This is a genomic window from Nocardioides epinepheli, from assembly GCF_037936805.1.
Lineage (GTDB): Bacteria > Actinomycetota > Actinomycetes > Propionibacteriales > Nocardioidaceae > Nocardioides.
In genome coordinates this window covers 56,910-171,697 of record NZ_JBBMMC010000002.1, presented here as the reverse complement: position 1 = coordinate 171,697, position 114,788 = coordinate 56,910, and the positions used below count along the sequence as shown (strand labels likewise).

The 114,788-nt window shown below is 71.3% G+C and carries 106 protein-coding genes (2 of these 106 cut by a window edge); 48 read left to right on the top strand and 58 right to left on the bottom strand.

The genetic code is table 11. The features are described from left to right. From WMR31_RS04210 to WMR31_RS04185, 6 genes are all read right to left on the bottom strand, one after another. On the bottom strand, positions 1-499 hold the 5' portion of the coding sequence (locus WMR31_RS04210; RefSeq protein WP_340537521.1) for a DUF808 domain-containing protein. Its footprint begins 461 nt before the window's first position; 499 of the gene's 960 nt are visible here — the first part of the coding sequence; its start codon is at positions 497-499; its stop codon lies off the left edge, out of view. Positions 500-517: 18 nt separating this feature from the next. Continuing rightward, positions 518-1,603: an acyltransferase family protein gene (locus WMR31_RS04205; RefSeq protein ID WP_340537520.1), complete on the bottom strand. Its 1,086-nt coding sequence runs from the start codon at positions 1,601-1,603 to the stop codon at positions 518-520. A 68-nt stretch (positions 1,604-1,671) separates the two neighbouring features. After that, positions 1,672-2,700, bottom strand: coding sequence for an SIS domain-containing protein (locus tag WMR31_RS04200; protein WP_340537519.1), 1,029 nt, complete (start codon positions 2,698-2,700; stop codon positions 1,672-1,674). Positions 2,701-2,729: 29 nt separating this feature from the next. Beyond that, complete coding sequence (locus WMR31_RS04195) at positions 2,730-2,915, bottom strand: Trm112 family protein (RefSeq protein WP_340537518.1); 186 nt, start codon at positions 2,913-2,915, stop codon at positions 2,730-2,732. Then, positions 2,912-4,303 carry a phosphomannomutase/phosphoglucomutase gene (locus tag WMR31_RS04190; protein ID WP_340537517.1) on the bottom strand — a complete coding sequence of 464 codons (1,392 nt, stop codon included), beginning with the start codon at positions 4,301-4,303 and terminating at the stop codon, positions 2,912-2,914. Before WMR31_RS04190 ends, WMR31_RS04195 begins: the two co-directional genes overlap by 4 nt. Positions 4,304-4,326: 23 nt before the next feature. Beyond that, positions 4,327-4,686, bottom strand: a complete 360-nt coding sequence (locus tag WMR31_RS04185; RefSeq protein ID WP_340537516.1) for a DUF3499 domain-containing protein — start codon at positions 4,684-4,686, stop codon at positions 4,327-4,329. A gap of 49 nt (positions 4,687-4,735) precedes the next feature. Between WMR31_RS04185 and WMR31_RS04180 the strand changes: the two genes are divergently transcribed. From WMR31_RS04180 to WMR31_RS04170, 3 genes are all read left to right on the top strand, one after another. Then, positions 4,736-5,200, top strand: coding sequence for a metallopeptidase family protein (locus tag WMR31_RS04180; protein WP_340537515.1), 465 nt, complete (start codon positions 4,736-4,738; stop codon positions 5,198-5,200). A gap of 39 nt (positions 5,201-5,239) precedes the next feature. Next, complete coding sequence (locus WMR31_RS04175; RefSeq protein WP_340537514.1) at positions 5,240-5,998, top strand: class I SAM-dependent methyltransferase; 759 nt, start codon at positions 5,240-5,242, stop codon at positions 5,996-5,998. Positions 5,999-6,105: 107 nt separating this feature from the next. Then, a complete protein-coding gene (locus WMR31_RS04170) occupies positions 6,106-7,533 on the top strand; it encodes a hypothetical protein (RefSeq protein ID WP_340537513.1) in 1,428 nt (475 codons plus the stop codon). 52 nt (positions 7,534-7,585) lie between these two features. Here WMR31_RS04170 and WMR31_RS04165 read toward each other — a convergent pair whose 3' ends face one another. From WMR31_RS04165 to WMR31_RS04155, 3 genes are all read right to left on the bottom strand, one after another. After that, a complete protein-coding gene (locus WMR31_RS04165) occupies positions 7,586-9,007 on the bottom strand; it encodes a DUF5719 family protein (RefSeq protein WP_340537512.1) in 1,422 nt (473 codons plus the stop codon). Continuing rightward, entirely contained in the window at positions 9,004-11,943 is a 2,940-nt protein-coding gene (locus WMR31_RS04160) for a glycosyltransferase (RefSeq protein WP_340537511.1), read from the bottom strand. The genes WMR31_RS04165 and WMR31_RS04160 overlap by 4 nt, the downstream gene beginning before the upstream one ends. Before the next feature lie 118 nt (positions 11,944-12,061). Continuing rightward, on the bottom strand, positions 12,062-12,316 hold the full coding sequence (locus WMR31_RS04155) for a WhiB family transcriptional regulator (protein ID WP_340537510.1): 255 nt from the start codon (positions 12,314-12,316) through the stop codon (positions 12,062-12,064). Between the two features lie 234 nt (positions 12,317-12,550). Between WMR31_RS04155 and cofD the strand changes: the two genes are divergently transcribed. The 3 genes from cofD to WMR31_RS04140 all read left to right on the top strand — a co-directional run bounded on the left by cofD (position 12,551) and on the right by WMR31_RS04140 (position 15,331). Then, complete coding sequence (cofD, locus tag WMR31_RS04150; RefSeq protein WP_340537509.1) at positions 12,551-13,552, top strand: 2-phospho-L-lactate transferase; 1,002 nt, start codon at positions 12,551-12,553, stop codon at positions 13,550-13,552. Beyond that, a complete protein-coding gene (locus WMR31_RS04145; protein ID WP_340537508.1) occupies positions 13,549-14,511 on the top strand; it encodes a coenzyme F420-0:L-glutamate ligase in 963 nt (320 codons plus the stop codon). Before cofD ends, WMR31_RS04145 begins: the two co-directional genes overlap by 4 nt. Positions 14,512-14,578: 67 nt before the next feature. Next, entirely contained in the window at positions 14,579-15,331 is a 753-nt protein-coding gene (locus WMR31_RS04140; RefSeq protein WP_340537507.1) for a DUF3105 domain-containing protein, read from the top strand. 329 nt (positions 15,332-15,660) lie between these two features. Here the strand turns inward: WMR31_RS04140 and WMR31_RS04135 are convergent, their stop codons facing one another. Beyond that, complete coding sequence (locus WMR31_RS04135; protein ID WP_340537506.1) at positions 15,661-16,299, bottom strand: hypothetical protein; 639 nt, start codon at positions 16,297-16,299, stop codon at positions 15,661-15,663. A gap of 119 nt (positions 16,300-16,418) precedes the next feature. Continuing rightward, positions 16,419-17,516 carry a mannose-1-phosphate guanylyltransferase gene (locus WMR31_RS04130; RefSeq protein WP_340537505.1) on the bottom strand — a complete coding sequence of 366 codons (1,098 nt, stop codon included), beginning with the start codon at positions 17,514-17,516 and terminating at the stop codon, positions 16,419-16,421. A gap of 17 nt (positions 17,517-17,533) precedes the next feature. Here WMR31_RS04130 and WMR31_RS04125 point away from each other — a divergent pair, with 17 nt between their 5' ends. After that, on the top strand, positions 17,534-18,280 hold the full coding sequence (locus WMR31_RS04125; RefSeq protein WP_340537504.1) for a TIGR03089 family protein: 747 nt from the start codon (positions 17,534-17,536) through the stop codon (positions 18,278-18,280). A 27-nt stretch (positions 18,281-18,307) separates the two neighbouring features. Here the strand turns inward: WMR31_RS04125 and WMR31_RS04120 are convergent, their stop codons facing one another. The 5 genes from WMR31_RS04120 to glf all read right to left on the bottom strand — a co-directional run bounded on the left by WMR31_RS04120 (position 18,308) and on the right by glf (position 26,042). Beyond that, the gene (locus WMR31_RS04120) at positions 18,308-20,500 is read right to left on the bottom strand and encodes an N-acetylmuramoyl-L-alanine amidase (protein WP_340537503.1); all 2,193 of its coding nucleotides are present in this window, start codon (positions 20,498-20,500) and stop codon (positions 18,308-18,310) included. Positions 20,501-21,018: 518 nt separating this feature from the next. Continuing rightward, the gene (locus WMR31_RS04115) at positions 21,019-21,801 is read right to left on the bottom strand and encodes an ABC transporter ATP-binding protein (protein ID WP_340537502.1); all 783 of its coding nucleotides are present in this window, start codon (positions 21,799-21,801) and stop codon (positions 21,019-21,021) included. Positions 21,802-21,803: 2 nt separating this feature from the next. Further along, complete coding sequence (locus tag WMR31_RS04110) at positions 21,804-22,694, bottom strand: ABC transporter permease (protein ID WP_340537501.1); 891 nt, start codon at positions 22,692-22,694, stop codon at positions 21,804-21,806. A 34-nt stretch (positions 22,695-22,728) separates the two neighbouring features. After that, positions 22,729-24,825 carry a glycosyltransferase gene (locus tag WMR31_RS04105; RefSeq protein ID WP_340537500.1) on the bottom strand — a complete coding sequence of 699 codons (2,097 nt, stop codon included), beginning with the start codon at positions 24,823-24,825 and terminating at the stop codon, positions 22,729-22,731. Further along, the gene (gene glf, locus WMR31_RS04100; protein ID WP_340537499.1) at positions 24,822-26,042 is read right to left on the bottom strand and encodes a UDP-galactopyranose mutase; all 1,221 of its coding nucleotides are present in this window, start codon (positions 26,040-26,042) and stop codon (positions 24,822-24,824) included. The genes WMR31_RS04105 and glf overlap by 4 nt, the downstream gene beginning before the upstream one ends. Positions 26,043-26,210: 168 nt before the next feature. Between glf and WMR31_RS04095 the strand changes: the two genes are divergently transcribed. After that, positions 26,211-27,302, top strand: coding sequence for a phosphatase PAP2 family protein (locus tag WMR31_RS04095; protein WP_340537498.1), 1,092 nt, complete (start codon positions 26,211-26,213; stop codon positions 27,300-27,302). Between the two features lie 41 nt (positions 27,303-27,343). Here WMR31_RS04095 and WMR31_RS04090 read toward each other — a convergent pair whose 3' ends face one another. Together WMR31_RS04090 and WMR31_RS04085 are read right to left on the bottom strand one after the other, a co-directional pair. After that, positions 27,344-28,252 carry a glycosyltransferase family 2 protein gene (locus WMR31_RS04090; RefSeq protein ID WP_340537497.1) on the bottom strand — a complete coding sequence of 303 codons (909 nt, stop codon included), beginning with the start codon at positions 28,250-28,252 and terminating at the stop codon, positions 27,344-27,346. Further along, positions 28,249-29,151 (bottom strand): glycosyltransferase, encoded by a 903-nt coding sequence (locus WMR31_RS04085; RefSeq protein WP_340537681.1) that lies wholly within the window; start codon positions 29,149-29,151, stop codon positions 28,249-28,251. Before WMR31_RS04085 ends, WMR31_RS04090 begins: the two co-directional genes overlap by 4 nt. A 32-nt stretch (positions 29,152-29,183) precedes the next feature. Here WMR31_RS04085 and WMR31_RS04080 point away from each other — a divergent pair, with 32 nt between their 5' ends. Then, entirely contained in the window at positions 29,184-29,966 is a 783-nt protein-coding gene (locus WMR31_RS04080) for an inositol monophosphatase family protein (protein WP_340537496.1), read from the top strand. A 50-nt stretch (positions 29,967-30,016) separates the two neighbouring features. Here WMR31_RS04080 and WMR31_RS04075 read toward each other — a convergent pair whose 3' ends face one another. Next, positions 30,017-31,450, bottom strand: coding sequence for an LCP family protein (locus WMR31_RS04075; RefSeq protein WP_340537495.1), 1,434 nt, complete (start codon positions 31,448-31,450; stop codon positions 30,017-30,019). Between the two features lie 128 nt (positions 31,451-31,578). Between WMR31_RS04075 and WMR31_RS04070 the strand changes: the two genes are divergently transcribed. The 9 genes from WMR31_RS04070 to WMR31_RS04030 all read left to right on the top strand — a co-directional run bounded on the left by WMR31_RS04070 (position 31,579) and on the right by WMR31_RS04030 (position 39,710). Further along, positions 31,579-32,922 (top strand): LCP family protein, encoded by a 1,344-nt coding sequence (locus tag WMR31_RS04070; protein ID WP_340537494.1) that lies wholly within the window; start codon positions 31,579-31,581, stop codon positions 32,920-32,922. A 97-nt stretch (positions 32,923-33,019) separates the two neighbouring features. Further along, on the top strand, positions 33,020-33,904 hold the full coding sequence (locus WMR31_RS04065; RefSeq protein ID WP_340537493.1) for a crotonase/enoyl-CoA hydratase family protein: 885 nt from the start codon (positions 33,020-33,022) through the stop codon (positions 33,902-33,904). A gap of 7 nt (positions 33,905-33,911) precedes the next feature. Next, entirely contained in the window at positions 33,912-34,322 is a 411-nt protein-coding gene (locus WMR31_RS04060) for a CoA-binding protein (RefSeq protein WP_340537492.1), read from the top strand. After that, positions 34,319-34,732, top strand: coding sequence for an alternative ribosome rescue aminoacyl-tRNA hydrolase ArfB (arfB, locus tag WMR31_RS04055; protein ID WP_340537491.1), 414 nt, complete (start codon positions 34,319-34,321; stop codon positions 34,730-34,732). The genes WMR31_RS04060 and arfB overlap by 4 nt, the downstream gene beginning before the upstream one ends. 79 nt (positions 34,733-34,811) lie before the next feature. Beyond that, on the top strand, positions 34,812-35,435 hold the full coding sequence (locus WMR31_RS04050) for a M15 family metallopeptidase (RefSeq protein ID WP_340537490.1): 624 nt from the start codon (positions 34,812-34,814) through the stop codon (positions 35,433-35,435). Then, positions 35,432-36,604: an alanine racemase gene (gene alr, locus WMR31_RS04045; protein ID WP_340537489.1), complete on the top strand. Its 1,173-nt coding sequence runs from the start codon at positions 35,432-35,434 to the stop codon at positions 36,602-36,604. Before WMR31_RS04050 ends, alr begins: the two co-directional genes overlap by 4 nt. 206 nt (positions 36,605-36,810) lie before the next feature. Then, entirely contained in the window at positions 36,811-37,761 is a 951-nt protein-coding gene (locus WMR31_RS04040; protein WP_340537488.1) for a D-alanine--D-alanine ligase family protein, read from the top strand. A gap of 6 nt (positions 37,762-37,767) precedes the next feature. Further along, positions 37,768-39,036, top strand: coding sequence for a sensor histidine kinase (locus WMR31_RS04035; protein ID WP_340537487.1), 1,269 nt, complete (start codon positions 37,768-37,770; stop codon positions 39,034-39,036). Then, positions 39,033-39,710, top strand: a complete 678-nt coding sequence (locus tag WMR31_RS04030; protein ID WP_340537486.1) for a response regulator — start codon at positions 39,033-39,035, stop codon at positions 39,708-39,710. Before WMR31_RS04035 ends, WMR31_RS04030 begins: the two co-directional genes overlap by 4 nt. A gap of 130 nt (positions 39,711-39,840) precedes the next feature. Here WMR31_RS04030 and purE read toward each other — a convergent pair whose 3' ends face one another. The 6 genes from purE to WMR31_RS04000 form a co-directional block, all read right to left on the bottom strand. Continuing rightward, positions 39,841-40,371, bottom strand: a complete 531-nt coding sequence (purE, locus tag WMR31_RS04025) for a 5-(carboxyamino)imidazole ribonucleotide mutase (RefSeq protein ID WP_340537485.1) — start codon at positions 40,369-40,371, stop codon at positions 39,841-39,843. 6 nt (positions 40,372-40,377) lie between these two features. Next, positions 40,378-41,544 carry a 5-(carboxyamino)imidazole ribonucleotide synthase gene (locus tag WMR31_RS04020; protein ID WP_340537484.1) on the bottom strand — a complete coding sequence of 389 codons (1,167 nt, stop codon included), beginning with the start codon at positions 41,542-41,544 and terminating at the stop codon, positions 40,378-40,380. 43 nt (positions 41,545-41,587) lie between these two features. Next, positions 41,588-41,899, bottom strand: coding sequence for a winged helix-turn-helix domain-containing protein (locus WMR31_RS04015; protein ID WP_445321593.1), 312 nt, complete (start codon positions 41,897-41,899; stop codon positions 41,588-41,590). Between the two features lie 141 nt (positions 41,900-42,040). Then, positions 42,041-43,003: an adenylate/guanylate cyclase domain-containing protein gene (locus WMR31_RS04010; RefSeq protein WP_340537483.1), complete on the bottom strand. Its 963-nt coding sequence runs from the start codon at positions 43,001-43,003 to the stop codon at positions 42,041-42,043. 85 nt (positions 43,004-43,088) lie between these two features. Then, entirely contained in the window at positions 43,089-43,595 is a 507-nt protein-coding gene (locus WMR31_RS04005; RefSeq protein WP_340537482.1) for a PH domain-containing protein, read from the bottom strand. A gap of 115 nt (positions 43,596-43,710) precedes the next feature. Then, a complete protein-coding gene (locus WMR31_RS04000) occupies positions 43,711-44,523 on the bottom strand; it encodes a biotin--[acetyl-CoA-carboxylase] ligase (RefSeq protein ID WP_340537481.1) in 813 nt (270 codons plus the stop codon). Between the two features lie 132 nt (positions 44,524-44,655). Here WMR31_RS04000 and WMR31_RS03995 point away from each other — a divergent pair, with 132 nt between their 5' ends. From WMR31_RS03995 to WMR31_RS03985, 3 genes are read left to right on the top strand one after another with little or no spacing between them, the layout of a single operon-like run. Continuing rightward, positions 44,656-46,233 (top strand): acyl-CoA carboxylase subunit beta, encoded by a 1,578-nt coding sequence (locus WMR31_RS03995; RefSeq protein ID WP_340537679.1) that lies wholly within the window; start codon positions 44,656-44,658, stop codon positions 46,231-46,233. Next, complete coding sequence (locus WMR31_RS03990) at positions 46,230-46,496, top strand: acyl-CoA carboxylase epsilon subunit (RefSeq protein ID WP_340537480.1); 267 nt, start codon at positions 46,230-46,232, stop codon at positions 46,494-46,496. Before WMR31_RS03995 ends, WMR31_RS03990 begins: the two co-directional genes overlap by 4 nt. A 14-nt stretch (positions 46,497-46,510) precedes the next feature. Beyond that, positions 46,511-47,122, top strand: coding sequence for a Maf family protein (locus WMR31_RS03985; protein WP_340537678.1), 612 nt, complete (start codon positions 46,511-46,513; stop codon positions 47,120-47,122). 124 nt (positions 47,123-47,246) lie between these two features. On the opposite strand, the gene WMR31_RS03980 is transcribed toward WMR31_RS03985, so the two are convergent. Genes WMR31_RS03980 through WMR31_RS03965 form a run of 4 tightly spaced genes read right to left on the bottom strand, consistent with a single transcriptional unit; the run spans position 47,247 to position 50,752 of the window. Then, positions 47,247-47,717 (bottom strand): GtrA family protein, encoded by a 471-nt coding sequence (locus WMR31_RS03980; protein WP_340537479.1) that lies wholly within the window; start codon positions 47,715-47,717, stop codon positions 47,247-47,249. A gap of 45 nt (positions 47,718-47,762) precedes the next feature. Beyond that, on the bottom strand, positions 47,763-48,935 hold the full coding sequence (locus WMR31_RS03975; RefSeq protein ID WP_340537478.1) for an acyl-CoA dehydrogenase family protein: 1,173 nt from the start codon (positions 48,933-48,935) through the stop codon (positions 47,763-47,765). A gap of 58 nt (positions 48,936-48,993) precedes the next feature. Further along, a complete protein-coding gene (locus WMR31_RS03970; protein WP_340537477.1) occupies positions 48,994-50,037 on the bottom strand; it encodes a DUF695 domain-containing protein in 1,044 nt (347 codons plus the stop codon). A gap of 49 nt (positions 50,038-50,086) precedes the next feature. Continuing rightward, the gene (locus tag WMR31_RS03965; protein WP_340537476.1) at positions 50,087-50,752 is read right to left on the bottom strand and encodes a hypothetical protein; all 666 of its coding nucleotides are present in this window, start codon (positions 50,750-50,752) and stop codon (positions 50,087-50,089) included. Between the two features lie 163 nt (positions 50,753-50,915). Between WMR31_RS03965 and WMR31_RS03960 the strand changes: the two genes are divergently transcribed. From WMR31_RS03960 to WMR31_RS03950, 3 genes are all read left to right on the top strand, one after another. Further along, positions 50,916-52,703: an acetyl/propionyl/methylcrotonyl-CoA carboxylase subunit alpha gene (locus WMR31_RS03960; protein ID WP_340537475.1), complete on the top strand. Its 1,788-nt coding sequence runs from the start codon at positions 50,916-50,918 to the stop codon at positions 52,701-52,703. 10 nt (positions 52,704-52,713) lie between these two features. After that, on the top strand, positions 52,714-53,904 hold the full coding sequence (locus tag WMR31_RS03955; protein ID WP_340537474.1) for a benzoate/H(+) symporter BenE family transporter: 1,191 nt from the start codon (positions 52,714-52,716) through the stop codon (positions 53,902-53,904). A 316-nt stretch (positions 53,905-54,220) separates the two neighbouring features. Further along, positions 54,221-55,885: an FAD-binding dehydrogenase gene (locus WMR31_RS03950; RefSeq protein WP_340537473.1), complete on the top strand. Its 1,665-nt coding sequence runs from the start codon at positions 54,221-54,223 to the stop codon at positions 55,883-55,885. A gap of 178 nt (positions 55,886-56,063) precedes the next feature. Here WMR31_RS03950 and ilvA read toward each other — a convergent pair whose 3' ends face one another. Together ilvA and WMR31_RS03940 are read right to left on the bottom strand one after the other, a co-directional pair. Next, complete coding sequence (ilvA, locus tag WMR31_RS03945) at positions 56,064-57,326, bottom strand: threonine ammonia-lyase IlvA (RefSeq protein WP_340537472.1); 1,263 nt, start codon at positions 57,324-57,326, stop codon at positions 56,064-56,066. A 30-nt stretch (positions 57,327-57,356) separates the two neighbouring features. Beyond that, on the bottom strand, positions 57,357-57,647 hold the full coding sequence (locus WMR31_RS03940) for a DUF1905 domain-containing protein (RefSeq protein ID WP_340537471.1): 291 nt from the start codon (positions 57,645-57,647) through the stop codon (positions 57,357-57,359). A 22-nt stretch (positions 57,648-57,669) separates the two neighbouring features. On the opposite strand from WMR31_RS03940, the gene WMR31_RS03935 reads away from it, so the two are divergent. The 4 genes from WMR31_RS03935 to WMR31_RS03920 all read left to right on the top strand — a co-directional run bounded on the left by WMR31_RS03935 (position 57,670) and on the right by WMR31_RS03920 (position 64,906). Then, on the top strand, positions 57,670-58,161 hold the full coding sequence (locus WMR31_RS03935) for a PH domain-containing protein (protein WP_340537470.1): 492 nt from the start codon (positions 57,670-57,672) through the stop codon (positions 58,159-58,161). Continuing rightward, positions 58,158-59,726, top strand: coding sequence for a PH domain-containing protein (locus WMR31_RS03930; RefSeq protein ID WP_340537469.1), 1,569 nt, complete (start codon positions 58,158-58,160; stop codon positions 59,724-59,726). The genes WMR31_RS03935 and WMR31_RS03930 overlap by 4 nt, the downstream gene beginning before the upstream one ends. Positions 59,727-59,780: 54 nt before the next feature. Next, positions 59,781-63,167, top strand: coding sequence for a pyruvate carboxylase (locus WMR31_RS03925; RefSeq protein ID WP_340537468.1), 3,387 nt, complete (start codon positions 59,781-59,783; stop codon positions 63,165-63,167). A gap of 341 nt (positions 63,168-63,508) precedes the next feature. Next, complete coding sequence (locus tag WMR31_RS03920) at positions 63,509-64,906, top strand: COG1361 family protein (RefSeq protein ID WP_340537467.1); 1,398 nt, start codon at positions 63,509-63,511, stop codon at positions 64,904-64,906. Between the two features lie 16 nt (positions 64,907-64,922). On the opposite strand, the gene WMR31_RS03915 is transcribed toward WMR31_RS03920, so the two are convergent. The 3 genes from WMR31_RS03915 to lpdA form a co-directional block, all read right to left on the bottom strand. After that, positions 64,923-66,137, bottom strand: coding sequence for a SpoIID/LytB domain-containing protein (locus WMR31_RS03915; RefSeq protein WP_340537466.1), 1,215 nt, complete (start codon positions 66,135-66,137; stop codon positions 64,923-64,925). A 224-nt stretch (positions 66,138-66,361) separates the two neighbouring features. Further along, the gene (locus tag WMR31_RS03910) at positions 66,362-67,753 is read right to left on the bottom strand and encodes an NAD(P)H-quinone dehydrogenase (RefSeq protein WP_340537465.1); all 1,392 of its coding nucleotides are present in this window, start codon (positions 67,751-67,753) and stop codon (positions 66,362-66,364) included. A gap of 591 nt (positions 67,754-68,344) precedes the next feature. Further along, a complete protein-coding gene (gene lpdA / locus WMR31_RS03905) occupies positions 68,345-69,742 on the bottom strand; it encodes a dihydrolipoyl dehydrogenase (protein ID WP_340537464.1) in 1,398 nt (465 codons plus the stop codon). A 42-nt stretch (positions 69,743-69,784) separates the two neighbouring features. On the opposite strand from lpdA, the gene WMR31_RS03900 reads away from it, so the two are divergent. Genes WMR31_RS03900 through WMR31_RS03890 form a run of 3 tightly spaced genes read left to right on the top strand, consistent with a single transcriptional unit; the run spans position 69,785 to position 71,456 of the window. Continuing rightward, positions 69,785-70,444 carry an aspartate/glutamate racemase family protein gene (locus WMR31_RS03900; RefSeq protein WP_340537463.1) on the top strand — a complete coding sequence of 220 codons (660 nt, stop codon included), beginning with the start codon at positions 69,785-69,787 and terminating at the stop codon, positions 70,442-70,444. A gap of 37 nt (positions 70,445-70,481) precedes the next feature. Further along, positions 70,482-70,928, top strand: a complete 447-nt coding sequence (locus WMR31_RS03895; RefSeq protein ID WP_445321600.1) for a gamma-glutamylcyclotransferase family protein — start codon at positions 70,482-70,484, stop codon at positions 70,926-70,928. 30 nt (positions 70,929-70,958) lie between these two features. Then, entirely contained in the window at positions 70,959-71,456 is a 498-nt protein-coding gene (locus tag WMR31_RS03890; RefSeq protein WP_340537461.1) for a thioesterase family protein, read from the top strand. A gap of 11 nt (positions 71,457-71,467) precedes the next feature. Here WMR31_RS03890 and WMR31_RS03885 read toward each other — a convergent pair whose 3' ends face one another. Next, positions 71,468-73,102: an NHL repeat-containing protein gene (locus WMR31_RS03885; protein WP_340537460.1), complete on the bottom strand. Its 1,635-nt coding sequence runs from the start codon at positions 73,100-73,102 to the stop codon at positions 71,468-71,470. A 104-nt stretch (positions 73,103-73,206) separates the two neighbouring features. Here WMR31_RS03885 and WMR31_RS03880 point away from each other — a divergent pair, with 104 nt between their 5' ends. The 9 genes from WMR31_RS03880 (at position 73,207) to WMR31_RS03840 (ending at position 83,244) form a co-directional block, all read left to right on the top strand. After that, positions 73,207-73,779 (top strand): GNAT family N-acetyltransferase, encoded by a 573-nt coding sequence (locus WMR31_RS03880; protein ID WP_340537459.1) that lies wholly within the window; start codon positions 73,207-73,209, stop codon positions 73,777-73,779. A 10-nt stretch (positions 73,780-73,789) separates the two neighbouring features. After that, the gene (locus WMR31_RS03875) at positions 73,790-74,602 is read left to right on the top strand and encodes a purine-nucleoside phosphorylase (protein WP_340537458.1); all 813 of its coding nucleotides are present in this window, start codon (positions 73,790-73,792) and stop codon (positions 74,600-74,602) included. A 332-nt stretch (positions 74,603-74,934) separates the two neighbouring features. Then, positions 74,935-76,038, top strand: coding sequence for a heme/hemin ABC transporter substrate-binding protein (locus WMR31_RS03870; protein ID WP_340537457.1), 1,104 nt, complete (start codon positions 74,935-74,937; stop codon positions 76,036-76,038). 9 nt (positions 76,039-76,047) lie between these two features. Continuing rightward, entirely contained in the window at positions 76,048-77,169 is a 1,122-nt protein-coding gene (locus WMR31_RS03865; RefSeq protein ID WP_340537456.1) for a FecCD family ABC transporter permease, read from the top strand. Then, the gene (locus WMR31_RS03860) at positions 77,166-77,972 is read left to right on the top strand and encodes a heme ABC transporter ATP-binding protein (RefSeq protein WP_340537455.1); all 807 of its coding nucleotides are present in this window, start codon (positions 77,166-77,168) and stop codon (positions 77,970-77,972) included. Before WMR31_RS03865 ends, WMR31_RS03860 begins: the two co-directional genes overlap by 4 nt. Further along, positions 77,972-79,159 carry a hypothetical protein gene (locus WMR31_RS03855; protein WP_340537454.1) on the top strand — a complete coding sequence of 396 codons (1,188 nt, stop codon included), beginning with the start codon at positions 77,972-77,974 and terminating at the stop codon, positions 79,157-79,159. The genes WMR31_RS03860 and WMR31_RS03855 overlap by 1 nt, the downstream gene beginning before the upstream one ends. After that, entirely contained in the window at positions 79,156-80,628 is a 1,473-nt protein-coding gene (locus WMR31_RS03850) for a hypothetical protein (RefSeq protein WP_340537453.1), read from the top strand. The genes WMR31_RS03855 and WMR31_RS03850 overlap by 4 nt, the downstream gene beginning before the upstream one ends. Beyond that, a complete protein-coding gene (locus WMR31_RS03845) occupies positions 80,625-82,493 on the top strand; it encodes an Ig-like domain-containing protein (protein WP_340537452.1) in 1,869 nt (622 codons plus the stop codon). The genes WMR31_RS03850 and WMR31_RS03845 overlap by 4 nt, the downstream gene beginning before the upstream one ends. A gap of 40 nt (positions 82,494-82,533) precedes the next feature. Beyond that, positions 82,534-83,244 carry a biliverdin-producing heme oxygenase gene (locus WMR31_RS03840; RefSeq protein ID WP_340537451.1) on the top strand — a complete coding sequence of 237 codons (711 nt, stop codon included), beginning with the start codon at positions 82,534-82,536 and terminating at the stop codon, positions 83,242-83,244. Positions 83,245-83,566: 322 nt separating this feature from the next. Here WMR31_RS03840 and WMR31_RS03835 read toward each other — a convergent pair whose 3' ends face one another. Both WMR31_RS03835 and WMR31_RS03830 read right to left on the bottom strand, forming a co-directional pair. Beyond that, positions 83,567-84,004, bottom strand: a complete 438-nt coding sequence (locus tag WMR31_RS03835; RefSeq protein WP_340537450.1) for an SRPBCC family protein — start codon at positions 84,002-84,004, stop codon at positions 83,567-83,569. Further along, positions 83,997-84,536, bottom strand: coding sequence for a HEAT repeat domain-containing protein (locus WMR31_RS03830; protein WP_340537449.1), 540 nt, complete (start codon positions 84,534-84,536; stop codon positions 83,997-83,999). Before WMR31_RS03830 ends, WMR31_RS03835 begins: the two co-directional genes overlap by 8 nt. A gap of 18 nt (positions 84,537-84,554) precedes the next feature. On the opposite strand from WMR31_RS03830, the gene WMR31_RS03825 reads away from it, so the two are divergent. Continuing rightward, positions 84,555-86,231: a phospho-sugar mutase gene (locus WMR31_RS03825; RefSeq protein ID WP_340537448.1), complete on the top strand. Its 1,677-nt coding sequence runs from the start codon at positions 84,555-84,557 to the stop codon at positions 86,229-86,231. Between the two features lie 6 nt (positions 86,232-86,237). Here the strand turns inward: WMR31_RS03825 and WMR31_RS03820 are convergent, their stop codons facing one another. Next, entirely contained in the window at positions 86,238-86,861 is a 624-nt protein-coding gene (locus WMR31_RS03820; protein WP_340537447.1) for a hypothetical protein, read from the bottom strand. A gap of 23 nt (positions 86,862-86,884) precedes the next feature. Between WMR31_RS03820 and deoC the strand changes: the two genes are divergently transcribed. From deoC to WMR31_RS03795, 5 genes are read left to right on the top strand one after another with little or no spacing between them, the layout of a single operon-like run. Further along, positions 86,885-87,847: a deoxyribose-phosphate aldolase gene (deoC, locus tag WMR31_RS03815; RefSeq protein WP_340537446.1), complete on the top strand. Its 963-nt coding sequence runs from the start codon at positions 86,885-86,887 to the stop codon at positions 87,845-87,847. A 32-nt stretch (positions 87,848-87,879) separates the two neighbouring features. Next, complete coding sequence (locus WMR31_RS03810; protein ID WP_340537445.1) at positions 87,880-89,376, top strand: aldehyde dehydrogenase family protein; 1,497 nt, start codon at positions 87,880-87,882, stop codon at positions 89,374-89,376. Between the two features lie 2 nt (positions 89,377-89,378). Further along, positions 89,379-90,248 (top strand): aldehyde dehydrogenase family protein, encoded by an 870-nt coding sequence (locus WMR31_RS03805; protein ID WP_340537444.1) that lies wholly within the window; start codon positions 89,379-89,381, stop codon positions 90,246-90,248. Positions 90,249-90,255: 7 nt separating this feature from the next. Then, positions 90,256-90,879, top strand: a complete 624-nt coding sequence (locus WMR31_RS03800; protein WP_340537443.1) for an ATP-binding protein — start codon at positions 90,256-90,258, stop codon at positions 90,877-90,879. Positions 90,880-90,884: 5 nt separating this feature from the next. Next, positions 90,885-91,418: a hypothetical protein gene (locus WMR31_RS03795; protein WP_340537442.1), complete on the top strand. Its 534-nt coding sequence runs from the start codon at positions 90,885-90,887 to the stop codon at positions 91,416-91,418. Here WMR31_RS03795 and WMR31_RS03790 read toward each other — a convergent pair. Beyond that, entirely contained in the window at positions 91,375-92,460 is a 1,086-nt protein-coding gene (locus WMR31_RS03790) for an adenosine deaminase (RefSeq protein WP_340537441.1), read from the bottom strand. The genes WMR31_RS03795 and WMR31_RS03790 overlap by 44 nt on opposite strands. Before the next feature lie 77 nt (positions 92,461-92,537). Here WMR31_RS03790 and WMR31_RS03785 point away from each other — a divergent pair, with 77 nt between their 5' ends. Then, on the top strand, positions 92,538-92,996 hold the full coding sequence (locus WMR31_RS03785; protein ID WP_340537440.1) for a MaoC family dehydratase: 459 nt from the start codon (positions 92,538-92,540) through the stop codon (positions 92,994-92,996). Between the two features lie 78 nt (positions 92,997-93,074). Here WMR31_RS03785 and WMR31_RS03780 read toward each other — a convergent pair whose 3' ends face one another. From WMR31_RS03780 to WMR31_RS03735, 10 genes are all read right to left on the bottom strand, one after another. After that, positions 93,075-96,311 carry a LysM peptidoglycan-binding domain-containing protein gene (locus WMR31_RS03780; protein WP_340537439.1) on the bottom strand — a complete coding sequence of 1,079 codons (3,237 nt, stop codon included), beginning with the start codon at positions 96,309-96,311 and terminating at the stop codon, positions 93,075-93,077. Between the two features lie 55 nt (positions 96,312-96,366). Then, complete coding sequence (locus tag WMR31_RS03775) at positions 96,367-96,819, bottom strand: TadE/TadG family type IV pilus assembly protein (protein ID WP_340537438.1); 453 nt, start codon at positions 96,817-96,819, stop codon at positions 96,367-96,369. Continuing rightward, positions 96,816-97,190: a TadE/TadG family type IV pilus assembly protein gene (locus tag WMR31_RS03770; protein ID WP_340537437.1), complete on the bottom strand. Its 375-nt coding sequence runs from the start codon at positions 97,188-97,190 to the stop codon at positions 96,816-96,818. The genes WMR31_RS03775 and WMR31_RS03770 overlap by 4 nt, the downstream gene beginning before the upstream one ends. Positions 97,191-97,234: 44 nt before the next feature. Further along, on the bottom strand, positions 97,235-97,621 hold the full coding sequence (locus tag WMR31_RS03765) for a TadE/TadG family type IV pilus assembly protein (protein WP_340537436.1): 387 nt from the start codon (positions 97,619-97,621) through the stop codon (positions 97,235-97,237). 14 nt (positions 97,622-97,635) lie between these two features. Then, positions 97,636-97,845 carry a Flp family type IVb pilin gene (locus tag WMR31_RS03760; RefSeq protein WP_340537435.1) on the bottom strand — a complete coding sequence of 70 codons (210 nt, stop codon included), beginning with the start codon at positions 97,843-97,845 and terminating at the stop codon, positions 97,636-97,638. A 113-nt stretch (positions 97,846-97,958) separates the two neighbouring features. Beyond that, entirely contained in the window at positions 97,959-98,876 is a 918-nt protein-coding gene (locus WMR31_RS03755) for a type II secretion system F family protein (RefSeq protein WP_340537434.1), read from the bottom strand. Next, a complete protein-coding gene (locus WMR31_RS03750) occupies positions 98,873-99,757 on the bottom strand; it encodes a type II secretion system F family protein (protein WP_340537433.1) in 885 nt (294 codons plus the stop codon). The genes WMR31_RS03755 and WMR31_RS03750 overlap by 4 nt, the downstream gene beginning before the upstream one ends. Continuing rightward, positions 99,754-101,079 carry a TadA family conjugal transfer-associated ATPase gene (locus WMR31_RS03745; protein ID WP_340537432.1) on the bottom strand — a complete coding sequence of 442 codons (1,326 nt, stop codon included), beginning with the start codon at positions 101,077-101,079 and terminating at the stop codon, positions 99,754-99,756. The genes WMR31_RS03750 and WMR31_RS03745 overlap by 4 nt, the downstream gene beginning before the upstream one ends. Positions 101,080-101,085: 6 nt before the next feature. Beyond that, positions 101,086-101,880 (bottom strand): MinD/ParA family ATP-binding protein, encoded by a 795-nt coding sequence (locus WMR31_RS03740; protein WP_340537431.1) that lies wholly within the window; start codon positions 101,878-101,880, stop codon positions 101,086-101,088. After that, positions 101,877-102,617, bottom strand: coding sequence for a CpaB family protein (locus WMR31_RS03735; protein ID WP_340537430.1), 741 nt, complete (start codon positions 102,615-102,617; stop codon positions 101,877-101,879). Before WMR31_RS03735 ends, WMR31_RS03740 begins: the two co-directional genes overlap by 4 nt. 147 nt (positions 102,618-102,764) lie before the next feature. Between WMR31_RS03735 and WMR31_RS03730 the strand changes: the two genes are divergently transcribed. Continuing rightward, on the top strand, positions 102,765-105,008 hold the full coding sequence (locus WMR31_RS03730; protein WP_340537429.1) for an FtsK/SpoIIIE domain-containing protein: 2,244 nt from the start codon (positions 102,765-102,767) through the stop codon (positions 105,006-105,008). Here the strand turns inward: WMR31_RS03730 and WMR31_RS03725 are convergent. From WMR31_RS03725 to WMR31_RS03685, 9 genes are all read right to left on the bottom strand, one after another. Beyond that, positions 104,986-106,269 carry a thymidine phosphorylase gene (locus WMR31_RS03725; protein WP_340537428.1) on the bottom strand — a complete coding sequence of 428 codons (1,284 nt, stop codon included), beginning with the start codon at positions 106,267-106,269 and terminating at the stop codon, positions 104,986-104,988. The two genes, WMR31_RS03730 and WMR31_RS03725, sit on opposite strands and share 23 nt — an antisense overlap. A 44-nt stretch (positions 106,270-106,313) precedes the next feature. Continuing rightward, a complete protein-coding gene (locus WMR31_RS03720; protein WP_340537427.1) occupies positions 106,314-107,492 on the bottom strand; it encodes a cytochrome P450 in 1,179 nt (392 codons plus the stop codon). Next, positions 107,464-107,865 (bottom strand): cytidine deaminase, encoded by a 402-nt coding sequence (locus WMR31_RS03715; protein ID WP_340537426.1) that lies wholly within the window; start codon positions 107,863-107,865, stop codon positions 107,464-107,466. The genes WMR31_RS03720 and WMR31_RS03715 overlap by 29 nt, the downstream gene beginning before the upstream one ends. Beyond that, positions 107,865-109,127 (bottom strand): ABC transporter permease, encoded by a 1,263-nt coding sequence (locus WMR31_RS03710; protein ID WP_340537425.1) that lies wholly within the window; start codon positions 109,125-109,127, stop codon positions 107,865-107,867. Before WMR31_RS03710 ends, WMR31_RS03715 begins: the two co-directional genes overlap by 1 nt. Continuing rightward, positions 109,124-110,326: an ABC transporter permease gene (locus WMR31_RS03705; RefSeq protein ID WP_340537424.1), complete on the bottom strand. Its 1,203-nt coding sequence runs from the start codon at positions 110,324-110,326 to the stop codon at positions 109,124-109,126. Before WMR31_RS03705 ends, WMR31_RS03710 begins: the two co-directional genes overlap by 4 nt. Continuing rightward, a complete protein-coding gene (locus WMR31_RS03700) occupies positions 110,323-111,933 on the bottom strand; it encodes an ABC transporter ATP-binding protein (RefSeq protein WP_340537677.1) in 1,611 nt (536 codons plus the stop codon). The genes WMR31_RS03705 and WMR31_RS03700 overlap by 4 nt, the downstream gene beginning before the upstream one ends. An 86-nt stretch (positions 111,934-112,019) precedes the next feature. After that, complete coding sequence (locus WMR31_RS03695; RefSeq protein ID WP_340537423.1) at positions 112,020-113,090, bottom strand: BMP family lipoprotein; 1,071 nt, start codon at positions 113,088-113,090, stop codon at positions 112,020-112,022. Between the two features lie 239 nt (positions 113,091-113,329). Continuing rightward, a complete protein-coding gene (locus WMR31_RS03690) occupies positions 113,330-114,343 on the bottom strand; it encodes a hypothetical protein (protein ID WP_340537422.1) in 1,014 nt (337 codons plus the stop codon). Next, on the bottom strand, positions 114,340-114,788 hold the 3' portion of the coding sequence (locus WMR31_RS03685; protein ID WP_340537421.1) for a hypothetical protein. It continues 268 nt past the right edge of the window; 449 of the gene's 717 nt are visible here — the last part of the coding sequence; its start codon lies beyond the right edge, outside the window; it ends in the stop codon at positions 114,340-114,342. Before WMR31_RS03685 ends, WMR31_RS03690 begins: the two co-directional genes overlap by 4 nt.

The following is a 114,788-nucleotide window of genomic DNA, read 5'->3' as shown; positions in this document are numbered from 1 at the left end:
AGGACTCGGCGGCCACCTCGTTGAGGGCGATCACCATGATCTCGGCGGAGAGGATGAAGTCGGTCCGGATCGCGCCGGCGACCATCGTCTTCTCCTGCTCCGGGGTGATCTCCCCGGTCTTCTTCTCCGCCTCCTCGTGGCCGGCGATCTTCTCCCAGATCTTCTCCGCACCCTCGTAGGCCAAGAACGTGCCGCCGCAGATGAGGATGACCGGCAGCACCCAGTCGGGTGCGAACTCGCTCAGCAGCAACGCGGCCGGCAGGATGAACAGCAGCTTGTTGCGCAAGGAGCCGATGGCGATCTTCTTGATGATCGGCAGCTCGCGCTGTGCGGCGACGCCCTGGACGTACTGCGGGGTGACCGCTGTGTCGTCGACGACGACGCCCGCCGCCTTGGCGCTGGCCCGTCCCGCAGCAGCGCCGATGTCATCCACGGAGGCGGCTGCGAGCTTGGCGAGCGCAGCGATGTCGTCGAGGAGTCCGAAGAGGCCAGCGCTCATGCGCGGAAGGCTAATGGATCAGTGGACCCGTTCGCGCTCGGGGACGACGTCGGAGCATCCGTCCCGGACCACCATCGACAGTTCGACCGCGCGACGTACCTCCTCTCGCGCCCAGCCGACCGGATCGACCAGCCAGCCGACGCGGCGCACGGTGGGCGGTGCGGCCAACGCCAGGGAGATCGCGATGCCGAGGAGGACCACGAAGACCCTGCCGAGGCCGTCGTGCCCCACGGTCCAGTGCATCACTCCCCCAGCGTCGAGCCCACGGATCACGACGCCGTGCAGCAGGAAGACCACCATCGTGGCGGTGCCCAGGCGGGCGAACCACCCGTCCGTGCCCGGCACGAGCGAGAGAGCGCCCAGCGCGCAGCCCAACGACAGCAGGAGCAGCGTCGCGCGGATCTCCACGCCCTCGCGGGTGGTGCTCTCGAGGATCTCGTAGGGCCGGAGGTAGAGCCAGTAGGTGCCCGCCCAGTCGTCGAGGCGGCGAGTGACGACGAGCGCGAGGATGAGGCAGCCGACGCTGAAGAAGCGCATGGCGTGGGTCCGGATCGCGGCGATCGCCTCGGGGGTAGCGACCAGGCCGAGGACGAAGAACGGCAGCATCCCCAGGATCCGCGGAATGCTGAACGCCTCGACGTCGAGGGTGCCCCCGTAGAGGCTGATCACCACTGCCAGGGACAGGGCGAGCCAGCCGGGGAGCCGGCGGAACACCGGCGTGACGAGCCGCCACGCCGCCAGGGCCAGGAGGTACCACAGCGGCCAGACCGGGTCGAGCAGCACGCGCTCGGGCCAACCCCACCCCAAGCACCACTGCATCGTCGACAGGCCGACCTGGAAGATCACGTAGGGCACCAGGAGCGTGGTGACCACGCTCGACAGGCGCTCCCGGGTCCAGGTGAACGACCGGGACAGGTAGCCGCTCAGCAGCACGAACGCCGGCATGTGCCACATGTAGAGCCAGTCGTAGAGCCAGGCGTTGGTGTTGGTCCCGGCCGCCGTTCCCGTCGTCGCCGCCGGGAGCAGCGACCAGAGGTGGCCGATGACGACCAGCACGATCAACGCCATCTTGGCGTTGTCGAACCATGGATCGCGGCGGGCCATCCTTCCCACCGTAGGGGGCGCTCGCGGCGCACCCACAACTCGTCAGATTGTCTGACGAGACCATCGGCTCAGCCCTCGACCAGCCCCAAGCGCAGGTACTCCGCGGCGTAGGTGCCGGTCAACAGCAGCGACGCGTACCGGGCGACCTCGGTGCTCGCCTCGCTGGTGAGGGTCTCGATCCGCACCCCGCGGCCGTCGGCGGCCGCACGAAGCCGTCCGCGCTGCTCGCGAGCGACCGGATCGTCGCTTCCGTCGTCGAGGACCACGAGCACCGGGCGCAGATCTCCTCCAGAGGGATCGGCGAACGGGTCGTCGAAGACGTCGCGGGCTCGCGTGGCCTCGAGGACCGGGAGGAGATGCTCGGCGTCGGCGGCCAGGGCGGTCCGCCCGCTCGCGCGCCGGATCGACTCCGCGATCCGGCGGGCGGCCCGGGCGGCCAGCACCGAGCCTCCCCACACCAGCGGGGTGGCGTCGGCCAGCGAGATCGCCAGCATCTTCGCCGGATTGATCGACAGGTCGCGGTGCGGGGAGCAGGCGATCGCGACGTCGTCGAGGGCCTGGGCGACGCTGTCGGCGTCGGCCTCGGGTCCGAGACCGACCCGGTGCAGGTAGGACAGCATCACCACGGCCGTCGCGAGCTGGTCGTCGGTGGTGGTGGGCAGCTGGGTGGTCCACCGTCCATCGGCGTGCTCGGCGACCAGGGAGTCCGGCGGGCAGGCGATGACGACCTGGCAGCCACGACGTACCGCCTCGGCCGCGCAGGACGCGGTGCCGGTGTCGGACCCGACCGGCGCGAGGATCACCACGAGGTCGAGCGCGCCGGCCCAGCCGGGAAGTCCGTTGCCCGGCCAGGCGACGAAGGGCACCGGGCACCATGGCTCGAGCACCGCCCGCAGCAGCCGGGAGTCGGGGCCGGCCGCGATGACGGCGCGCGGCCGGGAGTCCTGGGCTCGAGCGACCGCGACCGCGGTCGCCTCGGCGGCGTCGTCGGCGGCCCGGCGCACCCGCGCGCCGGACTCGGCCAGCGTGCGCAGCCGGAGGTCGGCGGCACCGAGCGCCATCTCGTCGTCGAGGCGGGACTCGTCGAACCAGGTCATCGTGGTCGCTCTCTCAGTTCAGGACGCGATCACGAGGGGCGTCGCGCCTCGTCGACGAGCAGCACCGGGATGTCGTCGCGGACCGGGTAGGCCAGACCGCAGGACTGACACACGAGCTCGGTCTGCGAGCCGTCGCCCGGGGCCGGGGTCACGACGAGCTCGCCGTGGCACTCGGGGCACACGATGATCTCGAGCAGGGCAGGGTCGATGCTCATGGGCTTCCTTCGTGGATCAGCGCGAGCGCCTCGTCGCGCACCGCGGTCATGGTGGGGTGGTCGGCGCCCTCCACGTTGAGCCGGAGTAACGGCTCGGTGTTGGAGCGGCGCAGGTTGAGCTGCCAGTCAGGATGACTGACCGTGAGCCCGTCGAGCTCGTCGATCCGGGCGCCCTCGCGGCTCCCGAAGCTGCTCCGCACCGCGGCCAGTGCGGCGTCAGGGTCGGTGGTCGTCGAGTTGATCTCGCCCGACAGCGGGTATCGGTCGTAGCCGGCGACCAGCTCCGAGAGGGGGCAACCGGACTCGGCGAGAGCGGCCAGCGCATGGAGGGCGGCGAGCATGCCGGAATCGGCGCGCCAGAAGTCTCGGAAGTAGAAGTGCCCGCTGTGCTCGCCGCCGAAGACCGCGCCGGTCTCCTCCATCGTCGCCTTGATGAAGGAGTGGCCGACCCGGGTGCGGACCGCGGTGCCGCCGAGCGACCCGACCAGCTCCGGCACCGCACGGCTGGTGATCAGGTTGTGGATGATCGTGGACCCCGGGTGACGGGCCAGCTCTCGCTCGGCGATCAGGGCCGTCAGCGCGGACGGCGAGACGATCGCCCCCCGCTCATCGACGAGGAAGCACCGGTCGGCGTCCCCGTCGAACGCCAGGCCGACGTCGGCGCCGGACGTGACGACGGCGTCCTGGAGATCGACCAGCGTGCCTGGGTCGATCGGATTGGCGTCGTGGTGCGGGAAGGTGCCGTCGAGCTCGAAGTACAGCGGGTGCAGCTCGACCGCGGCACCCAGCCGGCCGAACACGGCAGGCGCGGTGTGACCGGCCATCCCGTTGCCGGCGTCGACGACGACGGAGAGCGGCCGCCCGGCGACCGGCGCCAACGAGACCAGGTGCGCGGCGTAGGCCTCGAGCACGTCGTGCTCGGTGATCTGTCCGGTGATCTGGCTGTCGTGGACGGGTTCCTCGACGGTGCCGAGGACGGCGTCTCGGAGCTCGGCGAGTCCGGAGTCGCTGCCGACGGGACGCGCACCGGCCCGGCAGAGCTTGATCCCGTTGTACTGAGCGGGATTGTGACTCGCGGTGAACATCGCGCCGGGCGCGTGGAAGTGGCCGGAGGCGAAGTAGAGCTGGTCGGTGGAGGCCAGGCCGATCATCACGACGTCGGCCCCGGCTCGCGTGGCTCCGTCGGCGAAGGCGCCCGCGAGCGCCGGCGAGCTCGGCCGCATGTCGTAGCCGACGACGATCTCCTTCGCGCCCTCCCGACCCCCGAGCTGCCGCACGAACGCCGCGCCCACCGCGCGGGCGAGTTCCTCGTCGATCTCGGTGCCGACGAGCCCCCGCACGTCGTACGCCTTGAAGACCGCGCGCACCGTGGCGGGGTCGAGAGCCATGCGCTGACCCTATCGGGCCGCGCTCAGTCGGTCGTCAGGACTCGGAGGTGCCCGCGCCGCGCGGTCTCGCGGCCACCTTCGTCGACCGGGGCGAGCCGCTCGACCGGCACGGGCCGTCCGGCCTCGCGCACGGCGTCGGCGAGCGCCAGCAGGTCGTCGGTGCTCGGGCCGGTGTCCACGAGATCGGACGCCAGCCGAAGCACCTCCCAGCCACGGGGGGCGGAGAGCCGCTCGCTGTGCACGGCACACAGGTCGTAGGCGTGCGGCTCCGCATAGGTGGCGAGTGGGCCGAGCACGGCGGTCTGGTCGGCGTAGACATAGGTGAGCGTCTGCACCGCGGGGCGACCGCAGGGTGTGCGCGAACAGCGCCGGGCGAGACTCACGCGGCAGACGGTACCTCTCCGCGGCCCTGTTGCCGCCTAGGCTCGCGGGGTGGCCGACCAGCTCGATCCTTCTCACACGCGCCGACGCGGGCGTACCCGCGACCGGCGCGAGCGCGGGATGCGCGGACCTGCCGTCCTCCCCCGCGATCCGGGGACGCCCGAGCTCCGCACCCGCCGCGACCGGTTCGACGACCTCGTTCTGGCCGTCGTGTCCGACGTCGAGGAACGCTGGCAGGCTCACCTCGGTCTGGTCGAGTATGCGGTGGAGGAGACCCCGCAGGTGCCCGACGACTGGGAGGCCCTCGGCAGCCGGGGGGTGCCGCTGTCCTCGCTCGTGCGCGGCACAGGGGGCACGACGACCCGGCTCGTGCTGTTCCGGCGTCCGATCGAGCACCGCTGCGGCTCGCGCGCCGACCTCGAGGCCCTGATCCACCACGTCGTGGTCGAGCAGGTGGCCGAGCTGCTCGGCATCGACCCGGCCCAGGTCGATCCGCGCTTCGACGACGGCTCGTGAGTCGACCGCGTGGTTAGCGCGTGGCCCTAGGCTGCCCGAGTGAGCGACTCAGTGGAAGACCACTCCCCCACAGGCAGCCGATCCCACACCGCCGGCTCCGCGGACGAGCCGCCGAGGCTGCGACGTCCGGCCGTGCTGCGCCGGCTGATCCGGCTCTACGAGAACCCGCGCTACCTCGAGATCGGTGTGCGTCACGGCGTCACCTTCGATCGCGTGCCGGCGGCGCGCAAGGTGGCCGTCGACCCGCTGCTCGACTTCGACGTGCCGGCTGCGCTGCGCGCGAACCCGCATCACGAGTACCACGAGGTCACCAGCGACGAGTACTTCGCCACGATCGTCGACCCCGACGACCGCTTCGACGTCATCTACCTCGACGGGCTGCACGTCTACGAGCAGACCCTGCGCGACCTGATGAACGCGCTCAACCACCTCCAGCCACAGGGTGTGATCGTCATCGACGACACCCGGCCCCCGACGTACCTGGCCTCGATCCCCGGTCGCGAGGACTTCTTCCGGGTGCGCGAGTACCTCGGCACCACCGCTCAGGCCTGGATGGGCGACGTGTACCGGCTGGTGTGGTTCATCGAGACCTTCTGCCCGCACCTGAGCTACGGCACGATCCTCGACAACCACGGCCAGACGGTCGTGTGGCGCCAGCGGCGCACCGACTACCCACAGCGGAGCCTGGCCGAGGTGGCCGGCCTGACCTTCGAGGACATGGTCCGCGAGGAGGAGGTGCTCCGGGTCGAGCCGTTCGGCCGGATCCGCACCCGGTTGCGTCAGGATCTCGGGCTCTGAAGACCATGGCCGATCGATGTGACGAGCCTCATCGAGGTTTGACTCTCCGTCACAGGTGGAAGTAGCCGAGCGCACCACCTTCGACTCGACGACCGAGAGACACGGCGATGGCACTCGATTACGAAAACCTCGACACATATCTCGAGGAGGCCGCTCGAGAGGCCGCCTTCGCGGAGTACACCCGGGAGCCCGACTGGTCCTACGAAGGCGACGACTCCGTCGTATTCAAGGCCAACTTCGGGGAGAGCTACACGATCCAGCGAATCTACCTCGACGGCCGGGCCTACAGCGGCGGCACCAACCTGGGCACGAGCATCCCCTACGAGGAGGACGCCGGGCTTGCTGCCCTCTACGCGGAGCTGGTCAGCTCCTGGAGAGCCAGTCTCGACGCGGTCGTGGTCGGGTGGGATGACCTGCCGGAGGGCTCGAAGCTGGACGGCATCAAAGCCGCCTGCCTCCTCGCCCTGCAGAAGGTCGCCGGAACCGCCGGAGACGGGGGCTCCACACTGCCGAACCCCGACCTCGAGGCCATTGCATTCATCGAACACTTCCTTCCGAGTCCGGAGGACTCCGGTCAGACGATCGGAGCCTTCTACTCCAGCTACGGACCGCCGCGGCTCTCGAGCGTGCTCGACAGTCACTGTCAGGCCATCGCCGCACTCGGCGTCGGCATCACCGGTACCCAGGAGCTGTTCGACACCGCTCGGGAGGACACCGTCACCCTGGCCGCCAACGTCGTGGAGGCTTTCAGGGCTACCCGTGAGGGCGCCAAGCCATCGGGGTTGGAGACGGTGCTCAAGATCATGGGGGCCTCACTCGACCTCGTCGGCGCCTTCGCCGGACCGGCTGCCGCGACAATCGGAGGGCTGAAGGCCGGAACCTCCTTCCTGAGCACCGCGTTGGGCCTGATCCCCAAGCCGAAGCAGCAGTCGCAGAAGTACAGCGGTAGCTCACCCAAGGAGGTCCTCGAAGAGTTCAAAGCTGGCTTCGAGGCCATCGCCGATCGTGCCCGGGAGCACGACTTGGGATTGACCGATGCTCTCAACAGCATGAGGCTCGCGGTGGATAACGGTCACAACCGTCGCAACTTCCATATCAACCCGCACGATGGCGTTGCCGATCTCGGCGACGACATCATCGACCTGAAGTACCGCCACCTCGAGACGATCGGCTACGACAAGATGCCGATGGTGGCTAGAGCGTTCTTCCATGCCGCGAACAAGGTCGAGGATGCCGACAAGATCGACGACTGGTACCGACCCTACGAAGTCGGCGGAGGATCCTACGGCGCCTACTTCGCGTGGAGTGAGCTCGCGTCGCGAATCATTCCCTTGCTCAACGACAACGGGGCCGAGGTCGTTCAGGCCGGCGAGGATCTGGCCGTGGCCGCCGGGTGGATCCGCGAAAGCGATGAGGGCGTGAAACGCATCGTCGGCAAGGACTTCGAGCATGTCGAGAACGCCCAACTCGGCTGGGTGCCTCCGCCGGCACCGCCGCAGCCTCCGCGCCGCGGCGGTCCGACCCCCTACCCGTAGGAGCCTGTGGCCGAGACCACGCGTCGGGCTGCTCGCAAGCCCCGCCTCGGCGTCAGGGCACCCCGGGCGAGACAGCCGGCACCAGCGCCGTCGAGACCGGCTCGCGGACCCGCAGCAGCGTCGCGCCGTCTGCGTTGGTGACCAGGACGGCGGCGGCGATGCTGGTGCGAGCCGCCTCGACGCTCATCAGGCGGGCCTCGTCGGGGACGTCGTAGGTGTCCGCGCGGCCCGCGGCCACCTCGATGCGCTGCTGGGGCAGCTCCTTGCCGTCGGCGTCCCACAAGGAGACGGTGACGACGCCCTGGCCGGTGGCGTCTCCGAGCACCAGGGTCTTGCTTCCGGCCGGCACCACCGTCGTGCCGGGACCCTCGAGCGGTGTCGCGGGGACCGAGCGCACCAGGTCGCGACGGTAGAACATCTGCAGGCTCGCGGTGGTCGGTGCGCTGGACTCGACCAGCAGGCCGACCGGCGCCTCGTCGTCCTTGCCGGCCTCGGCGAGGACCTTGGTCAGTGGCACCGGCACCACCGACTGGGGCGGCAGCTCGATCTCCTCGACACCGGAGGGCGCGAAGGTCGACCCGGTGGTCACCAGCTTGATCGTGGCGCGCTCGGCGGTGGTGTTGGGATTCGCGATCATCAGGATGCGCGGACCGGACCCGCCCGGGATGCCGAGAAGCAGGTTGGAGGTGGCCGGCTCGTCCTGGGAGCCGAGTCCGTCGTCGCCGTTGCGCCCGGCACCGGCGACGCCACGGACGGCGTCGCTCACACTGGCGGCGACCCGGCCCCGGACCACGGTGACGTGGAGGGCGAGCTCGTCGCGGCGGGGCAGCGTCTTGGCCAGATCGAAGGCACGCGACTCGCCACCGGAGATGGTCACCCCGCGCAGGCCCTCGACGTCGAGCAGGCCGTCGGCGCTGTAGACCTCGACGTCGACGACGGCACGACCCTCGTCGGGGTTGACCAGCTGCAGGGTCGACTGGTGTCGCGCACCCGCACCGAGCCCGGTGAACCAGTAGTCGTAGACCGGGGCCCGGCAGTCGAAGCTGGCCAACGGCTGGGCGAAGCTCTGCGCCACCAGCCCCGGGGCGAGATCGCCGGTGCCGCTGACGACCGCGGCGGGCTTCCCCGTGTCCACCTCGGTGGTGCGCCCGGGAGCGACCGGCGCAGCGACGTCGACCTTGGTGCCGGCGCGGACCTGGAGATCGCCGCTGGCGCCCGATGTCGAGGCCACCTGGACCTTGCTGCCACCCGCCGGGCACACGACGTCGGCCGCGGTGAGCGCCGCCTCCTCGGGGGGCTGATCGGGGCGCGCCTCGGCTCCGGTGTCGACCAGCAGGGACGCGACGACGGCGAGGAGCGGGACGAGAACCGCTGCGACGATCGTGATGTCGAAGCCGGTACGAGCGGCCCGTCCGCCGCCGGCGCGGGGGGCGGCGGGCGGGGTCTGCGGGGAGTCCGGTGGGGTCTGGCTCATGCTCGGCTCCTCGAGCGGATCGTGGGGACACACAGGACCAGAACCAGCAGCAGTGCGGCGACCTGGATCACCAGCAGCACGGGTCGCAGGGCCGATCCGGCGCCGGCTACGGCCTCGGGGTCGAGCGGTCGCTCGACCTCCCATGCCTGGGTACCGGCATCGGAGCTGGCCGCGACGAGCCCGGCTGTCGCGTCCAGGGAGGCGGCCACCGCACCGTCGACCGGAGCGGTGAGGAGCACGAACTGGATCCCGAGTGCGCCGAGCCGATCGGCCACGTCGGCCCCCGGCCGGGACAGGGCATCGCTCACCACGGCGGCGTCGGCGGCGTCGACCGGGCTCAGGGCCAGGATCTCCTGCTCGCCGAGCGTCACGCCGTCGCCGCGATGGATGGTGTAGGTGAGACCGGTCGCGATGTCGCCACTGACCACGAGCACGCCGTGCTCGGGTCCGAGCACCGAACGCTGCACCATGTGCACCGGCACCACCGAGTCGTCCTCGGAGGAGAGGTCACCGCCGTCGGTGAGCCACCACCCGAGCCCGGCCAGCGGGACGACGGCGGCGGCGACCGCCGCCGCGATGCCGATCGCGCGCACGGTCCGCCCCAGCCCCGCACGGGCGGCACCCTCGGCGCCGAGCACGACCGCGGTGACCAGGGCCGCCTGGGCGGCGAGCAGCGGGCCACCGAGTCCGGCCGGCGTGTCGAGCGCCGGCAGGGAGAACTCCAGGGTGCCGAGGACCGCGCCGACGACGCTCGCGACCAGCGCGACCAGCCAGCAGAGGATGACCGGGACGCGGGTGGCCCGCGGCAGCAGGGCGAGCAGGGCGAGCACGAGCAGCACGATGCCGACCCAGGCGGGCGCGCCGAGGTCGCCGAGGCGTCCGATGAGCAGGTCGAGCGGGCCGACCTGCTCGTCGGGCACGCGGCCGGCGTCCAGAGCGAGCGAGGCGCCGGCGCCCGTGCCGAGCGCGGGGATCCACCACGGCGAGAGCAGCACCAGCGGAACGGCGAGTGCCGTGAGCGGCGGACCCCACACGTCTCTGGCCATGACGGCGCCGCGGGCGAAGCCGACGCCGGCGACCAGGACCAGGGCGATCAGGACGGCGGCGACCAGCCACGACGTGGGCGCGAACGCGGTGACGAGCGCGAGCAGCAGACCGACCCGCCAGCCCGCACGCCACCGACGATCGGCCTCGGGCTCGGCGAACCCGAGGGCTGCATGGGCCAGCCAGGGCAGCACGGCGGCAGCGACGACCAGGCCGAGGCGGCCCTCGCCCCATGCGCCACTGACCGCCGGCGTGATCGCGTAGGCGGTGGCGCCGCCGACCAGCAGCCAGCGGGGTGCGCCCTGGGTGCTGACCAGGCGACCGGCGACCCGCAGGAAGCGCCAGGCGCCCCAGAGCGCGAGGGGGGCGGTGAGCAGCATCAGCGCGCTGACGGTGGCGGTCGGGCCGATGAGGCTGCCGAGCAGGGCGAGCGGGAACACATAGGGCGGGGCGGGAACGTCGGTCCCGAAGCCGAGCTCGTGCCAGGACGAGAGGTGCAGCGACCACCACGAGCCCACGCCGTCCGGAGCAGGCGCCAGGGCGCCGCCGCTGACCTGCCCGAAGGCCGCGCGGGCCGCGATCAGCAGCACGACCACGACCGCGCACATCGCCAGGACGAACGGGTTGGTGAAGAACCGCGCGATCGCGCCGGAGTCGGCGAGCTCGTCCTCCTCGTCGCGCTCGCGCTCGGCACGCAGCCGGATCGCCGCCTGGGACGACGGATCGGCCTCGGCCGCGGCGATCCGGCGGCGCTCGGCGACGTCGGAGGCCTGTTGGGTCGCTGCGGAGACGACGTCGCCGACGAAGTCGGCTCCATGGCGGTACGGGAGCCAGGGCGGAGGCAGCAGTCGCCTCACCCGGGCCTTGTCGGGCGCCGCGGCGGCCGCGCGCTCCTTGCGTTCGCGCCGTCCGGCGAGGACCTGGCCCGGCCTGCCGACCACCGAGACCAGCGCGGCGAGATCGTCGAGAGCCTCCCCCACCGAGCGGACCAGGAGAAAGCCGATCATCCGGACGAAGGTCCCGAGCGTGAGGCGGATCACCCGCCAGGGCAGGGCGATCGCGCTGCTGTTGACCAACAGCGTGTAGAGCGCGGCGCGGCGCTCCTGGTAGTGCGTGTGGCGCCCGGTGAGGGCGGTACGGCGCAGGCCGCGATGGGCGGCCTCGGCGTGGAACACGACGGCGTCGGGCACCACGAGCGTCGCGTGGCCGGCCGCGGCGGCGCGCCAGCCGAGGTCGAGGTCGTTGCCGAACATCGGCAGCCGCGGGTCGAAACCACCGAGCTCCTCGAGGACGTCGCGGCGCACCAGCATGCCGGCGCTGTTGACGGCGAGGACCTCGCGCTCCTCGTCGTGCTGCCCCTGGTCGTACTCGCCGCGCTCGAGACCGGTCTCGCGGCGTCCGGTGCCCGAGATCGTGACGCCGAGCTCGAGGAGCCGTCGCAGCGAGGGCCACTCGCGCAGCTTCGGTCCGAGCACGTCGACGTCGGGGCGCCGGGCCGACGCGGCCAGCAGCGCCGCCAGAGCCCCCTGCGCCGGACGCGAGTCGTCGTGGAGGAGCCAGACCCATCGGGCGTGGGGATGGGTCGTCGCGATCCGCTCGAGCCCGATCCGCACCGCGTCGGGATAGGAGGCCGACGACGTGGCCTCGACGAGGTCGTAGTCGGCGGGCAGCAGGTCCCGGCTGCCGTCGGTGCTGCCCGTGTCGACGGCCACGACACCGCTGACGAGGGGGCCCTGTTCGGCGATCCCCTCGATCACGCCGGGCAGCCAGCGGACGCCGTCGTGGGTGACCAGGAGGACGACGACCCCACCCGAAGCCGGCCCGCCGGGAGTGCCGCCGGGAGCACCGGCGGGGACACCGGGAGGCGGTGGCGGAACGGGGGGAAGTGACACGATCGGCCACCATAGACGACCGGCTCCAACGGTCGCGAAAAACCAGAGGCGCCCCGGTCTGCATCGACCGGGGCGACCCTCTGGGACTCGGCTCGGATGAGCCGCAACTCGTGACGGACTAGACGACGCGCTTCTTCAGCTTGCGACGCTCCCGCTCGGAGAGACCGCCCCAGATACCGAACCGCTCGTCGTTCTCCAGAGCCGACTCGAGGCACTCGGTGCGCACCTCACACGTGAGACACACCTTCTTCGCCTCCCTCGTCGACCCACCCTTCTCCGGGAAGAACGCCTCGGGATCGGTCTGGGCGCACAGTGCACGCTCCTGCCATCCCGCTTCGTCTGCTTCCGGAGCCAGGAGAAACAGCTCTCTCATGGTTCCACCTCTCGACCCGCTGGTTTCTGCTTCGACCCTGATTCGACCCGTGCGACGTCGCTCGGAACAACAACGTAAGAATTACATGCCTGTCATACCCCGAAGTCAAGCGGAACTCTGGTATTGCCCTCCGGCCCCCCGCCCGGTCTGGTCCGGCGGGCCATCGGCACCGCGTGGAACCGGGCAACGCCGGGCCGTGGAAGGCAGGTGCGGCGTGGACGGCAGAGTAGGGGCATGAAGAACATCACGGTGCTCTCCGGCGGCATGGGCGGGGCCCGCTTCCTGCAAGGACTCAAGCACGGCATCGCAGCCCGGTCCCTCCCCGGCGTCGCCGCGGACGCGGAGGTGACCGTGATCGCCAACACCGCCGACGACCTGTGGGCCCACGGGTTGAAGATCTGCCCCGACCTCGACACCGTGATGTACACCTTGGGCGACGGAATCGACCGCGACCGGGGTTGGGGTCGTCGCGACGAGACCTGGAGCGTCAAGGAGGAGCTGGCGACCTACGGGGTCGAGCCGACCTGGTTCGGCCTCGGCGACCGAGACATCGCCACCCACCTGGTCCGTACCCAGATGCTCGATGCCGGCTACCCCCTCTCCGCGGTGACCGCCGCCCTGTGCGGCCGGTGGCGCCCCGGCGTGCGGCTGCTCCCGATGACCGACGACCGCGTCGAGACCCACGTCGCGATCCCCGACGCCGACAGTCCGAGCGGGCGCCGGGTGGTGCACTTCCAGGAGTACTGGGTGCGGCTGCGCGCCGAGGTGCCAGCTGACGCCGTCGTCGCGGTGGGGCTGGCCGAGAGCACCCCTGCCCCGGGCGTCATCGAGTCGATCGCCGAGGCCGACCTGGTGTTCGTGCCGCCGTCGAACCCGGTGGTGTCGGTCGGCACGATCCTCGGTGTGCCGGGTGTGCGCGAGGCGCTTCGTGCCACCGAGGCGCCCGTAGTCGGTCTCTCCCCCATCGTCGGCGGCACGCACGTGCGCGGCATGGCGCACCAGATGCTCACTGCGATCGGCGTCGAGGTGTCGGCCGGCGCGGTCGGCGTGCACTACGGGGCTCGCTCGGGCGACGGCGTTCTGGACGGCTGGCTGGTAGACGAGCGCGACGCCGACCAAGTGGAGGCGGTGCGCGCGGCGGGGCTCGCCTGCGCCGCCGTCCCGCTGATGATGACCGACGACGACGCCACCGCGGCGATGGCGGCGGCGGCGATCGAGCTGGTCGCGGACCGGTGACCGTCGCCGCGTTCGCCCCGGACGGGGTTCCTGAGGTCCGCGCCGGCGACGATCTCGCCACACTGCTGCTCGCAGCGCTGGCCCCAGGTGACGAGCTGGCGGACGGCGATGTCGTCGTCGTGACGAGCAAGGCGGTCAGCAAGGCCGAGGGTCGCGTCGTCGACGGCGACCGGGCCGAGCACCTGGCCGCAGAGACGGCGCGAGTCGTGGCACGCCGCGGGCCGACCACCATCGTGCGGACCCGCCACGGCCTCACCCTGGCCGCGGCCGGTATCGACAACTCCAACGTCGCGCAGGGGCGGGCGGTGCTGCTGCCGCTGGACCCGGACCGATCGGCGCGCCGGCTCCGCGAGGCACTGCACGCCCGCACCGGCCGCACGATCGGGGTGATCCTCACCGACACCGCCGGGCGCGCCTGGCGCGAGGGCCAGACCGACATCGCCATCGGCGCCGCGGGGGTGCTGGTCGCCGAGGACTTCGGCGGCCGCGTCGACGGCTACGGCAACGAGCTCGCGGTCACCGCCCCGGCCGTCGCCGACGAGATCGCGGGCCTGGCCGAGCTCGCGCAGGGCAAGCTGGGCGGGCGGCCGTTCGCGATCGTCCGCGGGCGCGGCGACCTCGTCCTCGCGCCCGGCGTCGACGGCCCGGGCGCGGCAGCCCTGGTGCGCGGCGACGGCGCGGACCTGTTCGGGTTCGGGGCGCGCGAGGCCGTCGTCCGCGCCGTCCGGGGTGCTGCGGCGGACCGAGCGCCTTTCGGCCGGCCGGCCGAGCCCGAGGAGGTCGCCGAGGCGCTGACGGCGGCCCTGGGGGTCGAGGTCGCCCACATCGACGACGACACGCTGGCCGTGCCCGCCACCTGGGCCCGCCTCGCCGACGTCGTCGCCTTCGCGTTCGGCTGGGAGCCGGTGGGTGCGTCCGCGGAGGACGCCGATCATCAGATTCACAGGGTCACTCCGTAGACTCTGCGCGACTCCCGCCCCGCCTGTACGACCGACGATCCGTACGTGAACCGAAGGTATTCCTCCCGTGGCCAAATCGACCAAGTCCGAGAAGACCGAGCGTCAGAGGATCATCGAGGAGACCCTCAAGAAGCAACGGACCGCCGAGAAGAAGCGCGGCAACGCCATCGTCGGCATCGCGGTGCTGATCGCGGTGATCATCCTCGGCGTGGCGATCTACCCGATGGCGCGCGGCGCCTTCGAGGAGTCGAAGTACGAGGACAAGGCCCTCAACGACATCGGCGCCGAGCCGTCGGTGTGCCAGAAGGTCGTCGAGAAGGCCGGTCGTGACGTCGGCACGCACGTCCCGGAGGGGCAGCAGGTCACCTACGACACCGCGCCGCCCGCCTTCGGGCCGCACTGGAACGCCATCGGCGCTCCCGCCCCGTTCGAGGACAAGTTCTACGACAAGGACGACCGCCCCGAGCTCGAGCAGCTCGTGCACAACCTCGAGCACGGCTACACCATCCTCTGGTACGACGAGTCGATCGCCGACGACCCCGGCCAGCTCGGCCAGATCGAGGCGATCGCCAAGAAGTTCAAGGAGAGCGGCGACGCGAAGAACTACCGCAACAAGTTCATCGCCGCCCCCTGGCTGTCCTCGGACGAGAACGGCGCGAAGTTCCCCAAGGACCAGCACATCGCGTTCACCCACTGGAAGGGCGACTCCCAGACCTCGACCGGGGTGTGGCAGTACTGCTCCGAGGTGAGCGGCGCGGCCCTGGAGACCTTCATGGACGACTACCCCTACACCGACGCTCCCGAGGCCGTCGTCATCTAGTCCCCATCTAGCCGGGTCGCCGGATCGCAGCGAGGGCGCACCGGCTGAGAGTGGTCGAGCGAGCCCTCGCGACGCGATCCTGCGAGCGGTGTGAAGGGTCGCGACGTGACCCGGTCGCGTTTCGGGGTGAGTCGACCTGGCGGCCGGCACCGTTCCGCGCAATTGCGCCGTTCGGGTCACCCACCAACCGCCTCACCGACCCGTTCCGCGCAATTGCGCCGTTCGGGTCACCCACCAACCGCCTCACCGACCCATTCCGCGCAATTGCGCGGTTCGGGTCACCCACCAACCGCCTCACCGACCCATTCCGCGCAATTGCGCGGTTCGGGTCACCGGCACAGCTGCGCCGGTGCCCTCGTACCGCAGGCGGTCATCTGATAGCTGCGAAGGGTGACAGACGCGACGTTCGCGTCATCGGATGAGGCGGCCCGGAAGCGGACCGCCACGCTGCCCAGGTCGGCACCACGGTCGTCCACCTCCAACTCCAGAATGAGGTCCTGGTAGGCGTCGCCCGGATCTGAACAGGGCGTCGAGATGACGGAGCCCTCCGCGGGCGCCAGCGTCCCCGTGATCTTCCCCAGATCCCCGTACTCCTCGTCGAAGTCGGGCGCCGAGCCCAGTGCAGAGATGAACGGCATGGTCTCGAGCCGGTCACGATCGGCTGTCTCGGTTCGCACCCAGGCGCGGAAGCCGACGGGCCGCACCGTCCAGGTGGGCCTGACCTCGACGATCTCTGCTGGCACGTCCGAGCACATCAGGAGGAGACCGTAGGAGGCGATCCAGGTTGGGGCGAAACGCTCCGGCACCAGAACGCTGACGCCGCCACCGGCGCCGATGAATCGCAGTTCAGCGGGCGCGCCGAGAGAACCCGGGGGTCGTGACGAACCCGGATCCTGGCTGCACGAAGCAACGCCCACACACAGCAGAACTCCCAGCGCGGCACGCATCGAGGCCTTCAGTCGCATCAAGGCAGTGGTCCTCCCGAGCGAGTCCACCCAGGCAGGGAGACGGTCGGCGACCGTACCAACCGCACACCAGCGGCGCAATGGGTCCGACCAGCCTCTCGCGGATCGCTGGTCGAGACGTCTCAGGTGAGATCGTCACGACCCATCTCCCCGAGTGCGGCCACGATCGCCTTCACCTCCTGGGCACGGTCACGGGTGGTCACCAGCAAGGCGTCGGGGGTGTCGACGATCACGACGTCGTCCAGGCCGACCACCGCGACGACCCGGCCGGAGTCGGGCACCACGATCCCGGTGGCCTCCCGGGCGAGCACCAGCGCCTCGTCGCCGAGGACCCGCACCGGCCGGTCGTCGCCGTCGAACCGGGTGGCGAGCGAGGCAAAGTCGCCGACGTCGTCCCAGCCGAACGCCGCCGGCACGACCGCGACCCGTCCCGCCGCCGCGGCCGGCTCGGCGACGGCGTGGTCCAGGGCGATGCGGGGCAGGGTCGGCCAGACCGACTCGAGCGTGGCGGGGTCCTCGGCGATCCCCCGCAGCGCTGCGGCGAAGTCGGGGTCGGTCTCGGCGAGCAGATCGAGCAGCACGTCCGGCCGCGCGACGAACATGCCCGCGTTCCAGCGGTACTCCCCCGTCGCCAGGTAGTCCGCGGCAACCTCGGCGGTCGGCTTCTCCACGAAGGACGACGCCACGCGGATCCCCGGATCCGTCGCGAGCGGCGAGCCGAGCCGGATGTAGCCGAAGGCCGGTGACGGAGCGGTCGGCTCGATGCCGATCGTCACCAGCCAACCGTCCTCGGCAGCACCCACGGCCACGCGCACCGCCTCGGCGAAGGCGCCCGGGTCGGCGATCACGTGGTCGGCGGCGAACGAGCCCAGGACGGCGTCGGGGTCGCGCCGCTCCAGGAGGGCGGCGGCCAGTCCGATGGCCGCCATCGAGTCACGCGCCGAGGGCTCGACGACCACCGCGTCGGGCGCGAGGTCGGGCAGCTGGGCGAGGACCGCGTCGCGGTGGGCTCGTCCGGTGACGATCACGATCCGGTCGGCCACCAGTGGCGCCAGTCGGTCGCGGGTCTCCTGGAGGAGGGTGCGGCCGCTGCCGGTGAGGTCGTGCAGGAACTTCGGCGACGTCGAACGCGACAGTGGCCACAGCCGCGTCCCCGCACCGCCGGCGGGGACCACCGCCCACAGGTGCTCGATCGCCGCTCCGTTCGATGGGCTCCTCATGGGGCGGAGCGTAGTGAGTGCGCAAGACTGCGCGGGTGCCCGCCTCGACGTTCTCGACAGTCCTCGCCGACCAGCTGCGCCGTGACCCCGGCCGCCCGTTCGTCACGTTCTACGACGAGGGGACCGAAGAGCGCACCGAACTGTCCTTGACGACGTACGCCAACTGGGTCGCCAAGGCCGCCTCGCTGCTCGTCGACGAGCTCGACCTCGAGCGCGGATCGAGCCTGCGGATCGACCTGCCGCCGCACTGGCTCGTGCCGGTCTTCCTCGGCGCCGCGTGGACCGCGGGCCTGGTCGTCACCGACGACGACGCGCCCGACGCGGTGGTGTGTGGCCCTGACGGCCTGGAGCGGTGGGCCGCCGACGCGGCGCAGCGCGTCGTCCTCGCCAGCGCCCTGGCACCGCTCGGCGCCCGCTTCCGCGACGGCGTCCCGGACGGCGTCCACGACCTCGGGGCCGAGATCTGGGGGCAACCCGACGCGTTCGCGCCGTGGGATCCACCGTCGGGAGCCGACGTCGCCCACGACCTCGACAGCTCGCCGGTGACGCAGGCCGAACTGTGGGAGGCGGCCGCCTCCGGGACTCTCGTCTCCGAAGGCGACCGCCTCCTCTCGGAGGCGAACCCGGCTTCCCCACCGGGTATCGCCACCTTCACCGAACCGCTGCTCCGCGGCGGCTCGATGGTCCTGGTCGTCCGGGCCGGACGGGAGCGGCTCGAGGCGATCGCAGTCGCCGAGCGCGCTACCGCCCGCTTCCCTGCCTGAGCGACCAGGCGGCGCAGGCGCGCGCGGTCAGGCGATCCGGTCGTAGATGCCGAACCCTCGGCCGAGGAGGATCGGCGCGCCGAAGCCGGTGCGATAGCCCTGGATCAGGTACAGCTCGCCGTTGCGCTTGCGGACGACCAGGTCGGAGTGGCCGGTCATCCCGACGTCGCTGATCCCGGTGACCATGTCGTACGGCGCCAGGCTCAGCTTCATGGTCCGGATCGAGCCGGTCAGGCCGCCCGGTCCGTTGCCGCGCAGGATCCTCAGCGAGTTGCCCTTGCGGAACAGCAGGTCCGGCGCGCCATCGGCGTCCCAGCGCCCGACCGGAATCTGACGACCGGCGTCCACCGCGCTGTAGGCGGTGTAGCTGGCACCGAGCCCGTTGTTGCCGAGCCCGGGGTAGATCCGCATCGAGCCGCCCTTGGGCTGTCCGATCAGGTCCGGCCAGCCGTCACCGGTGAGATCGCCGGCAGCGGCGAGCAGTTGCACATCCTTGAAGCCGGTGGCGAGGCGCCGGCCCGGCCCGTAGCCACCCTTGCCGTTGCCACTGGTGACGTAGAGGGTGCCGTCGCGGCCGCGCAGGATCATGTCGCTGTGACCGTCGCGGTCCCAGTCGCCGGCGTTGAAGAACGCGGTGGCGCCGGAAAGGTCGACATTGGTGGTGATCGACTTGCCCGCGACGATCCCGCTGGCTCGCCGCACCAACGGGACGACGACGGCGCGCCCGTCGGACTTGCGGCGGAACAGGACGTCGGGCAGGTCGGTCCTGCCGATGTTCGACTCCAGCTCGCGTCCGGCGAATCCGGCTTGGGCGGCCGCGGCGAGCTTTCGGATCTCGGGGATCTTCGCGTACAGGTACTTGCCCGGGCAGGCGGTCGAGGCGGCGTCGCGGTGCCCGTTGATCGCCTGGAAGTTCCGTGAGGTGACGAACTGCTTGGTCGAGGCGGCGTTCACCCCGTGCAGCGACAGCTTCCAGCCGAACAGGGCGCCGTAGGCCTGGATCATCGCCTGGGAAGGCTGCGCGGTCTCGAAGTTGCCGATCGCCGACATGGCGAACGAGTCGTCGTTGTAGCCCAGGGTGTGCGCGCCCACCACCGGACGGTCCACGCCGCCGTAGCGGCCCTCCCAGATCCGGCCGAAGCGGTCGACGAGGTAGTTGTAGCCGATGTCGCTCCAGCCACGGGACTGGGTGTGGTAGGCGTAGATGCCGCGCAGGATCGCCGGCACGTCCTTGGCCTTGTAGTTGTTGGCGTTCACCGTGTGGTGGACGAAGCCGGCGTGCACCTCGTAGTAGTGCAGCGAGCTCTTGTCGCGCAGGCGCTCGTCGGCGCCCCACTGTGCGCGGGAGTAGATCGTGGGACGCGGCGTGTACGTCGCCGCGGCGAGCTGCAGGTCGCCCGACGACGACGTCAACGTGGCATCGGCGCCGGCGCTGCCGGTGCTGTCGCTCTGCTCGGCGCCGGACGGAACCGTCGCCGCCGACGGCGTCGCGGTGGTGCTGCCCTCGGGACCGGTCTGGATCGCGGGGAGCTCCTCGGCGGTGTCGGAGGCGACACCGGGGTCGATCACGGCCAGCTTGAGGTCGGCCGGCGCGGGGGCGTCGCTGTCGATGCGGACCTGGACGTCGTCGACCTCGCCGACGAGCAGCTCGTCGGTCCCCGGGCGGGCCGAGCGGCCCTCGGCGCTGTCCGGGTCGGGGCCGTGGTCGTCGTGGTAGTCCATCGCGAGCCAGTCCGACCAGCCGGACTCGTCGCGGGTGCGGACCTGGATGGAGATCTGGTCCTCGGGCACGGTGGCGCCGTGCTCCCAGGTGACCCCGACGGCGCCGTAGCCGGTCACCTTCTGCGGGGTGCTGACCAGCTGGCTGCCGCCGCCCGGCACGACCTTGGCGGTGGCCTTGAGCAGACCAGGCGCCACCCGCGCTCCGCGAGGAGCCGTCAGCGGCACCTCGCGAACGGTGGCGTCGACCGTCGCGGTCGGGACCCGGGTGGGCACCTGCTGGTTCTTCGCGTAGGCCGCGAACTGGGCCGAGGGGACCGCGCCGGGCGCGGAGTTACCGCCCGAGGCGGCCTCGTCGGGCGCGGGACCGAGCTCGATGGAGATCACCCGAGCGGCGGGGGTGAGCACCGCGCAGATGACGCCGAGGACCAGCAGTTGCTGGCAGGCGGTCACGAAGCGGGGGTGCTTGGGATGGGTGGACGAACGGTGCGGGGAAGACATGATTTCAACAGCTCCAGCGTGAGGGGAAGAGTCACACGAGACGCAACTTTCACACCAGTCCCACCGCTTGGGAAGAAGAACTGAGTAACTACAAGACTGTAATTTCCACTCGACACGCCGAAGGATCTCCAGATTGTCAAATGCCCGGGCGGATCCTGCCCCCGCTCGGCCCACCTACCAGTGACGGCGCGGCCGACCCAATCCGCGCAATTGCGCCGAACGGTGCAGTCAACCACCCCACCAACGACCCAATCCGCGCAATTGCGCCGAACGGTGCAGTCAGCCGCCCCACCGACGACCCAATCCGCGCAATTGCGCCGAACGGTGCAGTCAGCCGCCCCACCGACGACCCAATCCGCGCAATTGCGCCGAACGGTGCAGTCAGCCGCCCCACCGACGACCCAATCCGCGCAATTGCGCCGAACGGTGCAGTCAGCCGCCCCACCGACGACCCAATCCGCGCAATTGCGCCGAACGGTGCGGTCCCCGCCGGCCGGTCGTTGCGATTCGCGACGGAGCTAGATGTCGGCGCCGAGCTCGTCGTCGAGGACCTCTTGGACGTCGGGCGTGGCGGCCGGCTCGTCGTACTCCAGGAAGCGGATGCCCTCGTCGACCTCGCCGTCGAAGACCAGCCGGCCCTCCTCGAGCACCAGGACGCGCGAGCACATCCGGCGCACCGAGCCGGCCGAGTGCGAGACGTAGAACAGGGTGCGGCCGCTGTCGCGGATCTCGGCCATCCGGGCCAGGCACTTCTTCTTGAAGGGCCGGTCCCCCACCGCCAGCACCTCGTCGGCCAAGAAGATGTCGGAGTCGACGTGGATGGCGATGGAGAAGCCCAGTCGCGCGCTCTGCCCCGAGGAGTAGTGACCGACCTGGGTGTCGAGCTTGTCCTCCAGCCCGGCGAAGTCGACGATCGCGTCGAACTTGCGAGCCAGCTCCTTCTCGCTCATGCCGAGGATGGCTGCGTTGAGCTCGAGGTTCTCGCGCCCGCTGAGCTGGGGGTGGAACCCGGCGCCGGTGGCGATCAGGCCGGCGATCCGGCCACGGGTGAGCACGTCACCGGTGTCGGGACGCATGACGCCGTTGATCATCTTGAGCAGGGTGCTCTTGCCCGAGCCGTTGAGCCCCATCAGGCCGATCGACTCGCCCTGCTCGACGGTGAAGCTGACGTCGTCGATGGCGTTGAACTCCGCCATCGTCGGGTTGCCGCGCATCTTCGCGACCGTGATCTGCTTGAGCGTGCGCTGGTAGCGCTTGGTGAACGTCTTCGTCACGTTCTCGACGCGGATCGAGTCGGCCATCGTCACAGCCTCTCGGGGATCTTGTTCTCGAGGCGGCTGAACACGAACTGGCCGAGGGCCAGCACCAGCAGGGACACCCCGATCATCGCCACGCCGCGCTCGAGCAGGTGGTCGGGCATCACGGTCGGCTGATCGGTGCTCCCGGTCCAGAAGGCGCGCTGGAACAGCAGGACCGCGATCGCGATGGGGTTGTAGAGGTAGTACGGCGCGAAGCTCCCGAACCGCTGGTCGACCATCTCGAAGCTGTAGATCATCGGGACGCCGAAGCGCACCAGGTTGGTCAGGATGTTCACCACGCTGCCGACGTCTCGGAAGAACACGTTAGCCGCGCTGAACATCAGGGCCAGGCCGGTGCCCAGGATGCTGATCAGGACCAGCGCCAGCAAGAACGCCGCTGCGCCGTACAGGTCCGGAGTCCACCCCGAGGCGAAGCAGGCGATCACGAGGATCACCACCTGCGGCATCACGTGGTAGAGCGAGACCAGCATCGAGGCGACGGGGAACATCTCCCGCGGCATCGCCATCTTCTGCACGATCTGGCGGTTCCGCACGATCGAGCGGGTGCCTGCGTTGAACGTCTCGTTGAAGAAGTGGACGATGATCAGCGCGGAGAAGATGTGGATCGCGAAGTTCGGGATGTTCTTGTGGAGGGCGAAGATCGTGCCCATGATGAAGAAGTAGATGCAGAACTGCGACAGCGGGTTGATGTAGGACCACAGCAGGCCGAGGATCGAGCCTTGGTAGCGAGCACTGATCTCTCGGCGTACCAGCAGCTTGAGCAGGTAGCGCCGCTGGAAGACCGCCTTGAGGCCGTTGTCGGCCGTCGGCGCGACCAACGGCGGCAGGTCCCGTGCGGGACGTTCCTCCGTGGTGTCCGCGGTGGTCTCGGTCATGGTTCTCTCTCTGGTGCTCTTGCGGACCTGCTGGTCAGTCGTCCGACTTGGTGCGCGGCTCGGTGTCGAGCCACGGCCGGAAGGTCTGCTCCCACGTCTGGGGCGAAGTGAGGTCGCCCAGCGCTGCCTGGTAGCGCTCGGCCAGCTCGTCCCAGTTGCGGGCCAGCTCCTTGTGGATCGCCAGGGTGCGCTTGGTGAGGTCGAGGAACTTCCCGCGGTCGCGCCGGTAGAAGGCAGCGGCGGTGCCGTCGGGCAGCGAGACCAGCGCGGAGTCGTAGCGGGCGATCTTGTGCCACCGCGCGTCCTGGGCCATGATCTCGGCTTCCGGATTGACCTGGGCGGCCTCCCGGGGCTTGCGGAGCTGGCGGATCGGCTGGATCAGCGCCTGCAGGGTGGCCGCCTTGCCGGAGATGACCGGTGAGGGCTCGCGACCCTTGCGGGCCAGCTTGTGCTTGCGCACCTCCGGAAGCTCACCGGGGTCGGAGACGTAGGTGGCGTCGTCGAAGCCCTTCACCATCTCCTTCAGCCCCGGCAGCGTGGTCGGCAGCAGCTCGTGGAGCCGCTCCGGTCCGCCGAGGACGTCCATCAGCGCCCGGTGGCGCAGCTCGACGGTGGAGTACTGCATCGAGACCAGGTGCTTGATCTGGTGGTTCAGGCTCTCCTGCACCATCCGGCCGCCGCGCGGGTACTTCGAGTGCAGCAGGGCGGCGATGAAGCGGTTGCGCACGTGGAAGTAGGACTGCCAGTCAAGGGCGTCGTTCTTGTCGGTCCACGGCACGTGCCACACCGCGACGCCGGGCATGCTCACCGTCGGGTAGCCGGCCTCCTTGGCGCGCAGGCCGAACTCGGAGTCGTCCCACTTGATGAACAGCGGCAGCGAGAGCCCGATGTCGTCGAGCACCTTGGTGGGGATCAGGCACATGAACCACGGGTTGTAGTCGACGTCGATGCGCGCGTGCAGCCAGCGCGTCGAGCGGATATTGCGCTCGCCGAGGTCCCAGCCGGCGACCACGCCGGGGGCCGAGCCCCACCAGAACGTGTAGGGCTCCACCTTCTCGCCGAAGCTGTGCAGCTGGGCCTTCTGGTAGATCGAGAACATGTGGCCGCCGACGATGGTCGGCTTGCGGCACAGGTCTGCGAAGGTGACCGCACGGACGATGCCCTCGGTCTCGCACTCGGTGTCGTCGTCGAGCATCAGGACGTAGGCCGAGCGGCCCGCCTTCAGGGTCTCGTACTGGGCCCGGGCGAACCCGCCGGAGCCGCCGATGTTGCCCTGGTCGATGATCCGCAGGGTGTCGCCCAGGGCCTCCTCGGCCGCCGGGAAGAACTCGGAGTCCTTGACGAGCTTGGTGCCCTGCTCCATCACCACGATCTCGTCGACGACGCCGTCGAGCTCGTCGGCGGCCCCGAGCTGGCCGAGCAGCTTGGCGCAGTAGTCCTGCTGGTTCATCGTGGTGATGCCGATGGTGACCGTGCTGGTGGGCACCTTGTCGGAGGGCACCTCGGCGCTCCACTCCGCGGAGCGGACCACGGCGTCCTCGTCGGTGGCGACGACGTCGTACCAGTACCAGCCGCCGTCGGTGAACGGCTTGAGCGGCAGGTCGAAGCTGAACTCACCGGCGTCGCCCTCGACGGTCCCGGAGTCGACCCGCTGGGAGCGGCCGTTGGCCATCGAGCGGTAGACGATGACGCTGGCGCCCTCGCCCTCCAACTGCACCGTGAGCCGGACCTGGCTGACGATCGTGTGCCGGCGCCAGTAGGAGGCCGGGAAGGCGTTGAAGTAGCTGCCGAACGACATGGTCTCGCCGTGCTCGACCAGGAAGGCCGTGCGCGACAGGATCTGGTCGGGGTGCACGATCCGGGCACCCTTGACCGCGTTGTGCATCCGGGTGGTGATCGCGTTGGCCTCCTGGGCCGCGCGGGTGTGCCCGATGTCGAACTTGTCGGCGTCCAGGGAGAGCGGGTCGGGGTCGACGTAGAGCCGGATCACGTCGGTGTCGCGGTTGGCGGGCATGATCTGCCGCATCAGGACGACGCGGGTGGTGTCCTCGGCCGCGGTCGAGGACACCGCACCGGCGCCCTTGGTGGTCTCGCCGGTGGTCTTGCCAGTGCTGTTCTCGGTCACGGTCATCCGTCCACTCCCCCGCTCTGCAGCGCCACGCCCTCGGTGAAGTGCGGGGCGAGCTTGTTCTCGAACATCGACAGCGCCGACCCGATGGCCATGTGCATGTCGAGATACTTGTAGGTGCCGAGCCGGCCGCCGAAGAGCACCAACGGCTCCTGCTTGGCCAGCTCGCGGTACTTCAGCAGCTTGGCGCGGTCCTCTGCGGTGTTCACCGGGTAGTAGGGCTCATCGCCCTCCTCGGCGAAGCGCGAGTACTCGTGCACGATCACCGACTTGCCCGGAAGATGGGTCTTCTCCCGCTCGGGATGGAAGTGCTTGAACTCGATGATCCGGGTGTAGGGGACGTCGCCGTCGTTGTAGTTGATCACGCCGGTGCCCTGGAAGTCGCCGGTGTCGACGACGCTCTCCTCCAGGTCGACCGTGCGCCACGACAACCGGCCCTCGGAGTTGCCGAAGTACTCGTCGACCGGGCCGGTGTAGACGATCGGCACCTTGCCCTTGTAGTGGTCGGCGACGTCGAAGAAGTCGACGCCGAGGCGGACCTCGATGTTGGGGTGCTCGGCCATCTTGGTGAGCCAGGCGGTGTAGCCGTCGACCGGGAGACCCTCGTAGGTGTCGCTGAACCAGCCGTTCTGGAAGGTGTAGCGCACCGGGAGCCGCGTGATGATGTCGGCGCTGAGCTTGGTGGGGTCGGTCTGCCACTGCTTGCCGGTGTAGCCCTTGATGAACGCCTCGTACAGCGGCCGCCCGATCAGGCTGATGGCCTTCTCCTCGAGGTTGGTCGCCTCGGAGGTCTCGAACTCGCTGGCCTGCTCGGCGATGAGCGCGCGGGCCTCGTCGGGGGTGTGGCTGCGCCCGAAGAACTGGTTGATCAGGCCCAGGTTCATCGGCAGGGAGTACACCTGGCCCTGGTACTTGCCGAACACGCGGTGCTTGTAGTCGGTGAAGTCGGTGAACCGGTTGACGTACTCCCACACCTTCTCGTTCGAGGTGTGGAACAGGTGCGCTCCGTACTTGTGCACCTCGACGTTGGTCTCGGGGTCGCGCTCGGAGTAGGCGTTGCCGCCCAGGTGGGAGCGCCGCTCGAGCACCAGGACCCGCAGGCCGAGCTCGGCGGCGCAGCGCTCGGCGATGGTCAGACCGAAGAATCCGGAGCCGACCACGACCAGGTCGGGCAGGGCGGATGGATCCGAGGAGGTGGGCTCAGGGGTAGCGGCTGGCACGATCGGTCAGTCTACGGACCCAGCGGGCGCCGTCCGATTCCGCAACGCCAACGAGCCGGTCACAGCCGGTCACAGCCGGTCACAGATCGTCGTGGCGGCGCGCTCACGACCGGCGCGCGGGGCGCGAGGATACGGCGGCCTTGCGGCCCAGACCGTAAACTCGCCGGTATGCAGGAGTCCCGAGGTGTACGCACCGTGCTCGAGCGGAACTTCGGCTACGCGTGGGCAGCGGGCATCACGATGGCCGTCGCGACGGTGGTGCTGGCGGCCGTCGCCGAGCTGCCGATCCGCGACCCCGACAACTTCGTGCCCGGCTACATCCGCTTCCCCGCGATCGTGTTCGGCGCGATCGCGCTCGACGTCGTCCCGCGGCTGATCTGGCGACTGACCCACGGCTCTCACGGCGTCGGCAACACGCTGCGCGACATCATGCGCGAGCGCTGGACCCGCGCCCACTGGCTCTTCGCCCTCGGCGGCATCGGCGCCTGGTACCTCACCTACGCCGCCTTCCGGAACCTCAAGAGCTTCGTGCCGTTCGTGAACTCCCACAACTGGGACGGTGAGTTCCGCCACATCGACCAGGTCCTCTGGTTCGGGCACGACCCGGCCCAGGTGCTGCACAACCTGTTCGGCACCGGCTGGGCAGCGCACTTCTTCTCCGGCGTCTACTTCGTGTGGATCGGCCTGGTGCCGATCAGCATCGCGATCGCGCTGGTCTGGACCCGTTCGCGGACCGCCAGCTCCTGGTATGTCACCGCGGTCGCCTTCGACTGGATGCTCGGCTCGCTGGTGTACCTGCTGTTCCCCTCGATGGGCCCGATCTACACCGAGGCGCAGCGCGGCCAGTTCAGCGACCTCCCCCACACCTACAACACCGACCTGGCCAACAGCCTGTGGGACGACCGGGTCTCGGTGGTCGGTGACGTGTTCGGGTCGGGCACGCTGCAGACGATCGCCGCGTTCCCCTCGCTGCACACCGGCATCATGGTCACGATCTGCGTCTTCGCGCAGTACGTCGGTCTGGCCCGCTGGATCCGCGTCGCCTCCTGGATCTTCCTCGGCCTGACCATCGTGGCCACCCTCTACCTCGGTTGGCACTACTTCGTCGACGTCCTCGGCGGAATCGCGCTCGGATCGTTCACCGTCTGGCTGGCCGCTCTCGCGACGGGCAACCATGTCGGCCTCCGGCCCAAGCTCAAGCGCGAGGAGACCGAGATCACCGACTCCGCGGCCGCCAGCACCGCCCCCTCGGCGTCCTGACCCTCCCACATCACGCTGACCCGTCCGCTATGGCTGACGGGTCAGCGCGAATGCGGAGCGGCCTCGGGTGAGAGGCGGGCCAGGCGGCGGGAGTCGCGGACGGCGCGCCACACGTTGCGCGCCTCGCCGCGGCCGCCGCGCAGCGGGCTGAGGACGACGACGGCCAGCGCGATCGCCCACGGCTTGGCCCGCACCAGGGCGTTCTCGCCATAGCGGCGATGCACCACGAACAGGTTGCGGTACATGTAGTAGCCCTTCCAGCCGGCCAGGTCGTGCTGCTGGTCGAAGTCCAGCTGGCGCACCAGGACGGCGTCGCGGACCGCCCATATCCGGTAGCCCGAGCGACGGGCGCGCACGGCGAAGTCGACGTCGTCGTAGAAGATGAAGTAGGCCGGATCGGGCAGGCCGATCGCCTCGATCACCTCACGGCGCACCAGCAGTCCCTCGAAGGCGACGTTCTCGACCTCGACCAGCGGCGGCATCGCCGCGCGCGTGCCGTAGTCGGTCTCGATCATCGAGGTCTTGGGCTTGATGGCCAGCGGGCTGCGCAGGTCGAAGCGGGTGGCGGCCTTCTCGATCAGCGCGCCGCGGCGGTCCTCGCGCACCGAGATCAGGCACGACTCGTCGACGGCCATCAACGTCTCGAGGCAGTCGGGGGCGGGGAGGACGTCGTCGTCGATCAGCCAGATCCGGTCGAAGCCCTTGGCGTGGGCCGCCGCCACGCCGCGATGGAAGCCGCCGGCGCCCCCGGTGTTCTCGCTGAGGTGGATGCGGACCAGGTCGGGCAGTGGGGCGGCGTCGAGCACCTCGCGGGTGTGGTCGGTGCTGGCGTTGTCGACCACGAAGACGACGTCGGGCGCGCGGGTCTGCGCGGCGAGCGCGGCGAGGGTCTCGCCGAGCAGGTCGGCGCGGTTGTAGGTGACGATCACCACCGCGAGGGACTCGCTCACCGCAGGTACCGCCGGTGCCCGGTGAAGTCGCCACGAAGGCCGGCCCACGCCGCTCGGGCGCTCATCGCGATCCGGCCGACCTGACGCCGGGTGAACAGGTAGAACCACACCGTCTTGGCCCAGAACATCAGCACGTGCGGCCAGCCCCGATAGGTGCGCAGGTTGACGGTGTTGTTGCGCGCCATGCAGTAGTGCTTGAGGTCGCTCGGGGTGTGGTTGTAGGTGGTGCGACCGCGCATCATCGGCGTGCCGAGGTCGTCGGTGGCCGGGTGCAGGAAGTGGGCGTCGACGACCGTGGCGATCCGGGCGCCGGCCCGCTCGGCACGCCACAGGTACTCCACGTCGTCGCCCCAGATGAAGAACTCCGCACGCGGTACGCCGATCCGCTCCACCAGCGCACGGGTCACCAGGACGCCGTTGAACGGGATCACCACGCCGGGCACCAGCCCGTCGCGGGCCGCGGCCTCCACCTGCGTCATCCGGTGCACCACCTTCGTGCCGCCGGGCAGCCGGATCGGGAAGCACAGCCTGCTGGGATCCTGCTCGGCCAGCACGGCGGGGCCCCAGAAGTCGAGACCCTCCACGTCGAGGAGGCGAGCCAGGCAGTCGCGCTCGGGCAGGCCGTCGTCGTCCATCAGCCACACCAGGTCGGCGTCGCGCTCCATCGCCCAGGTGAGTCCCTCGGCGAAGCCGCCGGCGCCTCCGGTGTTGGTCGCGAGGGTCCGGGCGAGGACCCGCGGGTCGTCCAGGGAGGCCAACCACTCCCCGGTGGCGTCGGTGGAGGCGTTGTCGACCACGAGGATCTCGGCCAGCTCGGGCATCTGGTCTCGCTGCTCGAGGAGCCGCTCTAGAAGCCGGCGCAGCAGGTCGAGGCGATTGAAGGTCACCACTACCGCCACCACTCGCACGGCCCACACCCTACGGTGGGACCGTGGAGACCGACGCCATCACCACCCTCCTGCAAGACGTCGCGGCCGAGGTCATCACGCCTCGCTTCCGCGCGCTCGACTCCGACCAGATCGATGAGAAGAACCCCGGCGACCTGGTCACCGTCGCCGACCGCGAGGCCGAGGTGCTGCTGACCGACTCGCTCCTGGCGGCCTACCCCGACGCGGTGGTCCTGGGCGAGGAGGCCTTCGCGGGCGATCCGACGCTGGCCGACCGGTTCGCGACCGCCGCACACTCCTTCACCGTCGACCCGGTCGACGGCACCAAGAACTTCGTGCACGGCTCCCCCGATCACGCCGTCATGGTCGCCGAGCTGCGCGACGGCGTGGTGGTGCGCTCCTGGATCTGGCAGCCCCAGCACGAGACGGCCTACGTCGCCGAGCTCGGGGCGGGCGCGTTCTGCAACGGCGAGCGACTCCACGTGACACCGCCGGCGGGGCCGCCCGAGACGTGGCGCGGCGCGACCTCGCGACGTTCGTGGGTCGGTGAGTCGTTGGCCGGCGGTCGGCCCCTGGCGCAGTCGTGGGTCTGCTGCGGCGTCGACTACCCGAAGCTCGTCGACGGCGCGGCCGACTACCTGCTCTACGGCGTCACGATGCCGTGGGACCACGCTCCGGGCGGACTGCTGCTCACCGAGGCCGGTGGCGTCCTGCGGAGCCCGGACGGGAGTCCGTACGACCCGCGCACCCGGCACCGCAGCGGGCTGATCGCCGCCGCCTCCACCGAGGTGTACGACGACGTCGCCGCCGCCTGGCCCGACCTGTGACCCGACCTGTAGTCCAACGCCTGGCCGGACCGGTGGCCAGGTCGGCGTGATCAGCAGGCGGCGCCGAGGTCCTCGGTCTGGTTCGCCTCGTAGCCGTCGGCGAGCGAGCCGACCGAGCCGCCGGTGACCGACGTCGAGCCGCTGTCGCTCTTCTTGCCCTTCTTCTTGCCTCCGGTCGACGGCGCCGACTCGGGAGCCCGCCCCTCGGCCTTGGCGATCGCGTCGGCGACCTTGCTGTGGATCAGGTCGATGTCGGGCGAGGAGGTGGAGATCAGCGGCGGCACCAGCGACAGGGTGGCGAGCTTCTGGCCCTTCGCCTTCAGCGCCAGGTCGAGGAACCGGTCGACCTCGGAGGCCGGGAGATCGGTGGAGACCAGCTCGGAGGAGGCCTTGGCGATCTTCTGGAAGTTGCGCAGCGCCGTCGCCGGGCTGATCTGGTCGAGCATGGCGCTCATCACGCACTTCTGCCGCGCCATCCGCGAGTAGTCGTCGCTGCCGTAGCGGGCCCGGGCGTACCAGAGGGTCTCGAAGCCGTTGAGCTTGCGCTTGCCGGCCTCGATGGTGCCGGTGACCTTGTCGCCGGGGAGGCCGATCGGGATGTCTTGGCGGACGTTGAGGGTGACGCCGCCGACGGCGTCGACGAGGTCCTTGAATCCCTCGAGGTTGACCATGGCCCAGTAGTTGATCTTGAGGTCGGTGATCCCCTCGATGGCCATGATCGTGGCGTCGACGCCCGGGTTGTCGGAGTCACCGAAGAGCTCGGTGTTGTCCTGGGCCCAGGTGCTGACGCCGTTGAGCATGCAGCCGTCGCAGTCGAATCCCTCGGGGAACTGCTCGTCCATCACCGAGCCCTCGGAGAAGGGGAAGTTCGTCATGTTGCGCGGCAGCCCGATCAGCACGGTGCGGCCGGTCTCGGCGTCGATCGAGGCCACGGTCATCGAGTCGGGGCGCAGGCCCCAGCGGCCGGCGCCGGAGTCGCCGCCCATGATCAGCACGTTGTAGCGCCCGTCGTGGGCGTCGGTGGCCTCGCCGTTGCCGAAGGTCGCGAGGATGAAGTCCCGCTGCACTCCCACCAGGTGCGCGCCGACGAGCAGGCTGCCCGCCACGGTGAAGCAGAGCAGCCCGTTCACGCCGACGGCCATGCGGCGGTGGCTCATCGAGTACGACAGCGGGTTGCCGATCCGCCAGGCGTCGATGAACAGCGCGGCCCAGCCGATCGCCATCACGGTGAGCACCAGGTACACCAGGAGCAGCGCCGGCGGGCTGGTGGCCAGCCACAGGGCGAAGGGACGGTGCACATAGGCCAGCAGGCCGCCCAGGAGGGCGGTGCCGAGCAGGCCGAGGTAGGTGAGGAAGGCCACCAGGCCGATGCGCCGGTGGCCGGCGATCAGCTGGGCGCTCCCGGGGGCGATGAGGGTCATCGCCATCAGGGACAGCGCGCGGCGGAACCGCACCTGGGCGGCTCGCTCCGATACGGGCGACATGGGGGAAGCTCTCTCTGCCGGGGAAGGAAGCAGAACGGACCGCCAGTATCACCAGTCACACCTGCCTCAGGCGTCGCGGCGCGCCGAGGAAGCGGCAGACGACCAGTCAGCCGGTACCGTCTTGCCCCATGACCGATCGCCCGTCCGATCGTCCTGACGCAGGTGGCTCGCAGGACGGCCCCGAGTTCGGCTGGCTCTACGGCCGTCGGCCCCAGGGCGACGATGGCGCAGCCGCCCCTGGAACGACGCCGGCATCCCAGTCACCGCAGCAGCCGTCGCCGCAGCCACCGCCCCCCGGCGTACCCGAGCCGACGCGGATGATGCCGGTGCAGCCGCGGCCCGAGCCCACGCCCACCGCCGTGCACCAGACGACGCCGCGGCAGGGCCAGCCGGCCTCCCCCACTCCCCCTCCGGTGCAGCCGGCTCCGCCGCAGGGTCCTCCCGGCGGACCGGGCGCGCCCGCCCGGCGCGGTGGCGGTGGCGGCGGATTCTGGGCGCGCCGCGTGCGCCGACCGCGGTTCTGGATCCGCACCGTCCTGCTGCTGTTGGTGCTGTGGCTCATCTACACCGTCGCTGTGCCCTTCGTCACCTGGAAGGGCTCCGACCAGATCGCCTTCGAGCCGTCCAAGGGCGAGCGGCCTGCTGACCAGCCCGGGACGACGTACCTGTTGGTCGGCAGCGACTCGCGCGCGGGGCTGTCGGCCGAGGAGCGCAAGGAGTACAGCACCGGCAACCCCAAGTCCGAGCTCACCGACACGATGATGCTGCTGCACACCGGCGACGGTCCGAGCGTGCTGCTCTCGATCCCGCGCGACTCGATCGTCGACATGCCCGGCTACGGCGAGAGCAAGATCAACTCCGCCTATGCCCGAGGCGGGCCGGAGCTGCTGGTGCAGACCATCGAGGGCGAGACCGGGATCCGCATCGACAAGTACGTCGAGATCGGGCTCGGCGGCGTCGTCGACGTGGTGGATGCGGTCGGCGGCGTCGAGGTCTGCCCCAAGGAGCGGCTCAAGGACCCCCTGGCGGGCCTGGACATCAAGAAGGGCTGCCAGGAGGTCGACGGCAAGACCGCACTGGCCTACTCGCGCTCGCGCAAGCAGTCGGCGCTCGGCGACCTCGAGCGGGTACGCCGCCAGCGCGAGGTGATCGGCGCGATCGGCAACAAGGTGCTCTCGCCGTGGTCGGTGGTCAACCCCGTGCGCTGGTGGAAGCTGAACCGGGCGGTCCCGACGTTCTTCCGCTTCGGCGACGGCACCAGCGCCCTGGACGCCTCGCGCTGGGCCTATGCGATGACCAAGACCGGCAGCGGCGACAATCGCACCTGCACGATGCCGGTGACCGATGCCTCGGCCAACCACTGGAACCGCGATCTCGCCGACCCGCTCTTCCAGGCGATCATCGACGACCAGACCGACGAGATCACCGACGAGCAGTGCACGCCCAACGGCGTCGAGGTGCCCAAGGGCTGACCGGTGCGGTGAGTCGGGCTCATGGATGCGCCGGCCACCTCGGTCCGGAGAGTGGCCCGCCGTGCGCCGGCGTCGATCCTCGCGTGAGGATGGGGGCATGGCCGACACCTCGTACGAGACCCTGCGCTGGGAGGTCGACGCCGACGGCGTCGCCCTGCTGACCCTGCACCGCCCCGACGCCCTCAACGCCTTCAACCTCACCATGGCGCGTGAGCTGGTGGAGGTGTTCACCACCGAGGCGCTCGACGACGCGGTACGCGCGGTCGTGGTGACCGGCTCCGGCCGCGCATTCTGCGCCGGCATGGACCTCAGCGCCGAGGGCAACGTGTTCGGCCTCGACGAGACCCTCGACCCGACCCCGGAGTCGCTCCGGGAGAACTTCGACGACCCGGCCTACGCCGACGGCGTCCGCGACACCGGCGGCAAGCTCACCTTGGCGATCAATGCGCTGCCCAAGCCGGTGATCGCCGCGATCAACGGTCCCGCGGTGGGGATCGGGGCGACGATGACCCTCGCGATGGACCTGCGACTGGCTTCCACGACCGCCCGCATCGGCTTCGTCTTCGGGCGCCTGGGCATCGTCCCCGAGGCCGCGTCGAGCTGGTTCCTGCCGCGGATCGTCGGCCTCCAGCAGGCGCTGGAGTGGGTCTACTCCGCCGACATCCTCACCGCCGAGGCCGCCCTGGAGGGCCGGCTCCTCCGCTCGGTCCACGAGCCCGACGAGCTCCTGCCCACCGCGCTCGAGCTGGCCCGGTCCTTCGTGGTCGACCGCTCCCCGGTGGCGCTGGGCCTGGCCAAGCAGCTGGTCTACCGCAACTCCGCTGCCGACTCGCCGCGCGAGGCCCACCTGGCCGACTCGCTGGCCATGTGGCACGCCTCGGTCGGCGACGGCAAGGAGGGGGTCGCGGCGTTCCTGGAGAAGCGGACGCCGGAGTTCACCGGACGCGCCTCCGAGCTGCCCCGCGTCTTCCCGGAGGACTGAGTCCCCGATGACCACCAGCTGGCAGGACCCCGCCGCGATACGGAAGATGCTCGCCGCGGACACCTGGGCGGTCGTCGGGCTCACCGACAACCCGACGCGCACCGCGTACACGATCGCGGCGCTGCTCCAGGAGCGTGGCAAGCGGGTGGTGCCGATCAACCCCGACGGCACCGAGGTGCTCGGCGAGCCCGGCTACCAGAGCCTGGCCGACGTGCCCTTCCCGATCGACGTCGTCGACGTGTTCCGGCGCTCCGAGGCGGCCGGCGAGTACGCCGACCAGGCCGTCGCGATCGGCGCCGGAGGCGTGTGGTTCCAGCTCGGTGTGATCGACGAGGCGGCGTTCGAGCGCACGGTGGCGGCCGGCGTCCCGATGGTGATGGACACCTGTCCCGCGATCGAGTGGGCCAAGCGGGGGTGAGCGAGGACCTTCGGGTCTCACCGCGGCTGAGCATCCCGGCCGCGGAGCTGGTCGAGCGCTTCAGCCGCTCCTCCGGACCCGGCGGCCAGTCGGTCAACACCACCGACAGCCGCGTCGAGCTGGAGTACGACGTCCTCGCCTCGCGAGCGCTCAGTGAGACCCAGAAGGCCCGCGTGGTCGGGCGACTCGGCTCGCCGGTCGTGATCGTGGCCTCCGAGCACCGCTCGCAGCACCGCAACCGGGTGGCGGCCCGCGAGCGGCTCGCCGAGCGCCTGCTCGCCGCCCTCGCGCCTCCTCCTCCCCCGCGCCGGCCCACCAAGCCCACCAAGGGCTCCCAGCGCCGCCGGGTCGAGAAGAAGCTGCAGCGCGGCCGGACCAAGTCGCTGCGGGGCCGGGTTCGCGACGACTGAGCCGGCGCGGTACCTCCGGCTCGTCGTCCGGTACCTCAGGCGGAGGATCGCGGGCCGCGGCGCTCCTAGCGTTCGGGACATGACGATCCTGCTGTCCGACCCACGAGTGCGGGCCACCGCTCTTCTCGACGCCGGCGACCCGTTGGTGCGGCTGCCCGGGCACCTCGGTCCCGCGCGAGCGCTGGTGCGCACCGGGCTGGCCGACCGACTGGTGCGTGCGGCAGCACAGCTGCCCGCCGGGATCTGCCTGCGAGTCGTGGAGGGCCACCGCTCACTCGCCGACCAGCAGGCCATCATCTCTGCCTACTCCGCCGACCTGTGCGCCCTCCACCCCGGAATCTCGGCCGCCGACCTCGACGAGCTCACCAGTCGCTTCGTCGCCCCGATCGACGTCGCCGGCCACGTCGCCGGCGCGGCGGTAGACCTCACGCTGGTGGATGCGTGCGGAGAGGACCTCGACCTGGGGACGCCGATCGACGCCACGCCCGAGCAGAGCGACGGGCGCTGCTACTTCGCCGCGGCCGGGATCGGCGCCGACGCCCGCGCCCACCGCGAACTGCTTGCGCGAGTGCTCGGCGGCGCTGGGCTGGTGAACTATCCCACCGAGTGGTGGCACTGGTCCTACGGCGACCGCTACTGGGCCCTGGTGACCGGCGCGAGCCACGCGCTCTACGGTCCCGTCGACCTGGCGATCGCGGCGTGAGCGCGGTGAGCGCCCTGCCGATCACCGAGCGCGCCGAGCTCGCCGAGCTCGCCGAGCGCCACTCGGTACGGCGGGCACCGACCGCGGTACCGAGCGGCCCCACCCTCCACACCGACCTGGACGCCGTCGCGGCCAACACCCGCCTGTTCGCCGCCCGCGTGCCCGGCGCGCTGATGGCCGTGGTCAAGGCCGACGGGTTCGGTCACGGTGGCGCCGCGGTCGCGCGCACCGCCCTCGCGCACGGCGCCTCCTGGCTCGGTGTCACCAGCATCGAGGAGGCCCTCACGCTGCGCGCCGGTGGTGCGACCGCGCCGATCCTGAGCTGGCTCAACACCATCGACGCCGACTTCACCGCGGCGATCGGCGAGCGCGTCGACCTCGCGGTCCCCAGCGCCGCGCATCTCGACGCGATCACCGGCGCCGGCCTCGGTGCCCGGATCCACCTGCACCTCGACACGGGCATGGCCCGCGACGGCGCCGCCCCGCGCGACTGGTCCGCGCTGTGCCGGGCCGCCCGCGCTGCCGAGCGGGCCGGGCTGGTGCGGGTCGTCGGCGTGATGGGACACCTCGGCTGCGCCGACGTTCCCGGCGACCCGGCGAACGCCGCGGGGCGCGCGGCGTTCACCTGGGGCGTGCAGATCGCCCGGGCCGTGGGACTGCGGCCGGCCCTGCGGCACCTCGCGGCGACGTCGGCGACGCTGACCTATCCGGCCGCCCTGCACACGATGAGCCGTGTCGGCGCGGGCCTGGTGGGCATCGACCCGACCGGCACCACGCGACTCTCGCCGGCGCTCACCCTCACCGCGCCGGTGGTGAGCGTGCGCCGGGTCGCCCGCGGTACCGGCGTCGGCTACGGGCACACCTGGACCGCCGACCGCGCCACCACCCTGGCGCTGCTCCCCCTCGGGTACGCCGACGGCCTGCCCCGAGTGGCCTCGGGCCGCGCGCAGGTGGCCCTCCGTGGGCGCCGGTGCCCCGTCGTCGGGCGGATCTCGATGGACCAGGTCGTCGTCGACGTCGGCGATGCGCCGGTGCGGCCGGGCGAGGTGGCGACCGTGTTCGGTCCGGGCCCCGGTGGCGAGCCGACCACCGCCGACTGGGCGAGCTGGTCGGACACCATCGAGCACGAGATCGTCACCGGCATCGGACCCCGGGTGGTGCGGGCATGAACGCCTCGCCCCTCCTTCGAGGCGAGCCCGCTCGTGGACTTCCGACCACCGACCCAAACCACGCAATTGCGCCGAACGGTGCAGCCCCCCACCCGACCACCGACCCAAACCGCGCAATTGCGCCGAACGGTGCAGGGCAGCGACGCGGTCCGGCACCCAGCACGCCCGGCACGAGCGCCTCGCCCGCCGCGGAACAGCGCATCCGGGTGGCGGTGATCGGCGGCGGCGCCAACTGCGAGCACGCGGTCTCGCTGGCCTCGGCAGCCTCCGTCGCCGAGCACCTCGACCCCTCCATCTACGACGTCGTCCGGCTCACCATCGACCCGCACGGCACGTGGCTCGACGGCGGCGGCAGACCCCTCGGGCTGACCGGCGCGGCCTGCGTGCTGCGGCGTTGCGACGTGGCGCTGCCGGTCGTCCACGGCCCGAAGGGCGAGGACGGCACGCTCGCCGCCCTGTGCGAGCTCGCCGGGGTGCCCTACGTCGGCTCGGGAGTGCGGGCCGGTGCGCTGGCGATGGACAAGTGGGCCACCAAGCTCGTTGCAAACGCCGTCGGCGTGGCCACCGCGCCCGGCGTGCTGCTGACCCGGCCGGTGCACACCTGGACCCATCCGGTCGTCGTGAAGCCGGTCGCGGCCGGCTCGAGCCACGGCGTCACCCTCGTCGACGACGCCGCCGGGCTCGACGACGCCCTCGCCGCGGCGTTCGCGCTCGACGACCGCGTGCTGGTGGAGGACGTGATGGTCGGCCGGGAGATCGACATCGCCGTACTCGGCCGCCCCGACGGCTCGCGGATCGTCTCGCCGCCGTTGGAGATCGTCGTCGACGGCGTGTTCGGCTACGAGGAGAAGTACGGCGGGCGGGCCGACTTCCGGCTGCCCGCCGTGCTGCGCGACGTCGACCGCAAGGCACTCGAGGAGGCGGCGATCGCCGTGTACGACGCACTCGGCTGCGCCGGGGTGGCGCGAGTCGACTTCTTCCTCACCGAGGGATCGACGCACGGCGCGGTGCTCAACGAGGTGAACACGATGCCGGGCTTCACCGCGCAGTCGCAGGTCCCGCAGATGTTCGCGGCCGCGGGCCTTCCCTATCCCGAGCTGCTCGACCTGCTGATCCGCGATGCCCTGCCCGCGAACGCTGGGCTCGTGATTGAGTAGGCGTCCATGACGGCCCGATGGCGGCTCGGGGCCTACGACCCGGTGCTCGCGGCCGCCGTCCTGGTCCTGGGGGTCACCGAGACCCTGCTCTCGCCCGCCTGGTTCTGGTCGACCGTGATCGTCGTGCCCCTGGCGATCGCGGCCGCCACCGCCGCGATCGTCGGGCTCAGCCGCGGCCATCCCGGCGTCGCACTCGCTCTCACCTGGGTGCTCGGCCTGGGGCAGCTGCTCGGCGGCTTCGAGGTCATGGCGACCCAGGCCATCCTGCTGATCGTGATCTTCTGCGCGGCCCGCTGGGGCACGGTCGCCACCGTCGTCGCGGCCGGGACCTCGATGCCGGCGATCGCGCTGATCGCCGTCCAGGACGGGCCCTACCTCGGCTTCCCGGCGTTCTCGTACGTCATCGGCACGCGTCGCACCGTCGATGTGCTCTCCACGCTGAGCGCCGGCGCGCAGGCCGGGGCGGCGATCGTCGTCCTCGGCCTGCTGCTGATCCCGTTCCTCCTCGGACTGGCCTACCGCGCCAACGATCGGGCTCGCGAGTCCCGGTCCTCGCAGCTGCGTGCGGAGGAGGCGGCCGCGACCGCTGTCCGGGAGTCCGCGCAGGCCCATGAGATCGCCCGGCTGCGCGACGAGCAGGCCCGGCTTGCCCGCGACGTGCACGACGTCGTGGGCCACTCGCTGGCGGTGATCCTGGCCCAGGCCGAGTCGGCGCAGTACCTGCCCGACGACGACCCGGCGCGCCTGAAGCAGACGATGGCGACCATCGCGGCCTCCGCGCGGTCCTCGCTCCAGGACGTGCGCGCGGTGCTCAGCCCCGCCGACGCGCCGGCCGGCCCGCGTCAGCTCGACACCCTCGTCGACGGCGTCCGCTCCGGCGGCCACGAGGTCGTCTCGCGCGAGCTCGGCACCCCGCAGCCGCTGCCGCCCGAGCTGGAGGTGGTCGCCTACCGGGTGCTGCAGGAGATGCTCACCAACGCCGTCAAGCACGGCAGCCGCGACGACCCGGTGTTCGTGGAGCGGCTCTGGCCCGACGGCGCGTTCGCCGGCGAGCTGCGGATCGAGGTGAGCAACACGGTGCCGGCCGGACCGGTGCGCCGCGAGGACGCCGAGCGCGGCGAGCAGGGCAGCGGCCTGGACGGGATGCGACACCGGCTGGAGGCGGTCGGAGGCCGGCTCGACGTGCGGACGCGGGTCGAGGAGGCCGGCCCGACGTTCACGACGACGGCCTGGCTGCCGGTCAGCCGTCCCCGACCGGGAGAATCCGGCCCGTGAGCGACATCCGGGTGCTGCTGGTCGACGACCAGGACCTGTTCCGCGAGGGCGTGCGGATCATCGTCGACGCCCAGCCGGGGATGAGCGTGGTGGGCACCGCCGGCGACGGCGTCGAGGCGATCCGGCTCGTCGACGAGCTCACGCCCGACGTCGTCCTGATGGACATCCGGATGCCCGAGATGGACGGCGTCGAGGCCACCCGCCAGGTCTTCGCGCCCGACCGGGTGGCCCGGCGCGCGGCGTCCGGGGGGGCACCGGTGCGGGTGATCGTGCTGACGACGTTCAACCTCGACGACCGCGCCGCGACCGCCATCCGGCACGGCGCGAGCGGCTTCCTGCTCAAGGACACCACTCCCCCCATGCTGGCCGACGCGATCCGCACCGTGCACTCGGGGAACGCCGTCCTGGCTCCCGGTGACCTCACGACGCTCCTGGCCGGCTCCTTCACCCCACCCGTCCCGACGCCGGCTGCCTTCCTGGAGCTCACCGACAAGGAGCGCGAGGTCTTCACCGCCGTCGCGCGCGGTCTGTCGAACGCGGAGGTCGGCGGCCTGGTCTTCGCCTCGGAGTCGACGGTGAAGACCCACGTCGGCGCGATCCTGCGCAAACTCGGCCTGCGCGACCGCGTCCAGATCGTCGTCTACGCCCACGAACACGGTCTGGTCGGCCGGTAGGTGCGCGGCCGACCGCCTGGCCCCCGTGGCTTGTTACTGACCGTTGTGACTACTGACCTGCTCTTGCAAGCGCAGGCCAGAGGTCACAACGGTCAGTAACAAGCCGGGCCGGATCAGCCCGCTGAACAGCTCAGAACCCGAGCCGCGTGCCCCGGCTCTCGCCCCGCACCACGGCGCCCTTCTCCTGGGCTGCGGTCTTGAGGTCGGCCTGGAAGCGGCGCATCCGCTCCTGGAGGGCGGGGTCGGTGGCGGCGAGGATGCGGACGGCGAGGAGGCCGGCGTTTCGGGCGCCGCCGACGGCGACGGTGGCCACGGGTACGCCGGCCGGCATCTGCACGATGGAGAGCAGCGAGTCGAGGCCGTCGAGGTTGCGCAGCGGCACGGGCACGCCGATGACCGGCAGCGGCGTCACCGAGGCGAGCATGCCGGGCAGGTGCGCGGCGCCCCCGGCGCCGGCGATGATCACCGCCAGGCCGCGCTCGGCGGCGTGCTTGCCGTAGTCGAGCATCTCCTCCGGCATCCGGTGGGCCGAGACGACGTCGGCCTCGTAGTCGATCTCGAACTCGTCGAGCGCCGCGGCCGCCTCCTTCATCACCGGCCAGTCGGAGTCGGATCCCATCACGATGCCGACCCGCGGGCCGGCGCCAGGTGCCTCAGTCATGCGGTCTCACTCGCTCTCGTTGCCCAGGTCGCCTGCGAACCAGGCGGCCGCGTGTCGGGCCCGCTCCAGGCAGTCGTCGAGGTCGTCGCCATAGGCGTTGACGTGGCCGACCTTGCGCCCGGGGCGCAGGTCCTTGCCGTACAGGTGCACACGCAGCCGTGGGTCGCGGGCCATCGCGTGCGGGAATCCGTCGTAGAGCCGTCCCGGCGCCTCGGCTCCGTCCGAGCCGCCCAGGATGTTGACCATCACGGTCCACCGCTCGCGCGGCGCCGGCGAGCCGAGCGGCAGGTTGAGCACCGCGCGCAGGTGGTTCTCGAACTGCGAGGTGACCGCGCCGTCCTGGGTCCAGTGGCCGGTGTTGTGGGGGCGCATCGCCAGCTCGTTGACCAGGATCCGCCCGTCGCGGGTCTCGAAGAGCTCGACGGCGAGAACGCCGGTCACGCCGAGCTCGCCGGCGATCCGGAGCGCGACCTCCTGCGCCTGGGTCGCGAGCTCGGGATCCAGGTCGGGCGCGGGAGCGATCACCTCGCGGCACACGCCGTCGCGCTGCACCGACTCCACGACGGGATAGGCGGCCGCCTGGCCGCTGGGCGCCCGGGCCACGAGCGCGGAGAGCTCGCGGCGGAAGTCGACCAGCTCCTCGGCCAGCAGGCGGACGCCGGAGGCGGCGGCGGTCTCGAAGGGCTCGGCGCAGTCGGCGGCCGACTCGACGACCCACACCCCCTTGCCGTCGTAACCGCCGCGCGTCGTCTTGAGCACGCAGGGGAAGCCGAACGCCTCGACGTCGGCGACGCTCTCGACCAGCGCATTGCGCGGACACGGGACGCCGAGCGCGCCGAGTCGCTCGCGCATGACGCCCTTGTCCTGGGCGTGCACGAGCGCGTCGGGGCCGGGCCGCACCGCGATCCCGTCGTCGGCCAGCGCCCGCAGGTGCTCGGTAGGGACGTGCTCGTGGTCGAAGGTGACCACGGCGGCGCCCGCGGTGACCTCGCGCAGGTCGGCGAGGCTCGTGTGGTCGCCCACGATCTGGTCGGGGATGACCTGGGCGGCTGAGACGCCGTCGGCCTCCGCGAGCAGACGCAGCGGGATCGCGAGGGCGGCGGCCGGTTCGGCCATCATCCGGGCGAGCTGGCCGCCACCGATGACCGCGACGAGAGGAGCAGAGCCGGTCACGGCGCCCACCCTATGGCCCCGATGGCACGGGTCGAACAGCCGGTCAGTCGGTCTCGAAGCGCAGGCCGTGGCCGCGCACGGTGGTGATCAGCCGCGGTTGGCGCGGGTCGTCGCCGAGCTTGCGCCGGACCCAGCCCACGTGCACGTCGATCGTCTTCGACGACGTCCAGAACGTCGTGTGCCACACCTCTCGCATGAGCTCGTCGCGAGTGACCAGCTCACCGGCGCGGGAGATCAAGGCGTAGAGGAGGTCGAACTCCTTGCGCGCGAAGTAGACCGGTTCGCCGTCGACCCACACCTGGCGCTGGGCGGGATCGACCCGTACGCCGCGCACCTCATGGACCTTCGCCGACACCTCGCCACGGTAGGAAGCGGGTCGCCGTCGGCACCGGGAAACGGCGAAAACTTCCCAGAAATCGGATCAGGTGGTCTAGACCGGGCTCAAGTCCGGAGTCGTGCGAGCCGATGACTCCTCATCGGGCTCAGCGGGGCGGGGTCAGTGACGGCGTACCGCGACCGGCTCCACCAGCCCGAAGCCGCGCACGGGCCGCGCCGGCAGCCGTCGGGTCTCGAACTGATCCTCCGGCAGCAGCGCCGCGAGCGCGGAGTCGACGATGATCCGGTTGCGTCGCGCGACCGCGGTGAGCCGCGCGGCCATGTTGACCGGCGGTCCGAACACGTCGCCGAGCCGCATGACCACCGCGCCGGTCGCCAGGCCCACCCGCACATCAGGCATCCGGTGGTCGCGGCCGATCACGTTGATGATGCCCTCGGCGGTGTCATAGGCGCGGATCGGGTCGTCGTTCACGAAGAGCACGGAGTCGCCGATGCTCTTGATGACCCGGCCGTGCTGGCTGGTGACGACGTCGGAGCAGCGCAGCTCGAAGAGCTCGACCAGGTCGCCGATCCGCTGGCGGGACAGGTCGTTGCTGAGCTGGGTGAAGGCGACGATGTCGGCGAAGCCGACGGTGAGCTGGGTGGTGTTGAGGGCGTCGTCGCCGCCGAGCGCCACGATGCGGGAGACGGCCGCGGCCAGGTGGCGCCGCCACGCATAGACCATGACCGACTCGAACCCGACGCTGAGGTCGTCGAGCATGCGTAGGGCGAGGTCGACCCGGTCGCTGCGCTCGGCGTCACTGGGCAGCTCCTCGAGGCGGTGGACGATCGCGCCCACCTCCCAGTCGGCCAGCCGCGCCATGGTCTGCCCGAGCGCGCGGGCCATCGCGACCGAGAGGTCGAAGTCGAGCACACCTGAGTCGATCGAGGCACCGAGCGCACCCAGCGCCTTGCCGTCTGCGGCGGTGTAGACGTTGCCGTCGGCCTCGGGGAATCCCAACGCGCGCCACAGCCGGCGGGTCTGCTCCAAGGAGACACCCGACTCGGCCACCACCTCGTCGAGGGAGAAGCGCGGCTCCTCGCCGAGCACGGCCCGCACGATCGCCCCGGGGTCGGACCACATGGACGCGCGAGTGGGCTCGGGAGACTGCGGCGGGTGCGATTTCGCGTCGTCGGTGCTGATCGTCCTGCCTCCTTCTCGGTGCTTGTCAGTGCCCCTCGTGGCTGCGCGTCTCGCCGCCGTGGAGACCGTGCAGCAGTTGGTTGAGCTGGCGTTGCGCGTCCTCGACGCGCGGGATGTCGTAGATGAGCACCTGTCCGTTGGTGCTCGCATCGCTGATGACGAGCGTGCCACAGCCGAGCATCCGGTCGATGAGGTCGCGCTCGTAGGCCACGTCGCTGATCCGGCCGAGGGGGATGTCGTGGCCGCGGCGGGTGATGACCCCGTGCCGGGTCATCAGCCGCCGGTTGGTGATGGTGTAGGACGAGCTGAGCCACTCCAGGAACGGCCAGACCACACGCCAGAGCACGAGGACGGCGATGACGATCCAGATCACCAGCATCACGGTGTTCTGGTCGATGAAGGTCTGCGCCACCACGCCGGCGGCGAGCAGCAGGATCAGCGTCATGAGCGGGATCAGCAGCGCCTTGATGTGCGTGCGCGTGCTGACGACGATCTCTTCGCCCGGGTTCAACAGCTTCGAGGAGATGACCACGGGCCGATCATTGCACCAATCCGCGCTCCGCCGGGCGCCGCTACGACGCCGAGTCGGCGCTTGTGCTCAGTCCTAGCGCCGACTCGGGCGGCTCGCGCGGCTCGCGCCGTGGCGTTCAGGCGTTGCGGACGTGGACGACGTCGCCGGCGGCCACGGCGGTGCGGGTGCCGTCGTGCTCGACGACGAGGCGCCCGGTGGGGTCGATCTCGACCGCGCGACCCACGAGCGTGCTGCCGTCGGGAAGCTCGACCCGGACGTCGCGGTCGAGCGTGACGCAGGCGGAGGTGTAGGACTCCAGGACCCGCATGCCGTTGAGGTCACCGCCGAGCTCCCAGGCGTCGACGGCCTCGCGGATCGCGTTGAGCACCTCCACCAGGACGTCGGTGCGGTCGACGTGTCGGCCCAGCTCGAGCTCGAGCGAGGTCGCGGTCTCGACCGGCAGCTCGTCGGCGCCCTGCGCGACGTTGATCCCGACGCCGACGACCGCGGCCGGTCCCTCGGGGGTCTCGATCCGCTCGACGAGGATGCCGGCGACCTTCTTCTCCCCCACCAGGACGTCGTTGGGCCACTTCACCCCGGCGGCCAGCCCGTTGGCCTTCAGGGCCTTGTCGACGGCGTACCCGGTGAGCAGCGGGATCCACGGCCACGAGCGGGTCGGGGCCTGCGGGCGCAGCAGCACCGAGAACGTGACGGCGGTGCCCGGCGGCGTCTCCCACGTGCGGTCAAGCCGGCCGCGGCCCGCGCTCTGGTGATCGGCGACGATCACCAGTCCGTCCGCGGCGCCCTCGCGGGCGCGGGCGGCGACCGCGGCATTGGTGGACTCCACGACGTCGACGACCTCGACGGCGAGGTCCGGCATGAGCTCGGGGTGGTCGCTGGTCAGGCGGGCCTTGTCGAGTGGTGGGCGCTCGGCCGAGTCCGTGGTCACAAGGTCTAGCCTGTCGTACCGATCCGCCAAGTCCAAGCACCAGGGTCGGTCGTGACCGACCCCGGCCCACTGAGGAGAGCCGTGAGCGCACAGCCCGGAGAAGGCACCGACGTCCCCCCAGCGGACTCGGGCATCGACCTGCACACGACGTCGGGCAAGCTCGCCGATCTCGACCGGCGGCTGGAGGAGGCGGTCCACGCCGGCTCGGCCAAGGCGATCGAGAAGCAGCACGCCAAGGGCCGGCTCACCGCTCGGGAGCGGATCGAGATCCTCTTCGACGAGGGCTCCTTCGTCGAGCTCGACGAGCTCGCCCGGCACCGCTCGACGGCGTTCGGCCTGGAGAAGAACCGGCCCTACGGCGACGGCGTGATCACCGGCTACGGCACCATCGACGGCCGCCAGATGTGCGTGTTCAGCCAGGACTTCACCGTCTTCGGCGGATCGCTCGGCGAGGTGTACGGGGAGAAGATCACCAAGGTGATGGACCTCGCCATCAAGACCGGCTGCCCGATCATCGGCATCAACGAGGGCGCCGGCGCGCGGATCCAGGAGGGCGTGGTCTCCCTCGGCCTCTACGGGGAGATCTTCCGCCGCAACGTCCACGCCTCGGGAGTCATCCCGCAGATCAGCCTGATCATGGGCAACTGCGCCGGCGGCCACGTCTACTCCCCCGCCGTCACCGACTTCACGATCATGGTCGACCAGACCTCGGCGATGTTCATCACCGGCCCCGACGTCATCAAGACCGTCACCGGCGAGGACGTCACGATGGAGGAGCTCGGCGGGGCGCGCGCCCACAACACCAAGTCGGGCAACGCGCACTACATGGGCGCCGACGAGGCCGACGCGCTGGAGTACACCAAGGCGCTGCTGTCCTACCTGCCGCAGAACAACCTCGACGAGGGCCCACATTACGACGACCCGGCCGACCTCGAGATCACCGACCTCGACCGTGGCCTCGACACGATCATCCCGGACTCGCCGAACCAGCCCTACGACATGCACGACGTCATCACCACGGTGCTCGACGACAGCGAGTTCCTCGAGGTGCAGGAGCTGTTCGCCCCCAACCTCATCGTCGGGTTCGGCCGGGTCGAGGGGTCCTCGGTCGGCGTCGTGGCCAACCAGCCGATGCAGTTCGCCGGCACCCTCGACATCGACGCCTCGGAGAAGGCCGCCCGGTTCGTCCGGTTCTGCGACGCCTTCAACATCCCGGTCCTCACCTTCGTCGACGTGCCCGGCTTCCTCCCCGGCACCGACCAGGAGTGGAACGGCATCATCCGGCGCGGTGCCAAGCTCATCTACGCCTACGCCGAGGCGACGGTGCCGCTGGTCACCGTGATCACCCGCAAGGCCTACGGCGGCGCGTACGACGTGATGGGCTCCAAGCACCTCGGCGCCGACATCAACGTCGCCTGGCCGACCGCGCAGATCGCCGTCATGGGAGCCCAAGGGGCCGCCAACATCGTCCACCGCAAGACGCTCTCGGCGATCGAGAAGGACGGCGGCGACGTCGAGGCCAAGCGGGCCGAGCTGATCGACGAGTACGAGACCACGCTGGCCAACCCCTATATCGCCGCCGAGCGCGGCTACATCGACGCCGTCATCGCCCCGCACGAGACGCGGGTCGAGGTGGTCCGCGCACTGCGACTGCTGCGCTCCAAGCGGGAGTCGCTGCCGGCCAAGAAGCACGGGAACATCCCGCTGTGAGCGAGGACCACAACGACCCCGGCGACACCGGCGACACCGGCGACTCTGCCGATGCCGCCCAGGCCGCGCCCGTGCTCCGGGTGATCACGCCGGACGCGACGCCGGAGGAGATCGCGGCGATCGTCGCGGTCGTGGCCGCGCTGGGCGGCGGGGCACCGGCGCCCCGGCGCCGGCGTCCGCAGTGGGGAGCGCCGCATCGCCAGGTGCGTCGCGCGCTGCCGCACGGCCCGGGCGGCTGGCGCTCCAGCGCCCTGCCGCGCTGAGCGGCGTGAGCCCCGTGGCGTCGGTTCCACTCGTCCTGGCCTCGGCGTCGCCCGCGCGGCTGGCGACCCTGCGGGCGGCCGGCATCGAGCCGACCGTGATCGTCTCCGGGGTCGATGAGTCCCAGCTGGTCGACCTGGCACCCGCGGACCTGGCTCTCGGCCTGGCCGAGCTGAAGTGCGGCGCGGTCGCCGCCGGTGACGACCTGCCGCCGGGTGCCCTGGTGCTCGGCTGCGACTCGGTGCTCGAGTTGGACGGCGAGGCGCTCGGCAAGCCGGGTGACGCCGCCACGGCCACCGAGCGGTGGCGGGCGATGCGCGGTCGGTCCGGCGTCCTGCACACGGGGCACTCGCTGCACGACACCACCACCGGCGACTCGCGCTCGGCGACCGCCTCGACGGTGGTCCACTTCGCCGACGTCGAGGACGACGAGATCGCCGCCTACGTCGCCACCGGCGAACCCCTCCACGTCGCGGGCGCCTTCACCCTCGACGGCCTCGGCGGCGGCTTCGTCACCGGCATCGAGGGCGATCCCCACAACGTCGTCGGCGTCTCGCTCCCCCTCCTGCGCACCCTCGTCCGCGACCTGGGCCACCCCTGGCCCTCCCTGTGGACAACTCCGCGCTGACCCGTCAGCCATAGCGGACGGGTCGGCGTCCATTTGAGGTGACCCGTCAGCCATAGCGGACGGCTCGGCGTGGATTCGCGGTGACCCGTCAGCTATAGCGGACGGGTCAGCGCGAACGCGGCGGTCAGGGTGTGGTGACGGGTTCGGGTGCCGACTCGAGGGGGCGGCGGAAGACGAAGCGCTTGAAGAGCAGGAAGCGGGCGCCGAAGGCGAGGATCAGGCCGACGCCGTTGGCCGAGAGGTTGTCGGCCAGCGCACTGTCGAGACCGAGGACGTTGCGCGAGAGGTAGAGGCAGCCGACCGGGAGGATCATCGCGGCGAGATTGATGATGACGTAGGCCGTCCAGCCGCCGTCGGCCTGCTGGGGCGGGCGGTGTGGGAAGACCCAGCCGCGGGCGCCGTGGTAGCTGATCACCATGCCGACCATGTTCGCCAGCACGTAGGCCGGGATGGCGCGGTCGCGCAGCAGCGCGTCTCCCACGAACCAGCCGTGCAGGAGCATGTTGAACAGCAGGAACGAGACCCAGGTGGCCGCCTGGGCGACCACGAAGAAGCGCGCGACCTCGCCGATCCGGCGTCGCCAGTGGTCGCTCACAACCGCAATGGTAGGAGACGCGCGACCGGATCAGACGCAGGTGGGTTACTCGACCGGCAGGCCAAGACCGCGAGCGATGAGCATCCGCTGGACCTCGGAGGTGCCCTCCCCGACCTCGAGCACCTTGGCGTCGCGGTAGAAGCGCGCGACCGGGTACTCCTCCATGAAGCCGTAGCCACCGAAGACCTGGGTGGCGATCCGGGTGCCGGTGACCGCCGACTCGGTGGCGTAGAGCTTGGCGACCGCGGCGGCCTGCTTGAACTCCTGGTACGGCGCCCCGGCGTCCTTGAGCGCGGCCGCCCGGTAGGTGAGCAGTCGAGCCGCCTGGAGCATCACCTCGAGGTCGGCGATCTGGAAGGCGACGCCCTGCTTGCGGCCGATCGGGCCGCCGAAGGTCTGCCGCTCCCCGGCGTACTCGACGACCATGTCGAGGCAGGCCTGCAGGCAGCCCACGCTCAGCGCGGAGATCGCGACGCGACCGTCGTCGAGGGTGGCCAGGAACTGTGCGTAGCCGCGGCCCTGGTCGCCGAGGAGGTGGTCGGCCGGGACGTGGCAGTCCTCGAAGCTGAGCGGGTGGGTGTCGGAGGCGTGCCAGCCGAGCTTGTCGTAGGGCTTCTCGGCGACGAACCCGGGCGTGCCGCTGGGCACGGTGATCGCGCTGATCTCGGGGCGGCCGTCCTCGCGGGTGCCGGTGCGCGCGGTGACGGTGACCACCGAGGTGATGTCGGAGCCGGAGTTGGTGATGAACTGCTTGGCCCCGTTGATGACCCACTCGTCGCCGACCAGCTCGGCCCGGGTGGCCGTGGCGCCGGCGTCGGATCCGGCGCCGGGCTCGGTGAGGCCGAAGCCGGCCAGTGCGTCGCCGGCGACGAGGGCCGGCAGCCAGCGCTCCTTCTGCTCCTGGGTGCCGTAGGTGAGGATCGGGTTGATGCCGAGGCCGACGCCGGCCTGGAGCGTGATGCCCATCGACTGGTCGACCCGGCCGAGCTCCTCGATCGCGACGCAGAGGCTGGTGAAGTCACCGTCGTCGCCGGCGCCGCCGAACTCCTCCGGCGCGGTCAGGCCGAACAGCCCGAGGCGCCCCATCTTCTGCACCACGTCGACCGGGAAGTGGTGATCGCGATCCCACTGCGCGGCGTGCGGCGCGATCTCGGCCTCCGCGAAATCACGGACGCTGCGGCGGAACTCCTCGTGCTCACGAGACAACTCGAAGGTCATGCCGGTGATCGTAGCGGGATGGTTAGCGATTGTTAACCTCGCGCGCGGAACCAGCCGCTCACGTGCGCAGATGGCGTACGGCGTGCCACCCCGGATCGGGCTGCGCCGACACCTCGACGTCGCCCTGACCCCATCCGGTCACCGCTCCCTCCACGACGCCGCGAGCCGGCGTGGTCGAGTCGGCGTAGTAGTGCAGCGTGCGGACGCCGCCGGTGGTCTCGTGGGCCACCAGCCGGCCCGATGTGCCCAGCCGCGCGCTGAGGTGGTCCTCCAGGGCCCGCAGCGAGTCGAGGGTCTCCGGCTTGGGCAGGCCCTGGTCGGTGGCGTCGCGGTACGGGACCGAGACGGCCAGGTGCAGATCGAGGTCGGGGGCCCAGCTCCCGGCCAGCGGCACCTGCGCGGCCGCCATGACCGGCGTCCCGCCGGCGTCGCCGCGCAGCAGGACCCAGACCGGGTCGCCGTCCTCGTTGAGCGAGTCGTCGCGCACCTCCTCGACCAGCGCACGCAGGTCCCCCAGGGTGCCCCACTCCTCGCCCTCGGGAGGCGTCTCGACGACGGCCTCCACCGACCCGATCCAGGTCTCGCAGTCCGACTCCCCCAGCGCGGAGTCGAGGGCGAGGAACATCACCGTGTTGCGCAACTGCTCGGTGAGGGTCGGCATCGCCGGGTGATGGACCCGGACGTCGACGTGGTTGCCCACCCGCTCGCCGGCGACCCGCACCGAGCCGAAGTCGATCTCGGTGTCGTCGAGCTGGAGGACGATGCCGTCGACCCCGGGATCCGGACGCCGCGAGTCGCCGTACTCCCAGACCTCCGAGCGAGGCGGCGCGGCCCGCAGCCAGCGCCGGGCGAAGGCGCGCGCCTCGGGGTCGCCCTCCGCGGTGACGATGAGCTGGTGCTCGGACTCGACACCGGAGCCGAGCTCCCACACCAGCTCGTTGTGGATCGCGTGCACGCGGTCGGTCAGCTCGTCGGAGAGGCCCTCGAACGACCGCGCCTCGATCGCGGCCTCGCAGGCCGCCGCTCCCTCGGAGGTCCACCACTGCCAGAACGGCTTCGGGTCACCGGTGGGGTCGGGCTGGCGTTTTCCGAACAGGGCCATGCCGCAAACCCTACGAGGCGCGGATCCGGGCGGCCGGGGCCGAGCCGACTCAGTCGCAGTTGTCGCAGAGGCCGGTCGCCGGGATCGCCATGAAGCAGGTCGGGCAGACGTTGACCGGACGGTCGCTGGCGGCGACCCGCTTCGGCGCGGCCGGCTTCGGCTCGCGCGGCGCGCGGGGCGCCCGGGGCGCGCGGGTGCTGGCGGACCCGCCGCCGCTCGAGGCGCGCGGCGTGCGGGCGGCGCGCGTCGTCCGATAGACGGTGTCGGGGACGCCGCCGTCGTCCGGCGCGGAACCCGCCCACTGGTAGCAGCCCAGCCGGGCGGTGGCCGCCCTGCTCTCACGAGTGCTCGCATCGCCGGCCGGAGGCTCCTCCGCCGCGCGCAGCAGCTCCTCGAAGCGCTCCCCCACCCGGCCCTGCGCGTCGACGACGAGCGCGGTGAGCACCGGATAGCCCTCCCGCGCGTGCAGCGTCGCCAACGGGACCAGCAGCTTGGCCAGCCACTTGTCGGGGGCGCGGGTCGTGCGGATCCCGGTCTCCTGCTGGAGCCGCTCGGCGAAGGCGCCCTCCCGGGCGACCGCGTGATAGGACGCCGCGGTCTCCTCCAAGATCGGGTGGGCGGCCCGCGCCCAGGTCTCGAGCGCGATGGCCTCCGACGTCGCGGTGCCGCTCGCCTCGTGCCAGAACCCCTTGCGTTCTTGTTGGTACTCGGACACGTCCCCGAGCATAGACACGGGCCGGAGTCGGCGCAGCCCGTACCCGGGCTGTACCCCGGTGTCTACCCCTCGGCCTCCCCCGATCCCGGCGGTGAGCGAGCGGTAACCTGCCCGGGCGGCCGTTCTCGAAGGCCCGACGATCTCTCTCACCACAGGAGCGCACGTGCCCGACGTCAAGCCGTTGCAGAAGGTCCTGATCGCCAATCGCGGCGAGATCGCCGTCCGGGTCATCCGGGCGTGCAAGGACGCAGGGATCGGGAGCGTGGCGGTCTACGCCGACCCCGATCGCGACGCGCAGTTCGTGCGGCTCGCCGACGAGGCCTACTCCCTCGGTGGGGCGACGCCGGCCGAGTCCTACCTCGACATCGACAAGATCATCGCGGTGGCCAAGGAGTCCGGTGCGGACTCGGTGCACCCCGGGTACGGCTTCCTCGCCGAGAACGCCGACTTCGCCCAGGCCGTGATCGACGCCGGGCTCACCTGGATCGGTCCCCCGCCGGCCGCGATCGAGGCCCTGGGCGACAAGGCCAAGGCCAAGCACATCGCCGAGCGCGCGAAGGCGCCGCTGGCGCCCGGCACCAAGGACCCGGTGGCCGACGCCGCCGAGGTGGCCTCGTTCGCCGAGGAGCATGGCCTGCCGGTGGCGATCAAGGCGGTGTTCGGCGGTGGCGGTCGCGGCCTGAAGGTCGCCCGCACGATGGAGGAGATCCCCGACGCCTTCGAGTCCGCGGTGCGCGAGGCCGTGACGGCGTTCGGTCGCGGCGAGTGCCTGGTCGAGAAGTTCCTCGACAAGCCCCGCCACGTCGAGACCCAGTGCCTGGCCGACTCCCACGGCAACGTCGTGGTCGTCTCGACCCGCGACTGCTCCCTCCAGCGCCGCCACCAGAAGCTGGTGGAGGAGGCGCCGGCGCCGTTCCTCACCGACGAGCAGATCGCCCAGCTCTACGAGTCCTCCAAGGCGATCCTGCGCGAGGCCGGCTACGTCGGCGCCGGGACGTGCGAGTTCCTGGTGGGCAGCGACGGCACGATCTCCTTCCTCGAGGTCAACACCCGCCTCCAGGTGGAGCACTGCGTGTCGGAGGAGGTAACCGGCATCGACCTGGTGCGCGAGATGTTCCGGATCGCGGCCGGCGAGGAGCTCGGCTACGACGACCCCGAGATCCGCGGCCACTCCATCGAGTTCCGCATCAACGCCGAGGACGGCGGGCGCAACTTCATGCCCGCGCCCGGCACCCTGTCGGCGTGGATCCCGCCCGCCGGGCCCGGCGTCCGCGTCGACGGCGGCTACGCCTCCGGCGAGACGATCCCGGGCTCGTTCGACTCCCTCATCGCCAAGCTGATCGTCACCGGCAGCGACCGCACCCAGGCCCTGGAGCGTTCGCGCCGCGCGCTCGACGAGTTCGTCGTCGACGGCATGCCGACGGTGATCCCCTTCCACCGCGCGGTGGTGAGCGACCCGGCCTACGTCGGCGCCTCCAACCCCGCCGGCGAGGGGTCCTTCGATGTCTACACCACCTGGATCGAGACCGACTTCGACAACCAGATCGAGCCCTACGGCGGCGAGACCGCCGAGGCGGCCGAGACTGGTGAGCGTCAGCGGGTCACCGTCGAGGTGGGCGGCCGCCGCCTCGAGGTCGTGCTGCCCGCCGGGCTCGGCGGCGTCGGTGCCGGCGCGGGCGGAGGTGCCAGCAAGCCGAAGCGCTCGGCCGGGAAGAAGGCCGGCGCGGCCGCCTCGGGCGATGCGGTCACCAGCCCGATGCAGGGCACCGTCGTCAAGGTCGTCGTCGAGGAGGGCCAGGAGGTCGCCGAGGGCGAGACCATCGTGGTCATCGAGGCGATGAAGATGGAGCAGCCGCTCAAGGCCCACAAGGCCGGCACCGTCACCGGCCTCCAGGCCGCCGCGGGCGACACCGTCACCAGCGGTGCCGTCATCTGCGAGCTGAAGGACTGACCCCACCGAGGTGACCACGACGCCGGCCGCGGGAGCGACCACCTCCCAGGCCGTGCTCGCCGGCGTCGTGGCGGCCGTTGCGGGCTTCACCTCGTCCTTCGCGGTCGTCCTGACCGGCCTGGTGGCGGTGGGCGCCTCGGCCGACGAGGCGGCGTCCGGGCTGCTCGTGGTGAGCCTGACCATGGGCCTGGGCTGCCTGCTGTTCTCCTGGCGCACCCGGATGCCGGTGACGCTCGCCTGGTCCACGCCGGGCGCCGCGCTGCTCGCCGGCGCCACCGTGCCCGACGGCGGGTACGCCGACGCGGTCGGTGCGTTCGTGGTGGCCGGACTCCTCTACGCGCTCACCGGCCTGGTGCGACCGCTGGGCGACTGGGTGGCCCGCATCCCGATGCCGCTGGCCAACGCGATGCTGGCCGGCGTGCTGCTCGTCCTCTGCGTCGAGCCGTTCCGGGCGCTCGCCGACGACCCGGCCGCGATCGCACCGGTGCTGCTGACCTGGCTGATCCTGCTGCGGCTGGCCCGTCGGTGGGCGGTCCCAGGGGCCTTCGCGGCGGCCTTGGTGGTGATCGTGGTCAGCGGCTCGCTCGGCGACGTCGCCGCCGGCGACCTGGCCCCCACGCTCACCTGGACCACCCCGGCGTTCGACCTGGTGACCATCGTCGCCATCGGTCTGCCGCTCTACCTGGTGACCATGACCAGCCAGAACATCCCCGGCGTCGCGGTGCTCGCCTCCTTCGGCTATCGCGCGCCACTCCAGTCGGCCCTGGTGTACTCCGGTGGCATGACGGCGGCGACGGCCGGGCTGGGCGGCTACTCGATCAACCTGGCCGCCCTCTCCGCCGCCCTGGCGGCCGGCCCGACCGCGGGCGACGACCCGTCGCGCCGGTGGATCGCCGGCATCTCCACCGGCGTCTGCTACTGCCTGCTCGGGCCGCTCGCCGCCCTGGTGACCACGGTGTCCGCCGCCGCCCCGGCCGGAGTGATCGCCGCCGTCGCCGGCCTCGCCCTGCTGGCCCCCCTCGCCTCGTCGGCCAGCGCGGCGCTGGCCGATGTCGACCACCGCGAGGCCGCCGCCCTCACCTTCGTCGTCGCCGCCTCGGGCATGACGATGCTCGGCATCGGCGCGGCCTTCTGGGCACTGCTGGCCGGCGGGCTGTTCCTGCTGGTGATGCGGGTCGGTGTGCGGTCAGGCTCAGCCTGATCGGCTCGGCTCGGCTCGGATCCCTCCCTGTGCGCTGCACCGTTCCGCTCAATTGCGCCGTTCGGGTCGGTCGCCGCCCCTCGGACTGCACCATTCCGCGCAATTGCGTCGTACGGGTGAGTCGCCGCCCCTCGGACTGCACCATTCCGCGCAATTGCGTCGTACGGGTGAGTCGCCGCCCCTCCCACTGCACCATCCCGCGCAATTGCGCCGTTCGGGTCGGTCGCCGCCCCTCGGACTGCACCATTCCGCGCAATTGCGCCGTACGGGTCACCCACCACCCCAACCAAGCACCAAGCCCGGCTAGCGTCTCGCCATGCAGAGACTGGAGAGCCCTGACGCGATCGTGGTCGGCGCAGGCCTGGCCGGGCTGGTCGCTACCCACGAGCTGGTCCTGGCCGGGAAGTCGGTATTGGTCCTCGACCAGGAGAATCGGGCCAACCTGGGCGGCCAGGCGTTCTGGTCTCTGGGCGGGCTGTTCTTCGTCGACTCCCCCGAGCAGCGGCGCATGGGCATCAAGGACTCTCGCGAGCTGGCCCGGCAGGACTGGTTCGGGTCGGCTGCCTTCGAGGACGCCGACCACGACGACTGGGGACGCCGGTGGGCCGAGGCGTACCTCGACTTCGCCAGCGGCGAGAAGCGCGAGTACCTGCACGCGCTCGGTCTGAGGTCGGTGCCGATGGTCGGCTGGGCCGAGCGCGGCGCCGCGGACCCGCAGGGACACGGCAACTCGGTCCCCCGGTTCCACCTCACCTGGGGCACCGGCCCCGAGGTCGTGCGGATCTTCGCCGAGCCGGTCCTGGCGGGCGAGGAACGGGGACTGGTCGAGTTCGAGTTCCGTCACCGCGTCGACGAGCTGATCGTCGAGGACGGCGCCGTGGTCGGCGTCCGGGGCAGTGTGCTCGCGCCCAGCGACGAGGCTCGCGGGGTCGCGTCCTCGCGCGAGGTCGTCGGGGAGTTCGAGCGCCGCGCGCCGGCGGTCATCGTCACCTCCGGCGGCATCGGCGGCAACCACGACCTGGTGCGCGAGACCTGGCCCGCCGAGCGGATGGGCCCGGCGCCGGAACACCTGATCTCCGGCGTCCCGGCCTACGTCGACGGCCGGATGCTCGCGATCAGCGAGGACGCCGGCGCCCGGATCGTCAACCGCGACCGGATGTGGCACTACACCGAGGGCATCCACAACTGGGACCCGATCTGGCCCGACCACGCGATCCGGATCATCCCGGGGCCGTCCTCGCTCTGGCTCGACGCCCACGGCAGACGCTTCCCCGCCCCCAACTTCCCCGGCTGCGACAACCTCCAGACGATGCGAGCGATCCTCGCGACCGGCTACGACTACTCGTGGTTCGTGCTCACCCAGTCGGTCATCGAGAAGGAGTTCGCGCTGTCGGGCTCCGAGCAGAATCCCGACATCACCGAGAAGGACTTCCGGGTCCTGCTCCGCGAGCGGCTGGCCAAGGGTGCGCCGTCGCCGGTGGAGGCGTTCAAGGAGCACGGCGAGGACTTCGTGGTCGCCGACGACGTCGCCGGCCTGGTCGCCGGGATGAACAGCATCACCCGGGGTCCGCTTCTCGACGCCGCCGCGGTCGAGGAGCTGATTCGAGCCCGCGACCGTGAGGTGGCCAACGCCTTCTCCAAGGACGCCCAGCTCATGCTGGTCGCCAACGCCCGCCGCTCGCGCACGGACAAGCTGGTGCGGGTGGCCAAGCCGCACCGGATGCTCGACCCCGAGCACGGCCCGCTGATCGCCGTCCGGCTCAACATCCTCACCCGCAAGACCCTCGGCGGCATCCAGACCGACCTCGACTCCCGCGCGCTCGGCCCGGACGGCGAGCCCGTGCCCGGCCTGTACGCCGCGGGAGAGGTCGCCGGGTTCGGCGGTGGCGGGGTGCACGGCCACAACGCGTTGGAGGGCACCTTCCTCGGCGGGTGCATCTTCTCCGGTCGCGCCGCGGGCCGTGCCCTGGCCGCACGATGAACCGGACCGAGCCAGATCATCGCCTCATCACGTCGAGTCCTGGAAGCGCATGCCACCGCCGGGCCGCCCGGCATGTTACTGACCGTTGTTACCTCTGACCTGCTCTTGCAAGCGCAGGTCAGTACTCACAACGGTCAGTAACATGCCCCCTCCCACCGCCCACGCCCGAGCGGACCGGTCAGATCAGGAAGTGGAACAGCGGGCTGCCCGGCTCGACCGGCTCGACGCTCACCGGACTCGTGGCCAGCCGGTCGAGCAGACCCGACAGGTCGCCGGGGTCGGCGAGCTCGATGCCGATCAGGGCGGGACCGGTCTCGCGGTTGTTGCGCTTGACGTACTCGAACAAGGTGATGTCGTCGTCGGGGCCGAGCACCTCGTCGAGGAAGCGGCGCAAGGCGCCGGGCTCCTGCGGGAACGACACCAGGAAGTAGTGCTTGAGTCCGCGGTCGACCAGTGAGCGTTCGAGGATCTCGCCGTAGCGGCTGACGTCGTTGTTGCCCCCGGACACGACGCACACGACGTCGGTGTCGGGCGCGAGGTCCAGCGAGCCGAGAGCAGCCGTGGCCAGCGCGCCGGCCGGCTCGGCGATGATCCCGTCGCTCTGGTAGAGGTCGAGCATCTCGGTGCACAGGCGCCCCTCGGTGACGGTGAGGAGGTCGACGTCGAGGTCGCGGACGGCAGCGAAGGTGTGGTCACCGGCCCGGCCGACGGCGGCGCCGTCGACGAAGGTGTCGACCGTCTCCAGGTCGACCGGACCACCGGCCGCCACGGCCGCTGCCATGCACGCCGCACCCGACGGCTCGACACCGACGATCCGGGTGCCGTGGCCGCGCTCGTGCAGCCACGTCGAGGCACCGGCGAGAAGTCCCCCGCCGCCGACCGGCACCACCAGCACTGCCGGAGAGCCGCCGAGCTGCTCGACGATCTCGGCGGCGATCGTGCCCTGGCCGTTGATGGTGCGGGGGTCGTCGAAGGCCGGCGCCAGGGTCGCACCCGTGCGGGCGGCGTTTGCGGCCGCGGCCCGGCTGGCGTCCTCGTAGGTGTCGCCGCCCACGACCACCTCGACCGCACCCTCCCCCAGGTTGGCGATCCGGTCCCGCTTCTGGCGTGGCGTGGTCTTCGGGACATAGATCCGACCCTGCGTGCGCAGCCGGGCACAGGCGAGCGCGACCCCCTGGCCGTGGTTGCCGGCACTCGCGCACACCACTCCCCGGGCCAGAGTCGCCTCGTCGAGCTGGGACAGGAAGTTGTAGGCGCCGCGGATCTTGTAGGAGCGCACCGGCTGCAGGTCCTCCCGCTTGAGCCAGACCCGCGCTCCGGTGAGCCGCGAGAGCCGGCGGCTCGGTTCGAGCGGGGTACGGAGCACGACGTCGGCCACGCGGGCCGCCGACTGCTCGATCGCGTCGGCCGAGACGGGCGCGAGGGGCGGGGCGTTGGTCACGGCATCCCAACCTACGACCTCGACGGCGCGCTACGGCAGCCGCACCGACAGCCGCACCGTGACGACGTCGTCGAGCCCGATCCCCTCGGCGCGCCGGACAGCGTCCTTCAAGGGCACGACGTAGCCCCCGTCCTTGGGCCACAGCGCGGTGGTGAACTCCGTCGAGCCGACGCGGCCGGCGACCGGGATCATCCCCCAGCCGTAGGACACCACCGCCGCGACGTCGGCGATCTCGGCGCACTCCTCGGGCGGCACGCTCACGAAGTGGTACGGCGCCGGGCCGCGCCACGACCACACGGTCCCGGCGAACTCCAGCTCCACGGTCGCAGCCTAGGCTGACGACGTGAGCGACGGTGAGCGGATGAGCCTGCGCGAGCCGGCCCACCGCGTCAGCCCTCGGGCCCGCGCGATGTGGCGTGTCTCGGCGGGCCTGGAGGGGCTGGTCGCGATGGCCGCCCTCACCGTGGCCGTACTCGTGTGGGACGCGATCCCGGCCTGGACGATCCTGGTGGTCGGTGTCGTGTTCGTGGTCTGGATCGTCGTCGTGCCGCAGTGGCGATTCCTGGTGCACCGCTGGGAGACCACCGACACCGCGGTCTACACCCAGACCGGGTGGTGGACCCGCGAACGGCGCATCGCGCCGATGAGCCGGATCCAGACCGTCGACTACTCCGAAGGCGCGATCGAGCGCCTCTTCCGGCTCGCCAGCGTCACCGTGACCACCGCCTCCGCGGCCGGTCCCCTCGAGATCAGCGGACTCGACCGCGACGTCGCGCGAGGCCTGGTCGACGACCTCACCCTCCAAGCCGACGCGGTCGAGGGCGACGCCACGTGACCGAGCAGACGCCGGCCCCCGCTCCGCCCGAAGGCCTGGCCACGACCGAGTGGCAGCGACTCGACCCGCGGATGCTGCTGGTCCACCCGGTGCGGGAGTCCCTGAAGTTCCTGCCGGTGCTGCTCGGCCTGCTGATCGCCGGAAGCATCTCCGGGGGCCCGCCTTGGCAGCTGCTCGGCGTCCTGCTGCCCATCGGCTACGGCGTCTTCCGCTACTACACCACCCGCTACCGCGTCGCCGACGGCCGGATCGAGCTCAGCCGCGGGCTGCTGAACCGCCGGATCAGCTCGACCCCGTTGGACCGGGTGCGCACCGTCGACCTCACCGCGTCGCTGATCCACCGGGTCCTCGGCCTCACCACTCTGCGCATCGGCACCGGCGTGGCCACCCACTCCGACTCCGACTCCCTCGACCTCGACGGGCTCTCGGTCGAGCGGGCCCGCGAGCTGCGCACCAAGCTGCTGCAGCTGGCACCGAGGGTGCGCGCGAGCACCGAGCAGGTGGAGCAGCGGGAGCAGGGAGAGACGGAGGAGCCGGTGGGGCAGCGGGAGCCGGTGCGGCAGGGAGCCGCGCCCGATCAGGCAGAGGACCAGGTGCTCGCCCGGTTCGACCCGCGGTGGCTGCGCTTCGCCCCGTTCACCGCCACCGGCGCCATCGTGGTGGCCGCGAGCCTGGGCGCGCTGAGTCAGGCCGTGGACAACCTGGGTCTATGGGACCGCCTCGACTCCGTCGCGGTCGCGTTGCCCTCAGCGATCGGCATCGCCGTGGTGGTGGCCGTGGTCATCGTCGTCCTGCTCGTGGTGTCGGTGCTCGGCTACCTGGTCACCAACGGCGGCTACCTGCTCACCCGCTCGGCGGGCGCCTGGCATGTCCGAAGGGGGCTGCTCACCACGCGCGAGACCAGCATCGACGAGGCCCGGCTCGCCGGAGTGGCGCTCGGCGAACCCCTGGCGCTGCGCCTGGTGGGCGCACGGCATCTCCAGGCGATCGTCACCGGCGTCGACCGGAGCACCCGCGACAGCTCCACCCTCGTGCCCCCCTCCGACGCCGACGTCTCGCCCCGCGTGGCCGTCACCATGCTCGGCTCCCGCCCGCCGGTGCAGGCTCCCCTGGAGACGCACGGGCCGGCCGCGGCACGGCGTCGCTGGACCCGGTCCCTGCTCTGCGTCGTGCCGCTGGTCGCGGGGGCCGTCGTGGCCACGATCCTGGGGTGGTGGTGGACCCTGCTTCCCGCCGCCTTGGTGGTCGCGATCGCCGCGGGCCTCGCCGCGGACCGCGTCTCCGGCTTGGGCCACGGCCTGGCCGACGGCTACCTCATCGCGCGCTCAGGCAGCCTCGCGCGACGCCGGCAGATGCTCGCCACCGAGCACGTGATCGGCTGGAACCTGCGTGCCAGCTGGTTCCAGCGCCGGGTCGGGCTGACCACGATGGCCGCGACCACGGCGGCCGGCGACGGATCGATCACCGTGCTCGACATCCCCGACGCCGACGCCGTCGCCCTGGCCGGCGCGGCGCTGCCCGGTCTCGTCTCCCAGTTCTGCGAGCCGGGCGCCCCCCAGCGGTGACCGGGGTGCGGAACGCCGAGCTCACGCGCTCGCATCCGCACTAGGTTTGCGGCCATGTTCTCCAAGGTGCTGGTCGCCAACCGTGGCGAGATCGCGATCCGTGGACTCCGCGCGGCCTACGAGCTCGGCGCGAAGACGGTGGCGGTGTTCCCCTACGAGGACCGGTGGTCCGAGCACCGGCTCAAGGCGGACGAGGCCTACGAGATCGGCGAGCACGGCCACCCGGTGCGGGCCTACCTCGATCCGGAGGCGATCGTCGCGACCGCCGTCAAGGCCGGGGCCGACGCCGTCTACCCGGGCTACGGCTTCCTCTCGGAGAACCCCGCGCTCGCCGAGGCCTGCGCGAACGCGGGCATCACTTTCGTCGGCCCGACCGCCGAGGTCCTGACGCTGACCGGCAACAAGGCGCGCGCGATCGCCGCGGCCAAGGCGGCGGGCGTGCCGACGCTGGCCAGCGTCGACCCCAGCACCGACGTCGACGAGCTGGTCGCAGCGGCCGCCGACCTGCCCTATCCGTTGTTCGTCAAGGCGGTCGCCGGTGGCGGCGGCCGCGGGATGCGCCGCGTCGATGACCCGAAGGACCTGCGCGAGGCCGTCGAGACCTGCATGCGCGAGGCCGAGGGCGCCTTCGGCGATCCCACCGTGTTCATCGAGCAGGCGGTCGTCGAGCCGCGCCACATCGAGGTGCAGATCCTGGCCGACGGCGAGGGCAACGTGATCCACCTCTACGAGCGCGACTGCTCGGTGCAGCGCCGCCACCAGAAGGTGGTGGAGATCGCCCCGGCGCCGAACCTCGACCCGGAGCTGCGCGACCGGATGTGCGCCGACGCCGTCCGCTTCGCCCGCGAGATCGGCTATCGCAACGCCGGCACCGTCGAGTTCCTCCTCGACCCGAACGGCAACTACGTGTTCATCGAGATGAACCCGCGGATCCAGGTGGAGCACACCGTCACCGAGGAGGTCACCGACGTCGACCTCGTCCAGGCCCAGCTGCGCATCGCCTCGGGCGAGACGCTGGAGGACCTCGGCCTCTCCCAGGACACCGTGCAGCTGCGCGGCGCCGCACTGCAGTGCCGGATCACCACCGAGGACCCGGCAAACAACTTCCGTCCCGACACCGGCGTCATCACCACCTACCGCTCCCCCGGCGGCGGCGGCATCCGGCTCGACGGTGGCACGGTCTACACCGGTGCCGAGGTGTCCGCACACTTCGACTCCATGCTGGCCAAGCTCACCTGCCGCGGCCGCACCTTCGAGACCGCGGTGGCCAAGGCCCGGCGTGCCGTCGCGGAGTTCCGGATCCGTGGCGTGGCCACCAACATCCCGTTCCTGCAGGCACTCCTCGACGATCCCGACTTCGCCGCCGGACGCGTCACGACCTCGTTCATCGAGACCCACCCGCAGCTTCTCAGCGCCCGCAGCTCCGGCGACCGCGGCACCAAGCTGCTCACCTATCTCGCCGACGTGACGGTCAACCAGCCCTACGGACCGGCGCCGGTGAGCATCGACCCGGCCACCAAGCTGCCACCGGTCTCCCTCGACGTGCCGCCCCCCGACGGCACCCGCCAACTGCTGCTCAAGGTGGGCCCGGAGGAGTTCGCCCGCCGGCTGCGTGCCCAGGAGCAGGTCGCGGTCACCGACACCACCTTCCGCGACGCACACCAGTCGCTGCTGGCCACCCGCGTCCGCACGCGCGACCTCCTCGCCGTGGCCGGACACGTCGCCCGGATGACGCCACAGCTGTGGTCGCTGGAAGCCTGGGGCGGCGCCACCTACGACGTCGCGCTGCGCTTCCTCGGCGAGGACCCGTGGGAGCGGCTCGCGGCGCTGCGTCAGGCGGTGCCCAACATCTGCCTCCAGATGCTGCTGCGCGGGCGCAACACGGTCGGCTACACGCCGTACCCGACCGCGGTCACGACCGCGTTCGTCGAGGAGGCCGCCGCGACCGGGATCGACGTGTTCCGGGTCTTCGACGCGCTCAACGACGTCGAGCAGATGCGTCCGGCGATCGAGGCCGTGCGTGCCACCGGGACCGCCGTGGCCGAGGTCGCCCTGTGCTACACCGGCGACCTGTCGAGCCCCGACGAGGACCTCTACACCCTCGACTACTACCTCGACCTGGCCCAGCGCATCGTCGACGCCGGCGCTCATGTTCTGGCCATCAAGGACATGGCCGGACTGCTGCGCGCGCCGGCCGCACGCACGCTGGTGACCGCGCTGCGCGAGCGCTTCGACCTGCCGGTCCACCTGCACACCCACGACACACCGGGTGGCCAGCTCGGCACGCTGCTCGCCGCCATCGACGCCGGGGTCGATGCCGTCGACGCCGCCTGCGCCGCCGTGGCCGGGACGACCTCGCAGCCGGCGCTGTCGGCCCTGGTCTCGGCCACCGACCACTCCCCGCGCGAGACGGGCCTGTCACTGGCGGCGGTCAACGCGCTCGAGCCGTATTGGGAGGCGACCCGCCGGGTCTACGCCCCCTTCGAGTCCGGCCTGCCGGCCCCGACCGGCCGGGTCTACCGCCACGAGATCCCCGGCGGCCAGCTGTCCAACCTGCGCCAGCAGGCGATCGCCCTCGGCCTCGGGGAGAAGTTCGAGCAGGTCGAGGACATGTACGCCGCGGCCAACGACATCCTCGGCCGGGTGCCGAAGGTGACGCCGTCCTCGAAGGTGATCGGCGACCTCGCGCTGGCCCTGGTCGGCCTCGGCGCCGACCCCGCGGAGTTCGCGGAGAACCCCGGGAAGTTCGACATCCCCGACTCGGTGATCGGCTTCCTCAACGGCGAGCTCGGCGACCCGCCGGGTGGCTGGCCCGAGCCGTTCCGCGCCAAGGCACTCGAGGGCCGCACCTGGAAGGCACCGGCCGAGGAGCTCACCGACGATCAGGCCGCCGGCCTCGACGGCGGCCCGGCCTCGCGCCGTCGGACCCTCAACCAGCTGCTCTTCCCGGGCCCGACCCGGGAGTTCGACGAGTCGCGTCAGACCTACGGCGACGTCTCGGTGCTCCCGACCCGCGACTACCTCTACGGCCTGCGGCAGGGCGACGAGCACGAGGTCGAGCTCGAGCCCGGCGTCCGGCTGCTGATCGGCCTGCGCGCGATCAGCGAGCCCGACGAGCGCGGCATCCGCACCGTGATGACCACCATCAACGGGCAGATGCGACCGATCTCGATCCGCGACCGTTCGATCGCCTCGGAGGTCGCGGTGGCCGAGAAGGCCGACCCGAGCCGGCCGGGCCACGTCGCCGCGCCGTACCAGGGCGTGGTGACGGTCGTGGTCGCCGAGGGCGACACCGTCGAGGCCGGTCAGACGCTGGCCACGATCGAGGCGATGAAGATGGAGGCCTCGATCACCGCGCCGGTCGCCGGCACCGTCGAGCGGATCGCGCTCGGCGGCACCCAGGCGGTCGACGGCGGCGACCTGGTCGTGGTGTTGGTCTAGGGTCATCTCCGTCGATTCGGACATGACCAGCAGAGTGGGAACCGGGACGGCCGCGGCGACGTCCATGGTGTGAGCGGAGCCAGACCAACCGCTTCAGACACCCGGCGATAGGAGCCAGAACCGTGCGATCCCGCCCCCGAGCCTTCGGGCTGAGCTTCGTCGTCCTCGCCGTCGTGGCAGGCCTTTCAGCCGCGCCTGCCGCCCCGAGCGCCGCCGACCCGCCGCGCAGCCCCGGCGTCCAGCTCGAACGGCAGTCGGCCAGTGCCGCTCCGGGGACGTCGCGGCCCCAGCGGAGTCGTGACCGCGCGCCGGCGTCACGCTCTGACTATGACGACGGCGCCGTGAGCCGCACCGCGACCCTCACCGACCTCTCCGCCTCGGGCGGCACGCCGGGACGCAACCTGAGCCGCGTCGTCGTCACCCAGAACCTCCAGACGCAGCGGATCACCGCCCAGGTGACTCTCGCCGCCACCCCGACCAGCGATGCGCTCGCCTACGTCTTCCTCGGCACCTGGGCCGGCGACAACTGCCAGGCGGGGGCCTACGTCGCAGGGGCGACCACCGGCAGCGCCACCGGGGGCAGGGTCGCCCTCTCCAACGGCACCGAGGTCGAGGTCGCCGTCACCCGGTCCCGGGCAGGCGCCGTCCTCACCCTCACCTCGGCACCACACAGCAGGATCCGCGAAGCCGCGTGGGACTGCGCCTGGGCTCAGACCCGCGAGACCAGCGGGCAGGTGATCTCCGGAACCTACGCCGACGGTCTCGTCACCCGATGGACCCCCAAGCTCCAGATCGACCGTGGCCTTCCGGTTCAGGGAAGCCGGAAAGGCAGGTGGACCACGGTGCGGGTCGACCTGAGCAACGACGGGCGTGGCGACGCCGCCGGCGTCCGGCTGGCCGCCTCCGGCAAGGGTCTCAAGATCAAGCCGAGGGCCCGCACCGTCGGCACGGTCGGTGACGGCGCCACCGCGTACGGCCTCGTCTTCAAGGTGAAGATCACCGGCGACGCCAACCAGCGACCGATGACCCTGACGGCCACCGCGAGCGGGGGCTACCGCGCCACCGCCAAGGTCCAGATCGCCGTCCAACCCAAGCCGCGCAAGCTCCCCTCCCTGGTCGGCCGGTACTGGTGGGGCCACAAGCCGGCGCAGTCCGACCGGGGTTGGGACAACCTCGCGATCCGGTTCGTGAGCAAGCGATTCGCCCGCGTGGGGTTCGGCGCGAAGGGGGCGGTGCCCTGCCGGAAGGCCAGCAAGCAGTGCCGTCCCTACACCTACAACCCGAGCACCGGCACGGTGAAGGTCAAAGGCCTCGGTCGTGGAAAGGCGAACACGCAGGCCCTGAAGCTGGGCAAGCAGTCCTACTACCCGTTGACGGTTCCGCGCCCGAACACCAAGCTGGACGTCGACCTGCACCGCGACGACTTCCGCGGCCTGTGCGGCGTGTACTGCTACACCTGGACCGAACGCATCATCTTGACCCGCGACGGCCGATTCGTGCGCAGCGAGCGGACGATCATCTCGCTCGGCACTCCCGGTTCGGGCTCGGGCTCGATCTTCGCCACCGCGAGCCCCGACGAGCGCGGCCGCTACCAAGTGCTCTCCCGCGGCCGGATCAGGCTCTCCTACGACGACGGCACCACCAAGGTGCACTCGATCGGCATCGGGCACGACGTCCGGGAGCGGCCTTCCCCGGCCGGCGTCGGCATCATCCTCGACGCCGACAACTTCTACCTCTGACCGGCACCGCCCGAACTCAACCCAGCTTGAACAACGTCGACCGCAACCCGGCGAGGTAGCGGAAGTTCTCGCCGGTGAGCGTCGTGGAGGCCGCCGAGCCGTCGATCCGGATCGAGGTGACCCGCCCGCCGAACGGGCCGTCGCCGTCGCGAGCGAGCACGGTCAGGCCGCGGAAGGTGCCGATGTCGGTGGGACCGTCGGGGTTGGCCAGCGCGATCCGCCGGGCCAGGTCGTTGCCGAGCTTGGCGGTCCAGCTGCGGTAGGCGGTGTCGTAGGGATCCTGCTTGGCCACCAGGTAGGGCCGCGAGCCGGCCGACATCCAGCCGCCGTTGCTCGCCGAGAACTGGGTGAACGCCGGGGCGCCGTCCGCGACCAGGATCTGGCCGCGGGTGGCCTCGATCGCGCGGTTGGTGGCCGGGTGCTCGTCGGTGAAGCCGCCGTAGACCTGGCAGCTGGTGGTGTCGCAGATCTGGTAGTGCCGCGCGGTGCCGTCACGGCGGTCGAACGCCGCGTAGGTGCGGGCCGCCACGGCCTGTGAGCGCAGCGCCGCCGGCTTCCACGAGGCCGGGATCTCGCGCGGCACGACGCCCTTGAGGTAGGAGTCGAGCGGCACGATGTTGACGGTGTCGCGATCGCGGGTCACCGCGGTGGCACCCGCCGACCGGAGGATCCCGCGGTAGGCGCGTCGGCCGGCCGGGGTCACCAGCGTGATCGGCTTGCCGCCGGCGCTGAACTGCGCCTCGCCGGGCGTGGTGCGCACCCGGTGCCAGCCGCCGCGGGCCCCCTTCCAGGCCAGCGCGCTCTTACGGCCTCCGGCGGCCGGGGTGATCCGCCACAAGCGGGCGGCCTTCGGCTTGTCCAGGCGATAGGTCTTGCCGGTGCCCAGCGCGCGGTAGCGCAGCCCCGGGCGATCGGCCACCACGACGTCCGGGGTGGTGTCGGCGGTCAGCAGGACCGCCACGTTGCCGCCGGCCCGGCCCCAGGTCAGGCCCGGGTAGTAGAACCGCAGGATCTGCCGGTGGGAGAGGCCCTGGCCCGCGGCCCCCTGCGCGCCGTACTGCGACATGCCGTGCCCGTGGCCGTAGCCGTTGCCCGTGATCGTCACCGTCGCGGCGCGCCGCTCGGCGCGGTCGAGTGTCAAGGTGGCGTCATCGGCTCGGGCAGCACCGGGCACGCCGACGCTCAGTCCGAGCGCGAGCAGGACGGCGGCCAGCGGGGGGAACGGCTTCACGAGAGCTCCGGGGGTCGGGGACGAACCCGGCGAAGCCTACGTTGCCGACGTGCACGATGCGTGGGTTCTCCACAGCCACCCTCCTCGCCTCGACGCTGACCCGTCAGCTATAGCGGACGGGTCACCGTCACATTCGCGCTGACCCGTCAGCTATAGCGGACGGGTCAGCGAAAAGTGGGACGGTCGGCGGGTCCCGGGCAGGTCGGCTCGACTCAGAACTCGACTCAGAAGTGGTGCAACCGCCGGGCCGCCTCGGCGACCGAGCCGCTGTTGGACGGGTAGACGGTGAACACCTGGGCCAGTTGGTCGGCGGTGAGGGTCTCCCCCACCGCGATCGCGACCGCGTGGATCAGCTCGCTGGCCCTGGGCGCCACGACCACCCCGCCGACGACGATGCCGGTGCCGGTGCGGCAGAACAGCTTCACGAAGCCGTCGCTGACGCCCTGCATCTTGGCTCGGGCGTTGCCCGCGAGCGGGAGCAGCACCGACTCCACTTCGATCTCGCCGGCGTCGACGGCCTGCTGCGACCAGCCGACGGTGGCGATCTCGGGGGCGGTGAACACGTTGGAGGAGACCTTCTTCAGGTCCAGCGGCTGCACGGCGTCGCCGAGCAGGTGCCACATGGCGATGCGACCCTGCATCGCCGCCACGCTGGCGAGCATGAGCACCCCGGTGCAGTCCCCGGCCGCGTAGACCCCGCGGGCGGTGGTGCGTGAGACCCGGTCGACCTCGATGAAACCGCCGGCGTCGAGCTCGACGCCGGCCTCCTCGAGTCCGAGGTCCTCGGTCTTCGGCACCGAGCCGAGCGCCAGGATGCAGTGGCTTCCCTGCACCTCGCGACCGTCGGTGAGCCGGACCGTCACGACGTCGCCGTCGCGGGTCACCGACTCCATCCGCGACTTCGAGAGCACGGTCATCCCGCGGCGGGTGGCGACGTCCTCCAGGACCTTGGCGGCGTCGGCGTCCTCGCTGGGCAGCACCCGGTCGCGGCTGGAGACGAGGGTGACCGGGATGCCGAGTGCGAGATAGGCACTGGCGAACTCGGCGCCGGTGACGCCCGAGCCGACGACGATGAGCTCGCTCGGCATCTCGGTGAGGTCGTAGACCTGCTCCCAGGTGAGGATCCGCTCGCCGTCGGGCTGGGCACTGGGCAGGGTGCGTGGGGCGGCTCCGGTGGCGACCAGGATGGCGTCGGCCTCGTAGACGGTGTCGTCGACGACGACGCGGCTCGGACCATCGAGCCGGCCACGACCGCGGACGACCGTGACGCCCTCCTTGTCCAGGCGCCGGGCGATGTCGGCGGACTGCTCGGCGGCCAGCTCCTTGACCCGCTCGTTGACCCGCGCGAGGTCCACGCTGATCGCCGTGGCGGCGTCACCCTCGTGATCGTGGAACCGCACACCGAGCTCGGCCGCACCGGCTACCTCGGTCATCACCTCGGCGGTGGCGATGAGGGTCTTGCTCGGCACGCAGTCGGTGAGCACCGCGGAGCCGCCGATGCCGTCGGAGTCGATGACGGTGACGTCGGCGCCGAGCTGTGCGGCGACCAGGGCCGCCTCGTAGCCACCGGGGCCTCCTCCGAGGATGACGACGCGGTCCTTCTTGGCCCTGCTCATGGACGACACGGTAGCGAGACCCCTCGGCCAGCTCTGTGGCGCCCGCCCGATCGCGGTGATAGCCGAGCTGAATCTCCGGGACTCGCTGTCAACCTCCTCGGGCGTTCGCGCGTCCTACCTAGTTGGTAAGCCTTCCGGCGCGCATCGCACGTCGGTCACCTGAGCCCCACAAGAGCACGGTCAATGCGACCACGACACCCGCTGCCGCCGAGATCTACCTCGACCTCGTGGCATCGGCGAAGAAGGCCCCACACGAGCTGTTGGTGGCCTTGGACAAGTGGCGGCTCGAGACGTCGCGCCGCGGCAATCCTTCGAGTCGACATCTCTCCGCCACCTCCGCGCCGATGCTGAGTCTGGATGGGAGAGTGGGGCGGACGGAGGTGAGCATGCCGTCCGGCTAGGGAGAGGGAGCGAGAACCAGCCAGACGATCCCTCGAGACCGTCTTCGGCAAGGTTGGCAGTGCCCGGTCACCGGGGTTTCGTCGGCGCTCGCTGGCGCTCGCTTGCTCAACCTCCGGCGGTGTGGCCGGGACGGTCCCGGGGTTTCGTCGGCGCTCGCGGGCTCGACCTCCGGCAGTGAGCCGGGCGCGCTCAGAAGTTGATCATGTGGCCGGTGATGCCGTGGATGGCTTCCTTGACCGACTCGCCGAGCGTGGGGTGGGCGAAGACGTTGCGGGCCACCTCGTCGGCGGTGAGGTCCCACTGCTGGGCCAGCGTGAGCACCGGCAGCAGCTCGGTGACGTCGGGGCCGATCAGGTGGGCGCCGAGGATCTCGTTGTGCTCGGCGTCGGCGACGACCTTCACGAAGCCGACGGCGTCGCCGAGGCCCTGCGCCTTGCCATTGGCCGAGAAGGGGAAGGTGGCGGTCTTGACGTCGTAGCCCTTGTCCTTGGCCTGCTGCTCGGAGTAGCCGAACGAGCCGATCTGCGGCTGGCAGTAGGTGGCCCGCGGGATCATGTCGAAGTCGATCTCCATCGTCTCGGCGTCGGCGATGGTCTCGGCCGCGACGATGCCCATCGCCTCGGCTGCGTGGGCCAGCATCATCTTGCCGGTAACGTCGCCGATCGCGTACACGTTGTCGACGTTGGTCCGGCAGCGGGCATCGACCTCGATGCCGCCGCGGTCGTTGACCTTCACGCCGAGCTTGTCGAGCCCGTAGCCCTCGATTCGCGGGGCGAAGCCGAAGGCGGCCAGGAAGCGGTCGGCCTCGAGCACCTCGGCCTCACCGCCGCCGGCGGGCTCGACGGTGACCTTGACGCCGGAGCCGGTGTCCTCGACCTTCTTGACCGCGGTGGAGGTGAGCACCTTCACGCCGAGCTTCTTGTAGTGCTTGGCGAGCTCCTTGCTGATGTCGGCATCCTCGGTGGGCACCATCCGGTCGAGGAACTCCACGATCGTGACGTCGACACCGAAGTTCTTGAGCACGTAGGCGAACTCGACGCCGATCGCGCCGGAGCCCCCGATGATGATCGACTCCGGAAGCTGGTCGTCGAGGATCTGCTCCTCGTAGGTGACGACGTTGTCGCTGAGCTCGACTCCGGGCACCAGACGCACCGTGGCGCCGGTGGCGATGATCAGGTTGTCGAAGGTGTGGGTGGTGGTGTCGCCGTCCTTGCCCTTCACCTCGATCTTGGTGGGGCCGGTGAGGGTGCCCCAGCCGTCGATCTCGGTGATCTTGTTCTTCTTCATCAAGAAGTGGACGCCCTTGACGATCCCGGCGCTGACCTGACGCGAGCGCTTGTGGGTGGGGCCGTAGGACATGGTGGCGTCGCCCTCGATGCCGAACTTGGCCTTCTCGTGCTGCAGCACGTGGGCGAGCTCGGCGTTCTTCAGCAGCGCCTTGGACGGGATGCACCCGACGTTGAGGCACACCCCACCCCAGTACTTCTCCTCCACGACGGCGACGGACTTGCCGAGCTGGGCGGCGCGGATGGCGGCGACGTACCCACCGGGGCCGGCACCGAGGACGAGGACATCGAAGTGGCTCACACCGGCAGCCTAGTGGCCCCGGCGATCAGGGAGGATTCGGCCATGCCCGCCTCTGGCACCACCGTCGGATTCCTGCACACCGCGCCCGGGCACGTCACGACCTTCGACGCCCTGGCCCGGCGGAGTGGAGCGGGCGCGGTCGTGGACGTCGTGGTGCCGCACCTGCTCGATCGGGCCCGTGCCGCGACCCCGGACGACGATCTGGGCCCGGCGGTGGCGGACGCCGTCCGCGGGCTGGTCGACCGGGGAGCCGACGTCGTCGTGTGCACCTGCTCGACCCTGGGCCCCCTGGCCGAACGGGTCGACCGGGTCGGAGCCGGCGTGCCCGTGCTACGTGTCGACCGGCCGATGGCGCGGGAGGCCGTGCGCCGCGGCTCCAGGATCGGCGTGGTGGCCGCTTTGCAGTCGACGCTCGGGCCGACCGGCGATCTCCTGGAGGAAGAGGCCGCTCGTGCCGGAGCGTCGGTCACGCTGGTGGAGTCCTGCGTCGCGGAGGCCTGGAGCGCGTTCGAGGCCGGGGACCAGGACGGCTACCTGGCCCAGGTCTCCGCCGCCGCGCGCGCACTGGCCGGCGAGGTCGACGTCGTCGTGCTGGCCCAGGCCAGCATGGCCGGCGCGATCACCGACCTCGACGACCTGCCCATCCCCGTGCTGGCCAGCCCGCAGGCAGCGGTCCGGGCAGCCCTCGCCGCCGCGCCCTGACCGGCGGACCACGGCCGTTACGCTGCTCTGCGTGACGATGTACGCCGCCTACGGGAGCAACCTCGACCCGGCCCGGATGAGCGAGCGCTGTCCGCACTCCCCACTACGGACCACCGGCTGGCTCGGGGGCTGGCGGCTCACGTTCGGAGGGGAGGAGCACGGCTGGGACGGCGCCCTGCCGACGGTCGTCCAGGACCAGTTCGAGCAGGTCTTCGTCGCGGTCTACGACGTCGCCCCGATGGACGAGGCCGTCCTGGACGGCGTGGAGCAGGCCGACTCCGGGCTCTACCGCAAGACGAAGGTCCGCGTCTCGACGATGACCGGCGAGCTCGTGGTGTGGACCTACGTGCTCGACGCCTACGAGGGAGGGCTGCCCTCGGCTGTCACGCTCGGCGTCCTCGCCGATGCCGCCGAGGCGGCCGACGCACCCGACGACTACGTCGCGGCGCTGCGGCGACGTCCATGCCGGTCGACCGGGCTCTGACCGCGTCCGCCGTGTAATAAGGTCCGGCCCGTGAGCACCCAACCGACCTACGACCAGCTCGCCGCACTGCCGGCGTTCGTCGAGCAGCCCGTCCCGATGTCCTTCGAGGACATCAACGGACACCTCAACGTGCGCCACTACATCGGCATCGCCAGCGAGGGTCTCGACGAGTCGCTCGTCGACCTCGGCATCCCCCAGAACTGGCCGACGGCCGCCGGCCATGCCTGCTTCTCCGCCGAGCACCACGCCACCTACCTGGCCGAGCTCCGCACCGGGACCACCATGTCTGCACGGGTGCGTCTGCTCGGGCGCTCCGAGCGCGCCGCTCACGCGATCGTCTACCTCCTCGACGAGACCGCCAAGCAGGTGTCGTTCGTGATGGAGGAGATCTTCCTCCACATCGACATGGGCACCCGGCACACCGCGCCGTGGCCGAACGACGTCGCCGCCAACCTCGACCGCCAGATCGCCTCCGATGCGGCACTCCCGTTCGAGTCGCCGTTGTCAGGGTCGCTGGCGTTGCGCTGAGGGCTCCTCGCTCAGAACATCTGGTCGAGGTAGTGCGAGAGATCCTCGGCGCTGTTCTGGTCCGCATCCTGGTAGAGCCGCTCGGCGGCCAGAAGGCCAGTCACGCTCACACCCAGCGCGTCGACTCCGTTGCGTAGCCGGAAGGAGGCGCCGTCGAAGTAGTGGGTCACCGCCGTCGCGAAGGCGCCGGCTCCGCTCACTGTTCCCACCGCGCTCGAGGGAAGACTCAAGGACGAGATCCGGCCGTGCTCGGCATCGAGTCCGGCCTCGGCGGCGGCCAGATCGCTCGCCGCCTGCCGCAAGGTGCGCGGCTCGACCTGATAGCCGCCGCCGCCGTTGACGAGCTCGGCGAGATGGGTCTGGCCCCACAGCTGCCATGGTGTGCTGTCACGGTCGTCCGGACCGTACTGATCGGCTCCGGACTCGGTGATCGAGACGATCCGGCCATCGACGATCGCCAGGTTCTGCACCAGATTGCCGACGTCGATGGTGTCCGCGTCGGCGAGGTCGCTGTCGCTGATCCCACCGTCGTCGCCGGAGTCGACGGTGACCAGGTGGCCCCTTTCGTCCCGGCCGTTCTGCGTGGAGAACGTGAAGACACCGTTGGGCTGGACGGCCACGCCGTTGGTGTCGGCGGGAGTGTTCCAGGACTCGACGGCCTCGAACTCACCTAGCCAGTTGCGCTCCACCTGATAGAGCACGCCATTCCGAGTGTCACCGACGTAGAGCTCTCCCTCGGGTCCGACGGTCATGTAAGACGACGCGGGCGCGCGGATCTTGTCCTTCGCCGGTACCGGCTCCTCACCGCTGTGGTTCTCGACCTTGGATCGATCGTAGGCGTACACGTATCTGCTGTCGCCCTCGGTGGAGGTGACGTAGATGGTGTCGCCGACCACGGCGACGCCACCGGAGTGCGTGGGCGGATCGGAGTCGCCGTACCCCCCGAGCTGAACCGAGGGACCGGGCTCCCCGGTCTCGGCGTTGACGACGGAGAGCAGGCTGTCGTCGGGGCCGCCGTCGTTCCTGCGGTAGGACGAGACGTAGTAGTTGGAATCGGCGTAGGCGAGCCCCTGCTGGGTCCAGCCGTCCTCGTCTCCGTTGATCCCGGAGTCGGGGATCCGGACGCCGGGCAGCGCGTCGTGCTCGAGGTAGAAGACGTAGTCGAGGGCGGCGCCGCGGCCGACCCACTCCTCGATCTCGTCCTGGACGTCCCCGAGCGCCTCCCTCGCGGCCCGTAGTGTCTCGGCGTAGGCCGACTCCGTGCGCCGCAACGAGCCGACGACGATCGCCCGGTAGATCGGGTCCATGACCGGACCCCCGGTGCGCTGGCGCCAGAACCGGATGGCGTCGTCGGCCGACACCTTCACCTCGCGGTAGTACTCCGCGACCGCTGCGAGCACCTCACTGGCACGGTACAACCGGAACGAGGTCATCGCGGCCGACAGGTAGGCCTTGAGCCCCTCGGTCTCGAACCGCTTACGGGCAGCACCGCCGTACCAGGTCGTCAGTGGTCGTGAGGCCGCGTCGACGATCGCCCGGGCGTCCTGGTCGACCGACCGCGATCTCGCCTCCGCCCGCTCGGCGAGCGCGTCGATCCGGGCGGGGTCGCCGGAGACCAGATCGGCATAGAGGATCTCAGGGTCCACGGCACAACTCCTCGAGACGGACGCTCCCAGCGACCATCCCCTCCTCGGTCCCGGCGAAACCGGCGGGACGCGCGCGGGTCGCGAGTGGTCGCTAGCGTGAGCCGATGAGCATCTCGGTGCGCCCGGCTACCGACGTCGACGACCTGCGCACGATCGTCGGCCCCAAGAAGCCGACCTCGAACGTCTGCTGGTGTCTGAGCTACCTGATCCCGAACAAGGAGCACGTGGCGCTGCACGGCCCAGAACGCGGCGAGCGGGCCGCGCAGATCATCGAGCGGGACGGCCCGTGGGGTGTCCTGGGCTACGCCGGCGACGAGGTGGTCGGCTGGGCCGCCGTCCATCCCCGCGCCCACACCACCTTCGCGAGCAATCGCAAGATCCCCCACGTCGACGACCTCGACGTGTGGTCGATCTGGTGCCTCCGCGTCCGCCCCGGCCACCGCAAGCAGGGACTGGCCCACGAGCTGCTGGCGGGCGCCGTGGACCACGCCCGTGCGAACGGTGCGCCGGCGGTCGAGGGGTACCCGGTCGACAACGACGGCGCCAAGGTGGACCTGACGATGGCCTACGTCGGCACGCGCTCGCTCTTCGAGAGGGCCGGCTTCCACAAGGCCGCCGACACGACGTCGGTGCTGAACGGCTTCCCGCGGGTCCTGATGCGGCTCGACCTGTCCTAGAGTGCCGGTCGTGACCGACACCGCCGCCGCTCCCAGCCCCGCCGACCTCGCCCGCGACGCCGCCGCCCGACTGGCGGAGCTGACCGGCGTGGAGTCCCACGACGTCGCACTCGTGCTCGGCAGCGGCTGGCTCCCCGCCGTCGACGCCCTCGGCGAGGCCACCGCGGAGATCGACACCACGGACCTGCCCGGGTTCTCCGCCGCCGCCGTGGCCGGGCACAGCGGGAAGATCCGCTCGATCCGCTCGGGCGACAAGAACCTGCTGGTCTTCCTCAGCCGCACCCACTTCTACGAGGGCAAGGGGGTCGCGGCGGTCGTGCACGGCGTCCGTACCGCCGCCGCGGCAGGCTGCCGCGCCATCGTGCTGACCAACGGATGCGGCGGCCTGAACGAGAACTGGTCGCCGGGCACACCCGTCCTGATCAGCGACCACATCAACCTCACCGGCACCTCCCCGATCGTCGGCGCCAACTTCGTCGACCTCACCGACCTCTACTCCCCACGCCTGCGCGAGCTGTGCCGCGAGGTCGACCCCGGCCTCGACGAGGGCGTCTACGTCCAGTTCCCCGGGCCGCACTACGAGACGCCGGCCGAGGTCCGCATGGCCGGCATCATCGGCGGCGACCTGGTCGGCATGAGCACCACCTTGGAGGCGATCGCCGCCCGCGAGGCGGGCATGGAGATCCTCGGCATCAGCCTGGTCACCAACCTCGCCGCCGGCATCAGCGACCAGCCCCTCGACCACTCCGAGGTGCTCGAGGCCGGCCGCGCCGCGGCGTCTCGCATGGGCGACCTGCTGGGCCAGGTCGTCCCCCGCATCTGAGGCGACCGTCCGCGGCGACAGTGACCGCCGGCTCCGCCTGCGGAGGTTGAGCAAGCCGGGAGGGCGAGGAACGAGCCCGCCTGACAGTCGGCCGCCGACGAAACCTCGTGGCCCTTCTCGGGAACCTTGGCAGGCACGGTTGCCGGGGTTTCGTCGGCGCTCGCTTGCGCTCGCTTGCTCAACCTCCGGCGTCGAGGCGCTCGCTGACGCTCGCTCAACCTCCGGCCGGAGGGGTACTCCGTCTCACGGGGCCACGCATTAGGTTAGGCACGCCTAATTTAGGTTAGGATAACTTTAGTTAGGTCAGCCTATCCTCAGAAACGAAGCCGCCGATGCCTCGCCGCCACCTGTCCGCCGCCCTTGCCGTGGCGACCTCCCTCCTCACCCTGACCGCCTGCGGCCCTGTCGTCGACGCCGCCGACGGCGGGCAAGCCGACCGACCCGAGACCAGCGTCCCGAAGCTGAGCGAGGTCACCGCACTCGACGACCCGCGCTCGTATCGAGGCGTCGTCGACATCAATCTCCCCGACCCGGTCATCGATCCGATCGAGGACGATCCGCAGCCGAGCCTGCCCGCCACCGTCACCGATGCACAGGGCACCAAGGTGACCGTCGACGACGTGAGCCGGATCCTGGCGCTCGACATCTACGGCACCTTGGCGCACACCGTCTTCGAGCTCGGCCTGGGCGAGAACGTCGTCGGCCGCGACGTCTCGGCGCAGTTCCCGGAGATCGCCGACCGCCCCCTGGTCACCCAGAACGGCCACGAGCTCAACGCCGAAGCGATCTTGGCCCTCGACCCGACGGTCGTGCTCACCGACACCTCTCTCGGCCCGTGGGACGTCGTGCTCCAGCTCAAGGACGCCGGTATCCCGGTGGTCGTCACCGACTCCCACCGCGGCCTGGACAACCTCACGTCCATGACCCAGATGGTCGGCGATGCCCTCGGGGTCCCCGCGGCGGGAAAGAGGCTCGGCGCCCGGATCAAGCAGCAGGCCGACGCGACAGTCGCCGAGATCGCCGCGGTCGCCCCGCAGGATCTGGCCGGCAAGCTGCGGGTCGTCTTCCTCTACGTCCGCGGGCAGGCCGGCGTCTACTACATGTTCGGCGAGGGCTCGGGCGCAGACACCCTCATCGAGGCGGCCGGGGGCTACAACGTCGCCGGGGAGATCGACTGGAAGGGGCTGAAGCCGGTCACCGACGAGGCCCTGATCGCCGCCGCACCCGACGCCCTGCTGATGATGAACAAGGGTCTGGACTCCGTCGGCGGTGTCGACGGGCTCCTCGAGCGGTTCCCCGCGCTGGCCAACACGCCGGCCGGCGAGAACGACCGGATCATCGCGATGGACGACGACCAGGTGCTCAGCTTCGGCCCCCGCACCTCCGACGTACTCAATGCCCTCGCCGTCGCGCTCTACGCGCCCGACGCCCTCTGACACCCCGCCATGACTCAAACCGTTCCCGCGCGCGGCCAGGACCGGCCCACGCTCCGTGACGTCGCAGGCCGCCGAGCGACGTCGACGTCCGCACGGGGGCGTACCCGCGCCACCCTGCTGCTCGTCGGTCTCGCCGTCGGCCTGGTGATCGCCGCCCTCGCCGCCGCCGGGTCAGGCCAGCTCGTCGTGCCCTTCGACCAGGTCGTGGGCTCGGTGCTGCACCGACTCGGCCTCGACCTCGGCTCCCTGCCGACCCATCCTCGCGGCGAGAGCACCCTGTGGTCGGTGCGCTTCCCCCGCGTGACGATGGCGATCATCGTGGGCGCTGCCCTTGCGGTCGCCGGCGCACTGATGCAGGGCGTGTTCGGCAATCCCCTCGCCGAGCCGAGCGTCGTCGGAGTCTCGTCGGGTGCCGCCGTGGCCGCGGCGGCGTCGATCGCCTTCTCCTGGACGTTCCTCGGAAACTGGACGATCGCCGTCTGCGCCTTCATCGGCGGTCTCATCACCACCTTGGCGGTCTATGCGCTCTCCCGCTCCGACGGTCGCACCGAGGTGGTCACCCTGGTGCTCACCGGCATCGCGGTGAACGCCGTGGCCGGGGCGGCCCTCGCCTTCCTCGTGTTCGTCGGCGACACCCAGGCCCGCGAGCAGATCGTGTTCTGGCAGCTGGGAAGTCTCAACGGGAGCCGCTGGCCCTATGTCGCGGTCGTGGCGCCGTTCGCCGCGTTCGGCATCGCGGCGGCCTTCCTCAGCGCCCGCTCGCTCGATCTGCTTGCGCTCGGCGAGCGGCCGGCACGCCACCTCGGCGTCGACGTCGAGCGGCTGCGGATCGTGCTGATCGTCGTGGTCGCCCTGCTCACCGCGGCCGCGGTGTGCTTCTGCGGCATCGTCGCCTTCGTCGGACTCGTGGTCCCCCACCTGGTGCGGATGGTCACCGGCCCCGGCCACCGGGTCCTTATCCCGGCCTCGATGCTGGCGGGTGCGCTGGTCCTCGTCGTCGCCGACACGATCGCGCGCACCTTCGTCGCCAATGCCGACCTTCCGCTCGGCATGCTCACCTCGCTGGTCGGTGGGCCCTTCTTCTTCTGGCTGCTGCGCCGGACCCGCCGGACCGCGGGAGGCTGGGGATGAGCGCCGCACTCCACGCTCGCGGAGTCGTGGTCCGCTATGGCGCCACCACAGTGCTCGACGGCGTCGACCTCGAGGTCCGGCACGGCGAGGTGCTCGCGCTCGTGGGGCCCAACGGGGCCGGCAAGTCGACGCTGCTCGGCGTCCTCACCGGCGACGTCGACACCGTGGCCGGCGACGTCGAGGTGCTCGGCCGGCCGCTCGCCGACTGGCGCCTGCGCGATCTGGCGCGCGAGAGAGCAGTGCTCGCACAAGAGCACCACGTCTCGTTCCCGTTCCCGGTCGAGGAGGTCGTGCGCATGGGACGCTCACCCTGGCGCGGTCTGCCGGAGGAGGACGACGACGAGGCGGCTGTCGCGGAGTCGATGGCCGTCGCCGACGTCACCCACCTCGCCGCGCGCCCGTTCGGCGTCCTGTCCGGCGGCGAGAAAGGCCGCACCTCCTTCGCCCGCGTGCTCGCCCAGCGCACCGGCATGCTGCTCCTCGACGAGCCGACGGCGGCGCTCGACCTCGGGCACCAGGAGGTCGTCCTCGAGCGTGCTCGAGCCCAGGCCGACGCCGGTCGCGCCGTCGTGGTCGTGCTGCACGACCTGAGCCTGGCTGCCGCCTGGTCGGACCGGATCGTGCTGCTCGACCAGGGTCGGATCGCCGCCGAGGGCGCCCCCGCCGACGTCCTCTCCGCCCCGTTGTTGAGCGAGGTCTACCGGTATCCGGTCGACGTGCTGCCACACCCGGCCACAGGCGAACTGCTGGTGCTCGCCGACCGCCGCACCGTCTCCCGCAACCGTCATGAGGTCCCGCTGTGATGCGTACGATCGTCCTTCTCCGCACCCTCGCCGCGACCCTCACCGTCGTCCTCGGAGTGCCGATCCTGGCCGCTCCCCCGGCGCACGCTGCCGCCCGGATCACGGTCAGCAACGACCGTGGCGGGCAGGACGCCGACGTCAACTACCAGACCAAGCTGACCCTCGACGGCCGCGGCTTCCAGAACGTCAAGGGCGGCTTCGGAGGCATCTACGTGATGTTCGGGTGGGTCAAGGACCCGGCCGGCGGCAGTTGGCGGCCGTCCAAGGGCGGCCAGACCGGTCGCGACTACCACTACATCCCCGACTCCGAGGATGCCGCGAACAACAAGGGATACCTGCGCTACGTCGCGTTCCCCGGCGGTTCGACCGCGTCCGAGGCCCACGCGGTGCTCTCGGCCAACGGGTCGTTCAGCGTGACTCTCACGGTGCCGGGACCGGTGTTCCAGAGCGTCGACCGCTCCGGCAAGGTCGCCGAGGTCGACTGCCGCAGGGTCCAGTGCGGAATCATCACGATCGGCGCCCACGGCCTGAAGAACGCCGCCAACGAGTCCTTCACGCCGGTCGACTTCACCGACGTCTACGGCCAGGCCCCGACCGAGCAGGAGTCCCAGGACGACGCCGCCGACGATGCCCTGGGGACCACCGACGATCCCTCCAGCACCGACGACAGCAGCGACCCCACTGCCACCGACGACCCGGCGCCGGCACCGACGAACCGCCCCGCGGCCGCACCGCGCGGGCCGCTGAAGGTCGCGGTCGACCGGGCCACCGCGGTCGAGGGACGAGCCCTCGCCTTCTCCGGGAAGGGCTTCCAGCCCGGAGAGCAGGTCGTCGCGATCCTCGACGACGGTGTCGCCGCGATCGGGCCCATGCAGGCCGGTGCCTCCGGCGAGGTCGCCGGGGTGCTGCAGCTCCCGACCGACCTCGGTGTCGGCACCCACGAGCTCCGGCTCACCGGCGCCGCCTCCGGCAAGGAGATCGCCGAGCGGTTCCCGGTGGCAGCGGGAGCCGGCGCGGCCGAGCCGGCGACGGCCACGCCGACCCCGGCGAGCGACCCGGACGACAACCGAGCGGCCGGCTGGATCTTCCTCGGGGTCACCGGCGCCGTCTTCCTCGCTGCACTCCTCGGCCTGGCCCTCACCCATTGGCGCCCCCGGTCATCGGCTCCCCGTGAGGCGAGCGCATGAACCCCCGACTACGTCACGGCCTGGCGGCGGCGATAGCCGCCGGGATCGTCGCGGTCGGCTGCCCGGTCGCGCTGCTCGCGACAACCTCGGCCTACGCCTCGCCGGGCGCGCCAGGCGGCGCGGAGACCACGTCGGGTCCGGCCGACCCCACGTCGTCACCCACGACATCCACCGATCCCACGACCGAGCCCACCGGCCAGCCACCGGTGACGGCGACCCCGCCGGCCACCCAGGAACCCCAGACCGGCGCCTTCGAGGTGGCCGATGCCCAGCTGCGGTGGGCGATCAACAACGAGGTCAACAACCGGGCCCACGCGCCGGGCACCATCAACTTCCTCTTGGCCGGCCTCGTGCCGAACCCGGGCAAGGGCGGGCAGACGATCGTGGGCGGCGTCTGGCGCGGCACGAGCACGCAGGCGTGGCGGGCGACGTCGGGCAAGGTGCGCATCGAGAAGCAGCAGCCGAACGGCACCTTCCAAGCGGCTACGTGGTCGGGACTCTCGACCCAGGTCGGCGGCGCCCCGCTCTCGGGGACCAATGGCCCGTTCTCGGGCCACCAGGTCGTCATCGACGGCGGCACCGGCGTTGTGGACACCGTCGCCGGCACGGCGACGATCCGGTGGAAGGGGTCGTTCTCGGTCGTCCTCTACTCCGGCATGACGTTCTTCACCGTCACCGACCCGGTCCTGAGCGTGGCCAGGACGGGCGCGACGCTGCGAGCCACCCTTGCCGGGTATGCCTCCTCGCAGACCGATCAGAGCATCTGGGCGCCGGTGGCCCCGCAGCAGGTCGTGCTCGCCGCGCTGCCGAAGGTGGATCTGCAGGCCGACGCGGGTTTCACCGCACAGCCGCAGTACCTCGGCATCCGGTACGACGCACCGGCCGGCGACCCCGCCCAGGTGCGCAACGGCTCATGGGGCTCGTTCCCGGCGTCCTTCCTGGCCTACCAACGCAAGGCAGGAGCCGCGGCGTACTGGTACTCCAGCGGTGGTGCCTCCGATCCGCACAAGGTGCCCGCGCCGCTGGCGATCAGCTACGCGGCCGGCGCGCCGATCCAGGCGCCCACTCAGGAACCGGAAGAGGAGCCGAGCGGCCAGCCCGAGCCATCGGCGACCCCATCGCCGACGACGAGCGTCCACCCGACGCCTCCGACGCCTACGGCACCGACGCCGACGGCACCTACGCAGCCCGCGGGTCCGCCGCTTCCGACCCAGCCCGCGACCCGGCCCGCGGACCAGCCTCCGCCGGTCGCGCTGACCGATCCGGGCGGCCCCGAAGCGATCGCCGCGCTCGCCGCCGGGGACACGTCGCCGGTGTACGCCCATGCCTCGGCCGACACCGCGAGTCCACCGACCACCGACTCCGGCCTCCACTGGACGTGGTTCGCCGGGAGCGCACTGCTGCTCGGAGCAGCCGCCCTCACCTTGCTCACTACCCGTATCAGCAGCAGTGCGAAAGGAACACCATGAATCGCAAGACCCGTCGCGGCCTCTCCGCCGTGACCTCACTGGCGGTGGCGGCCGCGGGCCTCGCCCTCGGCGTCACGAGCGCCGGCCCGGCCCAGGCCGAGGAGGCCGCTGGGACGGCCGTCACCGACGCGACCTTCACCTGGGGCCTCAACGGGTACGCCCAGCAGGGCATCTTCGGTCCGTGGACCTACAAGGATCTCTCCGGTAACGCCGAGCAGCTGACCGGGTCTACCTCCGGCGGCAGCCAGACCGAGTACGCGGTCGAGCCTGCCCCAGCCACCTCGATGCCGGTCAGCTCCCCGCAGAAGACGCCAAACGCGATCAGGTTCACCGAGGGCACCGGCACCGCCGACCCGGCCACCGGAGCCGCCACCATCGCCTGGGACGGCAGCTACACCGTCAACGCCTACCCCGCGAGCTTCAACGCGCCCAACGAGATCTACTCCGACCCCGAGCTGAGCATCGACGCCGAGGGCAACGGCGAGCTCACCATGGACTTCACGCTCGGTCCCGGCGTGGACCTCAACGGCAACCCGACACCGGCCCAGAGCCTCGGACGAATCCCGATCCTGGAGTTCGACGCCGGGTCGGCCGCCGCCACCAGCACCGACAGCTACCGCTACACCCCTGCCTACCAGGGCGTGACCGTCGACGTCCCCGACGCGCCGCAGACGACCACCTGCACGACCGACGGCGGCGCCACCGGCTGGTGGGGTGCCTGGCCCGAGGAGTTCGTGACCTCCGTGCCGGCCTCGGTGCGTCCTCACTTCTACTCCACCGGCTGCGGCGGGTACAACGACCTCAAGCCGGCGCTCCCGGTGGACGTGAACCTGAACCTGGTGCCCAGCGTCACCGTCTCGGACACCAGGCTGCTGCCCCACGGCACGCAAGAGGTTACGGTCACCGGCCGGAACTTCGACCCGAGCCTGGCCACCGGGACCCGTCCGCCGTTCGCCGGCCAGAAGTCCGGCCTCTACATCGCCTTCGGCCGCTACGCCGAGGTGTGGAGGCCATCCGAGGGCGCGCCCTCCACCTCGCGGGTCAACCCCGCCGGCGCGAACGGCAACGGCGTCGCGGTCAAGTGGGCCGTTCCCGCCGCCTCGTTCGCCGGCTCCAGTCCCGTGCAGGACCCCGCCAGCGCGACCTACACCGAGCTGCGGCCCGACGGCTCGTTCAGCACCACCATCAAGGTCGACCAGAGCTGGCTCTCCTCGGCCGGCGGCAACTTCGGCATCTACACCTATGCCGGCGGTGGCCCCACCGTTGCCGCCTACGAGACCTACACCCCGATCGCCTTCGCCAAGGCCACTCCCACGGTGGCTGTCTCCGCCGGCAAGGTGAGCTACGGCAAGGGCGCCACCGCGACCGTCGTCGTCGGGGCCGAGGGTGGCACGGTGACCCTCAAGCGCGGTTCCGCGACCGTGGGCACCGCCGCAGTGGTCGACGGGCGGGCGTCGTTCGCGCTCGGCACCCTGCCCGCCGGAGCGCACTCGCTCACCGCGGCCTACAGCGGCACCGACAACTACCTCGCCGCGTCGGCGGGTACGACCCTCACGGTGGCCAAGGCCACCTCGAAGACGACCGCGAAGCTCACCAAGGCCCCCACCCGGACCAAGGCCGGCAAGGCGAAGGTCACCGTCTCCTCGCCGACGACGAAGCCGAGCGGCAAGGTCACCGTCGTGATCAAGAAGGGCGCCAAGGTGCTCAAGCGGGTCAAGGGCACCCTCAATCGCAATGGCGTGGTCTCGGTGAACCTGCCCAAGCTCGGCAAGAAGGCCAAGGGCGCCCATCAGGTCGTCGTCACCTACGCCGGCAACGGCAACGTCGCAGGCTCGAAGCAGACCCTGCGCTTCAAGGTCCGCTGATCCACTCACCCGACTCCGAATCACAAGACAGGCACCTTCCATGACGATCACGACCACACCGCCGTCGCTGGCGACTGCGATGCGCGAGGGCTCCAAGGCCGAGCACAAGGCCGCCGAGAGCTCCTCCTACATGGCCGAGCTGCTCGACGGCCGGCTCAACGAGCGCGGATACTTCGACCTGCTGCTCCGGCTGCGAGTCGTCTACGAGGCGATGGAGGCCGCCGCGACGGACCATGCCGCCGACCCGCTGGTCGCCGCCGTCCGCGACGTCGACCTGGAGCGCCTGGCCGCCATCGACGCCGATCTGGCCTACTGGGCCGAGCGGCTCGGCGTCGACGTGGCCGACGAGCTGGCCGCGCTCGACTCCCCCGCCGCCCTCGCCTATCGGGACCGGCTCCTGGCGGCCGGTTCCGAGGCTGCGGCCGGCTGGGGCGGATCCTTGGCCGCCCACCACTACACCCGCTACCTGGGCGACCTCTCCGGCGGTCAGGCCATCGGCCGCATCCTCTCGCGCACCTTCGATCTCGACGGTGCGGGTGTCGCGTTCTACGACTTCGCCGCGATCTCCAAGCCGAAGCCGTACAAGGACGCCTACCGCGCCCGCCTCGACGCCCTCGGCCTCGACGACGCCGGGGTCCGGCGTGTCGTCGAGGAGGTGAAGGTCGCCTTCGGCCTCAACCAGGCCCTCTTCACCGAGCTCGGCGCGAACCTCCCCACCTACCGCCGACCCGCCGGCGCGCTCGGAGGTTGAGCGAAAACCCTCGCCGCCCTCGGAGGTTGAGCAAGCCGACGAGTGAGGAACGAACTCGTCGGCGCCGACGAAACCTCGCAACCGACCTCGGGAACGCTGGCAGCGCCGGTTGCCGGGGTTTCGTCAGCGCTCGCTGGCGCTCGCTTGCTCAACCTCCGGCGGCGGGGCGCTCGCTTGCTCAACCTCCGGCCGCAGGAACTGCGACGAAGGAGCAGATCCGTCGCGGCTGGAGGTTGAGCGAGCCCCGCGGCTGAGGAACGAAGCCGCGACGGGCGAGACGAAACCCTCGCACGCCCCCTCGGAAACGTTGGTAGTCGGTTGCTCAATCTCCGGCGTCGAGGCGGGCGCGGAGGCCGGCTAGGCAGCCGCGCATCATGCGCGCGTGGTTCCAGCGCATCAAGGGCGCGCCGATGCGCGAGAGGCGCGACAGGACCACGCCGCGGACGCCCACCCGTTGATAGAGATCCATGCGGGTGCCGGCGGCGACGGGATGCAGCGTCCAGGCGACGTGGCCCTCGAGGTCGCCGCTCAGCTCGACCTCGAGCACCGGCGGCTCGCGCGTGACGGCGTGCAGCACCAGGTCGAGGGTGTAGGGCAGCGTCGACCTGCACAGCACCCGTGCGTCGTCCGGCCCGAGGCTGGCGACGGCGAGGATCTGCGGCCACCACAGGGGGTAGTACTCGAGGTCGACGACGACGGTGGCGACCCGCGGCACCGGCGCGGCGAGGTACCAGCGGTCCTCGAAGACGAAGTCAGCCATCGAGGTCCAACCGGCGCCGCATCGCCTCCATCGCCCGCGCCGCCTGCACCCGGACGTCGGCCGACGGGTCGTCCAGCGTGGCCGCGACGACCGCGACGTGCTCGGTGTCGCCGGCCACCGCCAGGCAGCGCATCGCCTGCGCGCGCACGCGCGGCAACTCGTGCGCGGCCAGCCGCACCGCGCCGTCGCCGGTGCCGGCGACCTCGTGTCGGGCGGCCACCTTGAGGCACATCTCGGCGGGTCGGTAGTGCTCGTCGGCCAGGCCCCGCACGATCGCGGGCGTGGCCGCGTCGTGCCACACGTGGAGCAGGCCGCGGGCTCCCCAGGTCCGCGGCCAGTGGTCCTTCCACCGCCCGGCGTCCCGGACGTCCTGCGGCGAGTGGCCGCTGAGCGCACAAAGCTCCTCGACGTAGCCCTCCCGGGGCGCGCCGTCGAGGAGGTCGACGCACACCATGACGAACCCGGGCCTGCCCAGCCGGCGCGCGAGCGCCTCGGCGGAGGAGGCGATCGATCCACCGCTGGAACCACCCATAGCGCTACCTTTCCTCACATGAGTCCCGACGTCGACGTCCTGCTCGATCGCGCCCACGCCTGGCTGGACGAGGATCCCGATCCGCACACCCGGGCCGAGCTCGAGGCGGTGCTGACCGCCGTCGAGGGCGGCGACGAGGCCGCGCGCGCCGACCTCGCCGACCGCTTCGACGGCACCTTGGAGTTCGGCACGGCCGGCCTGCGCGGCGCGCTCGGTGCGGGCCCGAACCGGATGAACCGCGTGGTGGTGCTGCGGGCAGCGGCCGGACTGGCGGCCTACCTGAACGCCCAGGCCCCCGATACCTCGGGCGCGCACCGCTCGGTCGTGATCGGCTACGACGCCCGCCACAACTCCGATGTCTTCGCGCGCGACACCGCCGAAGTGATGACCGCCGCGGGCTTCACCGCATGGGTGATGCCGCGGCCCCTGCCGACGCCGATGCTCGCCTTCGCGATCCGGGAGCTCGGCTGCGCCGCGGGCGTGATGGTCACCGCGAGCCACAACCCGCCGCAGGACAACGGCTACAAGGTCTACCTCGGCGACGGCAGCCAGATCGTCCCGCCGGCGGACGCCGAGATCGCCGCCGAGATCGCGGCCATCGGGCACGTGGGTGACATCCCGCTCGGGGAGCCGGGCACGGTGCTCGGCGAGGACATCGTCGACCACTACCTCGACACGGTCGCCGGACTCGCCGACGACGGCCCGCGCGAGCTCTCGATCGTCTACACGCCGCTGCACGGGGTCGGTGGAGCCCCGACGCTCCAGGTGCTCGAGCTGGCCGGCTACGACGCGCCGCGCGTGGTCGCGGCCCAGGAGGAGCCGGACCCCGACTTCCCCACCGTCGGGTTCCCGAACCCCGAGGAGAAGGGCGCGATGGACCTCGCCCTGGCCCTCGCCGCCGAGACCCACGCCGACATCGTCATCGCCAACGACCCCGACGCCGACCGGTGCGCCGCCGCCGTCGCCCTGCCCGACGGCGCCTGGCGGATGCTCACCGGCGACGAGGTGGGAGCACTGCTCGCCCACCACCTGATCGCCCGCGGCGCGACCGGCACGTTTGCGACGACGATCGTGTCGTCCACGCTGCTCGGCAAGCTCGCCGCGGCAGCCGGGCAGCCGTACCAGGAGACGCTCACGGGCTTCAAGTGGATCGGCCGGGTCGACGGCCTGCGCTACGGCTACGAGGAGGCCCTGGGCTACTGCGTCGACCCCGCCCACGTGCGCGACAAGGACGGCATCTCCGCAGCGCTGCTGCTGTGCGAGCTGGCCGCGAAGATGAAGGCGGAGGACCGCACGCTGGTCGACCTGCTCGACGACATCGCCCGCGAGTTCGGCCTGCACGCCACCGGCCAGGTGTCGGTGCGCGTCGACGACCTCGCACTCATCACCGACGCGATGGCGCGGCTGCGCGCCACCCCTCCGACGTCGCTCGGCGGCCTGGAGGTGCTGCAGGTCGACGACCTGGCCGAGGGCTCCCCCGAGCTGCCACCCACCGACGGTCTGCGCTACCGCCTCGCCGACGACGGCCGCGTCGTCGTGCGTCCCAGCGGCACCGAGCCGAAGATCAAGTGCTACCTCGAGGTCGTCGTGCCGGTCGAGCACGACACCGACGACGGCGTCGCCGCCGCGCGGATCAGCGCCGCGGGCCGCCTCGACGCGATCGGCGCGGACATCCGGGCAGCCGCCGGACTCTGATGATCCTCAGGTGAGGATGAACACGACGGTGGCGATCGCGGAGATCACGAGGACCGCGATCTCAGGATAGGCCCACCGACGGGTGACGTCGGCGGCGAGCGCGCCCTGCGCGGCGGAGTAGGGCGCGATGCCCTGCTCCTCGCGGGCCTGCTCGGCGAGCTGACGGATGCGCTCTTGGACCCACTCCCCGTAGGCCTGCTGGGCCAGGCGCTCGGCCTCCTCGCGTCCGGACGTCTCGACCTCGCCGTCGGGCCTCGGCGCGCGGTCGGCCCTGCGCAGCTGACGACGGCTGCGACCGATCGCCGCGCAGGTGTAGCGCCGCTCGCCCACCCGCACCGCGAGCACCTGGCGCACCGCCACCTCCTCGATGCCGGCCAGCGGGATCGAGACGGTGTCGACCAGGTTGCGCAGCACGAGCCGGTCACCTCGGATGGCAACCCCCGGCCGCAGCATCGCCGCCCAGGCGAGCGCGGTGAAGAAGATCCCGAAGGCCACCATTCCCCACACGACGTCGTCGCTGGCGAACAGCCCCGCACCCACGGCGGTCACGCCGAGGAGAACCGCGATGACGCCGAACACCCGACCGCTGGTCGGAGTGAACGTCTCGCCGTGCGGGTTGTCGCCGGTCATGTTCCGAACTCTATGCTGAGGCAATGCCCACCCTGACGACGGACTTCGCCGACGTGACCGGGTCCGAGGACTCCCTGCGCCGCTTCCTGCACGGGCTCCCCGGCGTCGACCAGGTGGGCGCCGAGGCACGCGCGGCGTCACTGGCGACCAGGTCGATCAAGACGACCGCGAAGGAGTTCGCGATCGACCTGGCGATCACGATGGTCGATCTCACCACGCTCGAGGGACAAGACACCCCCGGCAAGGTCCGCGCGCTCGCCGCCAAGGCCGTGCACCCCGACCCGGCCGACCCGACCTGCCCGCAGGTCGCGGCCGTGTGCGTCTACCCCGACATGGTCGCGATCGCCAAGGAGGCCGTCGGCGACTCCGGCGTCAACGTCGCCGCCGTGGCCACCGCCTTCCCCAGCGGACGAGCCGCCCTGGACATCAAGCTGGCCGACACCCGCGACGCCGTCGAGGCCGGTGCCGACGAGATCGACATGGTGATCGACCGCGGCGCCTTCCTCGCCGGGCGCTACCTCCAGGTGTTCGACGAGATCGTCGCGGTCCGCGAGGCCTGCAAGCGCCCCGACGGAACCACAGCCCACCTGAAGGTCATCTTCGAGACCGGCGAGCTGCAGACCTACGACAACGTCCGGCGGGCCAGCTGGCTGGCCATGCTCGCCGGGGCCCACTTCATCAAGACCTCCACCGGGAAGGTCCAACCGGCCGCCACCCTCCCGGTGACCCTTGTGATGCTGCAGGCCGTCCGCGACTTCCGTGACCTCACCGGGCAGATGGTGGGCGTCAAGCCGGCCGGCGGGATCCGCACGGCCAAGGACGCCATCAAGTACCTCGTGATGGTCAACGAGGTCGCCGGCCCCGACTGGCTGACGCCGGACTGGTTCCGCTTCGGCGCCTCGACGCTGCTCAACGATCTCCTCATGCAGCGCACCAAGCTCCGCACCGGCCGCTACTCCGGCCCCGACTACTTCACGCTCGACTGAGCATCCCTTCGAGCAACCGACGAGGAGTCCCGATGGCCAAGAAGTCGAAGAAGCCCGACCAGAAGTCCGGTCCCGCCCCCACTGCCGCCTCCGTGTTCGAGTACGCGCCGGCGCCGGAGTCGCGCGCGATCCTCGATCTCCAACCCTCCTACGGCCTGTTCGTCAACGGCGAGTTCGTCGAGGGCCACGGCGCGCCGTTCAAGTCAATCAGCCCGGCCACCGAGGAGGTCCTCGCCGAGGTCGCCGAGGCCGACGCCGCCGACGTCGACGCCGCGGTCAAGGTCGCGCGCCGGGCCTACTCCCGCGTGTGGTCGAGGATGCCGGGCAGCGAGCGCGGCAAGTACCTGTACCGGATCGCGCGGATCATCCAGGAGCGCAGCCGCGAGCTGGCGGTGCTGGAGTCGCTCGACAACGGCAAGCCGATCAAGGAGTCCCGCGACGTCGACATCCCGATCGTCGCCGCCCACTTCTTCTACTACGCCGGCTGGGCCGACAAGCTGGAGTTCTCCGGCTACGGCACCACGCCGCTCGGCGTGGCCGGGCAGATCATCCCGTGGAACTTCCCGCTGATGATGCTGGCCTGGAAGATCGCGCCCGCACTGGCGTGCGGCAACACCGTGGTCCTCAAGCCGGCCGAGACCACTCCCCTCACCGCACTGCTGTTCGCCGGGATCTGCCAGCAGGCGGACCTGCCGCCGGGCGTCGTCAACATCGTCACCGGCGCGGGCGCCACGGGCCAGGCGCTCGTCGAGCACCCCGACGTCGACAAGATCGCCTTCACCGGGTCGACCGCGGTCGGCAAGGCCATCGCGCGCGAGGTGGCCGGCTCCCGCAAGGAGGTCACCCTCGAACTCGGCGGGAAGGCGGCCAACATCGTCTTCGACGACGCCCCGCTCGACCAGGCGGTCGAGGGCATCGTCAACGGGATCTTCTTCAACCAGGGCCACGTGTGCTGTGCCGGATCGCGGCTACTGGTGCAGGAGTCGATCGCCGAGGAGCTGCTCGCCAAGCTCAAGACCCGGATGGCCACCCTGCGCCTGGGCGACCCGCTCGACAAGAACACCGACGTCGGCGCGATCAACTCCGCCGAGCAGCTGGCCCGGATCCGCGAGCTGTCCGACATCGGCGACCAGGAGGGGGCCGACCGCTGGTCGCCGCCGTGCGACCTCCCCGAGCGGGGCTTCTGGTTCCCGCCGACCCTGTTCACCGGCGTCTCCCAGGCTCACCGGATCGCGCGCGAGGAGATCTTCGGGCCGGTGCTCTCGGTGCTGACCTTCCGGACGCCGTCGGAGGCGGTGGAGAAGGCCAACAACACGCCGTACGGACTCTCGGCGGGCGTATGGACCGAGAAGGGCTCGCTGATCCTCTACATGGCCAGCGCACTGCGCGCGGGCGTGGTGTGGGCCAACACGTTCAACAAGTTCGACCCCACCAGCCCGTTCGGCGGCTACAAGGAGTCCGGACAGGGACGCGAGGGTGGCCGCCACGGCCTGGCGGCGTACCTCAAGGCCACGAAGGCAGGCGAGTGACCATGGCGCGCATCGACGTCCGCAAGACCTACAAGCTCTTCATCGGCGGGGCCTTCCCGCGCTCGGAGTCGGGCTATTCCTACGAGATCACCGACGCTAGGGGTCAGTTCGTGGCCAATGCCGCCCTCGCCTCCCGCAAGGACGCCCGGGACGCCGTGGTCGCCGCCCGCAAGGCGGCGCCCGGCTGGTCGGGCCGCACCGCCTACAACCGGGCGCAGATCGTCTACCGCGTCGCCGAGCTGATGGAGGACCGCCGCCCGCAGTTCGTGGCCGCCGTCCGGCAGTCCGAGGGGCTCACCGCGGCCCGCGCCAACGCCGTCGTCGACGCCGCCATCGACCGGCTCGTCTGGTACGCCGGCTGGGCCGACAAGCTCACCCAGGTCGTCGGCAACGCCAACCCGGTGGCCGGCCCGTTCTTCAACCTCACCACCCCCGAGCCGACCGGGGTCGTGGCCGTGCTCGCGCCGCAGGAGTCAGCGCTGCTGGGTCTGGTGAGCGTGGTGGCGCCCGCGATCGTCACCGGCAACACCGTCGTCGTGGTGTCGTCGTACGCGCGGCCGCTCCCGGCCGTCACCTTCGCGGAGGTGCTCGCGACCTCCGACGTCCCCGGCGGCGTGGTCAACATCCTCACCGGGTCGGCCGCCACCATCGGCCCGTGGCTGGCCTCCCACATGGACGTCAACGCCATCGACCTCGCCGGTGCGGCCGGTGACGAGGAGCTGACGGTCGCGCTCGAGGTGGCCTCGGCCGACAACCTCAAGCGAGTCCGCCGGGCGCCGTCCGGCGAGCCCGACTGGACTCAGACCCCCACCCTGGACGCCATGACCGACTTCCTGGAGCTGAAGACGGTCTGGCACCCGATGGGTGTCTGAGCCACCGATGCCAGGGACCCGTGCGCGTGTGATCGTGCTGGCCGGGCCTTCCGGGTCCGGCAAGTCGCGGCTCGCCGCGCGGCTCGGACTACCGGTCCTGCGACTCGACGACTTCTACAAGTCCGGTGACGATCCGACCCTCCCCCTCATCACCGAGGGCGCCAATGCCGGCCTGGTCGACTGGGACCACCCCGGCTCCTGGCTGCCCGGCGACGCGATGACGGCGATCCGGGCGCTGTGCGCCGACGGTGTCACCGACGTACCGGTCTACGAGATCGCCAAGAACGGCCGCTGCGGCTGGCAGACCCTCGACCTGGCCGGAGCCGACCTGTTCGTCGCCGAGGGGATCTTCGCCCCCGAGATCGTGGAGTCGGCCCGCGCCGAGGGGGTCCTCGCGGCGGCCTACTGCATCCGACGGTCCGCGCTGGTGACCTTCTGGCTGCGGCTCACCCGGGATCTGCGTGAGCACCGCAAGCCGCCGTTGGTGCTGATCCGGCGCGGGATCGCGCTGGCGCGCGCCCAGCGCGGGGTCGTCGCCGACGCCGTCGCGAAGGGCTGCACGCCGGTCTCGCCCGACGAGGCCGTCGCGGCGGTCGAGCGGATCCGCGCCAGCCGCGCCGGGACCGGCTGACCCTCATGGTGCGCCGGCCCGCCGACGTCCGCGATCCGATCGGCTTGCGGCAGCCGGACGCGCGCTCGTGCGGTGCGACGAGCGCCGTGGTGGCGCGGATGCAGGCCGATCCCGCCTACGCCGCCGCGATCCGGCCGCGGTTCGCCGTCGAGGTGCTGAGCGTCCACCGTCGGCTCACCAGGGCGCGGCTGCGCGGCCGCTGGCAGCTGCCGTGGCCGCGGGCCCTCGGCACCCCGCCATGGGCCCTTGCTCGCGAGCTCGGTGCGCTCACCGGCGTCCGGCATCGCACCCGATTGGTGCGCTGGCGGCGTGACCCACTCGCGGGCGTCGGACCCGGCGCGCTCTACGTGGGTGACCGCTGGCTGCCCCGGCACGTCGTCCTGATGCTCGACGACGTCCGCTGCTACGACCCCGCCACCGGCCGCGTCGTCGCGCTCGCCTCCGGGCCGGCGCGCCCACTGCCTTTCGGCAGGTGGCGGATCGCGTGGTTCGTGGTCACCCCTCGCTCTCGGCGATCAGGGCCGCGTATCCGGGCTTGATGACGTCGTCGATGATCGCCAGCCGCTCGTCGAAGGGCAGGAACGCCGACTTCATCGCGTTGATCGTGAACCAGCGCAGATCGGCCAGGTCGTAGCCGAAGGCCTTCACCAGCGCCATCATCTCGTCGGTCATCGAGGTCTGGCTCATCAGCCGGTTGTCGGTGTTCACGGTGACCCGGAAGCGGAGCTTGGTGAGCAGCCCGATGGGATGCTCGGCGATGCTGGCGGCCGCGCCCGTCTGCACGTTCGACGCCGGCGCGAGCTCCAGTGGGATCCGCTGGTCGCGCACGTAGGCGGCGAGCCGGCCGAGCTCGTAGGTGCCGTCGTCCTTCACCTCGATGTCGTCGACGATGCGGACGCCGTGGCCGAGCCGGTCGGCGCCGCACCACTGGATCGCCTGCCAGATCGACGGCAGACCGAAGGCCTCGCCGGCGTGGATGGTGAAGTGCGAGTTCTCCCGCTGGAGGTACTCGAACGCGTCGAGGTGACGGGTGGGCGGGAAGCCGGCCTCGGCCCCGGCGATGTCGAAGCCGGCGACGCCGCGATCACGCCAGGCGACGGCCAGCTCGGCGATCTCCCTCGAACGCGCCTGGTGCCGCATCGCGGTGAGCAGCTGGCGCACGACGATCCGGCCGCCGGCGTCGGCCACCCCCTGCTCGAAGCCCTCCTGGACGGCGGCGACGACCTCGTCGAGGGTGAGCCCCTGCTCGACGTGCTGCTCGGGGGCGTAACGGATCTCGGCGTACACGACGCCGTCGGCGGCCAGATCCTCCACGCACTCCCGGGCGATCCGGGTGAGCGCCGCGGCGGTCTGCATCACCGCGACGGTGTGGTCGAAGGTCTCCAGGTAGCGCACCAGCGATCCGGAGTCGGCGGCCTCGGCGAACCACGCCGCCAGCGCCTCGGCGCTCTCGTCGGTAGGCAGCTCGTGGCCGATCTCGGCGGACAGCTCGAGCACCGTCGCCGGGCGCACCCCGCCGTCGAGGTGATCGTGGAGCAGCACCTTGGGCGCAGCCTGGACCTGCGCGCGTGTAGGTTCCATGACGTCATCCAACCACCTCGTCCGGGTCGTCCCGATGGCGACAGCAGTGACGAGCGCCGTCCAGGGAGGCCACCCGTATGCGCACCTTCAGCACCTTCGAGGAACTCGACGAAGCGGTCGGAGAGGAGCTCGGCGTCGGCGACTGGCTGGAGATCGAGCAGGACCGCGTCAACACCTTCGCCGACGCCACCGGCGACCATCAGTGGATCCACGTCGACGTCGAGCGCGCCAACGAAGGCCCCTTCGGCGGCCCGATCGCACACGGCTACCTGACCCTGTCGCTGATCCCCTACCTCGGCACCAGCGTCTTCACCCTCGACACCCCCGGCGCGAAGCTGAACTACGGCCTCAACAAGGTCCGCTTCCCGAACCCGGTGAAGGTCGGCCAGCGCATCCGCGACCGGGTCACCCTCGCCGCCGTCGACGACCTCCCCATGGGCAAGCAGGTCACGATGCGCCACGTCGTGGAGATCGACGGCGTCGACAAGCCCGCCTGCGTGGCCGAGATGGTCGTCGTCCTCCTCAACGACGAGTGACTGACTGTCCCGTTCCGACTCCGACTTCACGCCGAGTCGGCGTTTGTGCTCAACCGCAACGCCGACTCGGCGTCGACTTCACGCCGAGTCGGCGTTTCTGTTCAACGGCAACGCCGACTCGGCGTCCTCGGGGGCTGACGGCGGGGCCTTGCGGATGCCGTCGGGGAGGGTGTTGGGCACCAGCTCGATCACCAGGGCGTCGGTCTCGGCGTCCAGGGGGGCGCCGACCGAGGCCAGCTCGTCCATCATCTCGCGGGCGGCGATCGCCGCGCCCGGTCCCTCGGGGTTGCGCGCCTCGGCGGTGAGCAGGTCGCGCCAGAGCACCTGGGACGCCGGCGCGAGCCGGAGTCCGGCGCGGCAGGCGGCGGCGGCTCCGGCCGGGTCGTCGTCGAAGGAGAGCACAGCCAGCCGGTGGGCGGCGTCGACGATCAGCGAGACGCTCTCCTCCTCCAGGCCCACCCGCGGCAGCCAGGTGTAGCGGCGCGCGGGTCGCTCGGCGATCGCCGGGCCACGGACGAGCCGCAGCGCGCGACGCAGCAGGTCGCGCTCGTCGGCGGGGACGGCGTCGCGGGAGCGCAGCAGCAGGGTGCGGACGGCGTCCCAGTCGACCAGCACGTCGTCGGAGAGGAACAGCCGCCCCTCGGTGGTCTCTCCGAGTCGGTGATTGCCCTCGGCGTCGGCGCCGAGCCACTCGCGGGCCCGGTCGATGGTCGCGTCGCGGACGTCGGCGGTGACGCCGCGGGGCCACAGCGACGCCGCCACGACGCTGGGATGCACCGGGCCGGAGGCGAGGGCGAGGAACACGACGAGCTCGGTGGCGAGCTCGAGGCGCACCGGGTCGAGGTCGCCCGCGCCACGCACCAGCGGGCTGCCGAGCACCGACACGGTGACCGGCGCCATCGCCAGCTCCGAGTCGGCGCCGGGGCGGACGGGCTCGCCGACCGCGGGACGATCGAGCATCACCGGCGTGATGGCGGTGTCGCCGTCGTCGTGCACCTGCGCGAGCAGGGCGTGGAGCGAGCCGGCCGTCGCGTCGGTGAGGCGGACGGCGTGGACGTCGACGTCGAGCAACGGGATGGTGAGCCGCCCGCTGTCGTCGACATGCACCCGCCACCGCGACCCGGGCACGGGCACCGCGGAGACGATGCCGACGCCACGGGTGCCGGCGGCGCCGAGTCGAGCCAGCACTCCCCCGGCATCGTGGGTGTCGAGGTCGGGGGGCACGGTGCCGAGCAGCAGGTACTGCGGCTCGACGCCCGGACGACGTCCGATCCGGCCACCGAGCACCTCACGCGCCGGCCGACCCGGCGAGGTGTCGCGCCACTGGTCGAGCAGGGCGCCGAGGTGCGCGACGTGCCGGAAGCGGGTGCCCGACAGCACGGCGAGGTGCTCGGAGAGGTCGTAGCCGTGCACGGCCTGGGCGTCGGCCCACGGGGCGAGCGCGAGCTGGACGGCGATCGCCGAGACCACCTCGCGGGCTGCGTGGTGCGCGCCGTCGATGGCGAACACGCCGCCGACCGCCTCGAGGTCGACGAGGAGGTCGGCGCCGTCGTCGTCGCGGCCGAGGCAGACCAGGCCGGGGTACGGCGCGTGGCCCGAGCCCTCGGGCAGAACCGCGGTGCGGTCGAGCTGCCAGGTGCTTCCGCCGTCGTGCACCGTCCACGGCGCGGGGGCGTCGAGCACGGGCGGGGCGACGCGGAGCCGGATCGCGTCATCGGAGACCGTGGCCGCATAGACCTGCGGAAGCGCGATCCGCTCCGCGCGGCAGATCGCGCTGAGCGAGCGCAGCGCCCGGTCGATCCACAGCGTGCGCTCCTCGTCGGCGGCGACCCGCAGCGCGACCTCGACCTCGGGATCGGTGCCGGTGGGTCCCGAGCCGGGACGACGGCGTCGAGCGCCGGCGATGGCGAGGGCGAGGATCCCGGCGACGAGGCCGCCGCCACCGGTGCCGGCGAGGATGCCGGTGACGACGTCGCCGACACCGGATCCGGAGTCGCCGGACTGCTCGCGCGCGACATCGCTGCGACCAGAGGCGCGGCCGTCGTCGAGGCTGCCGGGGCCGTCGCCGAGCGCACCGCCCACCGCGCCGGCGCCGTGGGCGACGCCGGGGCCGACCGTGCCGTCGGCGGTCGCGCCGGGCCCCTGATGACCGCCGTGCCCGTGCGGTCCCTGCCGACCGTGACCCGGAGTGCCGGTGACCCGAGGGGCGTCCTGGGCGTCGTCGGGCATGATCAGCACCCACCCGGGCTGGATGAGTCGGCCGATCACCAGCTCCTGGCCGTCAGGCTGGAGTCGGCCCTTGTTGAGCTCGTAGATCTCCTTCCACCGGCGCCCGTCGTCGAGGTGACGCTCGGCGATGTCCCAGAGGTTGTCGTGGTAGTGCCCGTCGGGCGGCTGCACGATGACCACGCGGTGACCGACGACGTCGGTCATGCTCGCCGGCACACCGGGCACCGACGAGATCGGCGAGGAGTCCATCTGTCCGCCCGGGCCGTCCTGCTGACCAGCGGCGTCCTGGCGGACGTCGAATCCCTCCTGGTTCGGGGTCAACGACGATCCGGTGAGGTCGGTCGATCGGGCGCTCAGGTCACGGGAGTCGGATCGGCTCCCCGCGCCGTCGTCGGAGAAGCTGCCCGGGCCGTGCGATCGACCCGAGGAGTCCCCCGGAACCCGGCCGTCGGGTGCGTCGGCGGTCATCGCGCTGCCGGCGTCGATGCCCTGGGCGACCGCATCGGCGACAGCGCGATGCGGCGCCGACGCCGTCGGTGCCGGTCCGGGGTCGCGCACCCCGACCACGTCGTGCCAGTCGGGTCCGGCCGGGGTCGGCGGGGTGCTCGGGGCGGCGTTGGCTCCGGCGGTGCTGCCGAGGACCGTCGCGCCGACGAGCACCGCGCCGACCAGCGCCCGGGCGAGGGCCTGCGAGGGGCCCGAGAAGGGCACCGGCCGTGGCAGCCCGCCGCCGCGGGCGATGCTCACGATCTCGACGATGGTGCAGATCGTGAACTGCAGCCAGGCCAGCCACACCACGGCGCGCAGCACCGCGAACAGCGCGTCGATGCTCAGCGGCTGGGTGAGGTCGTCGCGGGTCGGTATCGAGTCAGGGATCGGCGGACCGCCGGTGAAGGCGATCAGGAGTGCCGGGACGCCGACGATGAGGAGCAGCAGGGCAAGGCCGGCACCGATGGCACGCGGCCACGAGGCGCGCTCCGGCTCGACCTCCGGGGCGGCGAAGCGCTGGGGGCCGCGCGTGCCCGGGGGCTGGGACGGCGGCTGGAAAGGAGGCTGAGTCGGGGGCTGGGTGGGCGACTGGGTCATGTCCCACTCCTCACTACGGCTGATGGCTGGCTGATCGGCTGGGTCATCGGCCGACTCACTGCGTGATCGTCTCGGCGGTCGCGGTGGCCTCGATGTCGTACTTGTTGATCCCGACCAGGTTGAGCAGGCGCGTGTCGACGGTGTCGGCCGCGGTGACAGTCACGCTGTCACCGCCCGGCGCGAAGTCGATCGCAGTCACTCGGTGTCCGCGGGCAGCGAGGTAGCTCTGGATGCGGGCGCTGGCCGCGTCCTGTTCGATGACGACCGATCCGGGGTCGCCGTACAGCGCCTCCTGGTTCAGCTGCTGCGCGCCGGCGCGCGCCGCCTGCTCGACGTCGTCGGCAAGCTTCATGCGGGCGTTCAGTGCACCGCCGCCGTCGACCACCAGGCCGGCACAGGCCAACAGCACGATGGCCATACCGACGACGAAGGCCGTCGCGGCACCCCGCTCGGCGGTGCGGCGAGCCCGTCGCATCCGGCTCAACACACGGTTCGAGAACGACTTCATGCAAAGCTCCGGTACGGGTCGAGCGGCACGGTGCTGGAGCCTTCGACGGCGACCGAGCCGGGCACCCCGATCAGGCCGAGTCCGTCGAAGGAGACCCGGCAGTGCAGCACCACGGTGACCTCGCCGCCGGCCTCGAAGGGTCCGTTGACCTCGATGTCGGCGCAGGTGGTCTCCTTGTCCAGCGAGGCCCGGACCGTGGCCGCCGCGGCCTGTCTCGCGGCGGGAAGCGAGTTCTCGAACGAGGCCGCTCGCGCGGCGTCGCGCGCGGTGGCGTCGACGTCGCCGCGGACCGCGACATAGCGCCCGAACATCACGATCAGGATGACGAAGGCCATCAGCACCGGAGTCAGCAGCACGATCTCGACGGCCATGGAGCCGCGCTCGCTCCGGGCGTCTCGGCGACGGCGGCACAGCATCACTCGGCGCCCTCCCCCACGAAGTGCTCGATCGGGCCGACGACGGTCTGACTGACCTCCGGCACGCCGAACGGCGAGATCTCCTGGGCATGGCCGGTGACGGTCACGGTGACCTCGTCCGGCCCGGTGCGCTTGATGTCGATGTGGTACCCCTCGAGGATGCCGCCGCCGATGTTCGCGGCATAGCGCTCTCCCGCCGCGTGGGCCTTGGCGTCGTCGTCGCTCGTACGAGCCACCCGCGCGGTCTCGCGGGCCACCGCACTCGCCGCCTGGTTGCCGAGGTAGACCAAGGCGAACTGCACGGCGAGGAAGATGACGAAGAGCAGGAGCGGCATGTAGAGCGCCAGCTCGACCGTCGAGGCACCCCGCTCGTTTCGTCGCCTCATTCGGCGACGCATGCTCAGATGTTGTCTGTGTCGAGGTCGATGCCGTCGGCCTTGCCCTTGATCACCTTGAGCAACACGCCTCCCACGGCGAGCGCAATGGCGACCAGGATCGCGGTGATCACGACCCACTCGACCGCGGTGGCGCCTCGCTCCTCGTTGTGCAGGCGGGCCCGGTGCGCCCGCAGCATGATCATCAGGAATTGCAGGGTCGGCTGACTGGACATGATGTGCTGCTCCTCAGTTCGTGGCTCCGCGGGAAACACTCCCCCGAGAGTCAGACGTCAAACCTCGATCTGTGGTCGCCTCAGGCTAACCCTGGTGGGCCGTCTACGACACCTCACCCCACCACCCGCGCTACGGCCGGGTAGATGAGGAAGATCAGGAATCCGATACAGAGCAGCAACTGGGCGACCAGCATCGACTGGGACCGTGCTGCGGCACGGCCCTCGGCGTCGGCCAGCGCCTTGCGCCGCATCGAGGCGGCGCGCGCGGTGAGGGAGTCGCGCACCTTGGCCCCGTCTTCGGCCACCAGGGCGAGCGCAGCGGAGAGATCACGCAGTTCGTCGATGTCGACCTCCTCGCCGAGCGCACCGAGCGCAGCCCATGGCGTGGTGCCCTGGAGCCGCGCCGCCTCCAACGTGTCGCGGATCCGGGTCATCGCCCAGCCATCGGAGATCTGGGCGGCGGACTGGAGCGCCTCCGGGACGCCGCGACCGCCGGCCAGGTTCATCGCGACGAGGTCGAGGAAGGAACCGACGACGTGCCGGAACGCTCTGCGGCGCTCGTCGCTCTCGCGCACGACTTGGAGCACCGGAACGACGAGTCCGACCATGGCTCCGATGAGCATCAGCCACAGGGGAATCGACGGCGAGACGAAGCCGAGCGCCGTCACCGGCGCTAAGACGATCACGGGCACCACGAACCCGAGAACGGCGCCCAGGACGCACCGGGCGAGGAAAATCTCGCGCGAGACCCCCATCATCGCCAGGCCGGAGCTCAGCGACGTCGGGAGCCTGATTCCGCGTTGATCCAGGGCATCTGCGAGCTCCGTGCCGAGACGACGCATCCGGGGCGACTCGTCCTGGTGCCGCCGATCGGCGGTGACGCTTGCGTGACGACGGCTCCTCGACAGCTGTGCATCGAGGTGCGCCAGCGCGACCGGGCCCGAGACCGGAGGCTGCAGAACGAGCCAGACGGCAAGGAGAAGACCGGCGCCGACGAGTCCTCCCGCGATCATCACGAGCGTGAGACTCATGACACGCCTCCCTTGGCGGGCGAACGTGAGCGCAGGAACCGTTCGGGGGTCTCGAATCGAGTCAACCGTTGCATCCACGCGATCCCGGCTGCGAAGAACCCGAGGACCAGAACGAGAACGACCTGTCCCAGCGCGGTGCCATATGGCTCGACGTAATCCGGGTTGAAGACACGCAGAAGGACGACGAACAGGACGGTCACACCAACGACGATCTGCACACTGCGTTCGGTGCTGCGGCGTCCGGCGCTGACGCGTTGTCGCATCTCCAGCTCCGCGCGCGCCGACTCCGACAACGAGGTGAGCACCTGACGCAGCCCGGGTCCGCGCAGCCTGGAGTTGAGGATGAGCGCGGCGATGATCAGGTCGGCCCCGCTGTCGTCGAGCTCGTCGGCGAAGCGCTGCAGCGCCTCAGGGAGCGGCACCCGCACGCGGAGCCGGTCGGCCAGCGTCTGGAGGTCGTCGCGGATCGCCGGGCCGGCGGCGTGCACTGACGCCGGAATCGCTTGTTCGAGCCCCACCGCACCCGCCACGGTGTCGCGCAGCGACTCGGTCCACGCGGCCAGCGCCTCGATCCGAGCCACCGACAGGCGAGCGGCCCGCCCGCCGCCGAACAGCCGGTCCCATAGGAGGACGAGTGCGACCGTGGCGATCGCCGCGACCGGCCAACCGGTGATCAGTAGAACGAAGAGCCCGGCGATGATCGCTATCGGCAACCGACGTCCGTAGGCACGCAGATCTTCGATGATGCTGGTGCGGGTGGAGGGTGGTGGTGGCTCCCTCGGGATGAGCGCGGTCGCAAGGAGCACGATCCCGCCCGCGGCCACGGCCCCGAGCAGCATGATGAGCACCACCTGGGGTGTCAGCAGCTCGGTCCCGTTCACGAGGTCCTCTCCGCCATCTCCAGCCAGGTCGGAGCGGCCCCGGGGACGTAGCCGGCAGCCTCGAGGTCGTCGAGACAGGAGATCGCGGCTCCCGGGACGGCGACGCCGTCGGGGCCGAGCTTGTAGACCTCGCTGGAGAGGACTCGGCCGTCGACGCCGTTGACCTCCCGCACCGAGGTGACGGTGCGTCGCAGGGTGCCGCCCTCGGCGAAGGTGTTGATCCGCTCGATGAACACCACGAAGTCGATCGCGCCGCCGATCAGCATCATCGTGGCCTCGGCGGGCAGGCGCTCGACGCTCTGGATCGCGTAGGTGCAGATCCGGTTGAACACCTCGGAGGAGGAGTTGGCGTGGATCGTGGAAAGCGAGCCGTCATTGCCCTGGCTCATCGCGTTGAGCATGGTGACGATCTCGTCGCCCAGCACCTCGCCGACGATCACGCGCGAGGGGTTCATGCGCAGCGAGCGGCGCACCAGGTCGGACATCGGGATGGCGCCGCTGCCCTCGGCATTGGCGAGCCGCTCCTCGAAGGCCACGACATTGGGGTGCAGGTCGGCGAACTCGCCGAGTCCGAGCTCCAGAGCGCGCTCGACGGTGATGAGTCGCTCGTCGGGCTCGATCTCGTTGGCCAGCGCCCGCAGCAGCGTGGTCTTCCCGGCGTTCGTGGCCCCGGCGATCATGATGTTCTTGCGGGCTCGCACCGCGGCCGAGAGCATCGCGGCCAGGTCGGGCGACATGGTGCCGTAGTCGACCAGCATGTCGAGGGAGACCCGCGACAGCCGCGCCCGCCGGATCGACAGCGAGGGCCGCTGGCACACGCCCATCACCGCAGAGAGCCGGGAGCCGTCGGGCAGCCGGATGTCGAGCTGCGGGTTGGCGGTGTCGAAGGAGCGGCTGGTCAGGCCCGAGTAGGCACCGAGGGTCTGGACCAGCTCGACCAGCTCGTCGTCGGACTCCGCGACGGGCGGGGCGAGCTCCTCGCGCCCGTCGGCATAGCCGACGAACACCCGGTCGCAGCCGTTGATGTCGATGTTCTCGACGTCGGGATCGTCGAGGAGCGGCTGCAGGCGACCGACGCCGAAGAGAGCGGCGTGGATGCCCTCGGCCAGCTGCACCTCGTCGTCATGGGACGGCGGGGTCCGGCCGGCGCGCACCTCATCACGGGCATAGCCGTCGAGCACCCTGCTGACGACGGCGCGAGCGAACTGCCGCTCGTCCTCCGCGGTCATCGGTGCGACGCCCGCGGCGTTGTCCTCGCGGCGCTGGCGAGCCAGCACCTCCGCGACGTCCTCGCGCAGGCGGCGTACGAGTCGCTGGTCCACGGTCGATCAGCTCCGTCCGGGTTGCAGCTGGCTGGGTCCGGTCAGATGGGAGGAGATCTCGGCACTCAGCGTCCGGGCCGAGCGGCCCAGCAGGCTCGAGCCGAGGCGACCCGAGCGACTCGACGCGAGCACCCGAGCCGCCTTGTCGTCGCGCGCCACGATGCCGAGCACGCGAGCCGGCAACTGCTCGTGCTGGAGGAGATGCTGCAGGTCGGTGACGGTCGCGGTGTCGCGATAGCTGGTGGCCACGACGACGCCCACCCGCTGGGCACCCGGCTCATCGAGGCGCAGGGGCCGCCGCAACGCGCGAAGCAGGTTGCGCAGGTGCGCGATGCCCTCCACGTCGGGCCGGACGACGAGCAGCACCGCATCGGCTGCCGAGAGCACGGGCAGCACCGGCGAGCCGAGCGTGACCCGCCCACAGTCGGCGATGACGTCGGCGGTCGAGCCGTGCGCGGCGAGGATCTCGGGCAGGACCGACCAGACGCCGCCGATCCCGGCCAACTGCTCCGGTGTCGGCACGCCGGCGAGCACCGGGAAGCCGAACGCGGTCTCTTGCAGGTGGTCAGCCAGGGGGGTTTCGGCGGCTCCGCGCCGGGCGGCGGCGGCGAGGGACAGCAGTCCCCGGTCGGGATCGAGTGGCTGCCCGTGCGGGTCGCGTGCCCGCCAGGCGACGTCGCCGCCGGCGGGGTCCAGATCAACGAGGACGGCCGCCGGCCGCGGCCACAGGGCGGCCAGCGCAGCCGCGGTGATGCTCGCCCCGGGTGCCCCCTTGGCCGAAGCAACGGCGATCACGCTCACTGCGCTGGGACCTCCAGCTCGATGTCGAAAGGTTGGTTGTGCTTGAGCAGAGCGACGCCCGCCTGGTCGCCGCCTGCGGCGCCGATCACCTGAGCAGCGACCTCGCTCGGCACGAGCACCTGCAGAGTCCCCTCACTCGATCCGCCGAGGTCGTCGGACGAGCCCTTGTCCACCGACAGCACGAGTCCCTGGCTGAGAACCTTCGGCTCCGCATCGGATCCGCTCCCACCGACCCGGATGATCTCGATCAGATCGCCGCTGCGCAGCGTGGCCGCAGGCGTGAGCTTGCTCGAGAGTGGGATCGAGACCACGGCGCGATCGCCGTCGACCGGGTTGGTCGTCGTGAGCATGTTCTCGTCGAGCAGCGTGTCGGGACCGATGGGGAACTTGGCGTAGGTCTTGCCGTTGAGGATGTCGTCGGCGAACTCGGCCGGGATGAGCACCAGCCCCTCGCTGGCCACCTTGACCTCCTTGACGTCGTCCTCGGTGATCACCGCACCGGCTTCGATGGGGCGGGCAGCGGCGAGCACGGGCTCGCGCGAGTCGAGCCGGACGGCGAGGAGGCCGGCGAGAAGGGCGCCGCCGACGATCAGGATGACGGCGAGGGCGGCGAGCGCGGGCCGGCGCTGCCGCGGCGGGCCGGAGCGCTCGGTGAGGCTCCGCGAGGGCTTCTTCGTGGCCTTCTGCTTGCGCTGCTTCGCCGGGGTGGACGAGGTCGTCGGCGTCTGGCTACTCACGGTGTCGCTTCCCCGCATTCTGTGGACAACTGAGAGGACCGGGATGCGGTCATCTTGAGGACATTGACCTCCGGCGGGACGAGTCAAACATGATAGGAGTCACGCGGGCTGGTCGGGGCCGGTCGTAATAGCGGGAGGGGGCGGCTGGTGAGCGAGCGATTCCCCGTGAGCGTGCGCAACGGCGCGACCGGCGTCAGTCAGGACGTCCTGGTCGACGCCTCCCCGGAGACCCCGGTCGACGCCCTGCTCCCCGCCCTGCTCGCGCTCACCGGGGCGGAGGCGATCGACGACGGCTTCGCCCGGCACAGCTCGATGTGGGTCGACGGCGTCCGGGTCGGCGGCGGGCAGAGCCTCCGCGCGGCCGGCTGGCGACCGGGCTCGCATCTGGCCCTGCACGAGCCCGACGACGCCTACCCCGGCCTCCCGGCCGGCGTCGTGGAGCTGCGGGTCGTCTCGGGCCCGGGCGCGGGACTGGTGCACCGGCTCGGGATCGGCGACCACGAGGCCGGTCCGGACTCGCCGGAGATCGAGCTGCCGGATCCTGGCCTCCCGATGCCCGCCCTCTCCCTGCGCGTGACACCGCGCGGCGAGGTACGGATCCTGGAGACCGCGGTGCGGAGCCGGCCTCCGGGCGCGTGGCCGCCGGGCACCGCGCTCCGACTGGGCGCGACCGTGCTCGAGTGGCACCCGGTCTGGACGCCCGACGCCGTCGTCACTCCCCGCTCGGCGGGTCTCGGCCTCGACGTCCACCGGATGCCGCGCCCGCCCGGTCCACCGGGGCGCGGCCTGGCGCCCGGGGCACCCACACCTCGTGCGGCCTACCCGGATCCGGCCGAGGTCCTGCTGCAATGCGTCGGGCCCGGCCGCGGGCTGTGGCGGCGGCGCCCGGAGGATGGCGACTTCCTGCGGGTCCGGCTCGGCGTCGATGCCCGTAGCGAAGAGCCGGTCACCGTCTCGCTGCGCGAGGTCGGCGGTCTCGGTCTCATCGGCGCCGGACGCGACGCCGTCGCCCGGTGGCTGGTCGGACAGGCCGCCGCGCTGCACAGTCCGCGCGAGCTGCGGATCGTGGTGCTCACCGCCGCTTCCCGCGCCGACCAGTGGGAGTGGACCCGCTGGCTGCCGCATTGCCGCGACCACGACGAGAGCGTGTCGATCGGCAACGACACCGACTCCCGTGGCCGGCGGATCGCCGAGCTCGCAGAGCTCCTGCGGGGCACCATCGGACGACCGGGACCGGACGCCGCGGTGCTCGTCGTGCTGGACGGGATGGGTGAGCTCGTCGACCTACCCGGACTGGGCGCACTGCTGCGCGACGGACCCGCGCGCGGCATCCACCCGATCTGCCTCGACGGCGACCCTGCGAGCCTGCCCGCGGCGTCCGCCGCCGTGGTCGAGGTCGGCGAGCAGCGGCTCGAGATGCCGGCCGTCCCGGGCGGAGCGGGGGCGGTCGTCCCGGACCTGGTCGATCCGGCGTGGAGCGAGCGGGTGGCCCGGGCGCTGGCTCCCCTGCACGACTCCGGCGAGCCGCCGCACGCCCCGGGCGCCGGTCCTGCCGTGCGCCCACCCAGGATGTGGGCCGTGCCGTGGGAGAGCCTGGGAGCGACCGCACCGGGCACCAGCGAGCCAGATGACGGGCCGGCCGATCCGGCCGATCCGGCCACTCCCGATCCCCAGCGCACCGAGACGGAGCCGCTGGAGCCGCTGGAGCCGCCGGTCGCGACGTCGTCCGCGGGCCGGGATCTCGACCGGACCCTCGACCTCGACTCCGCGACCCCGACCGTCATCGCAGGTTCCGCCCGCTCGGGTCGCTCCACGACCCTGCGCGGGATCGCCGTCCACCTGGCCGAGGTCCGATCCTCGCGAGACGTGCACCTCCACGCCCTCGACAGTGCGACCGCCGACCTGCGCCCCCTCGCCGCACTCCCCCACGTCGGGGTCGTCGTCGCGCACGGCGACCCGTCGGCCGGCGACCTCGTCGACAACCTGAGCGAGGAGGTAGCCCGGCGGCGAGAGCTCTGGCGGCGCCAGGGAGTGAGCGCTCTGGCCGAGCAGCGGGCCCGCGCGGCGCCCCGCGAGCAGCTCCCCTACCTCGTCGTGCTGGTCGACGACGCGCACCGCTGGGCGAGCGAGATCGAGACACTGACAGCACTCGCCGACGGCCCGGACGCCGGGCTCCGGTTGGTCTTCACGACCGATCAGGGCGCGAGCCAGAACCCGCTCGGCCACCGCGATGCCTCATATCGGGCGGCTCAGTACGCGCTGATCGCCGAGACCGGGCGCCGTCTCACCCGCGCCGAGCTCGACGGCCCGGCCCGTCCGTCGGCCCAGCGGCCCTGGACGGCGGGCACGCTGCGCCGAGCGGGACAGATCAGGCGATCCGGTCGAGGATGACCGGCGTCGGCTCGCCGATGGCCGACATCGCGATGTCGTAGCCACCCTCGAGCGACTCACGCGCCCGCTCGAAGCGCTCCGGGGTGTCGGTGAGCAGGGTGAAGAGCGGCTCGCCGGCCGTGACGGAGTCACCAGGACGGGCGTGCCAGATGACACCGGCGCCCTCCTGGACGGGGTCCTCCTTGCGGGCCCGGCCGGCGCCGAGGCGCCACGCCGCGAGCCCGACGGCCATCGCGTCGAGGCGGGTGAGCACCCCGGTGGAGGGGGCCGGGATGACCTCGGACTCCTTGGCGACCGGCAGCGGGGCGTCAGGGTCGCCGTCCTGGGCGCGGATCATCGCCTTCCACACGTCCATCGCGGACCCGTCGGCGAGCTTGTCGGCGGGGTCGACGTCGTCGCGTCCGGCGGCGGCGAGCATCTCGCGCGCCAGGGCGACGGTGAGCTCCACGACGTCGGCAGGTCCGCCACCGGAGAGCACGTCGACGGACTCGGCGACCTCGATCGCGTTGCCGGCGGTGTAGCCCAGCGGCGTCTCCATGTTGGTCAGCAGGGCGACGGTGGCGACACCGGCGTCCTTGCCCAGGCCGACCATCGTCTCGGCGAGCTCGCGCGCACGGTCGAGGTCCTTCATGAACGCACCGCTGCCGACCTTGACGTCGAGCACGAGCGCCCCGGTGCCCTCGGCGATCTTCTTGCTCATGATCGAGGAGGAGATCAGCGGGATCGCCTCCACCGTGCCGGTGACGTCGCGCAGCGCGTAGAGCTTCTTGTCAGCCGGGGCGAGGCCGTCGCCGGCCGCGCAGATGACCGCGCCCACCGACTCCAGCTGGGCCAGCATCTCCGCGTTCGACAGGTCCGCGCGCCAGCCGGGGATCGCCTCCATCTTGTCGAGGGTCCCTCCGGTGTGGCCCAGGCCGCGTCCGGACAGTTGCGGCACCGCCACCCCGCACGCGGCGACCAACGGAGCCAGCGGCAGGGTGATCTTGTCGCCCACCCCGCCGGTGGAGTGCTTGTCGGCGGTCGGGCGCGACAGGCTGGAGAAGTCCATCCGCTCCCCCGAGGCGATCATCGCGCCGGTCCACCGGGCGATCTCGCGCCGGTCCATCCCGTTGAGGAGGATGGCCATCGCCAGCGCCGACATCTGCTCGTCGGCGACGTCGCCGCGGGTGTAGGCGTCAACGACCCAGTCGATCTGGGAGTCGGTCAGGGCGTGCTTGTCGCGCTTGGCGGAGATCACTTCGATGGCGTCGTGAGTGCTCATGGTCGGACCCTAGCGCCCGAACCCGACCTGTGCTCGTCGGCCGGTCAGCGAGCCGAGGGGGTCACCCGCACCTGGTCGTAGCCGCGCAGCACGAAGGTGCCGCGCGATACGGGAGGTCCGGCGAGCGCGAGATCCGGGTAGCGGCCGAACAGCGCGGGCACCGACTCGACGAGCTCCATCCGCGCCAGCGGCGCGCCCAGGCAGAAGTGCACGCCGACACCGAAGGCCACGTGCGGGTTCGGCGAGCGGTCGACCAGGAACTCCCCGGGGCGGTCGAAGACGGCCGGATCCCGGTTGGCCGACCCGAGTAGGACCGCGACGCGCTCGCCAGGCTCGACGACCACGCTGCGGCCCTCCGGACCGATCGTGATCTGCTCGGTCGCCGTCCGCTCGAACAGCTGGAGGGCGGAGTCGAAACGGAGCATCTCCTCCACGGTGGCAGCGACGTCGTCGCCGGGGCGCAGGCCGCGTTCGAGCATCGCGACCAGGCCGTTGCCGAAGACGTTCACCGACGCCTCGTGCCCGGCGTTGAGAAGCAGGACCACGGCTGCGACGACCTCGTCGTCGTTCAGCTCGGTGGCGACCAGATCGGTGATCAGGTCGTCGGCCGGGGTGATCCGCCGGGCCGCGGCGAGGTCGCGCACCAGCGCCGCGAACTCCTCGGACGCGCGCACGGCCTCCTCGACCACGACCTCGGAGGGGTTCGGCTCGTACACCCGCACGATCGCCTGCGACCAGGTGCGCAGGGAGGGCACGTGCTCCACCGGCACGCCGAGAAGCTCGGCGATCACCAACACCGGGAGTGGCTCGGCGTAGGCGGAGATCACGTCGAAGTCGGCGGCGGGGTCGATCTCGTCCAGCAGGCCCGCTGCCAGCTCCCTCACCCGCGGGCGGAGCCGCTCGATGTGCCCTCGGGCGAACGCCGCGGCCACCGGACGCCGCAGCCTGGTGTGCTCGGGCGGCTCGTTCTCCATCATCTGGTTGCGGTGCAGCAGGTTGAACGGCTCGAGATAGTCCGCCGGCTCCCGGTCGGTCCACAGCCGGCCGAAACGCCGCTCGCGCTGGACCGCACCCACCGTCGCGTGGTCGAAGACCAGGTACAGCCCGAGCCCCTCGTGCCAGGCGACCGGGTGTGCGGCCCGCTCCTGGTCGAAGGCCGGGTACGGGTCCTCGACGAATGCCGAGGACCCGAGGTCAAGCGAGGTTGTCGGGACCGAAGGCATCAGGAAGCACCTCATCCATCCGACGCACACCGGCGCCGGTCATCAACAACATGTCGGGCCCGCCGTTTTCGTAGAGCAGCTGGCGGCAGCGCCCGCAGGGCATGATGATGGCGCCGTCGCCGTCGACGCACACGAAGTGCGTCAGCCGACCGCCCCCGCCCCGGTGGAGCGAGGAGATCACGCCGCACTCCGCGCAGAGCGCCACGCCGTAGGCGGCGTTCTCGACATTGCAGCCGGACACGTGCCGCCCGTCGTCGACGATCGCGGCGGCGCCGACCTGGTAGTTGGAGTACGGCGCGTAGGCGTGGGCCATCGCCTCGACCGCCTCCTCTTGCAGCCGCGCCCAGCCGTCGGCGGTGAGATCGGTGACCATCAGCCAGCACTCCCCTTGCGGTAGACCTGACCATCAGCGGCCGGCATTCGTAGTTTCTGGGCCGCGAAGGCCAGCACGAACAGGGTCGCCAGGTAGGGCGCCATCCCGGTGAACTCGGCAGGGACGCTCTCGGTGGTCGCGAACCAGACCCCGAAGACCACGCCGATGCCCCCGGTGATGAGTCCGCGCCGGACCGAGCCGCGGTAGATCTGCCAGAGCGCGAGGATGATGAGCACCACGGCGATCACGAGCAGCAGGGCGTGCAGTTCGATCGTGCCTCCACGCAGCCGGATGGCGGTGGTGTAGCCGAACAGGCCCGCGCCGATCAGCAGCCCCCCGGGGCGCCAGTTCCCGAAGATCATCGCCGCCAACCCGATGTAGCCCAGGCCGCCGGTCAAGCCGTTCTGATATCCCGGGCCGGACACGAGGACCAGGTAGACACCGCCGAGTCCGGCGAAGATGCCCGACATCACCACGGCGAAGAACTTGTAGAAGTACACGTTGACGCCCAGCGACTCCGCCGCCGACGGCGACTCCCCCACCGACCGCAGACGCAGACCGAACGCGGTCCGCCACAGGATCCAGCCGGAGACACCCACCAGCACGAAGGCGAGGATCGTCAGCAGCGAGAGGTTGCGGGTGAGCGCAGCCAGGAGCGAGGCCAGATCCGAGATGACGAACCAGCCCTTGGCAGAGAGCTCGTTGAGCGCGTCGTTGAGCGGCCCGATCGTGATCGCCGGCGGACGCGGCAGGCTCGGCGACTGAGTGGGACCACCGCCCTCGAGCCCGGTGAACCAGGCCTGGGCCAAGAACGCGGCCAGGCCGGCGGAGATGATGTTGATCGCCACACCGGACACGATCTGGTCGACGCCGAAGATCACCGTGGTCACGGCATGGACGGTCCCGGTGAGGGCGCCGAAGAGGATCGACCCCAGGATGCCGGCGACGACCCCGTGCTCGACGGTGAAGTAGGCACCGCCGAGCGCGCCCATGATCATCATGCCCTCGAGCCCGATGTTGACCACGCCGGCCCGCTCCGACCAGAGCCCGCCGAGACCCGCGAGCGTGATCGGCACCGCGGCCTGGATGGCCGCGCGCAGCGCACCGGCGGAAGTCAGGTCGTCGGCACCGGTGAGGATGCGAACCAGCGAGACCAGCGCGAAGACCCCGGCGACGATGAGCATCCATCGCAGGGGCGTTCCTCGCGTGCTGGCGGAGGTGTTGGGGCCGCTCTGGTCGGCCTCGATGACGGGGACGCTCACTTCACCGGCTCCTCTCGCGGGGACTTGGCCAGGTCGGGGCCGTCGCCCGGTCCGGCGTCGGGGCCGTTGCCGGGCCCGTCACCGGGATCCTGGCCGGGCCCACCGTCCTTGCCGTCGGTTCCGGCCGTCGGTGGAGCAAGCTGGCTGGCGACTGCGGCCTGCTCGAGACGACGTCGGTAGCGCCGGACGAGCGTGTAGGCGATGACCACGGCGAGCACGATGATGCCCTGGGTGACCGAGACGATCTCCGGTGAGATGCCGACCAGGATGTTGAGGCGGTTCCCCTGCTCGCTCAAGAAGGCGAAGATCAGCGCCCCGGCCGCGATCCCGGCCGGGTTGTTGCGGCCGAGGAGGGCGACCGCGATCCCCGAGAAGCCGATGCCTACCTGGAACGACGAGCCGTAGTTGTGGGCCTGCCCGAACAGCACGGGCATGCCGATGAGCCCCGCGATCGCGCCGGAGATCAGCATCGAGATGATGATCATCTTCTTCACGTTGACGCCCGAGGCCACCGCTGCCGACTCCGAGGCACCGGTCGCGCGGACGTCGAAGCCGAAGCGGGTGTAGGTGATCACGACGTAGTAGGCGATACCGACGACCACCGCCAGCAGGGCCAGGCCGTAGATCTCCGCGCCGCCGGCATCGGGCACCGCCGGGATGCCGCTGACCCAGCTGCTCTCGGGGATCTCCTTGGTGCTGATCGAGTTGCCGGTGCGCACGCCGACCTTCTTGATCAGGTAGCCGACGAGCAGGCCGGCGATCGAGTTGAGCATGATCGTCGCGATCACCTCGCTCACCCCGCGAGTGACGCGGAGCACGGCTGCGATACCTGCCCACAGGGCCCCGGCGACCATCGCCATGAGGATCGCGAACACCGTGTTGAGCGCACCAGGCAGGAATGCCTGTCCGGCGACGACCGCCGCGACGAAGGCTCCGATGCGGTACTGACCCTCGACTCCGATGTTGAACAGGTTCATCCGGAAGCCGACGGCCGCGGCGACGCCGGAGAGGTACAAGATCGCGGCCGAGTTGATGATGTTGACGCGGTTGCGTGGTTCAGGCCACTTCAGGAGCGTCTCCCAGAAGGCCCCGACGTCGGCGCCGGTGGCCGCCAGGAGGATCGAGGCCAGCGCGCCCGCGATCAGGAGCGCGAGGACCGGCGCGGCCAGACCGAGAAGCAGTTTCTGCACGACTCTCATTCGGCACCTCCTGCGCCCGTCATCGCGGTTCCGAGTTGTTCGGAGGTGACCTGCTGCGGGTCGAACGTGCCGACCAGCCGGCCGCGGAGCAGGACCTTGATGGTGTCCGAGAGTCCGATCAGCTCATCGAGGTCGGCGGAGATGAGGACCACCGCAAGACCCTCCCGCCGGGCGCGGCGGATGTGGTCCCAGATGGCGGCCTGGGCGCCGACGTCGACGCCGCGGGTGGGGTGGGCGGCGATCAGCAGCGAGGGATCGCCGGACATCTCGCGGCCCACGATGAACTTCTGCTGGTTGCCGCCGGAGAGCGCTCGGGCGGTCGTTGCGATGCCGGGCGTGCGGACGTCGTACTCCTCGATGATCCGGACCGAGTCGCGGCTGGCACCCCCGCGACTGATCCAGCCCCCGCTGCCGCAGGGGCGCCGGGTTTGGAATCCGAGGATCCGGTTCTCCCAGAGCGGGGAGTCCAGCAGCACGCCGTGCCGGTGCCGGTCCTCGGGGATGACCCCGATCCCGAGCTCGCGGCGCCGGCGGGTGGACAGGTTGGTCATGTCATGGGCGAGCCGGGCGCCCTCGCGGGCCGGCCCGTCCGCCGAGCCGCCCGCGCCGTTGCCGGACTTGTCCTGCGGCGCCGTGGTGTAGAGGGTGATCGTGCCCGAGGACAGCTTGAGCATCCCGATGATGGCCTCGACCAGCTCCGTCTGGCCGTTGCCCTCGACGCCGGCGATTCCGAGCACCTCACCGGCGTGGACGGTCAGGTCGATCCCACTGAGGACCTCACGGCCGCTCACATCGGCGACGCTGACGTTCTCCAGGCTCAGCGTGACGCGGTCGGTGACCGTCGACTCCTCCGTGGAGGGGCTCGGCAGCTCGCTGCCGACCATGAGCTCGGCGAGCTGGCGGGAGGTGACGGTGGCCGGATCGACGGTGGCCACGGTCGTCCCGCGGCGGATCACGGTGATCTCGTCGGCGATCGAGCGGACCTCGTCGAGCTTGTGCGAGATGAACACGATCGTGTGCCCCTCGTCGCGCAGACCACGCAGATTCGCGAACAGCGCGTCGACCTCCTGCGGCACCAGCACCGCGGTCGGCTCGTCGAGGATGATGATCCGCGCGCCCCGGTAGAGGACCTTGAGGATCTCGACGCGCTGACGCTTGCCGACGCCGAGCGACTGCACGAGCTCGTCGGGGTCGAGTCCGAATCCGTAGGCCGCGGAGAGCTCCCGGATCCGCGCGCGGGCCTTGTTGCCGATGCCGTGGCGCCGCTCGTCGCCGAGGACGACGTTCTCGAGCACGGTGAGGTTGTCGGCGAGCTGGAAGTGCTGGAAGACCATGCCGACGCCCGCGGCGATCGCGTCCGAGGGCGACTTGAGCTTGGTCGGGACGCCGTTGAGCTCGATCGTGCCCGAGTCGGGCGGCTGCACGCCGTAGAGGATCTTCATCAACGTCGACTTGCCGGCGCCGTTCTCGCCGACGATCGCGTGGATGGTGCCGCTGCGGATGTCGAACGTGACGTCGTGGTTGGCGATCACACCGGGGAACCGCTTACCGATCCCCTCGACCCGGACGGCGACGTCGCCGCCCGGCACATCCTGCTTCTTCAACACCGTGGACAAGTCGGCTCTCCTTCAAACGCGACCGGACCTGGAGACGACTTTGGTCGTCCCCAGGCCCGAGGAGTCGCGGCGGTGGATCAGGGCGCGGTGGGAACCTCGATCTCGCCGCTCTTGATCTTGTCGGCGAACTCGTTGATCTTGCTGGTCAGCGGGTCGATGGCGGGGTTCTCCGTGGAGTACCCGACGCCGTCGTCGGCCAGGTCGTAGGTGATGAACCCGCTCGGGGTCTCACCCTTGTCGAAGGCGGTGACGTAGTCGCTGACGCCGACGTCGATGCGCTTGAGCATCGAGGTGAGGATGAAGGGCTTCAGGGAGTCCTCGGCGGTGAGGTACTGGTCGGAGTCGACGCCGATCGCCCAGTTGCCCTCGCCCGCGGCCTCGACGGCCTGGAAGACGCCGAGACCGGACTTGCCGGCCGCGTGGAAGATGACGTCGGCGCCCGAGTCGAGCATGCCCTCGGCAGCGGTACGGCCACCGGGCGCGTTCTCGAAGCCGGTCTTGCCGTCGTTCGGGTCGTCGGTGAGGTACTGGACCTGGACCTTGACCTTGGGGTCGGCCGCCTTGACGCCGGCCTCGAACCCGGCCTGGAAGCCCTGGATCAGCGCACCGTTGGTGCCTCCGACGAAGCCGACGGTGCCGGACTTGGTCTCCAACGCGGCAGCGACGCCCACCAGGAACGAGCCCTCGTTGGCGGCGAAGTTGATGTCGGACAGGTTGTCGGCCTCGGTGATCGAGGAGGCGTAGCCGTCGATCACGGTGAAGTCGGTGTCGGGGAAGTCGGCAGCGACCTCGGCGGCGGCGGGCGAGTAGATGAAGCCGACCGCGATGACCGGGTTGTAGCCCTCGCTGGCGAGCGTGCGCAGTCGCTCGGCACGGGCGGTGTCGTTCTCGTCGGAGCCCGCCTCGGCCTCGATGCAGGTGGCGTCGAGGTCCTCGACGGCCTTCTCGACGCCGGCGTACGCCGAGTCGTTGAACGACTGGTCGCCACGGCCACCGACGTCGTAGGCGAGGCCGATCTTCGGGCCGTCCCCATCAGCGGTCTTGCACACGTCACCGGAGGCTTCCCCACCGCTGCCGCCGTTGCCGTCGTTCCCCTTGTCATCGTCGCTGCCGCACCCGGCGAGAGCGAAGGTGAGTAGCACAGACACGACGGCTGCCATCTTGGTCCTACGACGCAAGATTCCTCCTTGGTTCAGGATCGCGCCATCGGGGCAGCGCGAAAATCAAGCGTCACCATAGTGCCGGAATCGTCGGGAGGGGCGCCCACGACCGAAGTTTTTTCGGTCGTTACCAGAAGGTGATGAACGACCCGGTCGTGGCGCGGCGCGCGTGGGCACGGCCGGAGTCTTCGTGGCCCGCCCATCCCGGCGGCTCGACCGGCGTTGGATCAGTTCGTCGGGATCACCAGGGACTGCGACTGGCGCACCGGCAGCGTGATGCCCGAGGTCGAGGAGATGGTGTCGAGCGGGAGGGGCCCGGCGGGAGCCGGCTCGCCGCTCCAGCTCGTCTGCCAGGTCGAGGTGAAGTCGACGGGCATGGCGTTGGAGGTGCGGGTGAACTGCAGCGCGCACGCGTCCGTCGAGGCCGCCGTGAGGGTCATCGTCATCTGCTCCTGCGTGCAGTTGGCGACGCCATTGGGCGAGCTGAGCGTCCACGACGGCTCCGCGGCGGTGACGGTCGCGGAGTTCGTGCCCGCCGACGCCTTGATCCAGAGGCTGTCCGGCTGATCGGGGCCGGCGGTGAAGCGGGTGGGCAGGTTGACCAGCGTGGCGCCCCCGAACTCGGCGATGGTCGGGCTGTGCTCCACAGTCGGGTCGGGAATGGTCATCGCGGCCCGCGCCGCGTCGCGCAGGCTCTCGACATTGACCGGCGGCGGCGGGGGGGTCTGAGACGGCGGCAGGAGCAGCGTGATCAGAGTCGCCTGGATGCCGTCGAGGCCCACGGTCTGGCCCGCATAGTCGTGGGCCACCTTGTCGTTGACGATGTCGATGCCTTCGCGGCACGACATCATGTACCAGACGAAGTCGGCCCGCTTCGGGTCCTTGGCGGCCTCCTCGATCGCCGAGAACGGGCCCCACATCGCGAAGACCGACTTGCCGCTGTAGTGGCTGCCCGCCGTGGCGTCCTCGTACTGCTTGAGGAACTCCTTGGGGTTGCCTTGGGCCTCGTACCAGCAGTCGGGCTGCACGTAGGCGACTGCAGCCGGCGATCCGGACGCGGGCGCAGCCGGCCCGCTGAAGGTGACGCCGATAGTGCAGGTGTCGCCGCTACAGCCCGCGGTGCTGCCTCCGGCGTTGCCGGCCGAGGCCGGGGGGGCGGCGAGCACTGCCGTACCTCCTGCCACCAGCGCGCCTGCTGCTGTGAGGCGGGCGAGAAGCCCGATCCGTCCGAGGATGGTCATGTGCACTTTCCTCCGCTGGTCGTGATCTCGACGGAAGACACTCGCCAGGCACCGTCTTGACGGACGAGCGCACCGGTGGCGTCGTAGAACGGCAGCAGCAACTCGACCGGCTTGCCCTTGGCATCGCGGTCGGTGCTGTAGTTGTCCATGCAGCTGTGCAGGGTGGCGGTCTCGCCGTCGACCTTGATCTGGTCGACGTCGATCACGAGGTCGCCCTCGGTGTGCAGGTTGCGCGTGCGAAGCGTCTCGACGTAGTTGACGACGTCCGACATCGCCTCATCGGTCGCGACGGCGCCCATCTCGGGAAGCACCTCGGCGGCTCCGTAGGAGGCGATCCGGGTCCGCCAGTAGTCGAGCCATGCCTCGGCGACCGCCTCGGCGTCGGCGCCCTGCGCGGTGATCTTGCGCGGATAGACGTCGTTGCCGACGTCGTCGGGTTTGCCCT

Excerpts from the sequence above, each read along its gene's own strand:
- WMR31_RS04205 (WP_340537520.1), bottom strand. The coding sequence starts at position 1,603 with ATGGCCCGCCGCGATCCATGGTTCGACAACGCCAAGATGGCGTTGATC.
- WMR31_RS04200 (WP_340537519.1), bottom strand. The coding sequence starts at position 2,700 with ATGACCTGGTTCGACGAGTCCCGCCTCGACGACGAGATGGCGCTCGGT.
- WMR31_RS04195 (WP_340537518.1), bottom strand. The coding sequence starts at position 2,915 with ATGAGCATCGACCCTGCCCTGCTCGAGATCATCGTGTGCCCCGAGTGC.
- WMR31_RS04190 (WP_340537517.1), bottom strand. The coding sequence starts at position 4,303 with ATGGCTCTCGACCCCGCCACGGTGCGCGCGGTCTTCAAGGCGTACGAC.
- WMR31_RS04170 (WP_340537513.1), top strand. The coding sequence starts at position 6,106 with ATGGCACTCGATTACGAAAACCTCGACACATATCTCGAGGAGGCCGCT.
- WMR31_RS04165 (WP_340537512.1), bottom strand. The coding sequence starts at position 9,007 with ATGAGCCAGACCCCACCGGACTCCCCGCAGACCCCGCCCGCCGCCCCC.
- WMR31_RS04155 (WP_340537510.1), bottom strand. The coding sequence starts at position 12,316 with ATGAGAGAGCTGTTTCTCCTGGCTCCGGAAGCAGACGAAGCGGGATGG.
- cofD (WP_340537509.1), top strand. The coding sequence starts at position 12,551 with ATGAAGAACATCACGGTGCTCTCCGGCGGCATGGGCGGGGCCCGCTTC.
- WMR31_RS04130 (WP_340537505.1), bottom strand. The coding sequence starts at position 17,516 with ATGAGGAGCCCATCGAACGGAGCGGCGATCGAGCACCTGTGGGCGGTG.
- WMR31_RS04120 (WP_340537503.1), bottom strand. The coding sequence starts at position 20,500 with ATGTCTTCCCCGCACCGTTCGTCCACCCATCCCAAGCACCCCCGCTTC.
- WMR31_RS04115 (WP_340537502.1), bottom strand. The coding sequence starts at position 21,801 with ATGGCCGACTCGATCCGCGTCGAGAACGTGACGAAGACGTTCACCAAG.
- WMR31_RS04110 (WP_340537501.1), bottom strand. The coding sequence starts at position 22,694 with ATGACCGAGACCACCGCGGACACCACGGAGGAACGTCCCGCACGGGAC.
- WMR31_RS04105 (WP_340537500.1), bottom strand. The coding sequence starts at position 24,825 with ATGACCGTGACCGAGAACAGCACTGGCAAGACCACCGGCGAGACCACC.
- WMR31_RS04095 (WP_340537498.1), top strand. The coding sequence starts at position 26,211 with ATGCAGGAGTCCCGAGGTGTACGCACCGTGCTCGAGCGGAACTTCGGC.
- WMR31_RS04075 (WP_340537495.1), bottom strand. The coding sequence starts at position 31,450 with ATGTCGCCCGTATCGGAGCGAGCCGCCCAGGTGCGGTTCCGCCGCGCG.
- WMR31_RS04070 (WP_340537494.1), top strand. The coding sequence starts at position 31,579 with ATGACCGATCGCCCGTCCGATCGTCCTGACGCAGGTGGCTCGCAGGAC.
- WMR31_RS04065 (WP_340537493.1), top strand. The coding sequence starts at position 33,020 with ATGGCCGACACCTCGTACGAGACCCTGCGCTGGGAGGTCGACGCCGAC.
- WMR31_RS04060 (WP_340537492.1), top strand. The coding sequence starts at position 33,912 with ATGACCACCAGCTGGCAGGACCCCGCCGCGATACGGAAGATGCTCGCC.
- WMR31_RS04050 (WP_340537490.1), top strand. The coding sequence starts at position 34,812 with ATGACGATCCTGCTGTCCGACCCACGAGTGCGGGCCACCGCTCTTCTC.
- WMR31_RS04035 (WP_340537487.1), top strand. The coding sequence starts at position 37,768 with ATGACGGCCCGATGGCGGCTCGGGGCCTACGACCCGGTGCTCGCGGCC.
- purE (WP_340537485.1), bottom strand. The coding sequence starts at position 40,371 with ATGACTGAGGCACCTGGCGCCGGCCCGCGGGTCGGCATCGTGATGGGA.
- WMR31_RS04010 (WP_340537483.1), bottom strand. The coding sequence starts at position 43,003 with ATGTGGTCCGACCCCGGGGCGATCGTGCGGGCCGTGCTCGGCGAGGAG.
- WMR31_RS03975 (WP_340537478.1), bottom strand. The coding sequence starts at position 48,935 with ATGACCTTCGAGTTGTCTCGTGAGCACGAGGAGTTCCGCCGCAGCGTC.
- WMR31_RS03970 (WP_340537477.1), bottom strand. The coding sequence starts at position 50,037 with ATGGCCCTGTTCGGAAAACGCCAGCCCGACCCCACCGGTGACCCGAAG.
- WMR31_RS03950 (WP_340537473.1), top strand. The coding sequence starts at position 54,221 with ATGCAGAGACTGGAGAGCCCTGACGCGATCGTGGTCGGCGCAGGCCTG.
- WMR31_RS03925 (WP_340537468.1), top strand. The coding sequence starts at position 59,781 with ATGTTCTCCAAGGTGCTGGTCGCCAACCGTGGCGAGATCGCGATCCGT.
- WMR31_RS03910 (WP_340537465.1), bottom strand. The coding sequence starts at position 67,753 with ATGAGCAGGGCCAAGAAGGACCGCGTCGTCATCCTCGGAGGAGGCCCC.
- WMR31_RS03900 (WP_340537463.1), top strand. The coding sequence starts at position 69,785 with ATGCCCGCCTCTGGCACCACCGTCGGATTCCTGCACACCGCGCCCGGG.
- WMR31_RS03895 (WP_445321600.1), top strand. The coding sequence starts at position 70,482 with ATGTACGCCGCCTACGGGAGCAACCTCGACCCGGCCCGGATGAGCGAG.
- WMR31_RS03880 (WP_340537459.1), top strand. The coding sequence starts at position 73,207 with ATGAGCATCTCGGTGCGCCCGGCTACCGACGTCGACGACCTGCGCACG.
- WMR31_RS03870 (WP_340537457.1), top strand. The coding sequence starts at position 74,935 with ATGCCTCGCCGCCACCTGTCCGCCGCCCTTGCCGTGGCGACCTCCCTC.
- WMR31_RS03865 (WP_340537456.1), top strand. The coding sequence starts at position 76,048 with ATGACTCAAACCGTTCCCGCGCGCGGCCAGGACCGGCCCACGCTCCGT.
- WMR31_RS03860 (WP_340537455.1), top strand. The coding sequence starts at position 77,166 with ATGAGCGCCGCACTCCACGCTCGCGGAGTCGTGGTCCGCTATGGCGCC.
- WMR31_RS03855 (WP_340537454.1), top strand. The coding sequence starts at position 77,972 with ATGCGTACGATCGTCCTTCTCCGCACCCTCGCCGCGACCCTCACCGTC.
- WMR31_RS03850 (WP_340537453.1), top strand. The coding sequence starts at position 79,156 with ATGAACCCCCGACTACGTCACGGCCTGGCGGCGGCGATAGCCGCCGGG.
- WMR31_RS03845 (WP_340537452.1), top strand. The coding sequence starts at position 80,625 with ATGAATCGCAAGACCCGTCGCGGCCTCTCCGCCGTGACCTCACTGGCG.
- WMR31_RS03840 (WP_340537451.1), top strand. The coding sequence starts at position 82,534 with ATGACGATCACGACCACACCGCCGTCGCTGGCGACTGCGATGCGCGAG.
- WMR31_RS03835 (WP_340537450.1), bottom strand. The coding sequence starts at position 84,004 with ATGGCTGACTTCGTCTTCGAGGACCGCTGGTACCTCGCCGCGCCGGTG.
- WMR31_RS03830 (WP_340537449.1), bottom strand. The coding sequence starts at position 84,536 with ATGGGTGGTTCCAGCGGTGGATCGATCGCCTCCTCCGCCGAGGCGCTC.
- WMR31_RS03825 (WP_340537448.1), top strand. The coding sequence starts at position 84,555 with ATGAGTCCCGACGTCGACGTCCTGCTCGATCGCGCCCACGCCTGGCTG.
- WMR31_RS03820 (WP_340537447.1), bottom strand. The coding sequence starts at position 86,861 with ATGACCGGCGACAACCCGCACGGCGAGACGTTCACTCCGACCAGCGGT.
- deoC (WP_340537446.1), top strand. The coding sequence starts at position 86,885 with ATGCCCACCCTGACGACGGACTTCGCCGACGTGACCGGGTCCGAGGAC.
- WMR31_RS03810 (WP_340537445.1), top strand. The coding sequence starts at position 87,880 with ATGGCCAAGAAGTCGAAGAAGCCCGACCAGAAGTCCGGTCCCGCCCCC.
- WMR31_RS03805 (WP_340537444.1), top strand. The coding sequence starts at position 89,379 with ATGGCGCGCATCGACGTCCGCAAGACCTACAAGCTCTTCATCGGCGGG.
- WMR31_RS03800 (WP_340537443.1), top strand. The coding sequence starts at position 90,256 with ATGCCAGGGACCCGTGCGCGTGTGATCGTGCTGGCCGGGCCTTCCGGG.
- WMR31_RS03795 (WP_340537442.1), top strand. The coding sequence starts at position 90,885 with ATGGTGCGCCGGCCCGCCGACGTCCGCGATCCGATCGGCTTGCGGCAG.
- WMR31_RS03790 (WP_340537441.1), bottom strand. The coding sequence starts at position 92,460 with ATGGAACCTACACGCGCGCAGGTCCAGGCTGCGCCCAAGGTGCTGCTC.
- WMR31_RS03785 (WP_340537440.1), top strand. The coding sequence starts at position 92,538 with ATGCGCACCTTCAGCACCTTCGAGGAACTCGACGAAGCGGTCGGAGAG.
- WMR31_RS03780 (WP_340537439.1), bottom strand. The coding sequence starts at position 96,311 with ATGACCCAGTCGCCCACCCAGCCCCCGACTCAGCCTCCTTTCCAGCCG.
- WMR31_RS03775 (WP_340537438.1), bottom strand. The coding sequence starts at position 96,819 with ATGAAGTCGTTCTCGAACCGTGTGTTGAGCCGGATGCGACGGGCTCGC.
- WMR31_RS03770 (WP_340537437.1), bottom strand. The coding sequence starts at position 97,190 with ATGGCCGTCGAGATCGTGCTGCTGACTCCGGTGCTGATGGCCTTCGTC.
- WMR31_RS03765 (WP_340537436.1), bottom strand. The coding sequence starts at position 97,621 with ATGAGGCGACGAAACGAGCGGGGTGCCTCGACGGTCGAGCTGGCGCTC.
- WMR31_RS03760 (WP_340537435.1), bottom strand. The coding sequence starts at position 97,845 with ATGTCCAGTCAGCCGACCCTGCAATTCCTGATGATCATGCTGCGGGCG.
- WMR31_RS03755 (WP_340537434.1), bottom strand. The coding sequence starts at position 98,876 with ATGAGTCTCACGCTCGTGATGATCGCGGGAGGACTCGTCGGCGCCGGT.
- WMR31_RS03725 (WP_340537428.1), bottom strand. The coding sequence starts at position 106,269 with ATGAGCACTCACGACGCCATCGAAGTGATCTCCGCCAAGCGCGACAAG.
- WMR31_RS03720 (WP_340537427.1), bottom strand. The coding sequence starts at position 107,492 with ATGCCTTCGGTCCCGACAACCTCGCTTGACCTCGGGTCCTCGGCATTC.
- WMR31_RS03715 (WP_340537426.1), bottom strand. The coding sequence starts at position 107,865 with ATGGTCACCGATCTCACCGCCGACGGCTGGGCGCGGCTGCAAGAGGAG.
- WMR31_RS03705 (WP_340537424.1), bottom strand. The coding sequence starts at position 110,326 with ATGAGAGTCGTGCAGAAACTGCTTCTCGGTCTGGCCGCGCCGGTCCTC.
- WMR31_RS03690 (WP_340537422.1), bottom strand. The coding sequence starts at position 114,343 with ATGACCATCCTCGGACGGATCGGGCTTCTCGCCCGCCTCACAGCAGCA.